Here is a 115,343-nt window from a genome sequence, read left to right on the forward strand (position 1 = left end):
AGCCTGTTATGAAATTCGCAACGTTCAGTGCTGCAGGGGATACCTTCTTTTGGGTGATTACCGATGATGGTGCGATCGCCCTGAACGGTGATTTTCCTGAGTTTTCCAGCCTGTATGAAGTCATTGCCGCAGGTGAGTTTGCCCAAGCCGAAACCGAAGACTATGAATATCTAACACGCTCACTCTCGTTATGAGTGAGGGACCATCGGTGGGTAGGTCAAAGGTCACTTGTAGGTCTTTGAAGGATGAAAGGATATTGAGGAAAGCGCTTTTCCGGCAACTTCGACGAGTTTAGCGAGAGATAAGAAAATGTTGAAAGTCGTTATACATCAGGGGTTTCATAAAACAGGCACTCGAACACTGCAAACAATGTTGCTCAGAAATCGTTCCCGATTAAAGGGCAGAGTGAATATTCTGGTTCCGAGTGATCTGCAAGAGGCGGGCTTCTCAGCACGGCGCTTTTCTGTAGTGCAAGAAGAACGAGTGCTAAATAAGTTTCGTAAACAATTAAGACAAGCTCTGGCGCGCTTTGAAAACGAAACAGACAAACCGCTTTTGATTAGTAACGAGGAGTTTGCGGGCCTGATTCCAGGGCGTAAAAATGTGTATTCTTATTCCATGGTAACGGTTTTGTCTGAAGTGCTATTGGATGAGATCGAGAAGTTCGCTGATGGTAACGCGCGTGCAACCTTCTTTTTTACCACCAGGAACGCCTCTGATTGGATTAAGAGTGTTTATTGGCAAAACATACGTTCGAACCGAATTCAGGAAGGCCTTTCGGAATACGCGGACCTACTTCAGCAAGGCGCAGATCTTGCTGGTGTGGTTGCCCGAGTTAAGGATGCCGTATCCTCCCGAGCCGACGTTGTTTCCCTAGACACCTCAAACATGAGTGACCGTCTATTTCCCGCCACAAAGGTGCTATCGATGCTGAACGTAAGGTCCGATGATCTTACGCCTGTCAGTAACTTGAATGTCCAACCGGTTGGAGCCGCAGAGTATTTTCTGGAATTGAACAGATCAAACATGACGGACGAAGAGGTCATGGAAGCGAAACGGCTCTTTTTGGACAATCTGAAGGTGCGCAAGAAGTAAAAAGGTGGCCGCGCGCTCGCCGCTGTCGCGGTCTTTACTGGCGCGCCTCAGGATAGCCGACCAGTCTGACCTGAGATTTCAGAATAACACACGTGACCAGCCCCAAGCGTGTTTTCCCCAAGCGGGCACGCCTATAGCTTTTGCACACCATGCATGGTCAGGGTGCTCACCAGATCGGCATAATCCTCGCGGGCTTTGGGGCCTGCGCCGGTGTTCCACATGTAATACCAGTTTAACATGCCAAAGACTGACATCGTCGCTCCCGAAGCTTGTCCTTGGCTCCGTCAAAAGAACCGGGGACAACTCCAGAAGTATGTCGCGTACAAAGTTCACCAGATCAAGCTGATAGCCCCGTAGCCTTTTTGCTGTTCCTCGGTCAGTGCGCTCATGCCACTGATCTGAACCCGGTGCTCGTCATCTGCACCCTGATAGGCAAAAGGATCTCGCGCACTGCTTTGCGCAGTTTCTGTTCGGGGCTAAGGCCGTCCAGATCAACATTGCAAATCCGGTCTCGCAACTCACGCAAGTACGTTTCAAGGATGTCATACAGGATGGCATCCTTGCTGTCATAGTAGTGGTATATGTTTGCTTTCGAGATCCCACATTCTTTGGCCAAAAGGTCATCGAAGCACGGTCAAACCCCTGGTCGGCAAACACTTTTGCCGCCATCTTCAGGATCTGCTCTCGCTTTTGGTCGTGGTCTTTAGCAATTGTCCGGGCCACGGCTCAGTCCTTATCGCGATTGTCTACAACGCGCTTCGCCTTGCCCTGAGAGCGTTCGACGTCGCCGGGGTCCCCTACTACAATTTCGGTTGAAACGCCAACGACGTCCTTGATCCGCTTGGTCAGCATCCGAGCAGCGGCCGTTTTTGACAGCTCGTCGGTGGAATCGGGGGAGGATTCAACAAAGACCCGCATGGCGTCCATGCGACCGGATTTATAGAGCTCGATCTGGTAATAGGGGGCAAGACCGCCCGTTGCCATGACCTGTTCCTCGATCTGGCTGGGGAAGACGTTGACGCCGCGCAGGATCATCATGTCGTCGCTGCGACCGGTGATCTTTGCCATCCGGCGCATTGACCTTGCTGTCCCCGGCAGCAGGCACGTCAGATCGCGTGTGCGGTAGCGGATCATCGGCAGCCCTTCTTTGGTCAGAGTCGTGAACACCAATTCTCCGGTTTCGCCATCGGGCAGGACTTCTCCGGTCGCCGGGTCGATGATTTCCGGCAGGAAATGATCCTCCCAGATTACAGGTCCGTCTTTTGTTTCAACGCATTCATTGGCGACTCGGGGCCCATGATCTCGGACAGGCCATAGATATCGACGGCGTGCATGTCGAAGGCTGCCTCGACCTCGGCCCGCATCGCGTCAGTCCAGGGTTCGGCGCCAAAAACGCCAACCTTCAGCGAGCTCTCACGTGGGTCGAGACCCGCCTTGTGGAACTGTTCTAGGATATTGAGCATGTAGGAGGGTGTAACCATGATACCGTCAGGACGGAAATCGTTGATCAGATTGACCTGCTTTTCGGTTTGCCCGCCCGACATCGGGACGACAGTCGCGCCAAGGCGTTCGATCCCGTAATGGGCACCTAGCCCACCGGTGAACAGCCCATAGCCGTAGGCATTGTGCACCATGTCGCCCTTGCGCAGCCCAGACGCCCGAAGAGACCGCGCGCCAAGGTCAGCCCAATTGTCGATGTCATTCTTTGTGTAGCCGACCACTGTCGGTTTGCCTGTCGTGCCGGAGGAAGCGTGCAGGCGAATTATCTCGCTGCGCGGGACTGCAAACAAGCCAAACGGATAGTTATCGCGCAGGTCGTTTTTATATGTGAACGGAAACTTTGACAGATCCGAAAGCTGCTGAAGATCGTCGGGATGCACGCCAGCCTCGTCAAAGCGCTGCTTGTACATCGGAACGTTTTCATAGGCGTGACGCACGGACCATTTCAGGCGCTCAAGCTGCGTGGCGCGAATTTCGTCGATCGAGGCGATTTCGATCGGGTCCAGGTCCGCTTTGTTGGGGTAAGGTCTTCCATAGCGTAACTCCTCCAGTCACGAAACTATTCTTGAAAATTCTGGCCGCCAACGGCGCGGGACATGCCGCGAAATTCAGCGATCAGAGTATTGTCTTGATTGATGACGCGGACGTCGTAGATACCGCTGCGGCCGGACAGGTTGACTTCTGTCGCGGTAGCCGTCAGGCGGTCACCTTTCCGTCCCGGTGCAAGATAGCTGACCATTGTATGTTGCCCTACAGTTGCAACATTCCGGCTGTTGCAGGCAAAGGCAAAAGCGCTGTCGGCAAGAGCGTGCGTGACGCCGCCATGGCAAATACCGTGTCCGTTACAGTGATGCGGTGCAACAGTCAGTGACAGGACAGCGCGCCCTTCTTCGACCTCCACAAGCTCCATCCCGAACCATTTACTGGCTTCGTCATTGGCCCACATCGCTGCCGCGGATTTTTGGGCGCGTTCTTTTGGGGTCATCATCATCTTCCCTGAAAATGCGGTGCGCGTTTTTCGAGGAAACTGGACACGCCTTCTGCGTAATCGGCACTTTCCCCGCAGGTTTTCATTGCGTCCGCTTCAATTTCAAGCTGATCGGACAAGGATGTGGTGGCTGCTGTTTGAATGCACTGCTTGGTCAGACCCAAGCCAAGGGTGGGGCCGTTGGCGAGTCGCGTGGCAAGAGCGCGTGCTTCGGTCATCAGCTGATCATCGGGCAACGCCTTCCAGATCAGCCCCCAGTCTTCGGCCTGTTTGGCGGTTAGGGGCATTGCTGTCAGGGCCAGCCCCTTAGCGCGCGCTCGCCCAACAATCGGGGCAGGTGCCAGCTGCCGCCTGTGTCCGGAATCAACCCGACCTTGGAAAAGCTTTGAATGAACTTTGCGCTTTCCCCGGCCAGAACCATGTCGCAGGCCAGTGCAAGGTTCGCGCCTGCACCCGCGGCCACGCCGTTTACGGCACAAATTACCGGGAAATCCAAAGACCGGATCAGTCGAACCAAGGGGCATAGAAAGTGCGTACAGTTTTGCCCAGATCAGGCGGGCCATCCATTTTCGAGGGATCGCGGTCTCCAAGGTCCTGACCCGCACAAAAACCGCGCCCTGCGCCGGTCAGCAAAATCGCGCGGGAACCATTTTCGCGCGCGCTTTTCAGCGCGTCCTGAAGGGCAAGATGCATCTCCTCATTGAACGAGTTCAGCTTGTCGGGGCGGTTCAGGGCTATTTCAACCCAGTTTCCGTGATCATGTACAAGGATCGTATCGCTCATGGCAGTCTCATCTGTTCCCGTGACAACTTAATCATTGCATTAACCGAACGGTTGGTCAATATATAAACCCGAACCGAATCTGGACTGATCAAAGGGATTGCCAATGTCGCAGCCGTCGCTGGTGAGTGTTGACTTTAAGGGCGACGTGGCCTGGGTCACGGTCGACAACCCGCCGGTGAACGCAACCTCGACGGGCGTTCGGCAGGGTCTGGCCGCCGCGGTCGATGCAGTTCAGAAAGCTCGGGTTGCCGTCCTGTGCTGCGCCGGTCGGACATTTATCGCGGGCGGTGACATGTCCGAGTTTGATGCGGCTCCGGTTGAGCCGCATTTGCCTGATGTTGTTCAGAAAATCGAAGACAGTAATGTGCCGTTTATCGCCTGTATGCACGGCAACGTGTTAGGTGGCGGGTTTGAAATTGCCATGGCCTGCGCGTGGCGGATCGCAGCGCCGGGCACCAGCTTTGGGTTGCCGGAAGTCAATGTGGGCCTCATCCCGGGGGCAGGGGGCACGCAGCGATTGCCGCGCCTTGTTGGAATGGAAGCAGCGATCGACATCGCCTGTTCGGGAAAAACCCTGAAAGCCGAGGAAATGGCCAATCTCGGCGGAATTGACCTGATTGCCGATAACCCAACGGTGGCTGTTCTGGACTTTGTCGCCAACCTGCCAAAGCGCCCGGCACCTGTCAGTCAAAGGCCCGTCGGCGAATTCGCGTCTGACCTTCTGGAGACGACCCGTCAGGCTTTGATAAAACGCGCCAGGGGTCAGCAATCACCGCTGGAAAACCTGACCGCGCTCAGCTGGTCGTCCGAACCCTTTGCTGCCGCACAGCCGAAAGAGCGTGCGCGCCATCTGGCTCTGCGTCAAAACTCTGAAAGCCGCGCCTTGCGGTACGCCTTTTTTGCCGAGCGCAAGGTGGCCAGACCTTCGATGATCGCTGGTATTACCCCGCGCGATATCAGCCGGATCGCAGTTGTCGGTGGCGGGTTGATGGGCGCAGGGATCGCCACCGCTGCCCTGAGTGGCGGGCTGTCTGTTACTTTGATTGAAAGAGATTTGGATGCAGCTGCCGCCGCCCGTAGCCGGGTTGAGGGGCTGCTACAGAGGGCGGTCAAGCGGGGTAAGATGTCCGAAGCACAGCTGCGGGAACGCCTTGCTGCGTTTCGAGCTGTGGACAGCTACTCCGAAGCTGCGAACGCTCAGCTGGCGATCGAGGCTGTGTTTGAAGACTTGTCAGTCAAGCAACAGGTTTTTGCAGAATTGGCCCGCCATATGCAGCGTGACGCGATTCTGGCCACGAACACGTCTTACCTGAGCCCAGTCGATATCCTCGCGGGTATCGAAAATCAATCGCGGTGTATTGGCCTGCATTTCTTCAGCCCTGCCCATGTTATGAAGCTGTTGGAAGTCGTGCATACGCCGCAAACTTCGCCCGAAGTTGTCGCCACCGGGTTTGCACTTGGAAAAAGGCTTCGCAAGGTTTCTGTGCTGTCGGGCATCTGCGATGGTTTTATTGGCAACCGGATGTTGGCTGCGTATCGGCGCGAGGCCGATTATTTGCTGGCGGATGGGGCGTTGCCTTATCAGGTGGACCAGGCAATGCGAGCTTTCGGGATGCCCATGGGGCCTTACGAGTTGCAAGATCTGACCGGCCTCCAAATCGCCTGGGCCAACCGAAAACGTAATGCAGCAACCCGCGACCCGAACGAACGTTATGTGACGATTGCTGACCAGCTTTGCGAGATGGGTCGTCTTGGCCAACGCACGGGCAAAGGATGGTATCGCTATGAAGACGGTACTCGCGAACCGATCCGTGATCCCGAAGTGGACGCGTTGATCGAGTCCTACTCGGCTGATCAGGGCATAACGCGGCGGGCATACGCACAGGACGAAATCGTGTCGCGTATTTTGGCGGTGCTGGACAACGAGGGCGCGTTGATCATTCAGCAGGGGATCGCCGAGTCCGCGGAAGCCGTCGATATGGTTCAAATTCACGGCTACGGCTTTCCGCTGGCGCGGCGGGCCGATGAACTACTGCAAGGAAATCGGAGCCAGCGCGACGCAGGCAATGATGGAAACCGTAGCCAAGGAAAGCCCCGGTTCATGGCACGTCGCGGGCTGTCTTGGAGACAATTAACAAGTTGATGGTTACAAAAGTGACCATTAACGCATTCTTGACTCATGTTTCACAGGGAGGAGACAGAACTATGAAATTCACCAGGTTGAGCACACTTCTTGCCTCAGCTGCACTGGCCGTTTCAGGTACAGTGGCGCTTGCGGCAGACTATACGCTGACCATCTCCAGCTGGGCCCCACCGACCCATGGCATCAATGCCAAGATGTGGCCGAAATTCGTCGAGATGATCGAAGAGGCCACCGATGGTCAGGTCACCGCCGAGCTGAAGCTGGGCCTTGCCCCGCCCCCCGCGCAGATGGACTTGATCATGGATGGCGCTGCCGATGCCTCGATCATATTCCACGGCTATCAGCCGGGTCGGTTTGTCACCACCAAGATGATCGAACTTCCCGGATACGAAGGCTCGGCCGAGGCTGCGTCGGTTGCGTATTGGCGGGCATATGACGCGCATTTGAAGGCAGCGGATGAACACCGTGGTGTGAAAGTGATCGCTTTGCACACGCATGGTCCAGCTCAGCTGCATTCCAGCAACCCGGTAACAACACTGGACGAAGTCTCGGGCCTCAAAGTTCGCATCCCCGGCGGTGTTGGTGGTGACGTGGGCACGGCGCTGGGTGCAACCGGTATCCAGGTTCCTGCACCGAAAGTGTATGAAACCCTGGCTTCCAAAGCCGCAGATGGCGTCGTCATGCCCTTTGAATCCCGCAAAGGTTTCAAGCTGACGGAAGTGGCCCAGAACGTCTATGAGGTCCCTGGCGGCCTGTATCGCGGTTCGTTTGCCTTTATCATGAACGAAGACACCTTTGCTGATCTGCCCGCCGATCTGCAGGCAGCGCTGGAAGAAAACGTTTTCGGGGAACCGCTGAGCCGCGAAATTGGCAAGATCTGGGATGAGATCGATGCGATCGGCCGGGAAGAGACCGAAGGCACCGAAGGTAACGCAATCCATGCCGCATCCGCTGAAGATCTGGAAAAGTTCAATGCGATTGCCGCGGATGTACGCGCCAAGGTTATCGACGAAGTCAGTGGCACAGGCATCGACGCCCAGGCAGCCTACGACATGATCGTAAATGAAATGGCTGCGCAATAACGCAGTCGGGCTGGCGGACGCGATCCGCCAGCCGATTTCACCCGCTGGGGACCCGTTATGCAATCTCTCGTGACCTTTGCGCGTCGCGTCAGTATCGTGCCAACGCTGCTGGCCTGTGCCGCGCTATTCATCCTGATGGTGATGACATTCTTTGATGTCATCCTGCGCTCTGTCTTCAACGCCCCGATCGAGGCGGCGACAGAGCTGACCCGGATCCTGATGGCCATCCTCGTGTTCTCGGTCTTGCCGATGATCTCAGCAGGGAAGGGCCAAATCGCTGTGGACTTGACGGATGGGCTGTTTTCTCGCCTGCGGTTAAGCCGGGTGCGCGATGGGATCGTGTATCTGGTGTCCGGCGTCATGTTGATCTGGCCGATCCAACGTGTCTGGCTACTTGCCGAGCGCGCGCGGGATTACGGGGACGTCACGGAATACCTTTCGATCCCTGTCTTCTATGTAGGCTGGTTCATCTCTGGGTTCATAGCGATCACCGCTGTTGCAATGGTCATCACCGGCTTTTTGCACTTTCTTGCCCCCCATACCTTGTCGGAGCACCCCCAATGACCGCTGCCCTGATCGGTTTTGTTCTTGTTCTTGTTCTTGTGCTGGTGCGCTTACCTATCGTGTTTGCAATGGGATTGGTCGGAACGCTTGGGTTTGCCTATGAACGCGGTGGCAGCATCCTGTCCGAGCGTGGGCTGAAAGCCGCGATGTCGATGGTGGGTCGTCAGATCACCGACACGGCGCAGGATTACGGCCTGTCGGTCGTCCCGCTGTTTATCCTTATGGGCTTGTTCGTGAATAAAGGTGGTCTTGCGCGCGAGCTTTACGCAGTTTCAAATGCTTTTCTGGGTCATTTCAGGGGCGGTATCGCCATGGCGACGGTTGCGGCATGCGGAGGTTTTCGGCCATTTGCGGCTCGTCTCTGGCAACGGCGGCCACCATGTCCAAGGTCGCAATGCCGGAAATGCGCCGCTATGGCTATTCCGACGAGCTGTCGACGGCATCGATTGCAGCGGGCGGTACGCTTGGTATCCTTATTCCGCCTTCGGTGATCCTGGTCATCTACGGGCTGCTGACCGAAACCTCGATTGGAAAACTTTTCGTTGCGGGTATCATTCCCGGTCTACTTGGCATCCTGTTCTACCTGCTTGCCGTCCGCTGGACCGTCGCGCGCAAGCCCGAGTCGGGACCGGCGGGTGAACGTCACGGCTGGGCCGAGCGTCTGTCGGCGGTGCGCTCAGTCTGGGCCGTATTGCTGCTGTTCTTTCTGGTGATTGGCGGATTGTACGGTGCATTCGATTTTCATCCACTGAACCTGACCTTCAGCCCGACCGAGGCGGCAGGCATGGGCGCAATGGGCGCTTTCCTGATCGCGCTGTCACGAGGCGGGCTTACTTTGGGGTCGACTTTTGAGGTGCTGAAGGAAACCACCTATACCGCCGCGGCATTGTTTTCCGTTCTGATCGGGGCACAGATCTTTTCGAATTTCATCAACCTTGCCGGTCTGCCTGAAGCGCTCATCGCGTTGGTTACGGCCTATGACGTTGAACCTTTTGTGGTGATCCTGATGATCCTTGGAATCTACATCATTTTGGGTTGCGTCTTTGAATCCCTGTCGATGCTGCTGCTGACGGTGCCGATCTTTTTCCCGCTGGTCACATCGTTGGGGTATGACCCGATCTGGTTTGGTATTGTTGTGGTTGTGGTGACTGAAATCAGCCTGATCACTCCTCCCGTCGGCTTGAATGTCTTTATTCTGAAAGGTGTGGTCGGGGATGTATCAACCGGAACAATCTTCAAGGGTGTCACTCCGTTCTGGGTGGCGGATATCTTCCGGCTGGCCCTGATCGTTCTGGTGCCGTGGTTGGTGTTGGTTCTGCCTGAACAAATGGGGGCGATGGGGCACTGATGTTCTCTCTGACCGCGCTTCCTGACGGGTATCACACAGATCCCTATCCTGCCTACGCCGCGCTGCGCGAGGATACGCCCGTCTGCTGGCAGCCTGACGGATCGGTTATCCTGTCTCGGTACGAGGATCTGGACCTTACTTACCGGGACATCACGCGGTTCATATCGGACAAGAAAGCGGTATTTGGTCCAAAATACGGAGTCGACAGCCCTTTGTATGAACACCACACCACCAGTTTGGTGTTTAATGACCCGCCGCTGCACACCCGTGTTCGCAAGGTGATGGTCGGGGCGATGAACCCGCGCGCGTTGGCGCAAATGGAACCGGGTCTGATCCAGCTTGTCGATGGGCTGCTGGACGAGATGCAGGTCAAAGGCAATGTCGAACTGATCGAGGATTTTGCCGGAGCAATCCCGATTGAGATCATCGGCAATCTGCTGGGTATACCACGATCCGAACGCGGGCCATTGCGCGATTGGTCTCTGGCCATTCTTGGTGCTTTGGAGCCGCAATTGACGCCAGAGCAGGAAGAGTGGGGTAACCGCTCGGTCTCGGACTTCAAGGACTTCCTGAGGAATATCATTGAGGATCGCCGCGCCAACCCCGGAGATCCGGCAACGGATGTCCTGACCCGGCTGATCCAGGACGATACGGATGGTGGCCTGACCGAGGTAGAGCTGTATCAAAACTGCATATTCATCCTGAATGCGGGGCATGAGACGACAACGAACCTGATCGGCAACGCATTGGAGCTGTTGGACCGGCACCGCGACAAGCGGGCGGAGTTTCTGGCTGACCCGAACCTGATCGTTCCGGCTGTGGACGAGTTTCTGCGGCTGGAAAGCCCGAACCAGTTCGGCAATCGCCTGACCACTGTTGATGTAACGTTCCACGGTCAAACCATTCCGGCTGGTACCGATGTTCATCTGTGTATCGGTGCGGCCAACCGCGATCCACGGCAGTTTGACCGGCCCGACGAGATGATCTTGGACAGACGCCCCAACAAGCATCACGCCTTTGCCGGAGGGCCCCATACCTGCGTCGGCCTGACCCTCGCGCGTCTGGAGGGCCGGGTGGCCGTCGGCCGGTTTCTGACCCGTTTTCCAGACTATCGCATCACCGACGGCGCCGAGCGGGGCGGGCGTATCCGGTTTCGGGGATTTGCACGATTACCCGCGCGGGTCTGAGAAACCCGGCTTGGGAAAATTGCTTGGTAAATTATTGACCGACCGTACGGTTTAAAATATGATTTCGCGAGACCGGCCTATGGCAGCGCGGGGATCGCGACTAAGACGAGGAGACGCTCATGACTATCCAACAGATTTCCAGCTTTGCAGCCGGTGAGTGGGTTTCGCCCGGCGAGGGTGCCCGCGCAATAACAAGCGCTGTGACCGGCGAGGTTATCGCCACAGCGGGTAACAGCGCGTTGGATGTCCAGGGGATGTTGGACTATGCGCGCAATGTCGGAGGGCCGGCACTGCGCAAAATGACGTTCCATGAACGCGCCAAAATGCTCAAGGCGCTGTCCGTCCATTTGGGCCGACACAAGCAGGTCATGTATGATTTGTCTTTCAACACCGGTGCGACGCAATCGGATCATATGATTGATATCGACGGCGGCATCGGAACGATGTTTGTCTTTGCCGCAAAAGGCCGTCGTGAAATGCCGGACGGTCATGTCTATCTGGATGGCGATGTCGAGCAGCTTTCGCGCAACGGTACTTTCCTGGGGCAGCACATTTGCACCCCGCTGCAAGGGGTGGCAATTCACATCAACGCGTTCAATTTTCCGGTTTGGGGGATGCTGGAAAAGTTTGCCCCAACCCTTCTGGCGGGCGTTCCGGCGATTGTAAAACCAGCCACGAGCTCGTGTTATGTGACCGAGCTGTGTGTTCGGTTGATGCTTGAGTCCGGGATCTTGCCAGCGGGTGCATTGCAGTTGGTCTCGGGTGGTTTGGGTGACATGCTGGACCGTCTGACCATGCAGGACGTGGTCAGCTTTACCGGATCCGCCGATACGGCCCTGAAACTGCGCTCCAACCCGGTGATCCTTGAGAACTCGGTACGGTTTGTTGCGGAACAGGACAGCCTGAACTGTTCGATCCTTGGCCCCGATGCCGCGCCGGGCACGCCGGAATTTGACCTCTTCGTGAAGGAAGTCCAACGCGAGATGACCACGAAGGCAGGGCAGAAATGCACCGCAATCCGTCGGATCATCGCGCCCGAACCGCAGGTACAGGCGGTAATTGACGCGTTGTCGGCGCGACTGGCGAAAACGACCATTGGCGACCCAAAGCTGGAAGCCACCCGTATGGGTGCGTTGGTTTCGAACGGTCAGAAGCGTGATGTTCTGGAAAAGGCAGCTATCCTTGGGCAAGAGGCCGAGCGTGTCTTCGGCAACCCCGATGATTTTGTGGTTGAGGGCGCTGATGCCGAAAAGGGTGCGTTCCTACCGCCCATGCTCTTCCATTGCGCCAATCCTGACGCGGCGCAACGTGTGCACGATACCGAAGCCTTTGGTCCGGTCAGCACTGTGATGGGGTATCGCGATCTTGACCATGCCATTGAGCTGGCGAACCGGGGCAGGGCTCTCTTGTGGCGTCAGTAATCACCCATGATCCAGAAGTGGCGCGACAGGTTGCCATGGGATCAGGGGCTTATCACGGGCGTCTGTATTTCAACAGCCGTGACTCGATGAAGGAATCCACCGGTCATGGTTCCCCTCTGCCGCACATGGTTCATGGCGGTCCGGGACGCGCCGGTGGCGGCGAAGAAATGGGCGGGGTACGGGGTGTGAAACACTATATGCAGCGCACCGCTATTCAGGGATCGCCCGATCTGCTGACAGCGATTGGACGGAAATGGGTGCCTGGCGCGACCGAAGTCAAAGGCCCTGCTCATCCCTTTACCCGCCGGTTTCACGATTTGTCGATTGGCGAGACCCTTCACACTGCGACAAGAACTATCACCATGGAAGATATTGAACACTTCGCCAACTTCACCGGTGATACCTTCTATGCGCATATGGATCAGGCGGCAGCGGAACGTAACCCGTTCTTCCCGGGCAGGGTTGCACATGGGTACTTGCTGTTGTCTTTCGCAGCCGGATTGTTCGTCGAACCGAACGAGGGGCCGGTTTTGGCAAATACCGGTCTTGACGGGCTGCGTTTCATGAAACCGGTCGAGGCTGGTGACACCATCAAGGTTCGTTTGACGGTCAAGCGCAAGACCAAGCGCAATGACGACTACGGCGAGGTTCGCTGGCACGTTACCCTGACGCAGCAAGACGATGAGCTGGTCGCAGAATACGAGTTACTGACCATGGTTGCCTACTAGGCACAAGTGCAGGTGCGCAGGGGCTGGATGGCAATTCCCTCCGGCCCGATTATACTGTGCTTATGAAAGATACGGCCCCAGAATGGTTCGAAACCTGCGTCAGCCAGTTGACCACAACTGGCACGCAACGTGTGTGGTCTGTTTTGGTCACGATTTTCGGTGATCTGGCCCAGAGCGGGTCTGACCAGGTTAGTGGCGCGCTGATCACAGCGCTGACCAACCTTGCAGGGATCAAGGCCGAAGCCACGCGTGTTGCGCTGCACAGGCTGCGCAAGGAAGGCTGGATCGAAAGTACGCGGGTCGGGCGAAACAGCGTTCACAGATTGACCGAATTTGGCCGTAGTCAAAGCGCCGCCGCCCCGCGCATCTATTCCCGCGAGACGAATACACCAGAAACTTGGCATGTGCTTATCGCCAACAGTTCAGACAGTTCGCGAAAAGAGTTAGCGGATCTGATGCTGACCGGAGATTATATTTCGGTTAACCCCACAACAGCCATGTCGGCAGGACCCGTCCCGGAGAACCTTGAAGAACTGCTGGGTGTTGAAAGCAGCGCTATTTCGATCCCCGGCTGGCTGCGCGACCTTTGTGGCCCTGAAGTGCTGAAGTCTGCCTATGATCAGTTCTTGCACTCCATTCAGATCACCGAGCAAATGCTGCCTGTCGATGGCGTCGGCGATCCGCTTAAAATAGCGGTGCTGCGCGTATTGATTGTGCATGGGTGGCGTCGTTTGGTCCTGCGCCATCCGTCCCTGCCTCCGGCCTTTTTGCCCGCCGATTGGAAAGGCGCGGAGTGTCGCGCGGCGGTGTCCCGATTGCTGGGACAATTGTCCAAACCGGATCTTGCAACGCTGGAATCTGCGGTGGGTGGTTGACTCGTTTTTTGCCGAGCTCGGGATGGCGCTCTTTGGGGTTGGAAGACGATGTGAAAGAAGTGCCATTTAATGTTACAGAAAGCTGACATAAGCGATTACATGGTAACATAATGCTTGCGCCGAATCGATTGAGCATTTATTAACCGACCAGACGGTTAATGACTTGTGTTCCAACGGGAGACCCAATTGATGGACGCCTTCATCTGCGACGCAACCCGCACCCCGATTGGGCGGTATGGTGGTGCGCTTTCATCGGTTCGCACGGATGATCTGGCGGCTATCCCGCTGGCGGCCCTGATGGCGCGCAACCCGCAAGTCGACTGGACCAGTGTGGATGACGTCATTTATGGCGATGCCAATCAGGCAGGAGAGAGCAATCGCAACGTTGCCCGGATGGCGTCCCTGCTGGCCGGATTGCCGACGGACGTACCTGGAACAACGATAAACCGCTTGTGTGCCAGTGGCATGGATGCCGTCGGAATGGCGGCGCGTGGCATCAAGGCAGGCGATTATGATCTTTCAGTTGCGGGTGGCGTGGAAAGCATGTCGCGCGCACCGTTTGTAATGCCCAAAGCGACGTCGGCGTTTACGCGCAGCAATGCGGTTTACGACACGACGATTGGCTGGCGCTTTGTGAACCCAAGGCTACAGCAGCAGTATGGTGTCGATTCCATGCCGCAAACGGCTGACAATGTGGCCGAAGATTATGGGATCAGCCGTGAAGACCAGGACGCCTTTGCCGAGCGCAGCCAGGCACGATGGGCTGCGGCGCACGCGGCAGGCGTGTTCCAAGAAGAAATCACGCCGGTTTCAATTCCACAGCGCAAGGGCGATCCGATTGTTGTCGATACGGATGAACATCCGCGCCCGGGAACCACAGCGGAAAAACTCTCGGGCCTCAAGGGTGTGAACGGGCCGGACAAAACTGTGACTGCAGGGAATGCCTCGGGCGTGAATGATGGTGCAGCCGCGATCCTGATGGCGAATGAAGCGACAGCGACAAAGAACGGCCTGACCCCGATTGCCCGTGTGGTTGGCATGTCCGTCGCGGGTGTCGAGCCTCGGGTCATGGGTATTGGTCCGGTTCCTGCCAGCCGAAAGGTTTTGGCGCGCGCCGGGCTGAGCATCGACCAGATGGATGTGATCGAGTTGAACGAAGCTTTCGCGTCGCAAGGTTTGGCAACGCTGCGAGAGTTGGGCCTGCCCGATGACGCCGCCCATGTGAACCCGAATGGCGGCGCAATCGCCCTTGGCCATCCATTGGGGATGAGCGGCGCCCGACTTGTGTTGACCGCAGCGTACCAACTGAAACGCACCAAAGGGCGCTATGCGCTTTGCACAATGTGCGTCGGTGTCGGGCAAGGCGCTGCACTTATTCTTGAACGCGTGTAACGGAGGAGACGGGACATGTATGCCCAGATGGTAGAATCCGAGGCGTCTAACGATGATCCTGAAAAGCTTGCTGAATTTCAGGCGCGGATCGACGCGGATATCAAGATCGAACCCAAGGACTGGATGCCTCAGGGGTATCGCAAAACGCTGATCCGCCAGATCGGACAGCACGCGCATTCCGAGATCGTCGGACAATTGCCCGAAGGGAACTGGATCACGCGTGCACCGACGCTGCAACGCAAGGCAATCCTTCTAGCCAAGGTGCAGGATGAAGCCGGCCATGGGCTCTACCTGTATTGTGCGGCCGAAACACTGGGTGTCAGCCGTGATGAGATCACCGAGATGCTGCTGGACGGTCGCATGAAATACTCGTCGATCTTCAATTACCCGACGCTGAACTGGGCGGATATCGGCGCCGTCGGATGGCTGGTCGATGGGGCTGCCATCATGAATCAGGTGCCGCTGCAAAGAACGTCTTACGGGCCGTACTCACGCGCCATGATCCGCATCTGCAAGGAAGAAAGCTTCCATCAGCGCCAAGGCTATGACGCGATCCGCAAGATGGCCGAAGGCACGCCCGAGCAGCGCAAGATGGCGCAGGACGCGATGAACCGCTTCTGGTACCCGTCGCTGATGATGTTTGGGCCGTCCGACAAGGATTCCGTCCACTCCGCGCAGTCGATGGCTTGGAAGATCAAGATCAACACCAATGATGAGCTGCGCCAGAAATTCGTCGACCAGACCGTCCCACAGGCCGAATATCTGGGTCTGACAATCCCCGACCCGAACCTGAAGTGGAACGAGGAGCGCGGGCATTACGATTTCTCAGAGCCGGATTGGTCGGAATTCTTCGATGTGATCAAGGGTAACGGTCCCTGCAACGTCGACCGTCTGGCAGCGCGCAACAAGGCCTGGGATGACGGCAAATGGGTGCGTGACGGGCTGTTGGCCCACGCGCGCAAGAAACAGGCCGGCAATCTGGCCGCCGAATAAGCTTACCCTGAGGAGGAAACCCGATGAATACCGAATGGCCCCTGTGGGAAATCTTCATCCGCGGTCAACATGGGATGAGCCACCGACATGTCGGCTCGCTGCATGCCCCGGACGCGGAAATGGCGATCAAGAACGCACGCGACGTCTATACCCGCCGCAACGAAGGCGTGTCGATTTGGGTGGTAGAAGCCAACAACATCTCGGCCTCGTCGCCCAGTGACAAAGGTCCGTTGTATGAGCCCAGCGAAAGCAAAGTGTACCGACACCCGACCTTTTTCGACATCCCCGAAGAAGTGGGGGCGATGTGATGACCCGCGACGAAGCGTTTCAGCAGTTCCTGCTGCGGATGGGGGACAATACCCTGATCCTGGGCCATCGCGTCAGCGAATGGTGCGGCCACGCGCCAGTGTTGGAGGAGGATATTGCACTGGCCAACACGGCGCTGGACCTGATTGGGCAGACCCAGATGTGGCTTGGCCTTGCCGGAGAGATAGGCGGCGGCAAAACCGCCGATGATTTGGCATTTCTGCGCGACGCGTGGGATTTCCGCAATGTGTTGTTGGTCGAGGTTCCGAACGGTGATTTCGGCCGCACCCTGATGCGCCAGTTCCTGTTCGATGCCTGGCATTCGATCATGCTCGGCCGTCTTCTGACATCTTCTGATGATCGTGTCGCCGCGATTGCTGCCAAAGCCAGCAAGGAAGTCGCCTATCATCTGGAGCGTTCGGCAGAAACGGTCGTAGGTCTGGGTGATGGAACCGAAGAAAGTCACACCCGGATGCAGGCGGCGCTGGATTACCTCTGGCCATATGTAGGCGAGATGTTCGTCAGCGACGACATCGACGCTCAGATCGCTGCGGCCGGGATCGCGCCGAACCCGGCCGATCTGCGCGAAGAATATGATGCGCTGGTCAAACGGGTTCTGGCCAAGGCGACATTGACCCTTCCGGAAAGCCGATTTGCCCATAAAGGCGGGCGGGACGGGCGCATGCATACCGAACATCTGGGCCATCTGCTGACGCAGATGCAGTGGCTGCAGCGCGCCTATCCCGGTGCAAGCTGGTAAAAGCGGATGCGGGTGTCGACTGACCAGATATGGAGCTGGCTGGATGCCGTGCCCGATCCCGAAATCCCGGTTATTTCCGTCGTGGATTTGGGCATTGTGCGCGATGTGCACTGGGACGCTGACACTCTGGTCGTAACCGTCACGCCAACCTATTCCGGTTGCCCGGCGACATCCATCATCAGTATGGATATCGAAACCGCCCTGCGCGATCACGGCATCGGAGATCTGCGCATAGAAACCTGCATCTCACCAGCCTGGACAACCGATTGGCTGAGCGAAAAAGGTCGCGCCAAGCTGGAAGAGTTTGGCATCGCCCCGCCACAACCGGCGGGCGGGCCAGAGCGCTGCCCGCATTGCGGCAGTAAAGCAGTTGAAAAGGTCAGCCAGTTCGGTTCGACCCCGTGCAAGGCCCATTGGCGCTGCACCGACTGCCTGGAACCCTTTGACTATTTCAAGTGCATCTGAGGAGGAGCACCGGATGGCACGTTTTCATGACCTGAAAGTCACCGACATCCACAAAACCATCCGCGATGCGGTTGTCGTGACGCTTGAGCCTGTCAACGGCGCGGCGGATCAGTTCGATTTCACCGCAGGCCAATACCTGACGTTTCGCCGCGACTTTGACGGAGAAGAACTGCGCCGGTCCTACTCCATTTGTGCAGGCAAGGATGACGGGGTACTGCAAGTCGGGATCAAACGTGTCGACGGCGGCGCGTTCTCCAGTTGGGCCAATTCCGAGCTTAACGTCGGGGACGTTGTGCAGGCGATGCCACCGATGGGCAGCTTTCACACTCCGATCGATGCGAATGCAGAAAAACAATACCTTGGCTTCGCTGGCGGCTCTGGCATCACGCCGGTTCTGTCGATCCTGAAGACGACACTGACCCGCGAACCCAAATCCCGCTTTACGCTGATCTACGCCAACAAGGGCATCAACACGATCATGTTCCGCGAGGAGCTGGAAGATCTGAAAAACCTCTTTATGGGCCGCCTGAACGTAATCCACATTCTTGAGGCGGATGCACAGGAGATCGACCTGTTCACCGGTCTGGTAACGCAGGAAAAATGCGCTGACCTGTTCGAACATTGGGTCGATACTCAGAACGTGGACACAGCCTTTATCTGCGGTCCCGAGCCGATGATGCTGGGGATTGCTGCCGCGCTGCGCGCGCATGGGCTTGACGACAGGCAGATCAAGTTTGAACTCTTTGCCAGCGCTCAGCCGGGTCGGGCTAAACGCAAGGAAGGTGCGGCAGATGCGGGCACGCAGGCTAACCAAACCAGCGCATCAATCACTCTTGATGGGTCCACTCAGACGATAACTCTGCCCAAGGACCAATCCATTCTGGACGCTGCCTTGGAAAACGCCATGGACGCCCCTTACGCCTGCAAGGCTGGTGTCTGTTCAACCTGCCGCTGCCGCGTTCTGGAAGGCGAAGTTGAGATGCTCGCCAATCACGCGCTTGAGGATTACGAGGTTGAAAAAGGCTATGTACTGAGCTGTCAGGCCTATCCGGTCACCGACCGCGTGGTCGTGGACTACGACCAGTAAATGGAGAAGACCGATGACTGACACCATGACACTCGACAGCTATCTGGCCGCCGGCGGTGTGCTGACCAACCCGACCAATGTTCCGCCGCGCTACCGCGCCGAACTCATGAAGCTGATGGCCACGTTCGTGGACAGCGAACTTGCCGGTGCCGCCGGATTCGCAGACATCATCAATCAGGGTCCGGGAATCAAGGAACGTATCGCAGCCGCGAGGATTGTTCTTGAGAAAACGGATCACGCCGATCAGGTTCTCAGGATAATGGGTGAGTTTGGGGCCGATACCGAGAGATATGCCACACATCATCCGTGGACGGCGCGCCTGGATCGTGACGCAGATATCGGTGCGACCCGCAGCGCGCATGACATGCGCCTTGCGGTATTCAATTATCCGATCTCGGGCTGGACTGACGCCGTCATCATGAACCTGCTGATGAGCCGTGCGGTCATGGAACAACTGGCCGAGTTTTCAATGGTATCCTATCAACCGCTGGCCGAAGCGTTCCGCAGCATCGCCCCCGTCGAAGCCCATCATGGCGCGTTGGCGCTGGAAGGTGCTGTGAAGCTTGCCGGGAACGGAGAGACAGAGCAGATGCAGGATGCGGTTAACTATTGGTGGCCCCGTGTTGCTGTGTCCTTTGGTGGCGATGATCTGAAACGGTTTGAGCTTCTGAAATCGCTGGGCTTGCGCCACAATGGCAACAACGCCCTAAAAGAGCGATGGGTTCAGGCAGCAGGCGCCGCCGTGAAACAGCTGGGCCTGAAACCACCGGCCTAGTTCTGTGTAAACGCCAAAGGCGCGTTGAGAGGCACTTCCGGGCGCGGGCGATGTGAAACTCGCCCGGCGGTGCAAATCTCCGAGTGGGATCTGGTCATCGCCTTAGGTATTGTTGGTCCACCAGATTCTGAGAGCAATGACCTGACGTTTCACGCCGGCAGATTGCGGTATTGGTATTTTCCTCTTTTCATATCTGAGTGATTGCGCAAACTGAGCGTAATCAAGCGCCAGTTAAAACTCAGCAGAAGACAGTGCCTTGGCGGCCGTGCTGGCGCGAACAGGGTTTGAGGATATCACCGCCACAACGCACCGGAAGGAACCGCCATGGATTTTGCCCCATCGCCGCGCGCCAAGGAAATGTATGACCACCTGAAAGCGTTTATGGAGGCGCATATCTATCCGCGCATACGCGATCACAAAGAAGAAATGGCGGCAGGCAGTTTCCCGGTTTCGTTTTTGGAAGATCTCAAGGCGTTGGCTCGGGCCGAAGGGTTGTGGAACTTGTTCCTGCCCAGCCTGCGCGACGATGAACCCGGCACCCGACTGAGCAATCTGGAATACGCGCCGCTGGCCGAACTTATGGGGCAGGTGGCCTGGTCTTCGGAAGTGTTCAATTGCAGCGCGCCCGATACCGGCAACATGGAACTGTTGCACATGTTCGCCACTCCGGAACAGCGCGAGACGTGGCTGGTGCCGCTGTTGAACGGTGAAATCCGATCCTCTTTTGCGATGACTGAACCGGATGTGGCCAGTTCGGACGCGACCAATATTACCACTTCGATACGGCGTGAGGGGGATGAATACGTCATCAATGGCCGCAAGTGGTTCATCACAAACGCCTGCCACCCGAACACCAGATTGTTTATCGTCATGGGTAAAACGGATCCCAATGCGGATCGGCACAAGCAGCAGAGCATGGTCATTGTCCCAAGGGACACGCCCGGTTTTGAGATTGTTCGCAACCCCACCATTCTGAACATGCACGACCCCGAGGGTCATGCCGAGCTGGTCTTTAAGGATGTGCGCGTCCCGGTCAGCAATCTTTTAGGAGAGGAAGGCAGCGGGTTCGCTCTGGCGCAGGCCCGGCTTGGTCCCGGTCGCATCCACCATTGCATGCGATCGATCGGTGCGGCGGAAATGGCACTTAACCTGATGGTCGAACGCGCGCAGGAACGGAAGGCGTTTGGCAAGCAGCTTGCAGAACAGGGCGTGATCCGCGAATGGATCGCCAAGTCCCGGTTAGAGATCGAACAGGCGCGATTGTTGACCCTGAAAGCGGCCTGGAAGATTGATCAGGTGGGCGCAAAAGAAGCATTCCGAGAGATTTCATTGATCAAAGTCGTGGCGCCCAATGTGCATGCTGCTGTCACGGATCGCGCGATGCAGGTCTTTGGCGCGATGGGCATGACCCCGGATACTCCGCTGGCCGACAGCTATACCTGGGCGCGCGCGCTGCGTTACGCGGATGGGCCGGATGAGGTGCATTTGCAGGCCATTGCCAAGCAAGAGTTGACGAACTCGAACTTTGGCATGTCGGCCCAATGGCTGACCCCTCCATCGCGCTAGGCCGGGGGCGGCATCAGGTCTTGCGCGCCCTGCTTTGTTTGAGCGGCAGAAACAGGGTACTTGTCCCGCGGCAGGGGGTAGGAAGTGAAGGGTAGGATGTAGCCCTGCGAAAATCCTACTGCCCTCTGACCTCGCGCACCCATGCGATGATGGTTTGTCGCGCTTCCACGTCCATTTGAACCGCTGAGGGCGGCGGCATGGCATGGCTGATTCCGGCCTGCAGGTAAATCTGGTCGGCGTGCCGGGCAACATCGCCGGGTGTTTCAAGATAAACCTTCTTGGGGGCCCATTTCATGGTGCCATAAACCGGCTCGCGGGCATGGCACATCGAGCAGTTGCCCAGCACAGTGTCATAGGCTTCTTCAAACCCCGCAGCCGACGCAAATTTTTCTTCGTAAGATGTCAGCGCCCTTGCTTCGGCGTCTTCCCATGTTTCGCCGGTTCTGACAGAAGACAGCCATGCGATCACGATCATGAGGATGACAGTGACACCCCAGGTCCAGTGCGGCCCTTTCCCGGTCGCGTGCATCGTGTTGAAGTAGTGGCGGATGGTCACGCCGGTCAGGAAGATCAGGCTGGCGATGATCCATGAATACTGGGTGCCAAAGGCCAGAGGATAATGGTTCGACAGCATCAGGAACACGACGGGCAACGTCAGGTAGTTGTTGTGCGTCGACCGCACCTTGGCGATCTTTCCATATTTGGCATCCGGCGTCCGACCCGCCTTGAGGTCTTCCACCACGATCCGCTGGTTGGGCATGATCTGGAAGAACACATTGGCCGTCATGATGGTTGCGGTGAACGCACCCAGGTGCAAAAGCGCAGCACGACCGGTAAAAATCTGATTGTAACCCCAGGACATGGCCACCAGAATCACGAACAGCAACAGCATCAGCGCGGTGGGTTGCTCACTCAGGCGCGACTTGCACATCTGGTCGTAAAGCAGCCAGCCGATGGTCAGTGACCCGCCCGAGATCAATATCCCCTGCCACAAAGCCAGATCCGCTTTGGTCGGATCAAGCAGGAACAACTCGCCCCCGACCCAATATATGATCATGAGCAAGGCCGCACCCGAAAGCCATGTCGTATAGCTCTGCCATTTGTGCCAGGTCAGGTGCTCGGGCATACGCGCGGGTGCGACCAGATATTTGACGGTGTGATAGAACCCGCCCCCGTGCACCTCCCACTCCTCGCCATAGGCCCCTTCTGGCAAGGCAGGGTTCGGCTTAAGCATAAGGTCGAGCGCGATAAAATAGAATGACGCGCCGATCCACGCCATCGCCGTGATCACATGCAGCCAGCGGACGGAAAAGGCCATCCACTCCCACAAAACAGCCAGGTCATACATGGCGTTGCTCCTACATATCCAAGTTCTTCGGCACTCTAGGTGATAGAGTTTTCATCGGGTATTGCTACGAAAGATCAAGCAGTATCAAAAATAACAATACAATGTCAGTCTACAGGATCACGCGGCGCAACGCTCAGCTTCCGCGATAGGTCGCGTAGCTGAAAGGCGAAAGTAGTAGCGGAACATGATAATGGGCGTGTTCGGACATTCCGAACCGGATCGGAATCAATTCCAGAAAACGCGGGCTTTCAGGCGGCACGCCACTGGCGTCGAGGTATTCGCCCGCATGAAACACCAATTCGTATTCGCCTGTCGAAAACTCGGCTTCGGGAAGGATTTGTTCATCGGTGCGACCGTCTTCGTTGGTGAGCAGAGTTTTCAGCAACGCGCGGTCTGTTCCGTTGATCCGGAACAACTCGATCTTCATCCCTTTGGCAGGGCAGCCCCGTGCCGTATCCAGGACATGTGTTGTAAGGTAACCGGCCATTTGCACCTCTCGCTAAGCATCGCTGTTACTATTGCAATACCCTTGCGGCAGGCAAAGGCAGTCTGTCAAAAGACTGCTTACAGTATTTTTTGAAAAACATAGGTGATTGTTTGGGTTATTCGTCTTTTCACCAAGAGGGAAATTGATGTGACGCGGTATCCACGAGACATGACCGGCTATGGCCGGCAAGTGCCAAACGCAAACTGGCCAAACGGGGCCAAAATCGCAGTTCAGATTGTGCTGAACTATGAAGAAGGCGGCGAAAACAACGTTTTGCACGGGGATGCCGCATCCGAGGCGTTTCTTTCCGAAATCACTGGTGCGGCCCCTTGGCCGGGGCAAAGGCACTGGAACATGGAATCCATTTACGAATACGGCAGCCGCACAGGGTTCTGGCGGGTGCATCGGCTTTTGCAGGACCTTCCTGTCACGGTTTATGGCGTTGCCACAGCATTGGCCCGTGCACCGGCGCAGGTTGCGGCGATGAAGGCCGCAGGCTGGGAGATTGCCAGCCATGGCCTGAAATGGGTTGAGCACAAGGACATGGATGCGGAAGAAGAACGCGCCCAGATCCGTGAAGCGATCCGGCTTCATGCCGAGGTTGTGGGCAAACCACCGCGTGGCTGGTACACGGGCCGCTGTTCGATGAACACGGTCGATCTGGCCGCCGCCGAAGGCGAGCTGGCCTATATTGCCGACAGCTATGCCGACGATTTGCCTTATTGGGTCAAGGCTGGTGGCAAGGATCAGTTGATCGTGCCTTACACAATGGATTGCAACGATATGCGGTTTGCAATTCAGGCGGGCTATACCAACGGCGAACAGTTTGAAAGCTATCTCAAGGACAGCTTCGACATGCTCTACGCCGAAGGCCAAGCGGGCGAGCCGAAGATGCTTTCGATCGGACTGCATTGCCGCCTCATCGGCCGCCCTGGTCGCGCCATGGCCCTGAAACGCGCACTCGACCACTTCAAGAAACATGACGGGGTCTGGTTTGCCACCCGCGAACAAATTGCTGATCACTGGGCGCAAACGCATCCGCCAAGTCAACGGCTGACCCCGTCGGAAATGGACCGGCCAAATTTTGTTGCTGAATTTGGCGGTGTGTTCGAACACAGCCCGTGGATTGCCCAAGCGGCCTTTGATCTGGAGCTGGGCCCCACACATGACAATGCCGCAGGTGTTCACAACGCGCTGGCGCGCGTATTCCGTTCCGCCACAACCGAGCAGCGGCTTGGCGTCCTGACAGCCCACCCTGATTTGGCAGGCAAACTTGCTGCTGCGGGACGTCTGACCAAGGAAAGCACGGCAGAACAGGCTGGGGCAGGTCTGGACATGCTGACGGATGAAGAACGTGTGACCTTCACGACCCTGAACGACGCCTACACAACCAAGTTCGGCTTTCCTTTTATCATTGCGGTCAAGGACAACACCAAAGCAAGCATTCTGGAGGCTTTTCACCGTCGGATAGATAGTGACCGAGACACCGAATTCGCTGAGGCCTGCCGTCAGGTCGAACGGATTGCCGAGTTGCGGTTGATCGAGAAATTCGCGCAATGACATCCACGCTGAAACTCCGGCCACTGACCGCCGAGGCCTTTGCGCCGTTCGGCGATGTCATCGAGGTGTCTGGGGCGGTGGACAAATACATCAATCAGGGAAAATGCGCACGATACCATGATCGCGCCCAGCTGGATTTCCATGAGGGCGCGCAGGGATCAGCGTTTTCCAATCCCGGGCCTTCAACCTGCCTATCAAACTTGAAATGGTCGAGCGCCACCCCGACGGCAGCCAGGCCTTTCTGCCGCTTTCAGATAAACCCTTTGTCGTTGTTGTGGCGCCCGACAACGCGGGTGTGCCGGGTGAGCCTGTTGCATTCATCACCGCGCCCGGACAGGGCGTGAATTATCACCGGAACACCTGGCACGGGGTTCTGACACCGCTTCATCCCCCTGGGTTGTTCGCCGTGGTCGACCGAATAGGAAACGGGCCAAACCTTGAGGAGTATTGGTTCCAGAATGCCTACACGATCACTGAATAGGGGACATTGCCGGAAGAGGGGCCGGCCCACGTAGTTTTTTGGGAGGAAAAACGCGATGTCAGATGCAACTTTAGGGACGCCGGAGCAGCTCCGTGACCCGAACTACACCCCGCCAATTCTGAAGGCGGTTCCTTTGGGAATTCAGCACGTGCTGGCGATGTTCGTTTCCAACGTCACGCCAGCGATCATCGTTTGCGGTGCGGCGGGTTTCGGGTTTGGTTCGAACAGCCCCGATTTCCCGCAGATGATTTACATGATCCAGATGTCGATGTTCTTTGCGGGTGTTGCGACACTGTTCCAGACCATTGGGCTGGGGCCTGTTGGTGCCCGCCTGCCAATCGTGCAGGGGACGTCATTTGCCTTTATTCCGATCATGATCCCGTTGGTGGTTGGAAAGGGCGTTGATGCGATTGCCGTATTGATGGGTGGTATAGTCGTTGGCGGCCTGTTTCATGCCAGCCTTGGGTTGTTCATTGGCCGTATTCGCTTTGCGCTTCCGCCCTTGGTTACCGGTCTTGTTGTCACCATGATCGGGCTTGCGCTTGTCAAAGTCGGCATCCAGTACGCGGCAGGCGGTGTACCCGCCATCGGTACCGAAGAGTACGGCTCTGGTCTGAACTGGCTCATGGCCGGAACTGTGATTGTTGTTACTTTGGGCCTGAAGTTTTTTGCCCGTGGTATGCTGTCGGTGTCGGCGGTTCTGATTGGCCTGTTGGTCGGCTACGTGGTGGCATTCGCACTGGGTCAGGTGAATTTGGGCAATGTCGGGCGCGCGTCTCCGTTTGCCATGCCGAACCCGTTTCACTTCGGTATCGAGTTTTCATTCGCGGCGATCATTGGGTTCTGTGCGATGTCTTTCGTGTCGGCTGTTGAAACGGTCGGGGATGTGTCCGGTATCACCAAAGGGGGCGCGGGACGCGAGGCAACCGACAAGGAAATTCAGGGCGCGACTTTTGCCGATGGTCTTGGAACTGCTGTATCAGGCATCTTTGGGGCCCTGCCGAACACGTCGTTCAGTCAGAATGTCGGCCTGATCGCGATGACCGGCGTCATGAGCCGCACGGTCGTAACCATAGGTGCCCTGTTCCTGATCATATGCGGGCTTATCCCCAAGATCGGCGCGGTGATCTCGTCCGTTCCGATCGAGGTTCTGGGCGGCGGTGTGATCGTGATGTTCGGTATGGTGGTTGCAGCTGGTGTCTCGATGCTGTCGGACGTGACGTGGAACCGCCGCAACATGGTGATCTTTGCGATTTCACTCAGCCTGGGTCTGGGCTTGCAATTAGAGCCCGGCGCTTTACAGCATCTGCCCGGAACTCTCAAAGTTCTGGCGACATCCGGGATATTGCCTGCTGCTATCATTGCCATTGTCTTGAATCTGGTTCTGCCCGAAGAGCTTTCGGATGAAGCGACGGAAGAGGTGTCCGGTGGAATGGCAGGCCACGGGTTGGGCTTTATCAAACAGGACGATCACGTCTGACCGGTTCAGCCCGGAATTGTAGATGAAAAAGCGGCGTACGTAGTGCGCCGCTTTTTGGTTTCAGGCCTGGCAGGCTTGGCCCATCGCTCACATAAGAAACGCGTATTTCGACGCGACGCTTAGGCGACCATACGGGGATGCCATCAGAAATCGACCTCAATCGCGATGCCTTTCTGTACGGCCAGCTCGACAACAGACGCAGCAACCGCCAGATCCTGAAGACCTACGCCAGTGCCATCGAACAACGTGATCTGATCGTCTGATGTCCGGCCCGGGTTCGTTCCGTTGATGACCGCACCCAACTGGACCAGGTCACTTTCCTGATCAGGCCCTGTGCCACGGCGTGTTGAGCTCGCCAATCGAAATCGACTGTGCGATTTCATCTGTGAATACAGATGCTTTGGCCAGCAACGCCGCCTCGACTTCCTGCTTGCCCTTGGTGTCCGTTCCCATGCACGCGATATGCGTTCCAGGGCTGACATGGTTTGCCATCAGCGATGGCGCAAAAGCCGAGGTGATCGAGATTATGACATCCGCTTCGGTCATGCCATCAAGTTCGACTGCTTCAAACGGAACACCGGCTTCACTGGCGACCTTTTCAATGTTGGGCAGCATCTCGGGGTGGTAGTTCCAGCCAAGGACCTTTTCAAAGGTGTGGGTCTCCAGCGCCGAGCGTAGCTGAAAGGTTGCCTGATGCCCGGCCCCGATCATACCGATCACCCGCGCGCCCGCACGGGCAAGGTGCTTGATAGATACAGAAGAGGCCGCCGCAGTGCGCAAGGCCGTCAAAAGGTTGCCGCCAACCATCGCCGACGGTTTCCCGGTGTCAGGGTCAAAAAGAAAAACAGTGGATTGGTGATTGATCAACCCGCGCTTTTCCAGGTTGTTCGGCCAATACCCCCCGGCCTTCAGGCCCAGTGTCAGCCCGGCGCGATCAAACCCGCCTTTAAAGCCGTACAGAGCATCCTCATGCCCGATGGCTTCGCGCACGACAGGAAAGTTGTAGGCGTCCCCTGCGGCCATAGAGGCAAAGACCTGTTCGACGGCTTCAAAGGCCGCGTCGCGGGTCATGAGGTTGGCGATTTCGCGCTCGGGTACGATCAGCATGTCATTCTCCATTCGAAATTCGTGCGCCCGTGCGTTTCACCGACAAAAGCGGGCGCGCACGGGCGACTGTCCGGCCATGTTTGGCCGAAAGCTTATTCTTTGAGCAATCAGGCTCAGTACGCGCGGCCGCGGGCTGACACTGGCCACACGCATTCGACCTTGCCATTCCGGACGCCCACATACCAATCATGCACGTTTGCGGTTGGGTCACAGTGCCCCGGCACCAACTTCAGCTTGTCATTGACCTTGAGCGCCCCGCTCGGATCCATCACGACGCCATGTTCATCCGAGCATTTGATGTATTCGACATCGTCACGCCCGAAAACAACAGGCAGACCGCTATCCACCGACTGCGCCTTGAGACCCGCATCGACGATTGCCTTGTCAGCCTTGGCGTGGCTCATGACGCTGGTCAGGATGAAGAATGCGTTTTCCCATTCGCCCTGGTCGATCCGGTTGCCGTTCTCGTCCAGGATGCGACCGTAATCGGCATCCATGAACGCATAAGACCCGCATTGCAGCTCATTATACACGCCCGAGTTGGATCTGAAGTAGTATGACCCAGTACCGCCGCCCGAGACCAGCTCGCACTCGATACCCTCGGCTTTAAGGCCGTCTACTGCGTCTTTGACCATCGCGATGGCGGTATCCAGTTTCTCCTTGCGTGCCTCATAGCTGTCGAGGTGTTGCATTGCGCCCTGATAGGCCTGAATTCCGCTGAATTTCAGGTTGTCAGCAGCCTCAACCGCCTTGGCGATTTCAATCACTTCGGGTGTCGTTGTGACCCCGCACCGACCTGCGCCGCAATCGATTTCCACGAAGACTTCCAGCTGTGTTCCATGCCGGACTGCCGCCGCCGAAAGGTCGGCGACGTTTTCCAGATCGTCGACACATACAATAATGCGGCTGCCCAGTTTTGGCAGGCGTGCGAGGCGGTCAATTTTGGCCGGGTCACGCACCTGGTTCGAAACCAGAACGTCCTTGATCCCACCACGAACGAACACTTCGGCCTCGGAAACTTTCTGGCAGCAGACACCGACGGCACCACCGATTTTCTCTTGCAGCTTGGCCACGTCGACCGACTTGTGCATTTTACCATGCACGCGGTGACGCATCCCGTGCGCCTTGGCATAATCGCCCATCTTCCTGATATTGCGTTCAAGCGCGTCGAGATCCAAAATCAGGCTGGGTGTCTGGATATCTGCTTCGTCCATGCCAGGCTTGGCCGGAATGTCGTAACCTACTTCGAACTGGTCGAGAGTGCTCATATCTTTCATCTCCGTAATCCTATACCGGGATTGTTTTTTGTTGGGGTATATTCAGGCGTTCATCCAGGGCAGCCGGTCCAGATCGACATTGCCCCCTGTAACAATCAATCCGACACGCTTGCCCTTGAAGGCGTCCGGGTTCTTGAGAACCGTGGCCAGCGGAACGGCCGAAGATGGCTCCATCACAATCCGCAGGTGCTTCCATGTCAGTTTCATCGCATCGATGATCTCCTGCTCGGAGGCAGTGTAAATCTCTGAAACGTGGTTCGATACGAAATGCCAGGTGAGATCCTTCAGCGGCACCAGCAGCCCGTCAGCAATCGTCTTCGGCGCATCATCCGCGATGATATGACCGGCCTTGAAGCTGCGATAGGCGTCGTCTGCCTGTTCGGGTTCTGCCGCGATGACCGCTGTTTCTGGGGCCAGATTGGACAGGGTCAAACATGTTCCGGATACCATGCCACCGCCGCCGATTGGCGCGACGACTGCGTCCAGACCGTCGGTCTGCTCGATAAACTCTCGCGAACAGGTGCCTTGCCCGGCGATGACCCGAGGATCGTTGTAGGGATGAACAAAGTCACCGCCCGTAGCCGCCTGAACCTCGGCAAATGTCGCTTCGCGCGACGAGGTGGAGGGTTCGCATTCTGTAATCTTCCCTCCATAACGGCGGACCGTATCCTTCTTGGCCTGCGGCGCTGTCCGAGGCATGACCACGTTGCAGGGAATGCCCCGTTTCATCGCGGCATAAGACAGGCACGAGGCGTGATTGCCCGAAGAATGGGTGGCGACACCTTTTTCAGCCTGTTTCTCATCCAGCCCAAAAACCGCATTCGCAGCACCTCGTACTTTGAAAGCGCCTGGTTCCTGAAAGTTTTCGCATTTGAAGAACAGCTGCGCGCCTGACAGTTCATTGAGAAAGTCCGAAGTTCGCACCGGGGTGCGGCGGATATAGGGTTTGATCCGGTCATGCGCCGCAAGCATGTCGTCATAGGTTGGGATATACATTGTGCAATCCTTCATCATGCCGCGTTCTTCTGAACGGAACCGGGATGGCCGCGATAGTATTCCTGTGCGGCGGCAACTCCGGACCCCAGGTCGATGTTCAGTCCCAGGTCAACCATGCACATCTCGGCAGTGGCGATCCCGGACAGAGCCATGACATCCGTCAGGCTGCCCAGATGCCCGATCCGGAACACCTTGCCCGCGACCTCACCAAGGCCCACGCCAAAGGCAACGCCGTATTTTTCAGCTGCGTGCGTGACAATATCCGTCGCGTTGAAGCCGTTCGGCGTGCGGATTGCGCTTACGGTATCGGAATAGACCGTCGGGCTGCTGGCACAAAGCTCCAGCCCCCACGCCCCCACAGCGGCACGGACCCCTTCGGCAATCCGGTGGTGTCGGGCGAAAACGTTCTCCAGACCTTCACTCAACAGCATAGAGCAGGCTTGATTGAGGCCATTCATCAACCCGACAGCGGGTGTATAGGGGTAAGCATTGTTGGCGTATCCCTTGGTCATGTCCCGGACGTCAAAGAATGTGCGGGGCAGAGTGCCGGTTTTGGTTGCTTCCATCGCTTTCCGGCTGAAACCGACGATGGCAAGGCCAGCGGGCAACATGAAACCCTTCTGCGACCCCGTAACGGCAACATCCACGCCCCATTCATCAAACCGGAAATCCATCGATGCGATGGATGAGACACCATCAACAAACAGCAGGGCCGGGTGTTGCGCGGCAGTCAGCGCCTTGCGCACAGCAGCGATATCCGACTTTACGCCAGTTGCCGTCTCGTTATGCGTGGCTAGAACAACCTTGATCTCATGGCTTTTGTCGGCGGCAAGGATTTCTTCGTACCGGTCAGCCGGCAGCCCATCGCCCCACGGGGTTTCGACGATCTCAACATTCAGCCCATGGCGCTGGCACATATCGATCCATCGATGGCTGAACATGCCGTTGCGGGCCGCCAGAACCTTGTCACCGGCGGACAGCGTATTGGTCAGGGCGGTTTCCCAGCCCCCGGTTCCGGTCGACGGGAAAATGAAGACTTCGGCGCTGTCGCTTTTTAGAATGTCCCGCACGCCCGCGCGCGCAGGATGCAGGATTTGCCCGAACAATGGCGAACGATGGTCGATCGTGGGCATATCGCAGGCTTTGCGCAGGCTTTCCGGGATGTTCGTCGGGCCCGGGATGAAAACGGGGTTTTGAAAGCTCATGGATGGTCTCCTTCCGTCCTTGCCAGCACAATAAGTTTCAGCAACCCGATTGGAAATTTTTTTGAAAACGCATTTCAAAATTCGGGATAAGAGATTTAACTTATAGTTGTCAGTGAGTTATATTTTTCATATCCTGAAATAGTCTTTCATAAATGACAGAGGGCTTTTATGGAATCGCAAGACAATGACCCGAAACTCCGTCGCAAAGCCCGGGGAAGACCGCGGGGGTGGGATGACAAAACCGCGCAGAATACGATCAAATCGCTGGATCGGGCGATGGAGGTTTTCGAATATCTGAGCCAGGCGCAAGGCAAAGCTCTTACTGAACTTTCAGATGAAATGCGTCAGGCACCGGCCACCGTTTATCGCATCCTCGTGACGTTACAGGGCAGGGGTCTGGTCGAGTTCGACCATGAAGAACAGGTTTGGCACATTGGCCCGCAGGCGTTTGTGATCGGCTCGCGGTTTTTGCGTCGTACCAGTCTGGTGGAACGGGCAAGGCCGATCATGCGCAAATTGATGGAAACCACGGGTGAAACCGCCAATCTGGGAGTTGAGAAAGAAGGTCTGGTGCTGTTCCTGAGCCAGGTTGAAACACATGAAAGTATCCGGGCGTTTTTTCCGCCCGGTACATTGTCACCCATGCACGCGTCGGGCATCGGAAAAGCGTTATTGGCCCACATGGACGAAGACAGATTGAACCGAAGGTTGGCCTCAGCGAATTTACAGGCTTTTACGGATCAGTCGATTACCGGCGCTGAGGCGTTGAAGAAAGATCTTGCAGCAATCAGATTGCGGGGTTTTTCCGTGGATAACGAAGAAAAGACTACGGGTATGCGATGCATTGCAGCACCCGTTTTCGATATCAACAGAGAGGCGGTCGCGGGGCTTTCAGTTTCCGGGCCAACCAGTCGCGTCGGAGCGGCCGAAATCGAACGGCTGAGCCGCCCGGTGATGGAAGCAGCGCGCCAGTTGACGCTGGCTATTGGTGGGACAGTTTTGCCACCGCAACCCTAAGGCTTTGCCGCCAGATTGCGGCGAACGCTGACCCCGGATCCGCTTGCCGCGCCACAACACCAACGCGCGGAGACGCTCATTGTGCACAGACAAACTCAACAGCAGAACAGGCGTGACCCTTTCCGGTTATCTGATTTTCAGCTCCCCCTATTACTGTGCGACTTTTTGTTTGTGTTTGTTGAACTGTTGGTCGAAGAGGTTTTTGAAGGGGCCGTTTTTCTGCATGAGTTGGTCGAGGTTTCCCTGTTCGGCGATAGCGCCGTCCTGGATGACGATGATCTTGTCTGCCTCCAGCACGGTTGACAGGCGGTGGGCGATGACGATGACGGTGACATCCTGTGTCAGGGCGTCCAGTGCCTCTTTGACCAGCGATTCCGATTCCGCGTCCAGCGCGCTTGTGGCCTCGTCCAGCAGCAGGATCTCGGCCTTTCGCAGAATGGCACGGGCAATCGCGATGCGCTGTTTCTGACCGCCCGACAGAAAGGTTCCGTTCTCGCCCACCGGGGTCTCATAGCCCTGCGGCAGGTCGGTGATGAACTGATGCGCATGTGCGGCCCGGGCTGCCGCGATCACCTCTTCATCGCTTGCATCGGGCGCCGAGCAGCGCAGGTTGTCCATCACCGAGGCCGAGAACAGGAACGTGTCCTGACCGACATACGAGATTTTCCGCCGCAGCGAGGCAAAGCTGACCTCCCTCAGGTCCTGGCCATCAATCTCGACGCTGCCCTGATCGGGGTCGTAAAACCGCATGATCAGGCCAAACAACGTGGATTTGCCACCACCGGACTGGCCGACAAGGGCGGTGGTTTTCCCGGCCTCGAAAGTGGCGCTCATGTTGTCGATCACCGGCACCGTGCCCTGATAGCCAAAGGTCACATTGCGCAGCGTGATCTGTCCGGGGCCGTCACTCAGGTCACGGGCCCGGGGCTTTCCACCATCGTGTCCTCCTGATCCAGCAGGCTGAACAACATGCCGACACCGACCATGCAGGTTTCAATCTGGACCCGCATCCTGGACAGGCGCTTGGCAGGTTCATAGGCCATCAGCAAAGCGGTGATGAAGGACATCAGCTGACCCGCGGTCGGCTGTTCGGCACCCGCGATACCCATCGTGCTGACAATGAGAACCCCGGCAACCGCCAGACCGGCCAGAAACTCCATCAGCGGGCTGGCAATGGCCTGCAGCCGGGCGATGTCGTTCGAGCGCTGTTCGACCTTCCGGATCGCGGTCTCCATTCGGTCGATCATGCGATCTTCAAGCGCAAACACCTTGATCACCTTGATCCCCGCCGAGGTCTCCTGCAGCACCCGGATGATCTCTGCCAGCGATTTGAACTCGGCCTGCATGATCGAGCGCACGCTTTTCAGCAGATACCGCACCCCCAGCAGGGCAATCGGGCCCACCACAAAGAACATCACCGACAGGACCGGCTGCTGATACACCATGACCGCAATCAGGCCGACCAGGGTCAGGGCATCGCGGACAAACCCGGTGACCAGAACATCGATCAGGCCCCGGGCCGATTGCGCGCCATTGGTCGTGCGCATCAGCAGATCCGACGATTCAGTGGTCGAGAAGAACGACACTCCGTGCCGGACCAGCTTGCGGTACAGCTTCTCCTGCTGCTGGGCCACAATCCGGTTGCCCGCGCGTGCCAGAAAAACGGCCTGAATATACGAGGCCACCGCCTTGGTCAGGAACAGAAGCACAACCCCCAGCGCAATGACATGCGCCCATCCCCGCAATTCCGGGTTGGTCATGGCATCGATGATATATTCCATCATGTAAGCCGAGCCGGCGGTGGTGACCGCCACCGCGATCATCGCCAGGATCGCAACGCCGTAAAGCCCGCCCTGCGCATAAAAGCTCTCACCGACAAGCCGGCCCATATAGCCCGATCGCCACTTGTTCCAGGCGCGCTTCATCATTGCGTTCTCCAAATCCGTGAAACGGTGCGCACGCCCAGATACCCCATATCCCGCCGCGCCTAAAGGACAGATGCAACCCTGCGGCAGACCAACCCATCCCAACATCCAAACACGCTAAATAAGACCTAACCCTCAAACCCGCAACCAATACCAAAAAACTCAAGCAAGCAAAAATCGCAATCGAACGGCTAATGTGCTTTGGAACACCATGCCTTTGGTCGAAACCAATACAACTGCCGCAAATGGCCAGTATCCAACACCCAGTTGGTTGCAGAAACAGGCGCTGCAACAATTACAGACGCAAACGTGACTGCTTGGAGCAGGAGTTTCGTTTTATTTCACTGCTAAATATGGCAATTCTGCCCTTGCGGGTCCGATCCGCGATTGAGAAACACAAGCAGGTCGCGATCATTCGATGAGAGCTGAGATGACTTCTGAACAAGCCGTCCGCGATGCGGTTCAGACGCATTCGAAGCGTGTCTGGCGGTTTGCGCTGGCATTATCGGGTGCCTCAGATGTAGCCGACGATTTGTTGCAGGCCACATGTTTGCGCGCGCTTGAAAGACATCATCAGGTGACGTCGCATAACCGTCTGGACAGCTGGTTGATGACAATCTGCCGGTCGATCTGGCTGAATGAGCTGCGTTCGCGGTCGGTTCGGAGCGCGCAGGCGCTGTCGGTGACCCCCGAAGCGGATCTGATTGCAACGGGACCAGACACAGAAACGAATATTTTCGCGGCTGAAGTGTTTAATCAAGTGATGCAGTTGCCTGAGGCACAGCGCGAAGCGGTAACGCTCGTCTTCGTTGAGGGGTACAGTTATCGCGAAGCAGCTGCCTTGTTGGAGGTTCCAATTGGCACGATCATGAGCCGGCTTTCGAATGCCCGGCAGAAGCTTAAAACCGTGATGCAGATTGATGCAGCGGACACCGCGCGACGGAGTGGCAAATGACGTTTTCCGACGAGACGCTTCTAGCGTATCTGGAAGGCAGCCTGGACGAGGCTCAGACCCGCGCTATTGAGGCTGCGGTTGAAGATGACGCTACGTTGGAACATCGTCTGATGGCGCTGGATCCGTTTGCGCCAGTTGTTCGGGATGTTTTTGAGAACCTGCCCGCTGAAGCGCCGAAGGTGGACCTGCCGGAAAAAACGACGCGGCCCGGCATTAACGGGTTTCTGCGTCTTGTTGCGGTGGCTGCCAGCGCGGCTTTTGCAGCCGTCGCCGTAACATTCTGGGCCTCCCGGCCAGCAGATTTAAGCTGGGCCCAGCAGGCCGCGATCTATCAATCACTTTACGTGCCGGAAACGATTGCATCGCTGGACAGCTCGGACGCGTCGCTGGCCAAGCAATTTGCAATGGCCGAAGCCGAGTTGGGACGATCGCTGAATCAGGACATACTGGAAGCATTGCCAGGGTTGGAGCTGAAGCGTGCGCAGGTTCTTTCATTCAAAGGCAAGCCCTTGATCCAAGTGGTTTTTGCCGATGATCAGGGTCGACCACTTGCCTTCTGTGTTATTCGCCAAGGACCGAATGCCCAAAGTACCGACGTCCAACTATCGGTGTTGAGCGGTTTGGCAACTGCAAAGTGGGAGCAAGGCGGTTATGGATATATGCTGTTGGGCAGTTCCCCGCATACGGATTTAAGCGCTGAACTGGAAGTGTTGACCCGTACATTCTCGGGCTGATGGAAAACCCTTGTGAACAGTTGCAAATGCCCGAAGAATGCCGGGTATGACGTCGAAGAAAACCATGCCCCTTCCAGAAGACGAGGTCGATGATCTTGGCCCAGCCAGTATCTATGACGGAGATCCGGCAGAAGAGGACGACCCTTGGTTTTTGCCCCCGGACCAGGACGTGGAGGAAGATTTCTTTCTGCCTGGTCCCCGATCAGATCAGCGCCCGTTGTTCGATCCGCGCGATTGGCATTCGGCACAATCAGAATTGTCGGCAGAGCTTGCTGATCTTGCCCTGACCTTTGGCGCTCTGGATGAGCGGCTGCGTTCGGGGCCTGAGGGGTGGACGCACCGTTTGGCACTTATGGAAACGTCCGATCTGGGGTGGTGGACAGGGGATCGGGTCAGCGTAGACCGCCTGGCTTTGTGGGCGGGTCTGAGGATCGGCGCGACCCACGATGACGTGCAGGCGCTGTTTCGGGCAGGTTGGGCCGTGCGCCGTCTGAGCTCAGGCGCAGGCCCGGCTACAGGCGGGTGGGAAAGCGGGTTGACCGCGTTTCTCGACCGTCTGGCTCAGGGCTCTGATGCGACGCCCGAAGCGATCGTTGATCTGGCCGAAGTCATGCAGAATGCTGAAAGGTTGCACCCGGTAACACAATCGGCGATCGCGTTTCATGCTTGGCGAGCTATATCGCAGGGCGTCGGACACGACACCGAGGCGGCAATCATCGCAGCGCGGCACGCGGCTTCGATGGGGCGGGGCGGCGCAATGTTCATGCCACTGGCGTTGTCTGGTCCGGGTGCGTTGCGCGGAACGGGTGGGCCGACGGAAAAGTTAGGGTCTTGGATACAGGGCGCCGGGCAAGCCGTTCTTGCGGCCTTGCTGCACCTCGACCGGATCAGTGCCTGGGAGGGCAAGGCGCGCGACGCGACGCAGGATTTGAGCGGTCGCACCCCCCCGCGTCTGATTGATGCTCTGGCGGCGTGGCCCATGGTCTCGGCCCCGCTTGCGGAAGAACTTACCATTTCTTCGCGCGCGGCGGTTCAGCGGAATTTTGACCTGTTCACCCGGAGAGGTCTGGTGCGTGAAGTCACCGGCCAAGGCCGTTACCGGGTCTGGACTGCCGCACTATGATCCGTCAACCACTTGAAGATGCGTGCGGAGGGAAGCACGCTTTCAGCGCCCAACACCGACATAGGTGTCGAACCCTGACTTCAGCGCCGTAGTTTTCGAGTAGATGTTGCGCAGGTCAACCATCCTGGCTGTGTTCATTGACGCCGCAATTTCAGAAAGGTTCAGCGCGCGGAATTCATTCCATTCCGTCAGCAGCACAACAACATCTGCGCCCCGCGCGGCGATATACGGATCGTCGCACCATTCGACGCCCGGCAAAAGCGCTTCTCCTTCAGATTTTCCCTGTGGGTCAACAACGCGCACCTTTGCGCCTCCGCCGATCAGGGCGGGAACGATGGACAGTGATGGCGCGTCGCGCATATCGTCTGTGTTGGGTTTGAACGTGACACCCAGAACTGCCACGGTCTTGCCGTTGAAATGATCGTCACATGCGTCACGAATTTTCTCGATCATCCGCTTCTTGATTTCGTCATTAACGCGGATGACGGTCTCGGTGATCTGCATCGGATGCGCGTGGTCCTGCCCGATCCGCGCCAACGCGGCCGTGTCTTTTGGAAAACATGAACCACCGTAGCCGGGTCCCGCATGCAGAAATTTGTTGCCGATCCGCCCGTCAAGGCCGATGCCGCGTGCAACTTCTTTAACATCCGCGCCAACTTTTTCGCACAGTCCTGCGACTTCATTGATGAAGGTGATCTTGGTCGCCAAAAACGCGTTGGCGGCGTATTTAATCATCTCGGCACTTTCCAGATCGGTGGTTAGGATCGGGAAGTCGCGCAGATACAGAGGGCGATATATTTCTGCCATCACTTCGGCTGCGTGGTCGTTTTCCACGCCGACCACGACGCGGTCCGGGCGCATGAAATCGTCGATTGCCGCGCCTTCGCGAAGGAATTCAGGGTTCGAAGCCACGTCGAATTCGGCCTGGGGGTTGGCGGCCTTGACTGCTTCCTGCACTTTTCTGTTTGTTCCGACGGGCACAGTCGATTTCGTGACGATAACGGTATACCCGGTGACAGCCTGAGCGATTTCTTCCGCCGCTGCCATCACATAGGTCAGATCCGCATGGCCGTCTCCACGCCGGGTTGGCGTTCCAACTGCAATAAAGATAGCATCCGCGCCGTCCACTGCGGCTGCAAGATCGGTTGTAAAGCTCAGACGGCCAGCCGCGACGTTTCGAGTCATCAGCACGTCCAGACCCGGTTCATAAATAGGCACCTGTCCGGCTTTGAGCATATCGATCTTCTGCTCAGCCTTATCAACGCAAATCACATCATGTCCGAAGTCCGAGAAACACACACCGGACACAAGGCCCACATAACCTGTGCCGATCATTGCAATGCGCATCTGCCAAATCCTTTTTTGCCAATTACTATCAACGGCGTGGGCACAATCGAAGAATCCAGCGCCGGTTTCAATGATTTACAGGTATGGTTGCTGAGTTCCCATGTATTCTTGTTGTTTTTTAGGCAACAAGTGCGGGAACAAAGTTTTTACAATCCGTCGTGCAGCGCAGAAACTGTTGAATCAAGGCCATTGTCAGCTGAGAAGATACAATTCTGGGCATGGATCAGCAGTAGACAGCCACCAGGCGAGTGGTGTTGCGTCGCTCGCTTTTCGCCCGGAGCAAGGCGTCTGTGGCGGGTCCAATGAAATCGGCGATTGCTAAAGAAATGGGTCGACTACACAAAAACCGCCCGAACCAAAGTTCAGGCGGCAGCTGTACTCAGAACCAGCGCCCTATGGCGATGACACTTGGTGAAAAAGCCGCTGTATCCGAAGTTACCGAGAGGGCTCTGCAAGTGACTTGAGTGTTTTCGGGTACATCAAACCCGATGAAACGATTGTTAAATCCAGCGCTGCCACTAACGCTTGGCGCAGAGGAAAATGGCGCTGGGTAGTCCCACGTCATTGCAGCGCTTGCAAACAATGCGCCTTCAGCGGTCGTGCATGCGACAGGAGGCAACGCGGCGGTGCAGATCATGGTTCCATCAGCTAAACGCGTGAAATCGCCATTGGCATTACTTCCGCGCTCTATGACCGCACCGGTTGGTGTGCCGCCAACTTCTGATACCGGCCCCAGAAGGTTGCCCGGCCCATAGCCGTAGTCGGCACGCATCAGGCGACCCGGAGTGGTATCCGTCTTATTACCCTGAACAGCTGCACCAGCCGCTGTTCCGGTCGTGGGGTCAAAAGTCAGAGCCTCCGTCCAGGTGCCTCCGTCAGGGGACACTTTGATTGAGAACCCCGTACTTCCGGATAACCCCATTTCAGCGTGGCCGGTCCAGTTCGACTGAAACACCAGCGATGCCGTATCGCTGGCACCCGCCTTGTTGATCTTCAGCTGATGCCCGCCGCCCTCGTGGCTCAGAAGCGTGGCCGGGCTTCGGACAGACAAGCGATTCGTAACGTCCGAACTTGTCGCCACCCCGATACCATCCAGGTTCTGAGTATTGACGGGCAAGGGCAGCCAGTCAGACCCATTCCAGAACTTCAGTTCACCAGTGGCCTCATCCCAGGCACGCCAGCCCGCATACGGGGTCAAGAAATGCCAGGCGTTGTCCAGCCATGCGGCAAGCTCTCTTGCATGTCCTGCCCAGTCCCCGGTGGGGGTGGCGCCCAGAGCATAGATATCGCCCTGCTCGGGGACTACGGGTGGGGTGCTGGCATTGGTCGTCTGCACTGAAAGTTGAACGACCAGATCAAGCTGTCGCAGTGCTTCATTGTGGATGACGTGTTTTTGGGCCTGCGAAGGTTGCAGAAAAGGCAGGTGCAGTCTGGGTGAGATCTGTGACACGGGGGGGCCTCCTGTGGCTGTCGGTCCGAAAATCGGTTGCGCGCCACCCTGCCGTAAGGCGCGTCAATCTCGTCTGACCTGGCCGACCGCACAGGAAATGATTTGTTAACCTGAGTATCTCCGGGGATAAGCCGACCCGAGTATGGCCTGTGGAGAACTATGTCGCCGCTTAATCCCGGGCATAAATGTCTTCATATCGAATGATGTCATCTTCGCCTAAATAGGTGCCGGTCTGCACTTCGATCAATACCATGGGCACCTTGCCAGGGTTCTCCATCCGGTGCACAGCGCCCAGCGGGATATAGACAGACTGGTTTTCGCTGACCAGCCGTTCCTGATCATCGACCGTAACCTTGGCGGTGCCTTCAACCACAATCCAATGTTCGGACCGGTGGTGATGGGACTGCAGGCTGAGCGAAGCGCCAGGATGTACATGGATTCGTTTAACCTGAAATCTGTCACCGATCACGAGGCTCTCAAACCAGCCCCAGGGGCGGTGATCGACCGGAAGCGTATCTGCCTGTTTGGCCCCTTTAGCCTTTAAGGCAGCGACAGCCTGCTTGACGTCCTGGGCTTTGTCCATGCTAGCAACCAGCACAGCATCCGGCATCGCAACTGCGATAATGTTCTCAAGCCCCATTGCCACCACTTCCTGAGCTGGCGATTCTGATCGTATCAGAACGTTGCGGCAGTCGATTGTGGTTACTTCCCCATTTGTCGCGATGCCGTTTTCATCAGGGTTTGACAATTCTTGAACAGCCGTCCAACTGCCAACATCCGACCAACCAGCGGAATACGGAACCACGCTGAGGTTGGGAGCTTTTTCCATGACCGCATAGTCGATCGAGATGTCATCGACTTCAGCCCAAGCCGAAGGATCCAATCTCAGGAACCCCAAATCTGTCTTTGCGTTGTCGACGGCCTTTTGGACAGGTGCAACAAGGGTGCTTGCGAATTTTTCATATGCGGCAACGATGTCACGTGCCGCAAACAGGAAGATGCCGGAATTCCACAGGTAACTGCCATCTTTCACCATCGCCTGCGCCGCATCCAGATCCGGTTTCTCCGCGAAACGATCCAGGCGAACTGCACCTCCGGACGCGTCTGGGGCGTCGTTCAGCTTTAAGTAGCCATACCCGGTTTCGGGCCGAGTGGGCGTGATGCCAAATGTCACCAGATCGCCTCGTTCGGCAATTGCGCGCGTGCCTTCGGCGACGGCCTGATGAAAAGCCGCCTTGTTTGGAAGCACATGATCTGAAGGTGCGACCAGCATGATGGCTTCCGGATCATGTGAGGCAAGGTACAACGCAGCCGCGAGTACAGCAGGGGCTGTGTTGCGCCCTTCAGGCTCAATCAGGACCGGACCGGGGTCGATGCCCACGGCCGCCAACTGTTCAGGGACAATAAACCGAAAGGCTTCGTTGGTGAGAACTAGTGGTTTTGCATAGGGTGCATGTGAGGGTCCCAGCATCCGGTCGGCGCAATCTTGTAAAAGACTGGTTTTGCCGACAAGTGGAACGAATTGCTTGGGATAGCTTTTGCGCGACAGGGGCCACAAACGCGTTCCTGAACCACCACACAGGATAACTGGATAGACCGTACTGTTCATACACGTGCCCCTGAATTGCTGATGATTAACGTTATTATTCAGTTCTCTTTGTGGAATGGAAGATCCCGTGGCTACTGGGCCGCTTTTCCAGTTGCCACGATGTCATTCAGGTATTGGCTCAGGTCATCACGCAGGTCGTCACGGGCAAGAGCAAAGGAAACGGTCGCTTGCAGAAAACCGGATTTTGAGCCGCAGTCGAAACGCTGCCCGTCGAACTTGTATCCAAATACAGGCACACCGGATGCGATATCCTCGGCGATTGCATCAGTCAGTTGGATTTCACCACCACTTCCGGTTTTCATTGCGTTCAGGTTGTTCAGCACGGAAGGTCGGAGAATATAACGACCGATAACTGCCAGATTGGATGGCGCTTTCGACGGCTCAGGCTTTTCAACCATACCCTTGGCTGGAATGACCGGGCCAATACTGTCGACAACATCCAGCACGCCGTACGAACTTGTCTTTTCTGGTGGAACATCCATCGTTGCCACCATGTTGCCGCCTGTTTCTTCATAGGCTTCAACCATTTGTTGCAGACATGGTGTATCTGCAGCAATCACATCGTCAGGCAGCATTACGGCAAAAGGTTCATCGCCTATCAAGCGGCGCGCGCACCAAACGGCGTGGCCCAGGCCCAAGGCTTTGTGTTGGCGGATATAGGCGATCGCGCCGCTTTCCATATTGGTCTTGTTCAGGATATCGAGAAGCTTGTTTTTGCCTTTGGCCATTAGTTCCTGTTCGAGGACGAGGTTATGGTCAAAGTAATCTTCAAGCGCGGATTTCCCGCGAGACGTCACAAAGATGAACTCTTTGATCCCAGCAGCGCGGGCTTCATCGATTGCATATTGCACCAGGGGGCGGTCCACCAACGTCATTATCTCTTTCGGAACGGACTTGGTTGCCGGCAAAAACCGGGTTCCCATTCCCGCCACTGGAAAAACTGCTTTTGTGACTTTGCGTGTCATGGTGCCTCTCAAATCAAAATTTGGCCGGTAAAACAGAAAACATCCGGAATGTCCTATTAGTCTTCAAAACCGTGTCAATCAATCATGCCCAGTGTGCCGGCTGTTATTGACCAAATCGTGCCACCTTGGTCCAGACGAGTCAAAAGCCGACTCCGTTGTTTCCTGTATACAAGGCCCGAACGACAGTTCCCAGCGACCCTTCCCTTACAACTCTGTGCCAAAAATCTGGCGACGATTTGTCGATCACGGAAAGTTGATATTTTGGAGCAGCATCACTTGCCTTGAAAAGCCCCCGAACGGAGTTCCGCGTGCCTTTCTTTGGATGGGCATATCGCCTTGTTATGACAAGTAGTTTTGGACTGCGCGGTCAAAAAGAACTCAGATGGAAGGGATTGCGTAACTGGAATTAACACGGCTCACTTAGTCGCAAGTTGCGTCAAGTAACGTGTCTTAAGGGCACAAGTAACCCGTCGGCAAACATCCGAGCTTCTTGGAAATACATGATCTGACGCATCAAGTCCGTTTTTGAAAGAGCAACAATATGGTCGAAATCATTAAGATTGATGATAAATGCGGTCTGTTGCGACCGGCGATAAGATGCTTAAGCAAGTCGAGAGCGACCGTTCAACGCATGCTTGGTGCCTTATCGGGCCAGTTTCGTTGTCATCGAGGCTTCAGGAAAGCAGGTAGGTGCAACACCCATCGTTTCCTGCCATCTGCCTATTGATCGGCGGGTTTTGAAACCTGGCAAGCCGTCAACGCCTCCGACATCGTACCCCAAGCTTTCCAGCGCGCCCTGCATCTTTGCGATGTCAGAACGGTACAAACCGCCGACCTTGCCCCACCGCCCTGCAAAATCGTCGCTTCCAAATTGGATTCTGTCACCGACATGGCCGACGAACAAAGCATACAGATCACTTTTGTTGTATTCCTTCAGAACGTAAAAATTCGGAGTGACAAGAAAAGCAGGACCAAATCGTCCTGCTGGCATCATCAGGTAACCTACCCCCTTCATCTCGTGGGCTGGAAAAGGTTTGCCAGAGACCCGGTTTATGCCCATCGCTTCCCACTGCTGAATTGACTGCCCCTGGTCGGGTCCTTCCAATGTACATGAAACGGTTGCCGGCACAGACACTTCGAAACCCCAGTCACGCCCGGCGATCCAGCCGTGCTTTTTCAGGTAGTTGCCAATCGAAGTGATTGTATCATCGGATGACCCCCAGATATCGACCTGTCCATCGCCGTTGCCATCTGCGGCGTAATCCAAATAGCTTGATGGCATGAACTGGGGTTGCCCTAACGCGCCTGCCCAACTGCTTTTCATTTGCCGGGCTGGCAGGGGCCCCGCTTCTGCGATTTGCAGAGCTGCGATAAGCTCGGCCGTGAAGTATTCCGCGCGTGTGCTCATGAATGCCTTGGTCGACAGAACCCTGAACGCATCATGGCGGATTGGCACCTGCCCATAGCCGCTTTCTCTGCCCCAGATTGCCAGAATGATACGAGCAGGAACGCCAGTATTGCTTTCGACTTTGGCAAGAATCGCAGAGTGTTGCTTTGCCATCCTGCGCCCGACAGACGTTGCACCCTGAATTGACCCCGTATTGAAATACCGGCTGGGCGAGCCAAATTCGGCTTGTTTTTGCGCCTTGGGCGTTTTGCGTTTATGTCCGGGCGGAACCAGATCCGGCAGGTCCCAGTTCAGAGTAACACCGGAAAACGCCTGTTGCAGTGTGTTGCGTGAAACACCTTTGGCCTGCGCCTTGGGCCAGATCGTCTCCAACAGCCACGACTGAAACTGGCGTTCAATTGCTGCACGATCCTGTGCCAGTGCGGTCTGGGACAGAAGGATCAATCCTAGAGTGACAAGCAAAGTACGCATTGACGATTTTTCTGTCCCGACTGGCCTTGCAAGTCAACGGGAAGATGCCGCGCGACCCGTCGCTGTTTATACCCAAAGTTGAAAGAAAGCTGAGGATGGCAATTTGTGGTTCGGAAAACTCTTGAGAAATTTCACCCACTTGCCGATAGTTGGATGGGATCGAGATGAGGAGAGGACAGTCAGCTGTGGCACAAGTCGATACGTCCTATCCATCCTTGCTCAGACTTGCCGCTGTGTTCCTGTTGATCGCTTCGGTGCAACCAGCTTTGGCCAGCGACAGCTTTATGGACCCGCAAGGCCCGATAGCGGTAGTTCAGAAAACGCATTTGCTTCGCGCGACCGTATTGATCCTGTTGGCCGTTATCCCGGTACTGGTGCTGGTCCCGATAATAGCGTTTCGGTATCGCCGCCGAAGCAACCGCATTGCGCCTTACGCACCGAATTGGGATTTCTCGGCCAAGCTGGAATTTGTCATGTGGGGCGTGCCTGTAATAATCGTGGCCCTGCTGTCCTTTTATCTTTGGCAGGCGACGCATCGGCTTGACCCGTATTCGGCACCGTTTGGTGAGGATCCGGCGCTGCGGGTTCAGGTTGTCGGTCTGGATTGGAAATGGCTGTTTCTGTACCCCGATCTCGGGATCGCCACAGTGGGAGAGTTTGGAATTCCGACAAAGCGGCAAATTGCATTGACGCTGACGACCGATACCGTAATGCAGTCTTTTATGATACCCGCGCTGGCTGGGCAGATTTATGCGATGCCGGGCATGACCACCCAGTTACATCTTGTCGCGGATGCGCCGGAAGTGATGCAGGGCGAAAACACTCAGTACAACGGACGGGGCTTTACCAAGCAGAAGTTCCGCACTATCGCGATGAGCGGTGAGGATTTCGACACTTGGGTCGAAAAAGTGCGTAACAACAGCATCCAACTAGATAAGGCAACGTATCGGAAACTGGCCATGCGGACTGACAGGGATGAAGTTCAGGCCGCTTTGGGAACATCTCGGATGCCGGATGATGCGCTCTACTTCACAATAGAAGACGACCTGTTCCGGAATATCCTGAGCCGCTACCACAGCGGTCAGCCTTTACCGATCGAGCTACAGCCTGGAACTGCATCATTTGGGCAGGAGGCGCAAAAATGACGCCGACCGAGACAGGTTTCTTCGGGCGTCTGAGTTGGGACGCTTTTCCGATTGCCGGGTTGATCCAGAACCCAAATACTAATGAGATCGTGGCCAATACAGCCGCAGCTGTTGTGATTATTGGCGTTGTTGTTGTCGTAGGAATGCTGAGCTGGTTTCGTCTGTGGACACCCCTGTGGCGCGATTGGCTGACCAGCGTCGATCACAAGAAGATCGGTGTCATGTATATCGTCTTTGCCATCGTGATGCTGGCACGCGGTGTGCTTGAAGGCGTTGTCATGCGCGCGCAGCAGGCTTCCGGGCCCGGCGACGGTTTCCTCGAAGCCGAACATTTTGCCGAGCTTTTCAGCACTCACGGCACAATCATGGTCTTCTTTGTTGCCGTTCCCTTTGTCTTTGGTGTTGCGAATTACATTGTCCCGCTGATGATCGGCGCGCGCGATGTGGCATTCCCGCGACTAAACCAGATTAGTCTGGGCCTTACGGTTTCGTCAGGCATGATGCTGATGGTGTCGCTGGTGATTGGAGAGTTTTCGACCGGCGGCTGGACAGCCTATCCACCGTATACCGGCGCAACGTTCAATCCAGGTGTTGGACCGGATTACTGGATCTGGGCCATCGTTGTTTCGGGCATTGGCACCTCACTGACCGGTATCAATTTTGCCGTTACCATCTACAAGATGCGCGCTCCGGGCATGACGTTCATGCGTCTGCCGATGTATTGCTGGACAATCATTTGCAGTTCGATCTTGATCGTCTTTGCCATGCCACCTTTGGGTGTCGCCGCGCTGATGCTTGCCGCTGATCGCTATCTTGATTTCCACTTTTTCACAAACGACCTCGGTGGCAACATGATGAACTATGCCAATCTGTTTTGGCTGTTCGGCCACCCCGAGGTTTACCTGCTGGTTTTGCCTGCTTATGGCATCTATTCCGAGGTGTTTGCGACCTTCTCGGCCAAACGGCTTTATGGCTACAACTCGCTTGTCATTGCGACCATGTCGATCGCCGTGTTGTCGTTCACAGTTTGGCTGCACCACTTTTTCACCATGGGTCAAAGCGCGTTGATCAACGCGGTATTTGGTATCGCGACCATGCTGATTGCCATCCCAACCGGCGTGAAAGTCTATGACTGGATGGCGACGTTGTGGCGGGGACGCATTCGGTTCTCGGTGCCGATGCTTTATGGGCTATCATTTTTGATGCTGTTTGCCATCGGCGGGCTGAGCGGCGTGATCCTGGCAAATCCCACCGTAGACTACCAGGTTCACAATACGCTGTTTTTGGTAGCTCATTTCCACAACGCGTTATTGCCTGGCGTGTTGTTCGGATTGTTGGCGGCATACAATTACTGGTTCCCCAAGGCCTTTGGATTCCGACTGAACGAATTCTGGGGCCGGGTTTCTGTTTATTGCTGGACCGGGGGGTTTTTGCTGACATTCATGCCTCTCTACTTCGTCGGGCTGTTGGGCATGCCGCGCCGATCTTTCAGCTATAGCGATCCGTCTTTCCACACTTTCATGATCGTGGCCATCATCGGAGCGATTGTTATTACCTGTGGATTGTTCTCGGTCCTGATCCAGCTATGGGTCAGCATTCGTGACCGCGACCAAACCCGTGTTCCGGTTGGGGATCCCTGGGATGGTCGCACATTGGAATGGTCTATCCCTTCACCGCCTCCCGCTTATAACTTTGCGATCATCCCCAAGGTTTCGGATCGGGATGAGTTCACGGCACAGAAGGCAAAAGGAACGGCCTATCCAACACCAGACGCTTATGAAGATATCGAACTGCCCCGAAACACGGGAATTGGCTTTGTTCTGTGCGTTCTCAGTGGCATATGGATGTTTGCGCTGGTCTGGTGGATCTGGTGGCTTGCGGCGTTAATGACGGTTTTGATGATCCTTGTGGTGATCATCTGGACATTCGATGACAGTACAGAACTCACCATCCCCGCGGAAGAGGTGCGAAGGGACCACGAAGCCTGGCTGGCATTGGTCCACAGCGAAGCGGCGGTTGATCGCGATTATGAAACTTCTCCGGAAAACCGCGGCCTTGCCCGCCCGGATCTGGAGGTGGCGACATGAAGCGCGCGCCCACTCACAGCTATCCCGGTATCAATCTTGGAGAACATCACGCCAGTGCCCACAAGGCAACCGAGGTTGTCACCTTTGGGTTCTGGGTCTTCTTGATGAGTGATCTGGTCTATTTTGGCCTGATGTTTGCGATTTACATAACGATGATCGATGCGCAGGCAGGTGGCCCCGGCCCGCACGAGTTGTTTGATCTGAAAAGTGTCTTTGCGCAGACCCTGATACTGCTGACCAGCAGCCTGACAGTGGGTCTTGCCATGCTGGCGTTGAAGTACAATCTGCCGCGCGGTCGCATTGTCTTATGGTTTGGCGTCACCCTTGCGCTTGGGCTTGGTTTTCTGGTGCTGGAAGTGCGTGACTTCATGGCTATGGCGGATAAAGGCGGCATTCCGCAGCGCAGCGGTTTTCTGTCGGCTTTTTTCGGGTTGGTCCCACTGCATGGTCTGCACGTTGCGACTGGATGCCTTTGGCTGATCGTTTTGGGTATCCAGCTGCGCGTCAAGGGTATGACGGATGTGGTTATCTCGCGCGTGGTGCGACTGGCGTTGTTCTGGCATTTTCTCGATCTGATCTGGATTGGGATCATTACCATCGTGTATTTCGGAGGTCTGACCTATGGATAGGCGCTCTGAAATGCATCGTCGCGAGCGACGGCGCTATGTGATCGGGTATGGTGGCTCACTTTTGCTGACCTTGGCGATGTTTGGCGTGGCGCAGGCTTATGGGATTGAAACGGTTAGTGTTTACTTGACGATCGGGTTGCTTGGATTGGCACAGCTTGTGTTGCAGCTTGTCTACTTCCTCCATATCGACCGTCGGCGCAGCAGCCGCGAAGATCTCCACCTGGTGTTGTTTTCGACACTGGTTCTGATGATCATGATCCTTGGCACCGTCTGGGTTCTGGGTAGTCTGGCCACCCGAATGCACATGCACTTGATGTAGTGCGTACTTGAAACAAGCGGGGTAGCGGATCGAGGTTTTGGCATTCGGCGGGATCACCAATAACGAATACGGCCTCAGTACGTAGTCCGCATTTGATAACCCTGATGAAAGGTCATGCGCACAAAGGTGACCGGGGTTTTTCGAAACCACGTTGTCCGCTCCAACTGGAACAAAGGGGTGCCGGGCGGAACGGAAAGAAAATCCTGAAGCGGACCGATTGCCGGAACAGCTGAGAATGCAATTTCCGCGTTCGAAAAAGGAACCTCGGCCAGCAACCATTCGTTAGGACCGGTGGTCAGAAAGTCTTCATCCATGACGTGCGGTACTGCGGCGGTATTGATCCATCGTTCCTCGTACTGGAAGGGGCGATTATCGGCATGGTGCATACAGCGCAAATGCAGAATTTGCGTACCCTCGGGCAGTCCGAGTTTGGCTTGTAGCCATGCCGGACAATCTATCAGCGTACGGTTGACCAACGCGTATCGGTATTCGGCATTCATATCTTCAATGGTTTGCCGGACTACCGCAATAGGCAGTCGGGCTTGTTTGACCGGTATTGTTACCACACGCGTGCCGCCTTTGCGTTTCCGTGTGACAATACCCTGATCAGCAAGTTCACGCAGAGCGCGATTGACAGTTGCACGAGCACAACCGAACTCGGCGGCAAGCTCCAGTTCGGTAGGCAGCAAGCTGCCTTGCGGCCAGATTCTGGTCTGGATGCGATTCAGAACTTCATCGCGGACATCCTGGAAGCCGACGTTTTTCTGCTCGTTCACATTGTGCTCACTATATTTTTTGAACTTATTAGTATTATGTCTAGGTTAACGGTGAGATGCAAAGAATTTGACCCAGAACCTTATCAGATTGCAGGATTGCGCGGTTACGCAATGGGCCAATGGTGGCGGTATAACAACCGAACTTGCCGCGAAGCGGGTCGGCGAGCACGTCGCCTGGCGTATTAGTGTGGCCCGGATCGATCGGGATGGGCCATTTTCCCGATTTCCAGGGATGTCGCGCGTACACACGATCATCGAAGGGGCAGGGCTTGATTTGCTCGGCGATAGCGGCGTTTTAACGGCACGCCTTTTGCTGCCGCTTTCGTTCGACGGGGCGCTCGCGCTGAATGCGCGGCTGTTGGACGGGCCGTGTCGTGCGTTCAATGTGATCTACGATCCAAAGGACGTCGTTGTGGTAGTGAACGTTTTTGCAAATGATCAGGAATTCGAGGGGGCGGCGGGCGAGTTTATCTTTGTCGCCTCGGGAATGGCCCATATGTCAGACAAAACGCCTCTGGTGGCCGGAGACGCAATGACGCTGAACGCCGCCGTTACGGTCAGGCCCGCTGCTGGTGCCAAGATCCTTCGCGTGAGTTTCAATAAGGCCCCCAGCTAAAGCTCAGCCAGAAGCTCACCTATTGCCCGTTTGTAGTTACGCGCGACCTTATCCCTCATGACGTGATACCCGTTTTGAACCTGATGTCGGCCTGCGGACCAAAGATCAGTAACGACATTATCTTTGGCGGCAAAGACAAAACCATCCAGCAACTGCTGGGGCTGTAATGCGCAAAGGGCAGGGGCTTGGCTGTCAATGGCGACAAGATCAGCCAGCATTCCTTCGGCAATTTGCCCAGCATTGCGGCCTAGCGCCTGCGCGCCGCCAATAGCTGCGCCGCGGTAAAGGGTTTGTCCGACAGAACCTTCACCAACCACCAGCACGTTACGTGACAGGTCGCGCAGTCGTTGCGAATATTCGAGTGTGCGGAGCTCTTCGGTCATGGAAATCAACACGTTGGAGTCTGATCCCACGCCAAAAGCGCCGCCTGCATTCAAATAGACAGGGCCATTGAAAGGCCCATCGCCCAGGTTGGCTTCTGTCACCGGGCACAGACCGGCAACGGCATTGCTGTGGGCCATGGCGCGAGTCTCTTCGTTGGTCATATGGGTTGCGTGGATCAGGCACCAGTTGGAATCAACCGGGGCATTATCCAGCAGCCATTCGACCGGACGCGCGCCAAGGCCAGCCTGAACTTCCTCAACTTCTCTGGGTTGTTCGGCAATGTGAATATGAATTGGACCGGAACTTTGTGATGCTACAACTTGCGCCAGATCGCGCGGACAGGTGGCGCGCAAGGAGTGTGGCGCGATGCCGACGCGACAGTCGTCGGGAAGACTACCGAGCGCATCCCGCGCCTGCGCGACAAGTTCGCAAAAACGGCCCACATCATTGCCAAAGCGTCGCTGCCCGGCCTCCAGCGGTTTTTCTCCAACTCCTGCATAGCTGTACAGAACGGGCAGATGGGTCAGGCCAATTCCGGTCTCGGCGGCGGCGGTCATGATCCGGTCGCTGAGTTCGCAAAGCCTGTCATAGGGCTGCCCGTCCGGTTGGTGGTGCAGATAATGGAATTCCCCGACCGACGCGTACCCGGCCTCCTGCATCTCAACATAGACTTGCGCGGCGATGGCCTGAATTTGGTCAGGGCTCAGGTGGGCTGTGAAACGATACATCAGATCGCGCCAAGTCCAGAAACTGTCACGGCCAGCCAACCGATATTCGGTCATTCCCGCCATGGCGCGCTGAAAGGCATGGCTGTGAAGGTTGCCCAAAGCGGGCAGGAGAGTGTCAACGCAGGTGTCGCCGTTTTGCGCGACCGCGTCGGTTGTCAGATGCGCGATACGACCATTCTTGATCTCGACTCGCAGGTTTTCTGCCCAGCCGGCTGCCAGAAAGGCCCGTTTTGCGAATATGACCGTCATTCCTACCTCCGGTTTTATGAATAGACATATGCCATAAAGACCTGTACCAGAAAAGAGAGAATTGCACCGAAGAGGGATTCGAATGCAAACCCACGATCATCTGTTCACAGATCTGCACGCCGCTACCATGGTTGGTGCGGATGCATACGGATTGATCGAAGACGCGGCGATTGTCGTGCGTGGCGACCGGATTGCATGGGTCGGTCCGAAGATGCAGTTACCGGAAGAATACGCGACGTTCTCTCCAACCTCGCTGGACGGGCGGCTGGTGACGCCGGCTCTGATCGATTGCCATACCCATGTGGTGCATGGCGGCGACCGCGCGGCTGAGTTCGAGATGCGCCTTAACGGTGCCAGCTATGAAGAGGTGGCCCGCGCAGGCGGAGGGATCATTTCGACCGTGAAAGCCACACGTGCGGCCAGTAAAGAGGATTTGATCGCGCAGGCTCTGCCGCGCGTGGACGCGATGATCGCCGAAGGGGTCTCGGTGATCGAAGTCAAATCGGGCTATGGGCTGGATCAAGAAACTGAGTTGACCATGCTGCGCGCCGCGCGGGCCCTGCAGGAAAGCCGCCCGGTGCGCATAGCGACCAGCTTTCTGGGCGCTCATGCTGTACCCGCCGAGTATAAAGACCGGCCCGAGGCGTACATTGCTGAGATTTGCATTCCGACGCTTCGCACGGCTCATGCCGAGGGTTTGGTAGACGCAGTTGACGCATTTTGCGAAGGGATTGCCTTCCTGCCCGACCAACTGGTGCCACTGTTTGACGTTGCCAAGGAACTAGGACTGCCGGTCAAATTGCATGCCGAACAACTGTCCAACCTGGGTGGCGCGAAACTTGCTGCAAGCTATGGTGCGCTTTCTGCCGACCATATCGAGTATTTGGACGAAAGCGGTGTCAAAGCCATAGAAGCGGCAGGCACGGTGGCCGTGATCCTGCCTGGGGCTTTCTACACCCTGCGCGAGACGCAACAACCGCCTGTTGACCTGTTGCGCATGTACGAGGTGCCAATGGCCCTTGCGACCGACTGCAACCCGGGTTCGGCTCCGATGACATCGCTTTTGCTTGCAATGAACATGGGGTGCACTTTGTTTCGAATGACACCTGAGGAAGCTTTGAAAGGAGTCACCGTGAATGCCGCGCGTGCACTGGGCCTGAGAGACTGCGGCAGGATCGTTCAGGGCCTGCGGGCGGATCTGGCCGTCTGGAATGTCACTCACCCGGCCGAGCTTGCCTACCGCATCGGTTTTAATCCCCTTCACGCCCGCATATTCGGAGGCGCATTTTGACCACTCTGACGTTAACTCCCGGTGCTGTATCTCTGGCGCAGCTGGAACAGGTATTCCGCCAGGAATGCGCCGTTCGGCTGGACCCGGTTTGCAGGCCTGCCATAGCCTCGGCGCACGCTCGCATTATTGAGGCGGCGACTGGTCAAGCCGCCGTTTACGGTGTTAATACGGGTTTTGGAAAACTGGCAAGCGTCAAGATCGCGGCCGAGGATACCGCGACGCTGCAACGCAACCTGATCTTGTCCCATTGCTGTGGCGTTGGACCAGCGATCCCGCGTGCTGTTGCGCGGCTCATGATGGCGCTCAAACTGCTCAGCCTCGGACGTGGCGCGTCGGGTGTGCGGTTGGAGCTGATTGACCTGCTGGAAGCGATGCTTGTCGCAGGCGTGACACCGGTGATCCCGGCACAGGGGTCTGTTGGTGCTTCGGGCGATCTGGCACCACTGTCGCACATGGCAGCCGTCATGATGGGCGAGGGTGAAGCTGAGTTTGGCGGTACAGCCATGCCTGGCGGCGACGCACTGGCAGCGGCAGGTTTGACCCCGGTTGAACTTGGCCCCAAGGAAGGGTTGGCACTGATCAACGGCACTCAGTTTTCCACGGCGTTTGCGCTGGCGGGGCTTTTCGGCGCGTGGCGGGCGGCGCAAAGCGCTTTGGTCACTTCAGCCCTGACAACTGATGCGATCATGGGGTCTACCGCGCCTTTGCAACCCGAAATTCACGCCTTGCGTGGTCACCGAGGCCAGATCGAAGCGGGCGCAACCATGCGTGCGCTACTGGCTGGGTCGGTCATTCGCGAGAGCCACCGGGACGGTGATACGCGGGTTCAGGACCCGTACTGCATCCGCTGCCAACCGCAGGTTGTTGGCGCCGCGATGGATGTGCTGCGTCAGGCTTCAGTAACCCTGGAAACCGAGGCCAACGCCGCCACCGATAACCCTCTGGTTCTGGCCGAGGCCGGGTTGATCGTATCAGGCGGAAACTTTCATGCAGAACCGGTCGGATTTGCCGCCGACATGATTGCTCTGGCAGTGGCCGAGATCGGGGCAATTGCGCAGCGACGCATTGCGCTAATCGTCGATCCGGTGCTCAGCTTTGATTTGCCTCCGTTTTTGACGCCCAAGCCCGGTTTGAACTCTGGCATGATGATTGCCGAAGTCACGACAGCCGCGCTGATGAGCGAAAACAAGCATCTGGCCAATCCTTGCGTCACAGATTCAACACCAACTTCGGCCAATCAGGAGGATCACGTGTCAATGGCCGCCCATGGTGCGCGGCGGCTGGGGCAAATGGTGACCAATCTGGAGCGTATCCTTGGGGTCGAGTTGCTGTGTGCAACGCAAGGGGTTGAATATCGCGCGCCGCTGCCAACCAGTGAAAGCCTTCAAGGTGTCATGGCGCGCCTGCGTTCGGTTGTCCCGGCGTTGGAAGATGACAGGTACATGGCAAATGACATCGAAGCAGCCTCGGCCCTTATTGCAAGCGGTGAGATTGCCGAAAGCACCGGTGTGGCCATGCCGGAGCTTGGCGCATGACTGCTCCGGTCGAGGTAGTTCAGGGTGGTAGTCCAATTGTTTTGGGCCTGCCTCACTCGGGCACTTATGTGCCTGCGGCGATTGATGCCAAACTGAATGCTCGGGGTCGGGCGCTGACAGATACGGATTGGCACATCCACATGCTCTACGACGGGCTTTTGCCCGGTGCTACCACGGTGCGGGCCACCTTTCATCGCTATGTGATCGATGCCAATCGTGACCCAGGCGGTACTTCTCTTTACCCTGGCCAAAACACGACGACCTTGGTGCCGCTTACGGATTTCGACGGGCAGGATATCTGGGACATCCTTCCAACTGAAAAAGATACCATTGAACGACGTGACGCATTTCATGCGCCATATCATGCCGCTTTGCTGGCCGAACTGGAAAGGGTGAAGGCGATCCATGGCATCGCTGTGCTGTATGATTGCCACTCAATCCGCAGTCACATTCCTTTTCTGTTCGACGGCGTTTTGCCCGACATGAACATTGGAACAAATAACGGGATGACCTGTGCACCGGAAATCGAAACAATTGCACATGAATTCGCCTCTTCATCCCCTTTCAGCACCGTTTTGAACGGGCGCTTCAAGGGCGGGTGGACGACACGGCACTACGGACGCCCGGATAACGGTATTCACGCGATCCAGATGGAGTTGGCGCAGTCGACCTACCTGACATCAGAAACGCCACCCTGGACTTTTGACACCGCCAAAGCCACCCGTCTCCGGCGTTGGTTGAAAGACATTCTAGACGTCCTCAATGACACAGCATTGGAGCTTGCCCGATGACCGATCCTCGCAAAAACACCCGTGACATCTTTCCACCCACCGGACCTGAACTGAACGCCAAAAGCTGGATGACCGAAGCGCCGTTGCGGATGATGATGAATAACCTGCATCCTGACGTGGCCGAAAACCCGCATGAGCTGGTGGTCTATGGCGGGATTGGCCGCGCGGCACGGACGTGGAAGGATTTTGACACCATCGTTGCCAGCCTGAAAGATCTGGAAGAGGATGAAACTCTGGTCGTCCAGTCCGGCAAGCCGGTTGCCATTGTTCGCACCCATAGCGATGCACCCCGCGTATTGATTGCAAACTCGAACCTTGTGCCGCACTGGGCCAATTGGGACCACTTCAACGAGCTCGATAAGAAAGGTCTGATGATGTACGGCCAGATGACCGCTGGCTCGTGGATCTATATTGGTACACAGGGCATCGTGCAGGGCACTTATGAAACCTTTGCCGAGGCCGGGCGTCAGCATTATGGCGGTGACCTGACAGGTAAGTGGATCCTGACCGGGGGGCTGGGTGGAATGGGCGGCGCGCAGCCTCTGGCCGCTGTCTTTGCAGGGGCTTGTTGTCTGGCCGTGGAATGCAACCCGGACAGCATCGACTTTCGCTTGCGCACTAAATATCTGGACGAGAAGGCCGAGACGCTGGATGAAGCGCTGGCATTGATTGATCGCTGGACCAAGGCGGGCGAAGCGAAATCTGTTGGTCTGTTGGGAAATGCCGCTGAAATCTTCCCGGAAATATACGCTCGGATGCAAGCTGGCGGGATGCGCCCCGATATTGTCACGGATCAGACCAGTGCCCACGATCCGGTAAATGGCTACCTGCCGCTTGGTTGGACCATGGCGCAATGGAAAGACAAGCGCGAAAGTGAACCGAAGGCGGTCGAAAAGGCTGCACGTGCTTCGATGAAGCAGCACGTCGCTGCAATGGTGGACTTCTGGAACGCGGGCGTGCCGACGTTGGATTACGGTAACAACATCCGACAGGTTGCGCAGGATGAAGGGTTGGAGAACGCCTTTGCCTTCCCCGGCTTCGTGCCCGCCTATATTCGCCCGCTGTTTTGTCGGGGTATCGGACCCTTCCGCTGGTGTGCGTTGTCCGGTGACCCTGAAGATATCTACAAGACCGACGCCAAGATGAAGGAACTGTTCCCCGACAATACCCATCTGCACAACTGGTTGGACATGGCGCAGGAGCGTATTGCGTTTCAGGGCTTGCCAGCGCGGATCTGCTGGATCGGGCTGGGAGATCGCCACAAGGCTGGGCTGGCGTTCAACGAGATGGTTAGAAACGGCGAATTGAAAGCTCCGGTCGTCATCGGCCGAGACCATCTCGACAGTGGCTCTGTTGCCTCACCCAACCGCGAGACCGAGGCGATGAAGGACGGTTCGGATGCTGTTTCGGACTGGCCGCTGCTGAACGCGCTTGTCAATACGGCGTCGGGTGCGACCTGGGTTTCGCTGCATCATGGTGGCGGGGTTGGTATGGGCTTCAGCCAGCATGCGGGCGTCGTCATCTGTGCAGACGGAACAGATGCCGCGGCCAAGCGATTGGAACGGGTGCTCTGGAATGATCCCGCGTCAGGTGTCTGGCGTCACGCGGACGCAGGGTACGAGGACGCGAAAGCCTGCGCGCGTGAACATGGGCTGCGATTGCCGGGCATTTTGGGCTGACTACCACGCCAACCTTTGTTTTGTCCGTTTGCCTTAGCGCTAACGTCACATTTTCCGGTTTCGAACCGGTACTGTTTCGGCTAGGGCTAAGCCGTTCAGCAGCCCCGAGGGGTTGAAGGCAACTGACAAAGGTGGCTACCCGTTGCTCGATATTGCACATGTCCGCTCGGTGATTTCGGACGTTTATGACCTTGCCCCATCGGCCTCTCTGGCCAATGAGATGAAAGACACGTTTGCCCGCATGGATCGCGTGGTCAGCCCACCAGATTGGGCGATCTACGCGCCTTACGTGCGGGCCATCAATACGCTCAAGAAAGAACGTAACGCCGTGATCCTTGGGCACAATTACATGACGCCCGAGATTTTTCACGGTGTGTCCGATTTCGTTGGGGACAGTTTGCAGCTTGCGATCAAGGCCAGTGAGGTCGAAGAAGATGTGATCGTTCAGGCCGGTGTTCATTTCATGGCCGAGACATCAAAGATCCTCAGCCCTCAGAAGACTGTTCTGATGCCCGACATGGATGCCGGTTGTTCGTTGGCAGAATCGATCACCGCTGAGGGAATCGATGAAATGCGCGCCAAGTACCCCGGCGCGCCGGTTGTGTCCTATGTAAACACCACTGCCGAGGTCAAAGCAGCTTCGGATATCTGCTGCACCTCTTCGAACGCGCTTCAGATCGTGAACGCCATGGAAAGTGATACGGTCATCATGACACCGGATCAGTATCTGGCGCAAAATGTTGCCAATCAAAGCCACAAGAACGTGGTGTATTGGCCTGGCTCTTGCATCGTGCACGAACAATACACGGCACAGGACTTGCGCGACTTCCGCGAATGGAACCCGGGAACACGGCTGATTGCGCATCCTGAATGCCCGCCGGATGTGGTGGCCGAGGCAGACTATTCCGGTTCGACCAGCGGCATCATCAAATACGTGCATGATGAAAAGCCGAAAAAGGCGATGCTGATCACCGAGTGTTCGATGGCATCCAACATTGCCGATGAATTGCCCGAGGTCGAATTTGTCGGGCCATGCAACATGTGCCCGTATATGAAGAAGATCACGCTTGAAAAGATCCTCTACGCCCTGCACACGATGGAAGGGCAGGTCGAGGTCGCCGAAGATGTGGCTGAAAAGGCGCGCAAATCCGTTCAGGCGATGATCGATCTGTCCCGCAAGCTTGGCATTTGATCTGAAATGACCAAAGTCACCACGGATCGCGTCATTATTGTGGGGGCTGGCATCGGTGCGCTTTATGCAGCACTGAAGCTCGCGCCGCGACCAGTGGTTGTAATCTCACCCGATGTTTTGGGTGAAGGTGCAAGTTCCTCATGGGCGCAAGGCGGTGTGGCCGCAGCAATGGATTTGTCGGACAGCCCGGAAAGCCACAGCCTGGACACCGTAATGGCTGGCGCTGGCATAGTCGTTCCGGCTGTTGCCGATCTGGTCACGCGCGAGGCGCGTCAATATATCCTCGACCTGACGACATTGGGCACGCCATTCGATCGCACCAAGGATGGCAGTTATGTGTTGTCACGCGAAGCGGCGCATAGCTTCGCGCGTGTCGTACGGGTGAAAGGGGATCAGGCAGGTAGTGAAATCATGGCTGCCCTGATCGAACGGGTGCATGAAACGCCCTCGGTTCAGGTGTTGGAAGGTGTCCTTGCCACGGCGCTGGACGTATCCAACGGTCGGGTGACTGGTGTCACAGTTCAGGACGCATCAGAAACGGGGTCCGAGCCCGTTACGCTCAGCGGGCCTGCTGTGTTGCTTGCCGGGGGTGGCTCTGGCGGGTTGTATGCCTTGACGACCAACCCGGCGCGCATTCGCGGGCAGGTCATCGGGATGGCCGCGCGTGCTGGTGCACTTATTGCTGACGCCGAATTCGTTCAGTTTCATCCGACGGCAATGGATGTTGGCGAAGATCCGGCACCGCTGGCAACCGAAGCATTGCGCGGCGAAGGGGCGACCCTGATCAACAATAAGGGTGAGCGGTTCATGTTATCCGTTCATCCGGACGCAGAACTCGCCCCGCGAGACGTCGTCGCACGTGCAATTTTTGCCGAAGCGCAGGCAGGTAACCGACCCAAGCTGGACACCCGCACCGCATTGGGCTCGAAGATAACGGACCTGTTCCCGGCAGTTGCTGAATACTGCACGCGCAATGGCGTCGACCCGGTCAACGAACCGATTCCGGTCGCACCGGCAGCGCATTATCACATGGGCGGTATTGCCACCGACACTGACGGTCGCGCGACACTTGACGGGCTTTGGGTCTGCGGCGAGGCATCTTCGACAGGCCTTCACGGTGCCAACCGGTTGGCCTCGAACGGGTTGCTTGAGGCGCTTGTCTTTGCACGCATCTGCGCCGAAAGTATCGGGGCATCCGTTCCGGTGGTGTCAAATGCCGACCCCGTTGCATTGCAGTTTGTTCAGGTAATGTCCCCGGACACAACAAAATCTATCCAGGAGTTGCGCGAAACCATGACGCGCGACGTGGGCGTTGTCCGGGACCGGGCGGGCCTAATCCGTGCTCTGCAAACTATAGCGCAGTTGGAGGCGCAGCACGATGCCTGCCCGTCATTTCGCAACATGTGTGCAACCGCGACCTTGATCGCTGCCGCAGCCTTGCAGCGCGAAGAAAGCCGCGGTGCGCACAAGCGATCCGACTTTCCAAAAGCCAATGATGGGCCCGGAGAGCGGTCCCGGATGTATTTGTCCGAAGCAATGAGCATTCGGGCCAAAGCCTGCGAGGAACTGTCATGACATATGCAATCCTGCCGGATCTGATTCTGGAACCCGTGGTCCGCGCTGCGCTGATGGAGGATCTGGGAAGCTACGGTGATGTGACAACCCGTGCCGTTATCCCACAGGAAACAACCTATACAGCCAGACTGAACGCGCGCGAAAACGCTGTCGTGTCGGGGATGCAAGTTGCTGCAATCGCGTTCCGGCTTGTGGATCCGTCGCTTGAGGTTGACATGCGGATCAAGGATGGTTCGCGTTGCGCACGCGGTGATACGCTGATGACCATCAAGGGCTCTGCCGCATCGATCCTGTCCGGCGAACGTGTCGCTCTGAACTTTGCCGGTCGCCTGACGGGTATTGCCACAATGACAGCCGCATTTGTGGAGCAGACCAACGGCACAACAGCCCGTATGACCTGTACACGCAAGACAACGCCAGGTCTGCGCATCGTGGAAAAACAGGCCGTGCTGCACGGTGGCGGTTTCAACCACCGCTATTCCTTGTCAGATGCGATCCTGATCAAGGACAATCACATTGCTGCGGCAGGCGGCATCCGTAAGGTTCTTGAAGCCGCTAAGGCAAAGGCCAGTCACATGATGGCGGTCGAGATTGAGGTTGATCGACTGGACCAGCTTGCCGAAGTGCTGGACGTTGGCGGGGCTTCGGTTGTTTTACTGGACAACATGGACAATGACATGCTGCGCGAAGCGGTTGCCATGGTGGGCGGGCGGTTGAAGACTGAAGCCAGCGGCAACGTGACCTTGGAACGGGTCGCATCGATCGCGGCGACAGGGGTTGATTACATCTCGTCCGGTGCCTTGACGCATTCTGCCCGCACCGTCGATCTGGGGCTCGATTTCTGAAGGCGCGGCATTTCCGCTTGATTTAAGATCGTTTGCGCCAACACAGTTGCGTATTCAAGTTTTATCGATAATAAATCCACAGCAACGCAAGCTGCAGAGAGTTTTATAGATAAAATGATCATCCCACACTCCGGCTGGACCCGTAAAACTGCGCAAGCTATTCACGATCTTCCGCTGATGGATCTTTTGTTTCGTGCGCAGACCGTGCATCGCGAAAACTTTGATCCGAACCAGATCCAGACCTCGAAGCTATTGTCGATCAAGACTGGTGGCTGCGCCGAGGATTGCGCCTATTGCTCGCAATCAGCCCGCAATGGATCAACCTTGCCCGCATCGAAGCTGATCGAGGTTCAGAGCGTTCTGACCGAGGCCAAGAAAGCCCGCGATGGTGGCGCGACCCGGTTCTGCATGGGGGCGGCGTGGCGCGAGCCAAAGGCGCGTGACATGGATGCGCTGGTCGCGATGGTCGAGGGCGTCAAGGAACTGGGCATGGAAACCTGCATGACGCTGGGTATGCTCGACGACACCCAGGTGGTTCAGCTGCGCGACGCCGGTTTGGACTATTACAATCACAACATTGACACCTCGGAACGCTATTACTCCGAAGTCATCACCACCCGTACTTTTGCGGATCGGATTGACACGATGAACCGGGTACAGGAAGCCGGGATCAAGGTTTGCTCGGGTGGCATTCTGGGGATGGGTGAACATACTGGCGACCGTATCGACATGTTGCTGACATTGGCCAACATGACGCCTCCACCTGACTCGGTGCCGATCAATATGTTGATGCCGCAGGCTGATACCCCGCTTGCCGACGCCGAGCCGATTGACCCGATCGACTTTGTGCGGATCATTGCAACGGCCCGCATTCTGATGCCCAAGTCCTATGTGCGGCTTTCTGCCGGGCGCAGCGACATGAGTGACGAGATGCAGGCGATGTGCTTTTTCGCCGGTGCCAACTCGATCTTTGTTGGCGAAACGCTTTTGACAGCAGAAAACCCCGAAGAAGACACCGACGCGGTCCTGTTTGCGAAACTTGGTCTTCAGGCCGAAAAAGCCGAAACGCGAAACTGCACGGAAGCTGCCGAATGAAAGCAGTCAACCGACTGGAATCGATGCTTGATGCGCTTCAAGCCCGGCACCGCCGCCGGGCCTTGATCTCGACGCAAGGGCTGGATTTCGCGTCGAATGACTATCTGGGTCTTGCTGGATCTCAAGTGTTACAGCGCGCGGCGCATGACGCGCTGTCGCGGGGTGTGCCTGTAGGTTCGGGAGGTTCGCGTCTGTTGCGGGGCAACCACCCTGAACATGAAGCGCTGGAGCGGGAAGCGGCCGCATTCTTTGGAGCTGAGGCCGCGCTGTTCATGGGAGGCGGGTTCCAGGCCAATCAGGCGATCTTCTCCACGTTGCCAGCGGCTGAGGACTTGGTCCTTTATGACGCGCTGGTTCACGCGAGCGCCCATGAAGGTATGCGGGCCAGCCGTGCAGACCTGCGTACCTTTCGCCACAATGACGTTGCGGATGCACTCAACGTATTGCGCGACTGGCAATCTACAGGCGGTTCGGGTCAGGTCTGGATTGCCGTCGAAAGCGTGTATTCCATGGAAGGTGATCTGGCGCCGCTGGAAGACCTGTCCGTACTTGCGCGCGAAGCTGATGCGGTTTTGGTTGTTGATGAGGCCCACGCAACCGGCGTTTTCGGAGAGCGAGGCAGGGGTCTTGCGCATGACCTGAACGCTGATCTGCTGACATTGCATACCTGCGGTAAAGGGCTTGGTGTTTCAGGCGGGCTGATCTGCGGTCCGCGCGTGATGATTGATACCCTGATCAACCGGGCTCGTCCCTTCATCTTTGCGACCGCTCCGTCGCCTTTGAACGCTTCTCTGGTTCGTGCTGCGCTACGGGAACTGGCCGAGGATGTCAGCCTGATTGAAGGCGCGCATGAACGTATGCGCCATGCCCATGACGCCGCACGGCAACTGGGGTTGCCCGCAGCCGCGTTGAACAGCCAGATCATCCCGGTTGTACTGGGAGATGACGAGCGCACAATGGCGATGGCGGCCACTTTGCAGCAGCAGGGTTTTGACGTTCGGGGTATCCGCCCGCCTACTGTCCCAAAAGGCACATCCCGGTTGCGCGTCTCGATTACCGGAAATGTCACCCTTCAGGATATCTCGGCCCTGTTTTCAACCATCACAATCTGTCAGTCGGAGGCCGCATGAGCGCGCTGATCGTTACCGGAACCGACACAGGTGTTGGAAAAACCGTGTTTTCGGCTGGTCTGGCGGCAGCTTTGCAGGCCCAGTACTGGAAACCTGTTCAGTCTGGTCTTGAGGATGCAACAGACACTGAAACCGTGAGCGCGCTGAGTGGTGCCGAAGTCCTGCCCGAAGCGTACCGGCTGAACATGCCCGCTTCACCGCATCTGTCTGCCGAAGACATGGGCGTTGAGATTGACCTCTCGCGTCTTGAAATTCCGAAAGTGGACGGGCCTCTTGTTGTCGAAGGCGCAGGGGGCCTTATGGTGCCGCTGAACCGCCAGTCGTTCTTTCTGGACCTGATTGCCGGATGGCAGGCTCCGGTTGTTCTTGTTGCGCGCACCGCCTTGGGAACGATCAACCACACCACATTGTCTCTGATGGCGCTTCGGGCTGTTGGCTGCGAGGTAGTCGGCGTCGCATTCGTGGGTGACCCCGTGCCGGACGTAGAGCAAACCATCGTCGAGATGTGTAAAGTGCATCATCTGGGACGCCTGCCATATCTGAGCGACCTGACACCGCAGAGCCTGAACAGCGCATTTTCGGCAATCGATGTGGCGACCATTCGGAGGTTCCTGTGACCCCGTTGGAATTTGATGCGCGCCATCTGTGGCACCCTTATACACATGTGCTTGAACCCGGCCCGATGCACCTGATTACCGGGGCAGAAGGTGTCTGGCTGACGCGTGCTGATGGCGTCAGAATGATCGACGCAATGTCGTCCTGGTGGTGTACGGTGCATGGGCACAGGCACCCGGCCATCATCGATGCGATGCAAAAGCAGCTGAATACACTGCCGCATGTGATGTTTGGCGGTCTGACCCACGAACCCGCCGTGGAACTTGGCCGCAGGTTGGTCGACCTTCTGCCAGATGGCCTGGATCGCATTTTCTACAGCGACAGCGGCTCGGTCGCGATCGAAGTCGCGTTGAAGATGGCAGTCCAGTACCAGATTGCCAAAGACCGGGGCGAACGGTCTGAATTTGCCACGATCCGGGGTGGCTATCATGGCGACACATGGAAGGCGATGAGCGTTTGTGATCCCGTCAACGGGATGCATGGCCTATTTCGCGGTGCGTTGTCGATCCAGCACTTTCTGCCACGCCCTCACATTCAATTTGGCGATGTGTGGCTCGACGATCCTTCCAAGAACGGGTTGGAGGCGCTGGAGGCGCTGCTGAACGACAAAGGCAACAGGATCGCCGCACTGATCCTTGAACCGGTGGTGCAGGGCGCAGGTGGGATGTATTTCTATCACCCCGCCTGGTTACGTGGGGCGCGTGGCTTGTGTGATGCGCATGACGTTTTGCTGATCTTCGATGAGATCGCGACCGGATTCGGACGCAGTGGCGAGATGTTTGCAATGGATCACTCCGGGGTGGTTCCGGATATCCTGTGTCTTGGCAAGGCGCTGACCGGTGGGCATATCACCTTGGCCGCCACTATCGCGACTGAGGCCGTCGCTCGCGGGATCGGTGAAAGTGAGGCCGGAGTTTTGATGCACGGTCCCACCTACATGGCCAACCCTCTGGCTTGTTCGGCAGGGGTGGCGAGCCTCGACCAGTTGCAACAGCGAAACTGGAAGCAGGAAGTTGCATCAATCTCGCAGCAGATGAAGGCCGAACTCGCGCCCGCACGCAATTTGCCCGGTGTTACAGATGTGCGCGTGCTCGGCGCAATTGGCGTCATCGAGATGGATGAGCGGGTCGACCCCTCCATCGCACATGGGTTGGCTACGGAAACCGGTGTGTGGTTGCGCCCGTTTGCTCGCAATATTTATTGCATGCCTCCCTATGTTATTTCACCTGACGAACTGAGCAGGGTAACGTCCGCGATGCTTGCTCTGGCTGGGGGGCAGAAATGAAAAGCCGTTGGCTGGCGCAATCAGATGACAGTACTCTGACCCTTGTGTTTGGTGGATGGGCACTGGGCGATGCTCCGTTCCGGGGTCTTACGGGGGGCGGAAATACTCTGTTGGTGGAAGGCTACATCAGTCTCGATGATCCCCTGCCTGATCTCGCCCGTTTCGATCACATTGATATGCTGGCCTTTTCCTTCGGTGTCTCGTCGGCTGCGCATTGGCTGGCGTGCTCGGGCTTTCGTCCCGACCGATTGATCGCCATCAGCGGCACTTTGCACCCTGCGTGCCCGGAACGTGGTATTGCGCCCGACATGATCAAGGCAACAGCGGCTCAGCTTTCCGAGCGCAGCTTCGCCAAGTTCTGCCGCCGTGCAGGTTTGCCAAGTGAGCCCCCGGAACTGGACATCGCAGCGGCGCAACAGGAGCTTTTTGCCGTGATCCAACGCGGGCCTGCCCCTGATCCGGGTTTTGACAGGGTGTGGATACCCACAAACGACCGGATCATTCCGACATTGGCGCAAGAAGCCGCATGGGCCTCAACCTCGGCCCGCGTCGAGCGTGTGGCGGCGCCGCACGTACCATTCCTACCGGGGCAAAGTTGGGCGAGTTGGGTATCATGACAGCGCAACTGGCAGACAGGGTGCAGCGGAGCTTTAGCAGAAGCTTTCAAACCTACCACGACACAGCAAGTCAACAAGCCTGGGTCGCAGGCAAGCTGGTGTCTGAACTGCGTCGTGCCGGAGCTCCGGACCGCTTTGAAACTGTCTTCGAGCTGGGATGTGGCACAGGGCATCTGACCCGTCTGATGCGACAAAGCTTTCACCTGCCAAACTTCATATTGAACGACATCGCACCACAGGCTCAGGCAACAGCGGATGCGGAAAAGGCCACGTTCATTGCCGGTGATGCGCGTGAAGTTCACTGGCCCTCCCGGATTGATCTGATCGCCTCGGCTTCGATGATCCAATGGATGGAAAGCCCGTTGCAATTGCTTCACAGAGCGATGGACGCGCTAGAGCCCGGCGGGTGGTTAGCGGTTTCGGGTTTTGGCCCCCAGCAATATCGAGAGCTTAGCGCGATCGGATCAACAGCGCGTGCACCGGGTCTTACTACTCCGGCTGCTCTTGCCGCTGCTGTCGACGGCCCAATGCAGGTATTGGCCGTTGGTGAAAGCCTGAGGCGAACCTACTTCGATACGCCCCGCGAGGTTCTTAGGTATTTGCGAAGAACAGGTGTAAACGGCAGGGCGCAAGGAACATGGACCAAGTCCACGCTGGCTCGGTTCGAAAACGTATACGCTAAGGAGTTCGGCACGGATCGCGGGGTCTCGTTGACATATCATCCCGTGTGGATCATTGCCCGGAAGCGATAGATACTTTTCTGCCGTGGCCTAACGTAGTTTATGAGACTGCCAGGCGGTCGCAAACTCCGCAGCCACGGCCCTCGGACTTGATGCGATTGTCACCAGTTCGTTTTTTCGGGTTTTTGCCGACAATCAAATCTCATGTGCCCAGGGCGGTTCTGCCCCGGCGCGTGATACTGTTACTGCGGCAACAGTTGCGCCCAACGTCATGGCCGCCCGCAAGCTTTCGGAGGTCAGATTGCGCAGCCCCTGCTTTGTCAAATTCCCTGCGCGGCTGAGTTCGGTCAAAACCCCAGCATTAAACGTGTCGCCCGCGCCGATTGTGTCGACAACCTGAACAGGTTTCACCGGAACCGAAACCTTGGAACCATCGGCCAGGTACCCATTCGCTCCGTCGCCACCCCTGGTCACGATGAGGGCTGACGGACCGGTTTGCAACAAAAGAGACGCTTTGGCACCCTCGGGTTCGGCTCCCGGGATGATCCAGTCAAGATCCTCGTCTGAAACCTTCACAATATCGGACTGTGCGATCATGCGGTTCAGGCGGGTCCGATACCGGGTCTGGTCCTTGATGAATCCCGGTCGGATATTCGGGTCCAACATCACTGCGCGATCCGCTCCGTGGCGATTCAGAAGTGAGGCATAGGCATCCGCGCAGGGTTCACATGCCAGGCTGATACCCCCAAGATACAGGGCGGACACGGCTGTTAGCTGGTCCGGCATGTCCTCGGGTTGCAGCATTCGTCCGGCGGTGTTTTCATCGACAAAGCTGTAAGTGGCGTGACCGTCTTTTAGCTGTACGAAGGCAAGGGTCGTGGGGCGGTCAGAGACAATCACATGTGACGTGTCAACATGGCTTGAATTCAGCGCCTTTGTAATTTGTTGGCCAAACATGTCAGACGACACGCCGGTCAGCATTCCGACGGAAACACCCAGACGACCGACTGCGACCGCCGTGTTCAATATCGCCCCACCTGTGTGCGGTACAAATCCTTGTTCGCCCGACACTGTCGGCTCGGAAATCATGTCGATCAGGGCTTCACCACAGCACAGGATCATTTCGTAGTCCTTTTCAGAGTATTTTGTCAGGGAGACTTGTTATCGCATCAAAGCGTTCTTGCAGAAATTGTTCGCCCCGATGATGCCGAACTCTGCTTGCTCGGAGACATACAGGTTCAACGAGCGGCGCAGCTCGCTGAAACGGCCACCGCCGTTGAACGCTTCCCGGAACTCTTCGCCGAATAACCAGCGATTCTTTTCCGCGACGCCGCCAACAAGAAACACTCCGCCCGAAGGCATCAGTGTGACAGCCATGTCGCCCATCAAAGCCCCCAGATGGGTGTTGAAAATCCGAGCGGCTTGTACCGCGATGGGGTCAGAACGGTCGCGGGCATCGAGTAGAATGTCTTTCGCCGAGCGCGTTGGTGTCTGTATATGGCCTGCCGCCAGCCCGATCGCCTGATATAGGATAGGCAAGCCCGTACCGCTCAGGAACATCTCAGCTTCCAGTGCGAGGCTGTCACCAAAAAAACACTCAGGCGCAATGCTGCGGGCTGCTTCAAAGATGTCAACTTCGTCGCGGTGACGCGGATACAGACCCACATGACCACCTTCACCGGAGACTGTGTGATAGTGGCCCTCGGAAAACAGCAACGCTCCCACGCCAAGCCCGGTGCCAGGACCCACCACCAATCGCGTGCCTGCGGGCGGTGTCGCGTGACCTTGCAAGACGGCAACATCTTTCTGGGTTACTTCTGCCACCGACCACGCGGCAGCGGTGAAATCATTGATTACAAACGTATGGCTGGCACCGGTGGCTTTTGCCAATTCGGCCTCGGACAGGTCCAGATTGGCATTTGTCAGCCGAATCGTGCCGTTCCGGACAGGGCCTGCGCCCGCCGCCACGACCGCCTGTGGATTTGTTCCGATTTCATCCCGAAGCGCGTGAAACGCTTCCAGCAGATCTTCCAGTGTCCCCGTTGGGCGCTTGCGCAGGTCTGTCAGCTCTCCGTTCGTAACCACGCCCAGCCGCGTGTTGGTGCCCCCTATGTCAGCTACCAGATTCCAATGCTCATGCACCGCACCGAATGGTTGCGCTAACGGCTGAGAGACGTTCTGACCCCCGGAATGGGCAGACTTTAGCGCCATGAAAGACGCTTTGGGTGTTCTCTCAAGCGTTTCAAAATTCACGTCCACCAGTCCAAACCTTTTTCCACATTCGAAGGCCCATTCGCATTTGTCGCAGTAGTGACCAAACAAAACAGCCCTTTACCAGAACATCTTGTGCCAAAACGTCCCTTACGGCAGCCAGGTGTCGGTCGAGACAATCCATGCGATTATCATTCTGAAGACCCTCTGCGCGTGCCATACCGTTTTTGGTGATACAGATTGGTGGCTCGCTCGTATAGCCCTTCATTGTTCGGATCAGAAATCGGTTGCGGGAAATGGCTCGATTTCCCACCCCATCTGGGTTTTAGGCAAAGGCTCGGCGCTTTATTCAGGGTTGGCCGTACGGATCGCATCTATACGGCGCTTGACAAGGATATAACTCATAATCCACCTTAATTGAAACGTTTCAATGGTGAGGGATGCGAGTTTCTGCCCAACTCTACACAGTGCGACAATGCGGTGATCTTGCAGATCAACTGCAATTGGTTGCGGCCTGCGGTTTTTCAGATGTCGAAACCACTGGCCTGCACGGCCTCACCCCCGCTCAGATGGCCGGCATTATTTTCGGGTCAGGCCTTAGTGTTCGGTCTGCACATTTTGATTGGGAAGAGTTCGAAGAGCGATTTTCGGATATCGTCGAAGTATTAAACCTAATGGAATGCCGGGTGGCTGTCATGCCTTGGCTGGCGCCCCAGGTGCGGCCCGAAACTGCCGAGGGATGGAGGGCGGTGTCGGGCCAGCTGTCCAAATGGGCAAACCAGCTGATAGATCATGGTGTCAGCCTGGCGTATCACAATCATGATTTTGATCTTATCGGCGAGGTTGGCGACACACCTCTTGACCTGATCCTTGCCGGCGGAGATGTCTTTTGGCAGCCAGATATCGGTTGGCTGGTTGCGGCTGGCCTGGATCCGGCGGACGCGATCCGCCGCCACGCCAATCGAATCCTGTCCGTACATGCAAAGGATATCGACCCAGCAGGCGGAACAGGTGACGCGCGCTGGCGCGATTTGGGCGAAGGGGCGGTTGACTGGTACGCAACCCTGCACGCGCTTGCCTCGACCAACTGCATGGATCTTTTTGTCGAACATGACGAAACCGCAGATCACGTACGCACGCTGCAAACGGGTCGGTCGTTTTTGACGGAACAACTGGCAGGGTTTGAGTGATGGCGCGGGCGACGATCAAATCGATTGCCAGAAGTACCGGGTATTCCGTTGGCACAGTCTCGAATGCCTTGCGGGATTCCGTATCGGTGAAGCGGGAAACCCGGGAAGAGATTCAGAAAGTTGCATCGGAGCTGGGATACCGGGTGAATCTGGATGGCCTTAAGCTGCGCACTAATAAATCCTATAGAATCGCGGTCATGGTCAGTGTTTCAAATGATGCGGCGGAAGAGTGGGAAGGTGCAGAGTTTACGCGAATTCTGGCCGGTATATCCAATGCGCTAATGGGATCGCGCTATCAGCTGAGCGTATTTAGCACATGCGAAGGCGAGGCTGCGCTGCAGACGTTGAAGTCTATCGTGCAGGAAGGGCAGGCTGATGGCGTGATCTTTTCCGGCACGCGTGTTCATGATGAACGCGTCGCGTATCTGCAGGGGCAGGGCTTTCCTTTTGTCACATACGGCATGAGCGACAGCCCCCAACCGCATCCTTTTGTGGATCTCGACAGTCAGGCAGCGGCCTATGATGCCACCGCTCGACTGCTTGCGCTGGGGCATCGTCGCATCGCTTTGATAAACCCGCCGGATGACCTGATCTATGCACAGCAACGCCGCCGGGGGTATGCTGATGCGCTGTCAGAATGCGGTGTGGAGTTGGACCCGGCACTGGTATCCACCGGCCCGACCACCGCGGAATCCGGTCAGCAGAAATTTGCGACGCTAATACAGTTGCCGAAACCGCCGAGCGCCATCATCTGCGCAAATGAGGCCATAACCCTTGGGGCGCTGTCAGCTGCCGATAAAGCCGGAGTGCAGGTTGGTAGGGACGTTGTGGTCATTTCGAACGACGACTTGAAGCTCAGCCAGTATTTTGTACCGCCACCCAGCACTTATTACTTGCCGATTGCTGAAACAAGCCGTCTGCTGGGTGAGTTCATGTTGAAAGCATTGGACGGGGTCGATCCGTCCGAGATTCAGAAAAAGATCAGGGCCACATTGATCGAGCGGCAACCTGACACCCCGGCGCCGGAAGCGGCGCAGACCACCTGATCCAACAAAGGAGTACCTGAAAATGTTTAAAAACCTACTTGCCGCTGCCACACTCACGACACTGATGGCTCCAGCGGCTATTGCTGCCGACCTGGAAGGTCGTGTTCTGAAAATCGGAACCGATGCGACATACCCACCGATGGAAACCGTGGATGAAACAACCGGAGAGATCGTGGGCTTTGATGTCGATGTGATGAATGCGATCTGTGCGAAGGTCAATTGCGTTCCCAACTTTGTAAACACCGCCTGGGACGGTATCTTTGCGGCCCTTCAGCAAGGTGAGTTCGATCTGGTTATCTCGGGCGTGTCGATCACACCGGAACGCGAAGAAACCATGGACTTTTCCGAGCCTTACATCGTTGTCAGCCAAGCCATTCTGTTGCAGGTCGATAATGCTGACATGACACTTGAGGACTTCAAAGCCGGTGGCCAGAAACTGGCCGCGCAAACCGCGACGACCAACGCCCAATTGGCGGAAGAGCTTGTCGGGCGCGAGAATGTCAGCCTTTACGACAACTTCTCGGCAGCCATTCTGGCGCTTCAGAACGCGGACGTTCAGGGCGTGATCATCGATGGCACTTCGGCGGCGGCCTATGAACAGGAATTTGCGGGCGAATTGACTGTTGGCATCACAGGCCTGCAATCCGACCCGTTAGGCATCGTGTTTCAGGAAGGTGATCCGACAGTGGATGCAATTAACGCTGGTCTGAAAGCCATACAGGAGGACGGAACACTGGACGATCTGACAGCCAAATACTGGGGCACCAACTGATCCATTAGCGCCCTTTTTTGGTCCGGCGGTCAGCACCGCCGGGCCTTGTCTTAGCGGAGAAGTTCCATGTCGCGCCTCAGCACGATCCGCCCGAGTAACCTGGTGTTGCTCGCAGCAGCGCCCTTTATTATCTACCTGTTCGCCACATCCTCAAAATACTTGCGGTCTCTGGTCGCAATTCTGGGGATCGGCACCGACGCGGGGCCCATCTTTGTTGGATTTCTGCTGATTGCGACCGTTGCGATCCTTGGATATCTTTGCGCACGCTACGTGCGGTTTTCACAAAACTCCCCCGGCTGGTTGCGATTCTGCGCGCTTGCCGCGTTCCCAGCTTCTGCGGCGCTTTTGGTCATCAGCTTTGTTTCTCCGCTGCTTCTGATGCCATTTGCCGAGTCGGTCTTCTTCCATGCGCTCAGCGAAAACACATCACCCCTTATCGATCGATCCAGTCAGACCTGGGTACTGTTTCCGGGCGTGATCGCCAAGGTTCAGACGGGATTACAAGTTTTCCTGGCGGTTTACGCGGCTGTCGTCGCACTATGCCTAATTTCGGCACGTTTGCAGCCGCCCTGGCGCGGGCGCGTCTTGTTGGGGTTGGAGTGTCTCACAGGCGCGGTTCTGTTTTATCTCATGTTCATGGCTCATTGGCAGTTCGCGACCGGGGTGGCCATTACATTCCGCGCGGCCATATTTGCCTATATCTTCGCGGCCATTCTTGGTTTGGTCTGGGTCGGGTTGCAATCGTTTAAACCAAAGGCGCGTACGACGGTCGTCTATGGTTCGATCAGTTTGGCATTGCTGGCAGCCTCAGCCTTTTTCTTCATGCAGCCGCAGGTCAGCTTTGTTCTGGTGGGCAGCACCGAAGGGCGTATCGCGGTTGTGCGCGGCACGCCGCAGGCGCAGGCTGACGTCATCCGGTTTGGTGAGTTCGAAGGGGCCGACGGTCAGCAATATCGCATCCGCAGCGCAACCGATGCCACTGCCGCGCTTGAACAGATCGAAACGGTCGACAGTGTCTCGGGCGCTTTTGTCCCGGCCGATGCCCATACACAAGGTTATCCGGTCCTGTGGCAAACAAGATTTCTACCCGACAAATACCGCAATCCGGCCCTGGCATTTGCCGTGTTCGGGTTTTTGTTGCTGACACTGACCATTGGCGGGGCTCAGCATAAGCTGCATCCTCTGGCGGTCGGGGCCGAGTTTTTCGTGGATACGATACGCGGCATTCCGATGCTGGTGATCATTCTTTATATCGGACTGCCACTGGCGGGCGCAGTCAAAGACGCCACCGGCGGCGGTATCGACATGACCAATATGACCCGCGGGATCATCGCGATCTCAGTTGGTTATTCCGCCTATATGGCCGAAATTTTCCGATCCGGGATCGAGGCGATACCGAAAGGCCAATTGGAGGCGGGCAGCTCTCTGGGTTTGTCGCGCTGGCATACGGCGCGGCTTATCGTTCTGCCGCAGGCCCTGCGGATTGTCACTCCACCGCTTGGCAATGAGTTTATCGCGATGATCAAGGACACGTCATTGCTGTCTATCCTGTCCGTCCGCGACATGACCCAGAGGATGCGAGAATTTCAGGCGGCTAGCTTTCTGCCCTTTGCACCCTTCAATACGGCGGCAATCCTGTATGTCGTTCTCACACTCGGCTGTGCCAGTTTCCTGAAGTGGATCGAACGACGCACAGCAAAGGACACACGATGAGCGCGCTGGAACTTGGGGTTTGTTACTACCCCGAACAGTGGGACCCTTCGCAATGGCGAGACGATGCCGCCCAAATGGCAGACATGGGGTTGGATTGGGTGCGGATTGCTGAATTCACCTGGGGTCTGATCGAACCCGCGCGCGGTCAGTTCCACTGGGACTGGCTGGATGAAGTGATCGAGATACTGGGTCAGGCTGGTCTGCGGGTCATGATGTCCACCCCAACAGCCGCCCCCCCCAAATGGTTGATCGATGAGTATCCCGAAATCCTGCCCGTTGGGCCGGATGGTCGGGTCAGAGGGTACGGTTCGCGCAGGCATTATTGTTTTTCCAGTGAGGTTTATCTGGCCGAGGCGCAAAGGATCGCAACTGAATATGCCCGCAGATATGGTCAGAATTCGTATGTCCAAGCGTGGCAGATCGACAATGAGTACAACGACCACGATACAGTTCTCAGCTATTCCGATGCCGCGCGAACAGGTTTTCAGAACTGGTTGGAGGAACGATACGGGGCAATCGATGCGTTGAATGACGCGTGGGGAACCGTTTTCTGGGGGTCGCTCTACTCTCAGTTTGGTCAGATCGAACTGCCCAACGGGCTGGTCGCCACGCCCAATCCAGCCCATGCTCTGGAATTCGCGCGCTATTCTTCCGATCGAGTTCGTCTGTTCAACAAAACGCAGGTGGATGTTCTGCGCAAATATGCGCCGGGCCGGGATATTACCCATAACTTCATGGCAGGTAGTTTCGAATTCGATCACCACGCCGTAGCGGCTGATCTGGATATTGTCGGGTTCGACAGCTACCCGCTAGGGAACTTATTGGGCTCTACCCTTTCAGATGAGGAAAAGCGCCGCTATCTGCGCACCGGCGCACCGGATTATCAGGGCTTTCATTGTGATTTGTATCGCAGTCAGGGGCGCGGTCGGATGTGGGTGCTGGAACAGCAGCCGGGCCCGGTGGATTGGGCTGACAAGAATCCGTCGCCGGCAGAGGGGATGGTTCGGCTTTGGACCTGGGCGGCCTATGCACATGGCGCGCAAGCCGTGATGTTTTTTCGCTGGCGACAGGCAAAATCTGCGCAAGAGCAATACCATACTGCGATTTTGCGGTCAGATGGCAGCCCGGATCAGGCCGCTGTTGAATTGGCTGAGATCGTGAAGGATCGCGCCATTTTGCCGCCCGAGAGACGGGCAAAATCACGGGTTGCAATGCTACTGGATTATACCTCTATCTGGGCGGCGGACATCCTGCCACATGACAACGATTTCCCCAATGCCCAGATTTTTCGCGAGTGGTACACTGCAATTCGTGGTTTTGGGGTCGATCTTGATTTTGTTGGCCCTGAAGATGAACTGAGCGGCTACGCCCTCATCATATTACCTCAAAGCATGATCGTGACCGCTGACCTTGCAGACAAGCTTGACGCTTCGGGGGCCAAGATTCTGATAGGTGCTCGTTCCGGCAGCAAGACATCCGGGATGAACACCCCGTCCAATCTGGCTCCAGGCGAACTGGCAAAGTTAACAGGTATCCGTGTCACGCGCGTCGAATCACTTCCTTCACTTGCGCATGAGGCTGTGGTTCTTCCTGATGGGCAGCAATTTGAATTCACGGGTTGGCGTGAAATTGTCGAGACCAAAGAGCGCGTTTTAGCCCGCTTCAAGAGCGCTTATTGCGATGCCAGTCCGGCGGTCATCCGTTCTGACCGCACGACCTATCTGGCAATGGTTCCGCGAAATGAGCTTTTGCAGGCGATTGTCGGGGAGGTACTGAACTGGGCTGGGATAAATGCAACGCCTTGCGACCCCGATATGCGCATAACCCAACGCGGCTCGACCTACTACGCGTTCAACTTCAGTGACGTTTCAAAGCCTTTGCCTGCTGGTCGTGCACGTCAAATTCTGCTTGGTTCAGATCCGGTCAAACCAAGGGACATCACCGTTTGGCAGGAGAATGCAGCGCCTCATAAATCAGCTTAGACGTGTCAAATCGCGAAACTGGACATAAGATTTTCGCAAACTGTCACTTTTGGACTGACGGATGGGCGCAGAAAGTCCTATGAATAGAAAACAAAAAACGAGTCCAACAACGGGAGAACACTATGGTTACCAAGTCATCACTTTCCAGACGCACTGTTTTGAAAGGAGCGGGTGCCGCAGCACTTGCCGCGCCTCTTTACAGCAAGAGCGCACTGGCTTCGTCGGGTGAAATCAACATACTGATGTGGTCGGATTATCTGCCGCCCAGCTTTATCGAAGAGTTTGAGACCCTTACTGGCATCAAGGTGAACTACACCGGGATCGGCTCAAACGAAGAAATCATCAACAAGATGAAGGCGACCAAAGGTCAGGGCTTTGACATCGTCTCGCCAACCAACAACCGCTCGTTGCAGTGGGAGCCGCTGGAGTTGTTGCAGCCCTTTGACATGAACAAGGTTCCGGTCGACCTGGTGAACCCTGCCATGGCCAAAATCGGTACGGATGCTTGGAACTTTGGCGGCGCCGGGGTTCACTGGTTGCCGCATATCTGGGGCACCGAAGGCATTGCATACCGCACCGACTTGTGGCTGCCGGCTGGGGACGCCCCATCCTATGGCGATGTTTGGTCGGAAGAAAACGCAGGCAAAACCATGGGCCGCGCGCATTCGATGATGCTTGGCGCTGGTCTTTACATGGAGCGTTCCGGCGAGATGGAGCCGGGTTCGGTCTGGGCCGCTTATGGTGACGAAGAAACCATGCGCAAGGTCTGGGGTCAGATCACTGACTGGTGCATTGCACGTAAGAATCGCATCAAGCTGATCTGGAACGATGCCGATACACAGAAGAACGGTCTTCTGAATGAAGGTGTTGTTGTCGGTCAGACCTGGGACGGCCCGCCACTGGCACTGAAATCGGCTGGTGAACCAGTGCACTATCAAGCGCCCATCGAAGGGGCGATGGCATGGGTTGACGGAATGTCGATTCCGTCTGGCGCGGCAAATATCGACCAGATCTATGCCTTCATCGACTTCGCCTATCAGGCCAAACCTGCCGGTGTTGCCATCGACAGCCATGGGTACAACTCTCCTGTTCTGGGGGCGGATCAGTATTCAGGCGACACCTACAAGAAGAACTTTGCCGAGGCCTATCCGGGCGACTCGCTGGCCAACCTCAATCCGTGGCCGGCCGAAGCCCCATGGTATGCTGAAACGCGGACCGAGTTCGTCAACAAGTTCAAGAGCGCATAAGCGATCTGAAACCATGCCCCTCGCGTTCTGCGAGGGGCCACAATCTGTGCGCCGCTCCGGCGTAACGGAAAGCTATGTGGTGTGGTGACAGTGCACACCTCAGGGAGATACCAAAAATGAGTGCAGGGGTCGGAGTCGATCTGGAAAACCTGTGGATCCGTTTCGGTGACTTCGTCGCCGTGCGCGATGCAAACGTCACAATTAACGGGGGAGATTTCTTTTCATTCCTCGGACCCTCGGGTTGCGGCAAAACAACGATCTTAAGGGCTGTTTCCGGCTTTCTCGAGCCCAGCGAAGGCAATGTTCTGATCGGCGGCAAAAACATGCGCGGGATTGGGCCCAACAAACGCCCCACAGCTCTGATCTTTCAGAACCTAGCGTTGTTTCCCTTGATGAAGGTTTGGGAAAACATCACGTTCTCGATGGAAATCAAAGGCGCCAGTGCTGCCGAGCGCCGCAAGCGCGCTGACGAGCTTTTGGACATGATCGCGCTCCCGGAGCAAGGCGACAAACTTCCCAGCGAATTGTCTGGTGGCCAACGTCAGCGAGTGGCCATCGCTCGTGCCCTTTGCGCCGAGCCGGATGTATTGCTTCTTGATGAGCCTCTGTCAGCACTTGACCTCAAACTGCGCCAGCACATGCGAACGGAACTGCGAGAGATACAACAGCGTGTGGGCATTACTTTTATCTACATTACCCATGACCAGGGCGAGGCGCTGACCATGTCAGATAATATCGCCGTCATGCGTGCAGGTGTGATTGACCAGATTGCCGATGGGAAAACCATCTACAATGATCCTAACACGGCTTTCGCGGCCTCATTTGTCGGCGAAAACAATGTATTCCGTGGCAAGATCAAACAGGTCATGGGCAACGAGGCGCTGATCTCGACCAACCGCTCGGGCGATCTGGTTGCACGGATATCGACCGCCAATCAAGGCAAAATGAAAGAAGGCGATAGTGCAATGTTGTTCATTCGCCCCGAAGCCTTCGCCATTGCGCCCGAGGGGGCTTCGGGTGACCATTTTGTTACCGCGCGGGTCAACCACGAAGAATTTGAAGGCAACGTCTTCAACATCTTTACCGAAGGTGAAGGTGGAAAAGAGATCAAAGTGTCGATCCCGAACCATGGACAATCCTTCGAGGACCACACCGGACAGAACATCACGTTGGAATACAAGACGCATAACGCCGTCATCGTTCCTGCGGGTGAACTGGCTGCAGAATAAGGGGATTAACTCATGCCCCAGTTTCTGAAAGACTTCTTCAATCGCAACGGCACTGGCATGGGAGTGGCGATCCTGGGTCTGGTTCTATTCTGGACCATCGGCCTGATCATCCTTCCGCAGCTGTCGATGTTGGACTTCTCGTTCCGTCCGAATCTGCCACCGCCAGAGATTGGCGGACCCAAAGACGTATATACGCTAGAGAACTACAAATATCTCGTCTACGGCCCCGAAGGTGGCAGTCAGGACTACAACACTGTTGATCTGAGGGTGTTTTTCCGAACTCTTGTGGCCGCGGTTTTTGTGACGGTTTTCAACCTGATCATCTGCTATCCGATTGCCTATTACCTGGGTCAGGCCGAAGGCAGCCATATTCGTATCTTCGCGATCATGCTGATCATCCCTTACTGGATCAACGAGATCCTGCGCGCCTTTGCGCTGCGCATCATCTTTGGGGAAACAGGCGTGTTGAACACGTTGTTCACGGGGCTGGGCATCTGGGATACACCGTTCGACTTCATTCGCAATGACATCGCGCTCTATGCGGGTCTGGGATACGCCTATATCCTGCTGATGATTTTCCCGATGTATAACGTGATTGAAAGTCTGGACAAAAACCAGATCGAAGCAGCACGCGACCTTGGGGCGCCTTGGTGGCGGATACATTGGCGAGTGGTCATTCCTTATGCCAAGCCGGGGATCAGTTCGGGCTGTACTATGGTCTTCATGTTGTCAGCCGGTGCGTTGGCTGCGCCGCAAATTCTGGGCGGGCCGTCCAGTCTGTGGTTCACCCAACTGATCTATCAGCAGTTCAATGACAACAACGACTGGCCACAGGGCGCCGCCTACGCAATCGTTCTGCTGGTCACTTGTATCCTGTTCGTGCTGGCCATGATGCGCCTGTTCAAAGTGAACATGGGGGATATAGGGAAATGAACAATTCCTTCCTCCGCATAAGCATCTGGGTCTATCTGGCGATCTTCTTCCTGTATTTGCTGGGCCCGCTGGTGATCATGTCCGTCACCGCGTTCAACTCGCCCGGGTTCCCCCGAATGAGCCCATGGGAATGTCTGACATTCCAATGGTTTGGCGAACTGTTTCAGGATCAGCGTATCCTGAACGGGATCAAGAACTCGCTAATCATCGGAATCGGCACGGTCATCCTGTCCGTGGCGATGGGTTTGGCAGGCGCGCTGATGCTGACCCAGATCTGGCCGAAGCTTCGCGCGACCTACTATACGGTCATTATCGCACCGATCCTGATCCCCGGTGTGGTTCTTGGTATCTCGACGCTGGTCTTCTGGGACCGGATCAACCGGATGCTGGGGCTGGGGGCCGACAGTTTCCTGTCAAACGGCATCTTCCTGACGGTGATCGGCCAGTCCACCTTTATTGCCAGTTACTGTATGCTGGTGCTGGTGGCGCGGTTGCAGCGTTATGATGTCGCCCTGACTGAGGCGGCACTGGACCTTGGGGCCAGCCACGCTCAGGCTTTCCGCAAAATCCTGCTGCCGTTCATGCGCCCGGCGATTGCCTCGGCGGCGGTTTTGGCATTCCTCGCTTCTTTCGAGAACTACAACACCACCACTTTCACTTTTGGCGAATACCCGACGCTGACGATTGAGCTGGCTCAGAAGGTTCGCTACGGCATCACGCCTGCGATCTCGGCGCTGGCGTTTATCATCGTTGCGCTGACGGTTTTCTTCGCTCTGCTGAACGAAGCCAAGCTGAAACGCCAGGAACTGGTAGCCGCGGCGCGTAAAAACGCAACGGTCGAGGAACTGGCTGGCAAGATCAAGCTGCCGAGTTTCTTTGCCGGTAATATGGCCGCCGTGTTGCTGGTCGCATTTGCGGTTGTAACGATCACCGTTATAGGCACAGCGGCGACCTACAGTCCGGCGCAGTGCATTGCCGACGTTCGCGAGCAAAAGCAGTTGGAAGCGGAACAACGCATTCAGGAGCTGCGTCAGCAGCGTGAGGAGCGCCGCAAACAGCAAGAAGCGGAAAAAGCCGGGCAGGGTGATGCCCAAACCGCGCCAAAGCCGTCAAATAACAGCGGTTTTGGTAATGTCTTCGCTCCGAACTCGCTGGATGGCAGCGAGAATGAAAGCAACGAAGGTGCTTCTCAAACCGAGGGTGAGCCATCCAACAACGGCGGTTTCGGAGGGGTGTTTGACCCCAACAGCCTAAAAAGCGACTAATCGCTGTGCCAAGCGGCAACCAACGCATCTGCCCGGATAGGATTCAAGTCTGTCCGGGCAGATTGCGCTTCAGGATCTTCACGTCACAGCCGCCGATGGTCGACCCGTTCCAGACCACCGGTTCAGCGTTATAGTTGATCAGGAACATGTGGTCGGCTGTCTCACGCAGTCGAAGTCCTGGCGGCATCGGTTTCAGGCCCAAACCGCTTTCTTCCGCAGCCAAGCCGATGACGCGATCCCATAATGCTTCGTTTGGGAAGCCGGCAAGATACCAGAACCCGTCCCTTGCCATTAGCGCAGGCGCTCCATCTTCAAAACTCAGAATTTCTTCGGCTGATCCTGAAAGGCGATCGATCCAATGCTGTGCCGCGCCGCCGCCACGGACAGCCCGGTTGACAGCAGGGGGCAGTGTTTCGACCAAATCGACGTTGCAGTCCAACCCTTTCAGGCCAGGTCGACCGGCGGCGGGGATCTGGAAATCACGGGTAATTGCGCCGCTGCGTGGGCCGAGGATTGCAAGATCCGAGTTGTCCGCTAAACTACGCTCCAAATCCGGGTCAATCGTTGCCAGTCCGGGGGCAAGGATCAGCGCATAGTGCGTGGACAGGTCATTGGGCGAAACAAAATCAATCGACAGCCCCACGCGGCGCAATGCACGATAAGCTGAGAAGACCAACCGGAAATAGTCAAAGCCTGCTCCTTGCGGTAGCGATGTCCAGGCCCAGTCCGAGGGGTAATCAAACAGTATCGCAACCTTGGATTGCACCTGATGCACCTCGCCCAATGTGGATAGCTCTTCCGCTGTCTGACGGGCCTCGTGTAAGGCAGGGGCGGGGCGATTGTCCGGTGTCAGCAAACCCGCGTGCATCTGTTCCTGCGCAAAGGGGGCTTGCCGCCATCGAAAATAGCTCACAACCTCAGCACCGTGGGCGACAGCCTCAAGCGACCACAACCGCACCATTCCGGGCAAGGGTGCCGGGTTATAGGGCGCCCAATTCACCGGACCAGGTTGTTGTTCCATCACCCACCATCGGCCGCGGCCTACTGCCCGGTAAAGATCATGGTGAAACGCCTGCATGTCCGGATCGCCTTGGTGTAGAAAGGCGGTCTTGTGGGCTTCGTCATCTTCCAATCGGTCCGATAGAAATCCGATCGGATAACTGTCCCAAGTCGCAATATCCAGATCTGCGCCAACCTCGAAATGGTCGAAATCCAGAATACGGCCCATGTAGTTATGCAACAGCGGCGCATCGGTCAAAGCTCGCAATACATCGACCTGAGCTTTGTTGAATGCCACAACCTGATCTGAACTGAACCGACGGAATGCCAGTACATGAGCGGGGTTTGGCTCGGTCACAGTTTGATTGGGTAGTTCAATCTCATCGAAGTTGCGGTACTCCATCGACCAGAACACGTTTCCCCAGGCCTTGTTCAGTTGTTCAATTGAGCCGTATCGAACAGCCAGCCAGCGCCTGAATGCGTTCAGTGCCGGGGTGCTGTAGCTGACTGTTGTGTCGTGACACCCATACTCATTGTCGATCTGCCAAGCCGCCACATACGGGTTATGACCATAGCGCTCTCCCAAGACCCGTGCGATGCGGCCACATTCATCGACATAGCCCTGGTGGCTAAAGCAGTAATGCCGCCGTGATCCGAATTTGCGCGTGTTTCCATACGTATCCACAGCCAGCATGTCCGGATGTTTGTCCAGCATCCAACGCGGTGGCGTTGCTGTCGGTGTGCCAAGCACGACTTTCACTCCCGCCTCGCCAAGTGTTTTAACCGCGCGGTCCAGCCATTCAAATTGCAGGGTTCCGGGGTAAGGCTCCAGCCGGCTCCAAGCAAACTCTCCAATGCGTACCCACGAGATGCCGGTGTCCACCATGCGCGCGGCGTCTTCCGCCCACGTCGCTTCGGGCCAGTGTTCAGGGTAGTAACACACACCAAGTTCCGGCTTCATAAAATGATCCTGTGTTCTGCCTGCCCTCGTCCCGCGTTTGGCATTGCAAACGTCATGCCATTGGTGGGTTGGGATTCAATATCCGCGTCGCTCAACCCCTGCCTTGCTGAGGTGCAGAACAGCGTGCCTAAGCTGTCGCCACCAAAGGCCGGGCAGGACGTATGTGACGCTTCGAAAGAAATGGCCTTCAGGAAATGACCTTCGGGCGTGTAGGCCGCAACACGTCCAATCCCCCATTGCGCGATCCAGATGTTCCCGTCAGCATCAACCACCGCACCATCCGGGTTCAGGCCTTCTTTACGAAAGTCCAGAAATACCGTGCTTTCCCCTTCGGGCCATCCGCTTTCTGCATTCAAGCTCCAGCGCTTGACCTGCCTCGTTTTCGTGTCACAGAAATAGGCCACGGACCGATCCGGGGCAAAACAGATTGCATTGGAAATCGTCACATCCGACACGAGACATCGGAGCGTGCCTTTCCAGAACCGATAGATTGATCCGGCCCCGGCTTCAGCCTGTTTGCCCATTGTACCGATCCAGAAACCACCCCAAGGATCAGCGCGACCGTCATTCGAGCGGGTGATTGGGTTGTCTGCCTCGAGCGGCGTGACCAGCGTTCGATGCCCGGACTTCAAGATAAACTGCCAAAGACCCGTTTCCGACGCCAAAAGCAGTGTGTCACGATCCACCCAGCCTGCGGCGGAGACATGTTCATCGAATTCCCAGCTTATCTGATTTTCACTTTCGCGCGTGATCAGTCGTTTGTTGAGAATGTCGAACCAGAATAGCTGTTGCCGAGCAGGGTGCCAAAGCGGACCTTCGCCCAACGCGCAGGGGCGGTCGTCAAAAATCGTGCTCATCTTGCCGCCTTGTCAAAGGCTGTTACGATCTGCTTCGCGCGTGCTGCGATTTCGACTGCGTCCATGCCGGGTTTGTACAGCGCTGATCCAATCCCGAATCCATCCGCACCGGCTTTGATCCATTGCTCGAAGTTTTCAGGCCCGGCACCACCGACAGCAAAGATACGTGTTTCCTTGGGTAAAACGGGTCGAAGTGCTGCGAGCCCAACAGGGCCTGCCATGACGCCAGGAAACAGCTTTAATCCTGTGGCCCCGGCTTCGAGAGCGGCAAAGGCTTCGGTCGGCGTGTAAACGCCCGGCCAGCTTTGCATCCCCAACGCTACAGACCGTTTGATCACGTCAGCATCATAGTTGGGTGACACAATCAGCCTGCCGCCGGCATTCCGAACTGCGTCCACCTGATCAACCGTCAATACAGTACCAGCGCCTATCAGGGCGTGATCTTTGAAAGCTTCGGCCAGAATGGAAATGCTGTCGAGCGGGTCAGGCGAATTGAGTGGAACTTCGATCCGGTCGATCCCTGCATCGATGATAACTCTGCCAACGGCCTCGGCTTCCTGTGGTTGCAGACCGCGCAGAATGGCGATGATGGGGCGGCTCATGCGATTTGCCTTGTCATGTTTCGCGCCAGCGCCAGTCCGGCCAGCGTTGCTTCGGTGGCGTTTGCAGTCTCAACAAAAGCGCCCTGTTGTTTCAACGCTGCCGCATAGACCCGCGATACGGCATCTGCACCAATGATAGCCAGTTGTTGACCCAGCCAATAGGGACGGGTTGCGGCCAATTCAGCACCAATAAGCAGTCCCGACAGCCGCGCACGCGCGATGCCTTTGTCCTGATTATGCAGCAGGTCCGCAGCCCGCAAGCCGAACAGGCGCGCAGCCAATTGTTCGGGTTTGGACAATGTGTCCGCCACAGCATCGGCAAAGGTATTTTCATCCCATCCTTCACCTATCGAATGCCGCAGCACAGATTGCGCACTTAACAAATCAAAAAGCTCTCCGGTCATGAGCGTCCGAAAGCTCACGATTTCACCTGCGCTGACCTGAACCCACTTCGTGTGAGTTCCCGGAAGGCAGAGGACACCATCCCAGTTCTGGCGAGTTCCCAAAAAACCCGCGATCTGTGTTTCTTCTCCCCGCATCACATCTGGCGGGCTCAGTTGCTTTAATCCGGGTATGACGAAGGCCCGGATGCGCGGGTCTGTGCCGGGAACACGGACTGGGGCATGCGGCAAGGGCTGCGACGGAACGGTGGAATAAGGTGCTTCGACCCAGCCTTGGCGTGCGCCGACCATGCCGCAGGCGATCACATCGATGGGGTCATCCTTCAGCCAGTTTTCAACAAGGTCCAACAGGGCGGTCTGGAACCCGTCGGCTCCGATGCGTGCCATACCCTTGTCGGACTGCGCGCAGTCCAGCACTGTTGCCCCCAGCATGGCCCAGACCCGCAGGTGAGATGTGCCCCAATCAACGGCGATCCAGTCAGTATTCATTGTGTCACCCTGAAACCACGACGCCGCCATCAACCGCCATACACTGACCAGTCATCGCCCGGCTGGCGTTGGATGCAAGAAACAATGTCGGTGCAACCATGTCTTCGGGCGTCAAATGTTCTTTCAGGCATTGTCGATCCAAATGCGCGGCCAAATCTTCGGGCGTCGCCCACATATCCAGTTGTTTTTGCGTCAAGACCCAACCGGGAGCCAGCGCATTCACACGTATGTTTTTTGGTCCCAGTTCGCGGGCCAAAGACCGAGTCATCCCTGTAATGCCCGCATTTGATGTCGTATAGATCGGATAGCCTGCATTGCCCATCATGTAGCTGATCGAGCTGAAATTAATGATAACGCCGCCTTCTTTCATTTGCCGGGCCGCTTCCTGACAGGCGAAATAATAGGCTTTCAGATTCACCTCGATCATCCAGTCCCAGAACTCGGTCGTGGTTTCCTCAAGTGTATGGCGTTGGTCATTGGCCGCGTTGTTAACCAAAACGTTCAGGGGGCCGTGGGCTTTGGCGGCTTTGGCCATTGTCGTGTGAAGAAGCTGGGTGTCGGTCATGTCACCCTGCATGAACAGAGGTGCGCGGCCATGTTTGTCGCGCATCTCTTCGACAAAACCGCTGGCGTCCGATCTGCCGATAAAAGCTACATTGGCCCCCTGAGCCAGAAACCCATCCGTCAATGCTGCGCCCACGCCCGAACCACCGCCGGTGATATAGACGGATGACCCGTTCAAGTCATGAAATGTCGCTGGTTCGGTCATCAGTGGCTCTCTCTGGTCACAAGGCGGGTGTCTTTGCCGACGAGGAAATCCAGATCGGCCCCTTGATCGGCCTGCAACACGTGATCGACATATAATTTTGCATACCCGCGGGAATAATGCGGCTTGTCTGGTTTCCATTGGGCTCGGCGCGCGTCCAGTTCTTTTTCGTCCACCAATAGTTCAAGCTTGCCGGCGCTGGCAGATACGCGGATGCGGTCGCCGGTTTTCACCAGCGCCAGCGTGCCACCCGCCTGTGCCTCGGGGCTGACATGCAGGATGACGGTGCCATAGGCTGTACCGGACATACGGGCATCCGAGATACGGATCATGTCGCGAACGCCTTCCTTCACCAATCTGGCCGGAATCGGCATGTTTCCCACCTCGGGCATCCCGGGATAACCCTTGGGTCCACATCCCTTGAGCACCAGAATGCTTTTGGGTGTGACCGGCAGATCATCCCGGTCGATATTGGCTTTCAGGTCTTCGATGTTTTCGAAAACGAACGCCTCTCCCTCGGTTTCAAGAAGGGCATCTGTTGCGGCAGAAGGTTTGACGATGGCTCCGTTGGGCGCAAGATTGCCACGCAAAACGCGAAGGCCAGCAGCGGGCTTCACCGGATCGTTGAAGGGGCGGATGACGTCGCGGTTGAAACATTCGGCACCTTCGAAATGGGCCGAGATGTCCTTGTTGAGAACCGTTCTGGCCGGGCGCAGGAAAGGTTTGAGTTCGCTCAACACAGCCGGAACACCGCCAGCGTAACAGAAATCTTCCATCAGGTATGTGCCCGAGGGCATGCAGTTCACCAGAAGGGGAATCTCTGATCCGATTTCAAAGTCCTTGAGCGTCAGGTCAACGCCCACGCGACCTGCGAGCGCCAGTAGATGCACAACGGCATTGGTCGATCCCCCAACGGCCGCATTGGCGAGGATTGCATTCTCGAAGGCTTCCCTGGTCAATATGTCCGATGGTTTCAGGTCTTCGTCGACCATTTCGACAATCCGCTTGCCGGTCAAATGGGCGAGGGCCATGCGGCGGGCGTCAACGGCGGGCAGGGCGGCATTGGTGGGCAGGCTCATGCCCATCGCTTCGACCAGAGACGCCATGGTGCTGGCTGTCCCCATGGTCATGCAAACCCCGGCACTGCGGGACATCCCGGATTCCGCGTTCATAAAATCCTGAAGGGTCATCTCTCCGGCACGCACGGCCTCGGAGAACTTCCACACATCGGTTCCTGAGCCAATATCCTGACCGCGATATTTTCCATTCAGCATAGGGCCGGAGCTGACAACGATCGACGGCAGATCGACCGAGGCCGCGCCCATCAATTGGCCCGGCGTGGTCTTGTCGCACCCGCCCAGCAGAACCACACCGTCAATGCCATATGCGCGGATCGACTCTTCGACATCCATGGCCAGCAGATTGCGAAACAGCATGGCTGTGGGTTTCATCTGGGTCTCGCCCAGCGACATGACCGGGAATTCGACGGGAAAGCCCCCGGCCTCCCACACACCGCGCTTTACCCCTTCGGCCAGATCGCGCAGGCCGGAATTGCAAGGGGTCAGCTCCGACCATGTGTTGCAGATTCCGATGATTGGCCGCCCATCGAAGGCGTGATCAGGAAAACCCTGATTTTTCATCCAGGATCGATGGATGAACCCATCCTTGTCGAGTTTCCCGTACCAATGCTGTGAGCGGCGTTTTGACATTGTTCTGTGATGCTTTTTTAGGTCTGGGTGGATTTGAGTATTTGTAAAAAGGTGAAATTCAAGCGGCGCGAGATGGGTGGCACCAATCTGGCAGCCAGTCGGCATGGGCAGACAGAAGGTCGTTCACCAGATTTCGAATTTGGCGCAGGTCCAGTTCGGCGGCGGTGTGCGGGTCCATCATGGCTGCATGATAGATATGCTCGGGGTTCTGGTCGACCAATGCCCTGACTGTGAGTTCCTGAACGTTGATCTGGGTACGCATAAGGGCGATCAGCTGCGGTGGGACGTCTGTGATGACAGAAGGCTGAATGCCATTTGCATCAACCAGACACGGTGTTTCGACAGCGGCCCCCATAGGCAGCTGAGGTATCTGGCCGGTGTTTGGCAGATTGCCATAGGCCACGTAGGCGGTGTCAGAGATGATTGCGTTCATTATGTCTGCCGCAAACTCATGGCTGCGAGTGACGGCTATGTCGCGCCAGTCAGTCAGGGTTTTGGCCTGCTCTTTCCAGTTGTTCATCTGTTCCACACAGCGGGTCGGGTATTCATCGAGTGGGATTGAGAATTTCTCGATCAGGTCCGCCCGCCCGTCTTTGATGAACCATGGCACGTATTCTGCCAAATGCTCAGAACTTTCGGTGCAGAAATAGCCAAGGTGGTCCATCACTTCGTAGCGCACCTTGTTGGGGCAGCGCGGCATCAGCAGCGGCGCCTTGGGGATCCTTCCGCTGACATAACCTTGCCGAAGGGCGGGGTATAAATTATGGCCCTGATGCTCAAGCCGCAGGAAGAAGGCGACGTGATTGACGCCCGCCACCTTGTAGCGAATGTCGTCTTTTGGCAGGTCCAGATCGTGTGCCAGTTCCGCCACCGTGTTCTGAACCGAGTGGCACAGGCCGACCTGCTTCAATGATGGGTATTTCTCGGCCAGTGCCCAGGTGTTGATGGCCATCGGATTGACGTATTGCAGCAGTGTCGCATCAGGGCATAGCTGCATCATGTCATGCGCCACGTCCCACAAGACCGGCACAGTGCGCAGTCCCCGCATGATGCCACCTACGCCCAGCGTATCGGCGATGGTCTGGCGCAGCCCGTATTGCTTGGGGATTTCAAAATCTGTGACGGTACAGGGCTGGTACCCGCCAATCTGAAAGGCGGTAATAACGAAATCGGCACCATCGAGTGCGGCGCGTCGGTCTGTATGTGTGGATATTGTCGCGTTTGACCGGACCGAACGGATCATGGCGCGGGCTACAGCTTCGCTTTCTGTCAGGCGTACGGGGTCGATATCCATCAGCGCAAAGTGACTGTCCGCCAAAGCGGGGGTCAGCAGAGCATCCCCCACGATGTTCTTCATGAAAATTGTCGAACCTGCTCCGATGAAAGTTATCTTTGTCATTTTACAGCTCCGAGGGTCAGGCCCGCGATAAAGTGCTTTTGCATCAGGAAGAACATGGCAACCGGCGGCAGCGCTGCTACGATCGAGCCCGCGCTCATCAGTTGGTAGGCGGCGCGGAACTGGGCGTTGAAACTGGTTATGCCTGCTGTGACAGGCTGGCTTTCCGCGCCCTGAGTCAGGACGACCGCCCAGAAATAGTCGTTCCAGATGAAAGTGAAGATCAGCACGCTGAGTGCGGCAATTGCGGGTTTCATCAACGGCAAGACCACATACCAGAAGATGCGCCATTCGCTGATACCCTCGACCCGCGCGGCCTCGATTAATTCAAAGGGCAGGGCCCGGATAAAGTTGCGCATGAACAATGTGCAAAAGCCGGTCTGGAAGGCGATGTGGAACAAGACGAGGCCGGTTTTTGTGTTGTAGAGGCCCATATCAAGTGTCAGGTCGCGCACAGGCACCATCAGGATCTGGAATGGCACGAAGTTGCCGGCAACGAACATGAAGAAGATCCACAGGTTCGATTTGAATTTGTAGATGCCCAAAGCAAAGCCGGTCATGGAACTGAGGGCAACGGCACCGATCACCGTAGGAATGGTGATCATGAAAGAGTTTAGCAAGTATCGCGGCATGTCAGAGTTGAAGAATACCAGCCCGTAGTTGACCGCGCCCTCGAAACTGGATGGCAGGCCCCAATAGTTGGCGTTGGTGAAATCCGCCGCTGGTTTGACCGAAAACAGAGCCACCGCGAGTAGGGGGCCCAGCCACAGCAACAAGGCAAGTGGCAGCATCGCCTGATAGGTGATCTGCGCGGCGCGAGATTGTTTTTCGATGGGTTTGGGAAACATCTCAGTGCCCCCGTTCTTCGCGATACATCGACCAGAGGAAATAGGCGATGAAGCCGAGCATGATCAGGAACAGCACCACAGCGATAGCCGCGCCATACCCCATGCGGAAACCGTACTCAGATAGTGCGACCTCGAACATGTAATAGGCCAGCACTCGGGAAGATCCGAATGGCCCGCCCTGTGTCATGATCGAAATCAGGTCGAAACTGCGCAGCGCCCCGATGATTGTCACGACGAATGCAATGAAAGTGGCCGGGCGCAACTGTGGCAGAATGATGTGCCACAGCATTCTCAAGCCTTTGGCACCGTCCAGGCGTCCGGCTTCGATCTGTTCGGGGTCGACGGCATTCAGACCGGTGAGGTAGAGGATCATGCAATAGGCGGTTTGTGGCCAAAGGCCTGCGACGATGATGCCGTAGGTGACCAAACGCTCGTCGCCCAGCACGTTCAATGGACCCATTCCGAAAAAGCCGAGAAACTCATTCAGAAGACCAAATGTCGGGTCATAAAACCACGTGAATACAAGGCCAACAACAACCTGAGAGATGACAAATGGAAAGAAAAACAGCGATTTGTAAAGGCGGATACCCCAGACCGTCTGGTTCAGAAACAAAGCAATGAAAAGGCCCGCCGGAATGGCCAGAAGATACAGGATCAGCCAGATCAGGTTGTTCTTGAGCGAGATATAGAATGCGTCCCGGTCAACCCATTCCCAATACAAATCTTCATAATTGCGCATGCCGACATATTCGGCGGCACCCAACCCATCCCACTCGTACAGTGAAAGGTTGAAGGACTGGAAGACCGGAATGATCACATAGACCATGAAGAACAGCAGGCCCGGAGCAAGGAATAGCCACGGGGCGATGCGTTGTTGGTTTCTGTGGAACCAGTTCTCCTGATCAGGGGCGTCGGCGGCAGTGGTCATGGGTGTCCTGGGTTTGTTTGGGTAAGGCGGGTTGAAACCACCTTACATTCTGTGGCGAGGTAGGCCGGGCTCGAGCCCGGCCCAAGCCTGATTAGTTGTCGTAGATACGCTCTCGCGCGCGTTCCAGCTTGGCCAGAATACGGTCAGCATTGTCTGGTTTAACCATGAATTCCTGGAAACCTTCCATTGACACTTTGGCCATTTCAGCCGGTGCGTCGCGGTCCCAGAACTGAGCCACTCCGCCGGGGCTGTTGGTCGAGAGCATCGAAAAGCCCTGCTGCAGGAATTTGTCATCGTCTACTGAGGATTGCGCGTTCACCGGCAACTGACCGAGGTTCGATCCGTTGTTGATCTCGGTCTGTTCATCCGACGAGACAACAAAGCGCAGGAACTCTCGTGCGGCTTCTTTGTTCGATGCATTCGCCGGGATGTGGAACGTATCGGTCGGCGCGTCTTCAGCCAATTCGACATCAGGGTTGATTGAAACGAATTGGTAGAAATCCAGCTGATCATCGGTAAGCCCTGCTTCACGCAAAGGCGCGACTGCAAAATTTCCCATCAGATACGCAGCGGCTTCTCCGTTAACCATGAACGGCAAAGCCTCCTGCCAGCTATAGGTCTGATGGTTGTCAATGAAAGCCCCCATGTCGATCAACTGCTTCCAGTTTGTAAAGGTCTGCTTGACCCGGTCATCTTCCCAGCTGATTTCGCCGTTGGCCAGTTGATTGTGGAAGTCGAACCCGTTGGTGCGCATGTTCAGGTAGTCAAACCAACCGCCAGCGGTCCACAGGAACTTGGTCCCGATGGTATAGCAAGCACGGCCTGAATCGACGATCTTCTGGCAATTTGCCAGCTCTTCTTCCCAAGTGGTCGGTTCGCTGAGGCCTAATTCGTCAAAGATATCTTTACGATAGTAAACGCCCCACTGGTAGTAAGTGTAGGGGACGCCCCATTGTTTGCCATCGATGGTCATCGCGCCTTTGGTTGATGCCAGGTTTTCAGCAATTTCAGGTTCCGCCCAAAGATCCGAGACGTCTTCGAACAGACCGGCCTCAACATATGGTTTCATACGGTTGGCGGCGTACCAAGTGGCCACGTCAGGTGTGTCAGCCGTCAGAAAGTTGCGGATCTGGGTCTTATACGCTTCGCGGTCGATAACCGTGGTTTCGATCTCTAGGCCGGGGTGCTGCGCTGCAAACCGCTCGATCATCGCTTCCATCGTTGCGCGCGGGGCCGGGTTTGACGTGTCCAGGAATATCCGAAGCTCTCCGGTCAGGTCAGCAGCCGCCGGTGCCGCCATAGCAACGCCAAGTGCCAGCGCAGCGGTTGTGCGCTTGAAAGTGGAATACATGGTTTCCTCCCTGTTGTTTCCACACAAGTTCCAAATAATGAAACTATGTTTTATATATTGAAAACTACACATCGACTCGGTTAGTCTTGTCAAGACCCTCGTGCGAACTGCGATGGGCAAGCGGAGGAGAATGGACGCCCGTGTCAGGTGACGGAACTATTGGCAAAGCATGTGACGTGCTGGATCAGGTCGCCGCATTTCAGCGCCCTGTGCGATTTTCGGAGTTGCTGGACGGCAGCGATTTTCCGAAAGCAACATTGTATCGGTTTTTGCAATCATTAACCAATCAGGGAATGCTATGTTACGACCCCGAGCGCCAAACCTACGCGCCGGGTATGCGTTTGGTACGGCTTGCGCATGCAGCCTGGACCCAAAGCTCACTGGCCCCTATCGCACGTCCGTTCCTCGATATTCTAAGCCAGGAAACTGGAGAGACTGTGCATTTGGCGCAGCTCGATGCTGGTCAGGTTCTATACGTAGACAAACGCAACGCGGCGCAACCGATCGAGATGTATTCTCAGGCGGGTAAGGTGGGCCCGGCCTATTGCACGGGTGTCGGCAAGGCGATGCTTGCCTTTCTGAATGAAAGTGACCTTAACCGGGCAATTTCGCAGCAGAGTTTTCATCGCTTTACCGACAAGACCCTGACGTCCGACAATGACCTGCGTACGGATCTTGATCGAATTCGCAGCAAGGGTTTTGCCGTTGATGACGAAGAACATGAACCCGGAATTATTTGCGTCGCCTGCCCTGTTCTTACAACAAACGGCCGTGTCCTGGGCGCGATCTCAGTAACCGGCTCGACCCAGCGAATGGATTTTGAACAACTCGAGGCATGGGTGCCTCGTGTGCGGCGGGTGGCTGAACAAATCAGCATCGAGGCGCAGGCATGGCGTTTCCCTGAAACGCGACCAGACCTCGGCAATGACAGGATGCAAGCGACATGACAGGTGTAACCCTGAACCAAGCAATAAAGCGGTACGGCCAGACGCAAGTCATTCACGGCATCGACTTGCAGATCGAAGATGGTGAGTTCTGTGTTTTCGTTGGCCCTTCGGGATGTGGCAAATCCACATTGCTACGGATGATCGCAGGTTTGGAAGAAACGTCGGAAGGCAAGATCCACATAGGAGCGCGGGACGTAACCCATATGGACCCGGCCAAACGCGGTGTGGCGATGGTCTTCCAGACCTATGCGCTTTATCCGCATATGACCGTGGCGGAAAATATGGGCTTTGGGCTGCGCATGAACGGTGTCCCAAAGGCCGAGATCACCAGAAAAGTGCAGGAAGCCTCGAACATTCTGAAACTTGACCAGTATCTCAAACGCAAACCCAAGGCTCTGTCTGGTGGGCAACGGCAGCGGGTTGCTATTGGCCGTGCCATCGTTCGGGGCCCCGACGTTTTCCTGTTTGACGAACCCTTGTCCAATCTGGACGCCGAGTTGCGCGTGGAAATGCGTGTTGAGATCGCGCGCCTTCATCAGGAAATCGGTGCGACTATGATTTACGTAACCCATGATCAGGTCGAAGCCATGACCATGGCCGACAAGATCGTCGTGCTGCGGGATGGTCGTATCGAACAGGTCGGGGCTCCGATGGATTTGTACCGCGATCCCGACAACCGGTTTGTCGCAGGTTTCATCGGTTCGCCAGCAATGAACTTTCTGGAATGTGACTATGGGGATGGCCATGTCTCCCATCCAGCGCTAGGCAAGCCGTTGCCCGTTTCTGCAACTATCCCCTCGGGTCGGACCAAAGTGACATTGGGCATGCGGCCCGAACATATTCAGGTTGACCGTTCGGCCGATACTTGCACCGTGGACCTGACCGAAGCCTTGGGCGGCGTTTCCTATTCATATCTACGGACGCCAAATGGTGATAAGCTGATCATTGAGGAACGGGACGACCAACGAAGCAGAACCGGGGATCGGATCGGCATCGCCATACAGCCAGATCGTGTGATGTTTTTTGATCCAGAGACCGGGCAACGGTATCGTTAGTCACGACCTTCCAGCCCACGGGCAGGCTTACCCGTCCCAAGAGTTACACGACACTTTATCTGACCCGTGGCAAAACGCGCGGGCAGATGCGATTGATTCCAAGTCAAACGTGATTTAAGGGAAGCCCTGTCAAAACAGAGTCACCTAGGGGCTGTATCGTGGTTTAGCCCCTCTCACGCCACGCAATTGTGGTTGCAACTCTTGGATCGCACGCCCCGAAAGGCTAAAAAAAGGTAAAAGAATATGGCAGATAAATCGAACTTCGACATATTGTATACCATTGTAGACGAAGCGCCAGAGCTGGCCAGCGCTTCGTTCCTGCCCATCATCCGCAAGTTCGCATCTGCTGCGGGCGTCCGCGTTGGCACCAAAGATATTTCTCTGGCGGGACGTATTCTGGCAGCATTCCCCGAGAACCTTACCGACGATCAGCGTGTAAGCGACGATCTGGCTGATTTGGGCGATCTGGTGAAGACACCTGATGCCAATGTCATCAAGCTGCCGAATATCTCTGCCTCGGTTCCACAGTTGGTTGCGGCCGTCGAAGAACTGCAATCGCAGGGTTACGACATTCCGACCTACCCCGCAGAACCTGCAACGGATGAGGAAAAGGCGATCCGCGCCCGTTATGACGCGATCAAAGGTTCTGCTGTTAACCCGGTTCTGCGCGAAGGGAACAGCGACCGCCGTGCGGCGCGTGCGGTGAAAAACTATGCTCAGAACAACCCGCATTCGATGGGCGAATGGGCGTCGGACAGCAAGACCAAAGTTTCGTCCATGCCGGCCAATGATTTCTATGCAAACGAGATTTCGGCCACCATCACCGTAGCACAAGCAGGCGATGCAAAAATCGAGTTTGTAGGTAAAGATGGTGACGTCACCGTTCTGAAAGACGGCTGGTCGCTGGAAGAAGGAACCATAGCCGACGCGACTTTCATGTCGGTCAAGGCACTGTCTGCGTTCCTTTCAGATGCCATTGAGGACACCAAAAAAGACGGGACCATGTTCTCGCTGCATATGAAAGCCACGATGATGAAGGTTTCAGACCCGATCATCTTTGGATATGCGGTCAAAGCCTGGCTGGCCCCCGTGTTCGAAAAGTTCGGTGCGGAACTGGATGCGTTGGGTGTGAACCCAAATTCAGGTCTGGGCGCTCTGTTGGAGCGCGTGCAGGGTCATGCAGACATCATGGCGGCTATCGACGCGCTCAAGGCGGACCGTCCATCCATGTATATGGTGGATTCGGACCGCGGAATCACGAACCTGCATGTCCCATCGGATGTAATCATTGATGCCTCAATGCCTGCAGTGATCCGTGCCGGGGGCAAGGGCTGGGACCAGACGGGTGCCAAAGGTGACACCAACTGTGTGATCCCTGATCGCTGCTACGCGACCGTCTATGATGAGGCCATCAAGTTCTTCAAGGCCAACGGCGCGTTGAACCCGTCCACGGCCGGAGCCGTGGCGAATGTGGGCCTGATGGCTCAGAAAGCCGAGGAATACGGTTCGCACCCGACAACTTTCGAGGCGCCGGCCGATGGTACAATCCGCATCGTTCTGGCCAATGGCGAAACGTTGCACAGCCATAGTGTCGAGGCCGGCGATATCTGGCGCGCCTGCACTGTCAAAAAAGCGCCGATCGAGAACTGGATTCAGTTGGCCATGGACCGTCAGCGTCTGACCGGTTCCGAGGCGATTTTCTGGTTGGACGCAAACCGGGCCCATGACGCGGAGCTTATCAAATATGTCAAACCGGCGCTTGAGGCTGCTGGCGTGGCCGACAAGTTCCTGATCATGGCCCCGCGTGAAGCGACCCGTCAGTCGTTGGAGACGATCACAGCAGGTAATGACTCGATTGCTATCACCGGCAACGTGCTGCGGGATTATTTGACTGACCTGTTCCCTATCCTGGAATTGGGTACTTCGGCCAAGATGCTCTCCATTGTCAAACTGATGAACGGCGGTGGTTTGTTCGAAACCGGTGCCGGTGGCTCGGCGCCCAAACATGTGCAGCAGTTGGTCGAAGAAAATCACCTGCGCTGGGACTCGATGGGTGAGTTCTGTGCGTTGGGTGAATCGCTGAACTTCCTTGCTGACAGCAAAGGCAACGAGAAAGCGGGCATTCTGGGTGCGGCGGCCGAAGCAGCGACGCAGGGTATTTTGGACAACAACCGCTCACCCAGCCGCAAAGTTGGTCAGCCGGATAACCGCGACAGCCACTATTGGTTTGCACGCTACTGGGCTGAGGCTTTGGCCGCCCAGTCCGAAGATGCGGAACTGGCTGCCGAGTTTGAATCATTGGCCAAGGATCTGGCCGCCAATGAAGCGCAAATCCTGTCCGAGTTGGCCGCAGCGCAAGGTCAAGCTGCGGATTTGGGAGGTTACTATCACACGGACCCAGCCAAAACGGCAGCGGTTATGCGGCCCAGCACAACGTTGAACACAATCATCGGCTAATCGCTAACGGCAAAACAGGTGATCCCTCGCCTGTTCAAAACATGGAAAGGGACCGGCACAGTTGTGCGGTCCCTTTTTGTATCGCAGACACTGTGACGGAAAGTAGGGTCGGCAAAAGTTTTTTGCATTTACAATGCTTTATAAAAAATTTGTTTGTACTTACGGGATTCCCCTAATAGCACGACAGCGCTGACTGCTTTAAACCTTGGATAACAGAGAATTTCACTGGTGATGCCTTAGGGCCTTATCACTCACTCAGAGAATGACCAGCATTTGGGGTGCTGGTCATTTCATTTTGGTTCTCAGGATTTTCTGGACAGCTCAGCAGTTCAACCATGGTTGAACACGAAATCGAGTGCTCACAAAAATACTGGAGACAGGGTTAAAAATACTGGAGACAGGGTTTTAGCCAACACGCCGGGGTTCTGGGCTGGCAATCGGCGCTTGTATTCTGTTCGCTCCGCTAACCGCAACACCTTTATGCCGCAAATAAGAAAGGCGACGCGCCTCACGCCGGGCGAGCGCCAGGGATTCCAGGATAAGCGCGCACACGATCGACAGCATGGTTCCGACAAAACCGGATACTGCGACAACCAAAGATGGAATTCGGTCCACCAACCCCGTTTCCAGAAACTCTCGGAAAACCGATACGAATACGAAAAGCGACGGTAAGAAAATCAACAAGGCCAAAGAGAGGAAGAAAGCGATTGGTTTTTCGTCCTTGATCAGAAGGCCAATCATCTTGAGAATTCGCCACCCATCGGAATAGGTGGCTAGCTTGGAATTCGAATCCGGAAGCCGTGCGACGTATTTGGTCTCGATTTCTCCAATTGGCATGCGCATCTGCATCGCGTGTACCGTAAGTTCAGTTTCAATTTCGAAACCGTTGGAAACCGCTGGAAAACTTTTGACAAAGCGTCTGCTGAAAACACGATAGCCGGAGAGCAGGTCGTTGATTTTGCTTTTAAAGAAGAATTTCACCAGTCCGCTGAACAAGGCGTTTCCAAACTTATGACCCCTACGATAGGCTTGAATGTCCTCGTTAACACGCGCGCCATTAACCATATCAAGGTTTTGCGAGACCAGCAGATTAATCATGTCAGGTGCTGCCATACTGTCGTAGGTCGCATCCCCGTCTGCCATAACGTAGACATCCGCATCTACGTCAGCAAACATCCTACGGACAACGTTGCCTTTACCCTGATATGTTTCAGAATAGACCAGCGCGCCAGCGTCTTGCGCCATTCTGGCTGAGCCGTCCGTGGAATTGTTGTCGAATACGTAGATTACCGCCTCCGGCAGGGCGGCGCGGAACTGCTTGACAGTTTCACCAATGGCAATCGCCTCATTGTAACACGGTAAGATAACAGCAACCTCCAGCCCCGGCCATGACGCCCGTGTCAGAGATCCGTTTCTTAATTTCAAGGCAGCCTGTATCATACGTAACTCAAGCTCGCTCGGGTGTGTCATTTGAAGGAAAATTGCACTTCATTCCCAAGATGCTGCGCGCATGAGGCATTTCTGAAGCAGATAAATGGCCGAATTTTGGCATCCGATTGAAACGCCCTGATAATTCAAAAAAAATGGGCCGGTTCAAGTACCGGCCCCAAAGTTTCAGCTGAACCGAGGGATCAGTTCGAAGCTGCGTTCAACTTTGCGTTTTGCTCACGCAGCGTATCCGAGATGATCGCGTACCATTCACCGGATTGACGCATTTCGATCAGACCCTTGTTCATCATCGCGATGTATTCGCGCGCGAACGGGTTGGTGCGATGCGCAAGGAAGCTCATCGACGACAGTGTAGACACATAGGGGTTCTCAACGATGTCAGCCGAAGTCAAACCCATGTCTTTCATTGTCGATGCGAACAGATCAACTTCGAATGCCGCAACATCTGCGGTTCCGGTCAATACAGCGTCAAGGCAATCACGGGCCGAGCTCGGTTGAACCACAGTCGTGTTCTCGCGGTTCAGTCCCTGTTCTTCCAGAACAACCATGCTCCAGCCTGCCATACGGCAAATAGTCGAACCTTCTAGGTCCTTGAAGCTGGTCGCGCTTGCGTATTCGCTTTCCGGCAGTGTGAAGAAGCCACCGACGATATCGTAAACCGGGACGGAAGCTACGAATTGAGTGCAGCGAGCTTCGGTTTCCGGGGACCATTCGTATGTACGATTGGTACAATCCGGAACGGTCCATGCAATTGAAATATCAAAGGCACCAAGCGGCAACAGTGTATCCAGATGCGAACTCCAGTCGTCGACAAAGCTGACTGAATACTCACGGCTGTTTCCGGCCCGCTGAAGGCTGGTCGTTGCCAGGCGGGTCATGATGCCCCCGCCGTTCAGAGATTCGGTTGTGAACGGTTCCCATCCGTTACCCGCCACCATCTTGATCGGCGGCGCATAGACATTCGAGCGCTTGACGCTGGCTGCGCGCTTTTCTTCAGCAGCGATGATTTCCTGCGCGCTTTGGCCGTTCGGCAGGCTGCCGTCTTCACAGGGTAGGGCCAGCACCAGCCCAGGATTAAGAGACCCCGGGTTTGTGATAGCGTTCCTGTTCGCGTTGAAGATCGGCTGGTAGTTCGAGGTGCCATAGGCGGCGATGGCGATGGTTGCCAACGTGTCGCCGTCTTGCACTGTATAGTTTGTACACGCTTCCTGTGCAGCGGCAGCACCCGCGCTCAGAGCTGTGATGGCGGTTGCCGACAGCACTAGTTTCTTAATCTTCTCGTTAAACATTTCCACTTCCTCCAGACTTTTGTTTGTCAGGCCAAACATGGCCTTATCCATTTTCCATTTGATGGCGCAGGGCGGTCGAAACGATGTCGCGCCATTCGCCAGACTGCTGCATGATTGCCAGACCCTGATTCAGCGTCTCCAAGATCGCTTCCCCATCAGGATTATCTTTATGGGTCATGACATTAAGCGACTTGATCGCCGCCAGGTTGGGGTTTTCGATAATCCGGTGTTTATAGCCAAGCCGCGCGATGGCTTCCTCGGCCAGATGCGCCTCGATTGCCACGATATCGGCGGTTCCGTTCATCACAGCGTGAAAGCAGTCGTCGGGCGACGTGGGCCGCAGCAACTTGATGACGGGTTCGTAAAGGCTCACCGCATCCATATGAGACAGCGACCAGCCTTCCGGGCGGCAGATCGTTGTTCCGGCAAAGTCTGCATATGTCAACGTTTGTTCGTACCCCGATCCGTCGCGAGCAAAGAATGTATCCACGACCTCGTAGAACGGGTTCGAGAAATTGTAGGTCTCACACCGGTTGCGGTCGCTTTCGGACAGCGCTTCTGCATCTTCGCAATTTGGGCGCGACCAGGGGAAAGTGCCATCAAAAGCAAGTGTTGGCATCAACAGATCCAGATGCGACGACCAATCGTTCACGAACTGAATTTTATACGCTTGTTCTGGCGCGGCCCGCAGCATCGCTGTCTCAACCAGTTGCGTATAAAGCCCCCGGTTGGGCAGCGCTTCGTCTGTAAACGGAGCGTAGTTGCCGCCGGTGATCAACAGCAACTGACGATCACGAATTTCAGGGCGCGTTTCAGCGTTAGCATTTCTGATCAGTGCGGCGGCTTCCGAGCGGGCTGCCTCAATCTCTTCTTTTGCTGCGGCACGTGCAGCCACGACCGCATCTTCACTCGCCTTCTTTGCCTCAGCTTCTGCCGCTGCAACGCGCGCTTCCGCTTCGGCCACGGCTTTTTCCGCGCGTTCTTCGGCAGCTTTTACCAGTTCCGAGGCCATTTCCGCTGCCAGGCGTCCGGCTTCCGTGTCGGGCAGCTCAGGTGCGCGCCCGACATCTTCCAGACATGGCAGATTTAAAACGTCACCAATACGAATGATATTGGGGTTTGTGCCGATAACATCCCGGTTCGCATCGTAGATTGGCCGAAAATCTTCGGTCGCGTAAACTCGGATTGCCAATTCCCGCAGGCTGTCGCCGCGCTGAATCTCGTAGCTTGAACATGCCTCTTGCGCTGACGCCGCGCCGGTGGCGGCGGCAAGGGCAAGGCTTGATATGATAAGGTGTTTTCTCATGGGTCCTGTTGCTTTGCCTGGTTATTTTCTGGTAAGTTTCGCGACTGCGATCGACAGATTGTCTTGATCGGGATCGTCCTTGGCCTGCACAGCCAGTTGCAAGGCTTCGGCGATTTCCTGTGCCAGATCTTGCTGGTGTTCACGCAGAATTTCCTGAATCTCAGCGTCGCTGAGATACTGAAGCCCGTCACTGCCAAGGATCAGAATATCAGCGGGTGACACGATCAGCGGGTCTTCTGGGCAATCCACTTTTGGAATGGCACCCCCCATGATCACCGACGTCAGTTGGTTTCTGTCCAATCCCCGTGCTTCAGCTTCCGAAAGCTCACCCGCGGCCAGTTTTGCGTCGATCACGGGGGCCATCGAGTGGTCTTCGTTCACCTGTGTCAACCTGCCTTCGCGGAACAGGTAAAGGGGGCTGTCTCCGATCGATATCCTGAACACACGCTGACCCAGAAAGAGGACACCCAACAAGGTGGAGCCCATGTTGAAACCCTGGCCCTGTGCCTCGTTATGGTCGGATATCGCTGCATTCGCTTGCATGGCTGCCAACGGCAGCGCGTCAATTGCGGCTCCTTCATTTAAGGTATCGGCTTCTAGCTCGCTATCCAGCGCGTTCCGCCAGGCGGTAATCACCATTTCTGAAGCCACTTCGCCCGCCTCGTGGCCACCCATACCGTCAGCGATCGCAATATAGCCCGCGTCCGATGCATCGAACATGCGCGCAGCAATCGCGTCTTCCTGCGTTTCCCGCTGACCCTGGTTCAGGATCAGCGCAACATCATATGCCGGAGTCGCCAGCATCTATCAGGAATCCCGCCAATCAAAACCTTCATCGCAGAAGGCCATAAATCGGATTGAGGTTTCACTGATGCGGATCAGATCACCGCTGGAGAGCGCGATTGTGCTCAGAACGGGTTTACCATTCAGGCGAACAAGGTTGGCCTTACCGCCATGCCCCAGATAGCATTTTCGATCTTCGGGGTCATAAGCAATAACGGCGTGGTTCGAACGTGAAATACCTGTGTCGCCGAAATCCAGTTGGATCGCCTGGTCATCGTTTCGACCGATTTGCATCAGGCCTTCGGTCAGGGTGATGCTGGCGCCCCGTCCGGGACCTGCCGTCACCACCAGCCAACCAACCGGGAATGTTTCCTGAGCGGCTTCGGTTTTTGAGACGGGTTCTGATGTTTCAATCAATTCCTGAACATGCGTGTCCGCACGCTCAAACCCAAGGAACGTTGTTTTGACCCGCGAGCGACGGTCTTCGGCCGGGGCGGCAGGCGTGGGTTGAGTCTGTACGGCAACCTCTTCTACCACTGCCGGTTCTTGCACGGATGGGGCTGCAACCTCAGCTTCCACCGCTTCCAGCGCGCTCATTTCCGCTACACCCAGAGGCAGCGTATCTTCATCCGGTGTTTCGGCAGGTTCGTCGGCTACATGCAAAGTGATGATATGATCGTCCGAGACTTCGTCATCGTCGGGGTCGGCCATCAAGTTCTTGGTATCTTGGTCGTCCTCGTCAATTGCATCTTCAACGAAGATGGACACTTCAACCGGTTCTTCCGCGTTTTCAGCCGCAACTTCGTCGAATTCCGGCATCTTCTCTTCACGGATAAGCTCGTCTGTTTCTTCGTAAGAGTCAGACGTCATGTTTCCACCGGCCAGTGCGGCGCGCAGCGCGTTGAAGTCCGCGATAGGCTCCTGCTTTACCGTTTCAGGCACAGCGCTGTCTGCTGCATGAGCATTTTCAGCTACATCATCTTCTTTGGATTTGCCGGCACCTTCGAGAAGCCGGCTCAGAGGGCTTTTGTATTTGAACATGGTGTCGACACCTTCGAATTGTTGGCACGGACCTTTTGTGCCATGGGGCTGCTACCTAACCCTGCGTGGAACAACGCAGAGACACTCAATTGAAAACATGGAAACTGGTACTCTCTGCGGCGGGCCGGTTCCCGCCGGGCGGCAAACTGAACGCCGCCCTCAGTAAACACACACTGGCAGATCAAAAATGAACCGGTCAGATCACTCCTGCGCTAGCTGCATGGTCGCAGCTACTTCAGCACCGTTGCGCAACACGGTCAGCTTTGCCTCTGGCTGACTGTCGGAAACCAGCGCAGCCAGCATGCCATCAATGCTTTCGGACTCATCCAATGTCATGCCGGTCTGGCTTTCGCTCAACAGAACATCGCCTTTTCGCAGGCTACCCGTCGCCTCGGCCGGAACCGAGCTCACTTTTGTTTGCCACCCTTCACTTCCCGAGTTGCTGACTGTGAACGAGTAACCGTTCTCCAATCCTACCGAACGCAGCACAGGCAATGCCAGCAGGCCATTCTGCGCGCGGGTCTTTCCAAGCGGCCGGTAGCGGGCTGCAACCCGTGTAAAGCCATCTGGGTCGACGCTCAGCTTGTCCAGGACTTGCGCTGCGAAAGAGATGTCCTGACGAACCGGGTTGCCGTTCAGAGTAAAGATCACAACTCCGGTTTCCACCCATTCGCCGATAACGCTCATGTCCTGATTGGCGTCCACACCGGTAACCGCAATAGTTGCACCTGTTGCGGTGCGGCGGCGGGACGTCTGGAAGGGGATTTCAACATCCCAATGGTGAAAAGATACCTGTTGTTCGGCTGGAGTGCCGGAAGCAACGTCAGCATCTGGTTCGGCAACAGCCGCCGCAATCTCTTGTTCTGCAGGCTGCTCCTGAACACCGGCCGTCTCGGTAGATTCGGACGCTATTTCTGTGGCGGTTGGTTCCGCCGGTTCAACTTGCGCCTGCTCGACAGGCTCTTCTGGTTCAGGTTGTTGCTCTGAAGCGACCGCGACTTCGGGTTCAGGTGTTTCCGCCACGGGTTCTTCCACCGCGGGCGGTTCTGCTTCGGCAGTTTGTGTGGTTGCTTCAGGTAGCGTCGCCGTAACCTCAGCTTGTTCTTCACCTTTGTCGCCGGACATCACGAAGAAACCGCCTGCAGCCAACGCTGCCACAAGCACTGCTGCACCAGCGATCATCTTGCCGCTGCCACCGGATCCGCTCTGAACCACGGTATCAACTGCGACCGGTGTTTCCGCTTTTGCAGAAATCTTTGCCATCTCGGGTTCATTCTTTTTTTCGTTTTCGCGAACAATGTCCGAGTTCCCGGCGAGCAGAGCCGTCACAACCGCTTCGGCATTTTCGCTTTCGGCCTTGATCCGCGCCTTTTCTTCTTCCTTGTCCATGCGATCCATGCCGACAATCACAGAAACCGGGCGATAGGCGAATGTATCGAACATCACGCCAGGTCCGCGGAACATGCGCAGCCAATCCAAGGCTGTCTGCAAACGGTCCGTTGCGTGCACTTCCATTGCCTTGTCGATTGCTTCGAGGAATCCATCGGGGTATCCGTCAAAGCGGCCCGCCAAGGGTGCATAAGGGTCGTCCTGCCCGTTGTTGAACGCATTCAGGCGGCTTTGACCGTCGACCGGGCGTTCGCCACTGATCGCATGGTAAAGGGTTGCAGCCAAAACATAGAGGTCACTGCTGGGCCCTTGTTCGGCACCACGGACGTAAAACTCGTGCGGCGAATACCCGTCTTTTATGACGCGTAGGGTCAACAATGCGGCCGACTTGTTTGCGGCTTGCTCACGCGCGGCACCGAAATCGATCAGAACCGGGTTTCCGTTCTCGTCAATCAGGATGTTGTCGGGAGAAATGTCTCGGTGCAGCATCCCGCTTTGGTGGATGAACGACACCGCGGACAGCATCTTTTCCGTTACCTGCACTATAAAGTCAGGGCCGCCGACGTTTTCCGGATTTTCAACATAGTCCAGCAGGTCGCAACCGCGGATCAGATCCATCGCGATATAGGCGGTATCGTTGTCTTCGAACACTTGATGCACGTCGACAATATTCGGGTGCACCAGACGTGCATGATTGCGGGCTTCCTGAATAAACAGGTCGATAATGGCGCGCAGATCATCTTTGTAAGACGGGTCGTTCGGCTCAACCTGGTCCCCGTTGCGACGGCACAATGCACCGGGGAAGCATTCCTTGATCACGACATCGCGCTCAAGGCTGTCGCGCGCAAGATAGGTGATCCCAAATCCGCCATTGCTGAGATACCGGATAATCTCGTACTGACCGCGCAACAGCTTTGCGCCCGGTTGCAGTCCTTCAATCTTTGGTTCGTCGTGCGTTGCACCGACAGCCTGGTTGTGGCTCATTTCAATCCGCCCGTTCTACTCATTTTGCGGCTTTATTTAACAGGGCCGGCAGCCCACGAACTCACAACCAAAAAACAACCGCAGGACACTTAAGAACGGTTAGACGTTTCAAATTTGACTTTAATGGGGCCGCCTGATGGCTTCACTAAGGATCGTTTTTTTGAATATGGCATATATAGTATGTCTACTACATGCAAATACTACATATTGGCTAAAGGGGTGGGGAAAACGAAAACTGATGACCCCAAACAGGTCTGTTGGTCTACGAATTCGAAACAATAAAGGGCCGATTCTTCGGCCCTTCGAATCGCTTCAATCCTGCTGGAAAGTACTAGGTCCCGGTTTTGGATTGTGCTGCGGCAACAGTACTGCCAGCCCAGGCAAGGTTATCACCAAGCTGCACAAGTATGTTGATTGCGTCTTTCAAAGGCGCATCGCCGCTTTCAAACTGAAGCAACAATAACAAGTCAGTCGCTTTTTCAAACTCGGCCGGAATCCAGTCAGCATCCGGATCGATTTCGCCACCTTGGTCCAACCGTTCCGCGAAATCTTCGACGATTTCCTGGCAGCTTTGCAAAAAGGCCGCGGGTTCGATGGCAGCGGTGTCACGCAGATCTTCATAAATGCTGGCAATAGCTGCCAGCCAGTCTTCAAGAATCGGGTTGTTCAGTGGCGGAAGGGCAGACCCCAGCGTTGACTGCATTGACGCAGCATCGTTGACGGCCGGTTCCGGCTCTGGCCCTTTCAATGTTTCCAGGAATGGCAGAAACTCGTGCTTCAGATCCTTCCGGGCAGCGTCAAGGTCACTGCGCCGCCGGTCAGACGCCGCATCAAGGACCTTTTCCGCGAGTTCCTGGCCACCACAGTTTTCCCAAAGATCGAAATCAGGCTCCGGCTCTTGAGCCATGGCGCGCACCGCGACGGGCGTGCCAATTGGGACCACAGCGCGAAACAGTCCCTCTTTCTCTTTGTTCAATCGGGCCAGTACCCGATCCAGAGCGGCCTGCACCGGGGGCAGATCAGCATGTGTGACCGCCAGCAGGCTGTTGGCTCTTAGCTCGGGCGGCACCTGCGCCCACAAATGCCGTTCGGTTTCGCGCCATGCGCTTGTGCCATTGGTGCACCAGATGGCACAGTCGACGAATTTCAGCAGGTCCAGTGTCTGTTTATATGTATCATCCAATGCGCCAGAGCCGGGAAGATCGAACAGCGATATCTCTTTGAGAGCAGGTGTGTTCAATCCAACCGAAATAAAATCCGGCTCATCCGCAGCGGCCTTTTCCAGCGCGATGCCAGAGTATGTCTTGGGTTCCCTGTTCCACCAGCCGACAGTCGTCTCGGGCGTATCCGCGTAGGCAACGATGACAAGCGGCAGCTTCAGATGCTGCGGCCCGGTTGGAAGGATATCCGCCCCTGCCAGCATGTTCGCAAGGCTTGACTTGCCCGCTCCGAACTCCCCTGCGAAACCGATGTTGACCGCGTTGGACAGGCGCTCGGCGTGGGCGAGGGCCCGCGTGCGCATATCCTCCAATTTCGGGTCCGACGACAATTTTTCTGTCGCTGTCAGAAAGCGCTCCAGCTGCCGCACTTCCTGTTCGGTTCCGGGAAACTCAATCATTCCGCAGCCTCTGCCTGTCGTTCGTCCACGTTGTTTGTTCCAAAGACACTTTCCAACTCGTCGGTAATACGGCGCGCCCGCTCGAACGCAGCTTGTGCTTCCGCCTGAGCATTCAACTCACCCGCCCCGGAACGGTGCTCAAGATGGCCTGCCAAAAGAGCCAAGTAATGATCCAGAACGGTTTTCAACCGGTCCAGCAGGTTTTCGCGTGTTGTGTCGATCAGGTCATCGCCAATCAACTCGAATTCCTGCACTATCATGCGCTCGGCCCGCGTCACAACGCTGTTGCGCGATATCAGACGCGACAACCAGTTTACACGCAGCTCAACCGTAATGCCACGGGTTAGCGCAGTGGTGTCCGGGCGAAACCAACGTACCGCACTTGTGTTCATGCGATTGTCGACCGGCTCCTGCCACCCCGGCAGTGCCCGCAAAGCGGCGTTGCATTGCATATCGATCGCGTAAAGTTCGCTTAGCATGCGTTGGCGAACCACTTGCGAGGCGCCTTGCACCAGCTCGCGCATGTGTTCGCGCAGTGGTGAGAAATTCAACTCGGTCGCGCCACCTTTGGCAAGCAATGGGGATTGTCCTTCAGGCCCGCGCACCACAACAAAGACAGACTCGGACACCGTGTCATCCATGACTCCACGCAGGTTTGACAGAACGTCGTCCATGTCCCTGACAATGTCCTGCGTTTTGTCCGCAATCAGTTTGCGCAGATCGCCCAGCGTCTTGTCGCTGTCCTCAGCGCTGCGCGCACCCGCGCTGCCTTCATCTTGCAGGGCACGAAGATGTACCTGGGATCGCTCCAGTTCGCCACGCGCGAAGCTGTCGAGATGCTGCCACGCCATCCGCAACTGTTCGTTTATCGGCCCCTCCGTCAACGCCTGAGTGACATGGCGTCGTAAATCGGGCAAGCCTGACGCGATCATAGCAGCAAACCGCAAGACAGCCTCACGGCTGATGGGCCCCGGTCCTTGTTTGATCTCTGCCACACCGTTCAGGTATTGTTGCATCTGTTCCGGGTGCGCCCGCAACCACGCCAGAATATGATCGTGATTCACACCGGTTTCATCGCCGGTCAGCGCATAATGCGCCCATTGTGCGCTGCCCATCAGGACATCGATATTCGAAGTACCCAAAGCTTTTTCCAGCCCGTCTACAACATCCAGACGCACCTTTGCCGCATCTTCGGCCCCGCCGCCCAATTCATCGACACGGTTGATGAAGACAACGATCTGTCCAAGTTCCAGTGCCTGCATCAGCCGGAACAGTTTCAGGTCCGCACGCGACAACGCCTGATGCGCTGACAGAACCACCACAAAGAAATCGGATTCTTTGAGATACTGGCGGGAAATCTCCTCACGGATCAGCAGGGGGTCATTTACTCCGGGCGTATCGGTGACGGTCAGAGGGAATGGGAAATGTCCGATGTCAAAATAGACCTCGGCCTTGCGCGTGATGTCGCTGTAAAGTCCGCGATCACTGCCGGGGTCAACTGTCCCATCTTCTGCGGGGTCGTCCCCAGCGCACACGTAACGCGCCAGATCATCGGATGTCAGTTGATCCAGATCGTGATGTTGACCCAAAAGCTGTTCATAACTGTCCCCCAGTCGCCGACGCGCCCGGGTCTTCATGGCTTCGACCTGCTCTTCGATCATCTCGCGCTTGTAGCTGTCCTCGTCATCCGGGAACATGTTGCGCAACTCTTCGCCTTCGGCGATCAGTGATTGCCACTGATAGTTGTCGAAGAAATGGAACTCGGCTCCTTCGGTTCGACCGTTCGGGTGCCCGAAATGCATGTCGGTGATCACGGTCGTCCAGGGGTTCACGTCCGACGGCAGGTATTCTGCCTGACCGGTGAAGCCGTTGATCAAGCGCGACTTTCCTGCTTTGATTTGTCCTACAAAGGCAACTGACGGTTTCAGTTTCCCCAGATCACCAATGATGCGCGATATGAACTGACGTGTTTCGTCATTGCTCGTCCCGTTCATGTCTTCTGCGATGCGAATAAGCTCGCGACGATGTGTTTCACTCATTACTCTTTACCCTGACTACAAAAAAACAACGCATTGAATTAGTCGAAAATTTGAATGCTTTAGGGGTAGTCATTCCTCAACCTCCCCCAAAGATGTCCACAGATTAATGACCGCACCAAGTTTGCGGGCATCGTGGATGGCCACAGCAATCTGTTCGTTATCGCTCAGAATTGCCATGCCCGCACCCTTACCACCCGATGGCCGTATGACGATCAGATGTGGGCCTTCGAATTCGTCCCGGGTGTCGTTGTTCCAACCAGCAAGATCCGAAACAAAACGTGCCAAAATCTCTTGATTGGGGTGCATTCCCTCGGAAGGTTTGCAGGCTCCTTCGAAAGCCAGCGCAGTGTTTTCCATACTGCCCACAAGGACACGACCTGTGGCAAAGCGTGCAGCCCCGTCAAAAAACTGTTGTGCCAAGGAGTTGCCCGACTCTGCTACCGGGGCAGGGCTGTTGTCTGAAGATTTTTCAACATCGGGAACGACAGACACGATGGGCTCAGAGGAAAGCTCAATTCCGGCGCAGGCATTCTCGATCTCACTCAAGGTGATACCAACATCATCAGCCTCCAGCGACGAGGCGGGTTTTCCAGACATCAGTTCCAGCGGGGCAGGGGCGGCTGAAATGTCAGAAACCAGTTGGGCCAGTTTGTCGACCAGCGCGGTACGTGATTCCGTTTCGAAATCTGGGATCTTCCCGGACGGTACTTGAAACACATCCGTGATCCGGGAGCTGTTCACTTCGATCTTCAGGCAGCTTCCGTTTGCCGCGGTCAGCTCCAGTCGCCGGGGTAATATTGTTCCGCGAATGAAACGCAGTACAGCCGCGCGACGGGCTGTTGCAGTTTCACCGGGGACAATCACCGTCGGAGACAGGCGCGCAACCGAAGACCGCCCGATATCTTCGAGCATGTCGAGAATGTCTGTGTCCATCATACCGTGACCCCCTCTGGTCCCGTTCAGACTGCGGCCGCAACCGGCTTGAGGCTGAGATGCGATTTCGTGAGTGCCAGTCCTACATTTGTGCTGTTGCGGCAGATATAGCAGACCACATGATCAGGATATTCCTGGGTCCGCAAAAAGATTTTCAATCGGTCTTTTGAAAACACCGCGATTTCCCCGAACCCGGCGTTTTCCTCATCAGTGTTTCCGGCCTCGTGCAAGAGCGCTTCAAATGCAGCGACACCACGCCCCTGAAACAGATTGGCCACTGCGATTGCCAAAGTGTCCAGCGATTCAGCGCAATCGGAATCAGAGACACTGCTGCCCAAAAGCATGCCGGTCTCCATGTCGATATACCCGGCTGCGATGCAGTCGGGTATTGTTTCAATCGCGGTGTTCAATGCATCCTGAATGGACATTTAACTCTTTATCGTCCTTTTTCTCAGCGCCTTGATTAAGGCATCCTTACAAAACATGCCACTCTGCACTGCTGTTTTCTTTTGACTTTGGAATGGCTTGCAGGGCGTGTTTGGAATGTTTCGCACTATATTCAACTGCGATCTGGTCAAATTCGGCAAGAAAGGCCTTGAATACGTTCTGAAGCCCGTCTGCGTCCTTTGGCAGCTCTTCGTTGTTTGTGATTTCCCGCCACATATCCGACGCGCTAAGGGGCGACTCGATTGCGGATTCCGGAAGATTAATGCGCGGTTCGTGACTGATATTGCGGGCTTCTTCCTCGACTGAGGCCACGACTTCTATTAAACCGTTTGTCTCAGGCTCAGGTTCGTAATCCTCGGCGTTGTTCTCTGGCTGAGCCGCCATCAGCGCCGCAATGGAGGATACCGAGACTTCGATACCCCGATCATCACGCGATTCAACTTCCGGCGTGAAAACTTCAATTTCATCCGCTTCGACCGAGGCTTCCCGCAACGTCGTGTTTAAGGAGGTCAGCACGTCATCAACGGACTTGTCGCCCGTTTCAGCATCTGGAGCTTCATCCAGCAGATCGTCCGCATCATCAGCATCGTCGAATTCACCGGACAGGTCGAACTCATCCACGTCTTCTTCCAGACCGGCGACATTCTTCAATTCAAGCGGATCGTTCGCAGTATCCTTGAAGAAAGCACGCAACTCGTCGCTGGTATCGGTTTCATCGAGCATCTGCTCGGGGTCTGATACCATTTCAGCCCGCAGCCGTTCAGCGTCTTCTGGGTTGATCCGAACCCGTTCGCCTTCGTCAAGGCGTCGCTCTACACGGGCTGGCCGGATGGGGAAACTTGTTACGACATTATGATCGTCGGCTCCAGGTCGCTGTTCGTTTTCCAAAGGATTGACCAGCCGCAGAGGAGTAGCTTCGGTGACGTCTGCCAGTGCCTCTCGGTCGTCTGGTTTGCGGGCAGGGCGCAGCGGTTGAACCCTGAATGCGCCGGACTGGCTTTTGTCGATCTGATACCGTGCCAGCTGATCGGCGCGATTGTCCATGATCTGTTCTGTGATTTCCAGAAAACTGTCGATCATCTTGCCGCCACCACTGCGCGACCACATTTCGGCGTCGCCCGTCTTGTCACGGGCATTGATCGCATCGCGGGCGGAAAACAGAATGGATCGGTTGAAGAGGTGTCCGGCTTCGCGATTGACGCGGCGCAGAACCTTTTGACGATCCTTAAGGTTTAGTGCGTCGGCCCGCGTCACCAACAGCAGCGAGTTGTGTTGCAAGCGGTCCGGCAGCGAAACCCATGTTGCGCGTTCGGTTTCGCGCCAGGCTTGGGTCGCGTGGGTGCACCAAATGACCCCGTTTGCCTGTCCGACTGCCCGCTGCCAGACATCTGTCGAGATCTTGGGGTCCGAAATTCCGGGGGTGTCAATCAGATCGACGGCTTCCAGAATATCTGCCTCAAGGAAGATGCGAACGAACTGCGCGTCGTTGACGCCAACAGTCTCAAGCTGATCCAGTTCGATGGGTTCGATGCTTCCGTCATGCCGCTTGATGTATGGTGTTTCACTGCCCCAGCTAAACCAGACCGGTGGTAACTGGGTCGCGGTAACCTGCGTCGGCAAGGTTTGCGTTCGCAGTAAAAAGTTCATCAGTGTGGACTTGCCAGCGCTGAATTCACCCATCAAAGCGAAAACCGGTTTGCGACGGGACCACTGCTCGATACGTTCCCATGCTTTCGGTGAAACAAAGCGTGTTTGTGAATCTTTTGCCATTTTTCTACTTATGCCGCTTCGTTGCTTAGGTCTTTCAGGATGTCACCCAGAATTTCGTCTCGCGATTTCTGAGGTTGCAGGCCCGCCATCGCTGCCGAGGCCTGGCCGGAGTTTTTGTCCGCTGATGATGAGATGCTCAGCAGCGTTTCCTTCTGTTCCCGCATGAAGTCCGCCAGAATAGCGCGTACGTTTTCCAACACTGCCGCTATCTGGTTTTCCTCGATATCCTTGGTGATCGAATTTGCCTCGGACGCGATCAGGCGTGTGTAATCGGCAGCGTATGCCTCAAAGCCTTTGCGCTTTTGCCACCAGCGTCGCCACCAGGTACTTTGCAAGTCCAGGGCAATCGTCCGGCCAATCCCCAATGGTGGTGGAACACGCGGCACGATAGGTGCTTCGATGCTGAACTCGCCCAGATGGTTGCCAAGAATTTTGTGATACAGCGCTTCGACATCTGCAGCCGCAGTTGAGTAGAGCGCCCCGGCATCCTTACGCATTGCGCGGGCAAAACTGAAATAGGCAGCTTTTTGCAGCGTCCTCAAGCCAGCCGGGTCGTATTGCCAGGTGCCTTGCTCGCCATTCATCTCAAGATGCGCGATCAGGGAATCTGTTGCGCGCTTCACAAAACTTGCCTCGGCCGAGTTCAGGCGCTCCAGTACTTTGTCGCGTAATGCGTTGGTCAGTTCGGCCGCTTTCTTTTCATATTCCGCAGAAACCTTCGCAATCGCATCTTCCGGCGAAACACCATCAAGATCACGCGCGACGCCTTCACCCTCTGACAGAGTCTTTGCCACGGCGGTGGCACGAATCTGGCTGGCAATGTTGCGGGCGCGATGGCGAACCCGGTCTATCAGTCGCGCTCCGGCACCTTCTGCAATACGCTCGTTTATCGCCAGCAGCAGGTCAGGCAATCCGGACAATGCCCAGATTTTGTCAAGCGAGGGTGCCTGATCACCGAATCCAGCAGCGAGATAAAAAGTATTGAGTGCTTCGTGGGATTCCTCGTTCAGAATCTCGGGGTTCCCGGTCAGCGCTGCCTCAGCCCACAAGGCACTGCCGAACACGACACTAGTCTTTGCGTCGATGTTGTTCTGTTTCAGAGTGTCCAGAATCCGGTCGCGGATTTCGGGGACCTGGTTAACCGGGTCTGACAACTCGTCAATCCGGTTCACAAACAAGACGATCTGACGGTTCTCAAATTGGGCGATGATCCGCATCAAGGCCATGTCCATGGTGGTCAGGGCTTGGCTTGCGGCAAGCACCACAACACAGACCTCGGACCCGCGCAGGCTGCGCAGGGTAATCTGTTCACGCACCATGAAGGTATCGTTGACACCCGGCGTATCACAGAGTTTCAGCGCAATCGGGTACTGAGGGATATCCATGTACAACTCGGCCGACTTGGTCACATCTGCAAACCGGCCGGTTTTTGGATTGATATCCGGGTCGTCCTCATCGCCCAGGCACACATATCTTTGGATCAGTTCTTCATCGAAGTGGTCGTATTGGTGGCTTTGGCCAAGTATCAGGTCAAAGTGCTTTCCAAGACGCTCTTCGGACTTTGCTTTCATCTCGCCAATCTGACGGCGAATGTCCTCCATCTCGTCATCTGCACCGGCACGGTTGGCCAACTCGCCCAACCGGCCACCCCCGACCATCAGGTTGTCCCATTCTTCCTGCTCAAAGAAGGTGAACTTGGCCTTGGTATCGCCCGGCGGGCGCGTGTTGATGTTCAGGGTTGTGACGACCGACGTCCACGGGTTCACATCCGACGGAAGCAAAGATGGGCGCCCTGCGAGAATGTTTACAATCGATGATTTGCCCGCTTTTACCTGACCGACCATGGTGATGCTGGCGGTGAAGTTTTCCATCCGGGTCTTGAGTGTTGCCAGACGTGCCGAGGAGCGCGCATCAGCCACCTCAGTCAATTGATCAATCTGCGCCGTCAGTGATGACATTGCCGAAGTCATCGGCGCCAGAGCTTCGTTGCCTACAGACAACAGGTGATCATTGCGCGCCATGCTTAACCTCCGGTTCCCGTAGCAGCGATGCGGGGTTCAAGCGAAGGACGGCCCGTTGGAATTCCTGTCAGGGTGTCGATACGTGCGATCAGGTCCAAAGCGTTGCCCAAAATGTCAGCCTCGGCGCGCGGGCTGATGGTTTCGTAAGCCTTGGCATCAGCCAGCACCTCGATCGAGCTGAAGCGATCGCCGTTTTCAAGGCACGCAACGCGGCGTCCGGTCGGGAAACCCTCGGATTTGACCGCGGGCAATGGCATACGCGCATTGGCCAGCAGGTAGTGGTCTCCGGAATGGGTTCGGAGCGAAATCCCAAAGCCCGTGTTCGGATGGTCCCGGTTCAGGATCTTGAGTTCGCCAAGAAAGCTTTCACGAGCAAAGAAGACAGCCTCTTGCTCGGCAGTAGCGGAGGAATTCAGATCGGTCACAGCAGTAAACCTTGTACTGGAGTTGAGCAGGAAACTCGTACCGGCGCCAAAGTGGCAAAAAAGACTCATTAACTCCTGCTAAACAACAAGACCCTTCAAGGCGGTCTTATTTTGACGTGAATAAGATTTTTTAGCGTTTGAAATGTGGCAGCTTTGTGGTGGAGCGCTCTTGAGAATGCCTCAACCTGCGCGGGAATGCCTATGACGCAAGCGCCACTCGGCACCTACAGTGTGAAACCGAGCGGGGACCGGCGGAACACTATTGCTTGCACTTGACGGTACAGGTCATTCGATAATCTGTGTGGCCGTGAAGGGCACCACAGCTGAGTAAGCCATTCTTGTTATTTCAGAAACCTGAAGTCTCTCTCTGAGTTGGAAAGGGTCGCAGATGCGTTTCTTGGGATGTTGGGGTGGGTAATCCCGCGCTTCGTCCCAAGGATTTAACTATGAGCATGTGAGGGCAGTGAAGGATGATTTCTATATTCGCTATTGGTGATCTGGCAACAGGCTGTCAGCTTGTCTTTTTGGCCTTTGGTCAACGTAAACGAGATATTTCGCAGGCTAACTTGGCCGAAATCTAAACTTCTGCAGGAATGAACAGCTCTTCCAAAATTGCGTGGTCTTTGTCCCTCAGGATATCGGGTTTCACGGCCACTGATGTTCCCATCAGTTTTCCACTGACAAGTCTCTTAGGGCTATACATTTTCATGAGGTACCGTGGTTGCTCAATATCTCATCAGAGGATCTACAAACTTGGCGATACGTGTATTTTACCTCTCGCGCTCGGAAGCAAGCTTTGTTATTGACCGCTTCATTCCAGCGCTGCGGCGCTGAGTTGCGGGTGTGGCGAAATTGGTAGACGCACCAGATTTAGGTTCTGGCGCCGCAAGGCGTGGGGGTTCAAGTCCCTCCACCCGCACCATTTTGATCAACTAAAGTTTTGAAAATATAAGTATTTATAAATTCTATTAGGCTTTAGCCCCCAGTTGGCCCCCATGTTCAATCGCTGCTGGATTCCCTGCCTTCGATCCAATCGCGCACCTCTGGCGCCCTCAAAGGTGTGCATCTTTTCCACTGGTGAATCGGGCTTTCCTTATCGGTCAATATGTCCAGAAGAGGTTAAGAATATCGCAGAGATCAAGACTGGAAGATACGAGTTGCTGCTGCCGTATGTTATGGATGTAGATTGCGACAGAGCCAAGTACATCCGGCAGACGAAGCGTTGCGGATATTGTTGCGGTCGATCTGCTAAAAAAGGCGCCCTCGGGCGCCTTGTTTTACTGGTCGGAGTGAGAGGATTCGAACATCCGGCCCCTGCCTCCCGAAGACCGGTGCAGAGGGCCAAGCCATTGATTTTTGGTCAAAGGAGCCCTGTTTTTCAAGCTGCTTTGCCAAGCAAACCAACTAAGACACGGTTCGACAGGTTCATTGAACCTGGGAGCACTGTCTACATGCGCGTTAATCCTGCAGTTCCCGTAACAGCCGCTGCGTTTTCGGCATGCGATCCAGGCTGGCCTCAATCCTAGAACGCCACTTGGGCCCACGAGAGAGTGCATCTTCGTAGGCGTCATTCAATTCATCCGGCCGATCCTGAGAAAGCACCTCTATTAGAAACGCGGCCTGTCGTCTGTCCTTTTCTGCTTTGAGGGCATTTTCACCGGGACGGCGACGGTCCGCGACGATCAACTTGTGGATGGCATAGCGTTCTGGCTGCGGGATCTGCACCAAAACGCCACTCCGGTAGGTTACAGCAGCGTTGATTGGCTCCGCGATGAGGTAGTTCAGGTGGTGCAGCCCTTGCGCATCCACTCCCAAAGCGGGCAGTTCGCGCACATCCTCATCCTCACCAAATGATGGAGTGAGGAATTCAATCAGCGTGTTGCCTCGTGTCTGTTTCCAACGCCAGGTGCGTCCGGCCGTGAGAGTGGGCTGCGCCATGAAGTCGAAATCACGGAACACATCTTCCAGCGGTGGTGATGCAGTGTCCTCCAGCACCAGCGACAACCTAGAAAAGCTGGCGATGTCGATGTCATCCGTGTGAGCGGTCATATCCATGTCGAAACGCACACCCAATTCACCTTCGTAGAGGCGGAAGGCGTGGGTCCCCACTATGGTGCCGCCTAGACGAAATACGCCGGACGTTGCCATCGCAGAGAGCAGGCTGCCCGTGGCAGCGTCCAGACCCAGGAAACCTTCTGCTCTTAGGAGCCGCACGAGGCGCGCCCGGTTGCGGCGGCGGTCTTCCTGTTGGGCTTTCAAAGTTTTGTGCTGTTCCAGCCTGCCGCGCAGTTCCTCACAATCCTCTCCCAAGTAGTGCTTTTTGACATCGGAACCGACCCGGTAGGTGTCATACCAGTAGGTCCTGTCGTTGCGTTCGACTCGTGTGGGGGTGCCCCGGATGTCCGAAACAGAATCGTCCCGCAGTGAACGCAGGAGATCGTGATAAGCGGCATGTGCTATGGATGAATGGCGCGTGAACATCTTGGCTCCCACTGTGCTCAACGGATTTTAATTTTGTTGAACATGGCGTATGTTCAACAAAAAGTAAAGATGTTGAACACAACGCTTTTAGCCCTGTAACTCGTGAATACACACAGATGGGCATATATTTCTCGCGATGTCGCAGAGATGCGCGTGATGAGTCAGGTAGATCACCTGGCCGCTTTTGCTCATCTCAGCTAGCAGGCCGAAGGCCTCGGCGGTGCGGTCGTCGTCGAAGCTTTCCATGATGTCATCGGCAATGAACGGCACTGGGCCGTTGTTGCGAGCAAACTCGTGGTAGCCTGCGATGCGTAGCGCAAGGTAGAGCTGAGCCCGGGTGCCGTCTGAGAGCTGGTCAGCCTGTTTCGAGCCACCCCCAGCGGCCAGCGCCACCAATACTTCGCGGGAACCATCCGGCTGTGCGGCAAGGCCAGAATATCGGTCTCGCGACATGATGCGGAAGGCTTCTGATGCGCGTTCGAGCATACCGCTGCGGTGAGTGTCACGATAGCTCCTGAGAGCAGCATCGACTGCCAAGAGCCCCAAACGCTGCCGTAGGTGGCGCCGGGCGCCGTCCCCAATCTCAAGCAACAATGTCTGGCGTTGTTCTTCCAGACGGGCAACTGCGTCATCGCCACCGACCGCTTCGACGGCGTCTTCCGCCTTGCGGAAGTCGTCCTGTGCTTCTTCCTGTGCTGTGCGCAGGGTTTTCAATTCGGTCCGCAGGCTGTCAGCGCGTGCGGTGAGT

General features: G+C 56.2%; 93 protein-coding genes, 1 tRNA gene and 8 pseudogenes (1 of these 102 running past the window's edge). 55 read left to right on the plus strand and 47 right to left on the minus strand.

From position 1 onward, the window contains the following. Window positions 1-194: pseudogene (locus ACR3FC_RS16705) on the plus strand (hypothetical protein); the annotation flags it as partial. A 115-nt stretch (window positions 195-309) separates the two neighbouring features. Beyond that, a complete protein-coding gene (locus tag ACR3FC_RS16710) occupies window positions 310-1,095 on the plus strand; it encodes a hypothetical protein (RefSeq protein WP_480476969.1) in 786 nt (261 codons plus the stop codon). Between the two features lie 131 nt (window positions 1,096-1,226). Here the strand turns inward: ACR3FC_RS16710 and ACR3FC_RS16715 are convergent. The 4 genes and pseudogenes from ACR3FC_RS16715 to paaG form a co-directional block, all read right to left on the minus strand. Next, window positions 1,227-1,818: pseudogene (locus ACR3FC_RS16715) on the minus strand (TetR/AcrR family transcriptional regulator). 3 nt (window positions 1,819-1,821) lie between these two features. After that, window positions 1,822-3,130: pseudogene (paaK, locus tag ACR3FC_RS16720) on the minus strand (phenylacetate--CoA ligase PaaK). Window positions 3,131-3,154: 24 nt separating this feature from the next. After that, window positions 3,155-3,580 (minus strand): hydroxyphenylacetyl-CoA thioesterase PaaI, encoded by a 426-nt coding sequence (paaI, locus tag ACR3FC_RS16725; protein ID WP_480476971.1) that lies wholly within the window; start codon window positions 3,578-3,580, stop codon window positions 3,155-3,157. A gap of 2 nt (window positions 3,581-3,582) precedes the next feature. Beyond that, window positions 3,583-4,366: pseudogene (paaG, locus tag ACR3FC_RS16730) on the minus strand (2-(1,2-epoxy-1,2-dihydrophenyl)acetyl-CoA isomerase PaaG). 103 nt (window positions 4,367-4,469) lie between these two features. Between paaG and ACR3FC_RS16735 the strand changes: the two are divergent. From ACR3FC_RS16735 to ACR3FC_RS16805, 15 genes and pseudogenes are all read left to right on the plus strand, one after another. After that, window positions 4,470-6,509 (plus strand): FAD-dependent oxidoreductase, encoded by a 2,040-nt coding sequence (locus ACR3FC_RS16735; RefSeq protein ID WP_480476973.1) that lies wholly within the window; start codon window positions 4,470-4,472, stop codon window positions 6,507-6,509. Between the two features lie 62 nt (window positions 6,510-6,571). Next, window positions 6,572-7,591 carry a TRAP transporter substrate-binding protein gene (locus ACR3FC_RS16740; RefSeq protein ID WP_480476975.1) on the plus strand — a complete coding sequence of 340 codons (1,020 nt, stop codon included), beginning with the start codon at window positions 6,572-6,574 and terminating at the stop codon, window positions 7,589-7,591. Between the two features lie 57 nt (window positions 7,592-7,648). Further along, on the plus strand, window positions 7,649-8,155 hold the full coding sequence (locus ACR3FC_RS16745) for a TRAP transporter small permease (RefSeq protein WP_480476977.1): 507 nt from the start codon (window positions 7,649-7,651) through the stop codon (window positions 8,153-8,155). 68 nt (window positions 8,156-8,223) lie between these two features. After that, a pseudogene (locus ACR3FC_RS16750) lies at window positions 8,224-9,503 on the plus strand (TRAP transporter large permease). Beyond that, entirely contained in the window at window positions 9,503-10,690 is a 1,188-nt protein-coding gene (locus tag ACR3FC_RS16755; protein ID WP_480476979.1) for a cytochrome P450, read from the plus strand. Before ACR3FC_RS16750 ends, ACR3FC_RS16755 begins: the two are co-directional and overlap by 1 nt. Before the next feature lie 119 nt (window positions 10,691-10,809). Next, a pseudogene (gene paaZ, locus ACR3FC_RS16760) lies at window positions 10,810-12,839 on the plus strand (phenylacetic acid degradation bifunctional protein PaaZ). A 62-nt stretch (window positions 12,840-12,901) separates the two neighbouring features. Beyond that, window positions 12,902-13,714, plus strand: coding sequence for a PaaX family transcriptional regulator C-terminal domain-containing protein (locus ACR3FC_RS16765; protein WP_480476981.1), 813 nt, complete (start codon window positions 12,902-12,904; stop codon window positions 13,712-13,714). Window positions 13,715-13,903: 189 nt separating this feature from the next. Then, window positions 13,904-15,106, plus strand: coding sequence for a 3-oxoadipyl-CoA thiolase (gene pcaF, locus ACR3FC_RS16770; RefSeq protein WP_480476983.1), 1,203 nt, complete (start codon window positions 13,904-13,906; stop codon window positions 15,104-15,106). Between the two features lie 15 nt (window positions 15,107-15,121). Further along, a complete protein-coding gene (paaA, locus tag ACR3FC_RS16775) occupies window positions 15,122-16,099 on the plus strand; it encodes a 1,2-phenylacetyl-CoA epoxidase subunit PaaA (protein ID WP_480476985.1) in 978 nt (325 codons plus the stop codon). 23 nt (window positions 16,100-16,122) lie between these two features. Further along, entirely contained in the window at window positions 16,123-16,407 is a 285-nt protein-coding gene (gene paaB, locus ACR3FC_RS16780; RefSeq protein ID WP_209507558.1) for a 1,2-phenylacetyl-CoA epoxidase subunit PaaB, read from the plus strand. Next, window positions 16,407-17,165, plus strand: coding sequence for a 1,2-phenylacetyl-CoA epoxidase subunit PaaC (paaC, locus tag ACR3FC_RS16785; protein ID WP_480476987.1), 759 nt, complete (start codon window positions 16,407-16,409; stop codon window positions 17,163-17,165). Before paaB ends, paaC begins: the two co-directional genes overlap by 1 nt. Before the next feature lie 6 nt (window positions 17,166-17,171). After that, a complete protein-coding gene (gene paaD / locus ACR3FC_RS16790; RefSeq protein WP_480476989.1) occupies window positions 17,172-17,630 on the plus strand; it encodes a 1,2-phenylacetyl-CoA epoxidase subunit PaaD in 459 nt (152 codons plus the stop codon). Window positions 17,631-17,643: 13 nt separating this feature from the next. Further along, complete coding sequence (locus ACR3FC_RS16795; protein WP_480476991.1) at window positions 17,644-18,717, plus strand: 2Fe-2S iron-sulfur cluster-binding protein; 1,074 nt, start codon at window positions 17,644-17,646, stop codon at window positions 18,715-18,717. A gap of 13 nt (window positions 18,718-18,730) precedes the next feature. Continuing rightward, window positions 18,731-19,492: a Phenylacetic acid catabolic protein gene (locus tag ACR3FC_RS16800; protein WP_480476993.1), complete on the plus strand. Its 762-nt coding sequence runs from the start codon at window positions 18,731-18,733 to the stop codon at window positions 19,490-19,492. A 324-nt stretch (window positions 19,493-19,816) separates the two neighbouring features. After that, window positions 19,817-21,058 (plus strand): acyl-CoA dehydrogenase family protein, encoded by a 1,242-nt coding sequence (locus ACR3FC_RS16805; RefSeq protein WP_480476995.1) that lies wholly within the window; start codon window positions 19,817-19,819, stop codon window positions 21,056-21,058. Between the two features lie 115 nt (window positions 21,059-21,173). On the opposite strand, the gene ACR3FC_RS16810 is transcribed toward ACR3FC_RS16805, so the two are convergent. Further along, window positions 21,174-22,406 (minus strand): urate hydroxylase PuuD, encoded by a 1,233-nt coding sequence (locus ACR3FC_RS16810; protein ID WP_480476997.1) that lies wholly within the window; start codon window positions 22,404-22,406, stop codon window positions 21,174-21,176. Between the two features lie 133 nt (window positions 22,407-22,539). Next, entirely contained in the window at window positions 22,540-22,893 is a 354-nt protein-coding gene (uraH, locus tag ACR3FC_RS16815) for a hydroxyisourate hydrolase (protein ID WP_480476999.1), read from the minus strand. A 147-nt stretch (window positions 22,894-23,040) separates the two neighbouring features. Here uraH and puuE point away from each other — a divergent pair, with 147 nt between their 5' ends. From puuE to ACR3FC_RS16830, 3 genes and pseudogenes are all read left to right on the plus strand, one after another. Beyond that, the gene (puuE, locus tag ACR3FC_RS16820) at window positions 23,041-24,453 is read left to right on the plus strand and encodes an allantoinase PuuE (protein ID WP_480477001.1); all 1,413 of its coding nucleotides are present in this window, start codon (window positions 23,041-23,043) and stop codon (window positions 24,451-24,453) included. Next, window positions 24,450-24,934, plus strand: a pseudogene (locus ACR3FC_RS16825) (ureidoglycolate lyase). Before puuE ends, ACR3FC_RS16825 begins: the two are co-directional and overlap by 4 nt. Before the next feature lie 55 nt (window positions 24,935-24,989). Beyond that, window positions 24,990-26,414 (plus strand): uracil-xanthine permease family protein, encoded by a 1,425-nt coding sequence (locus ACR3FC_RS16830; protein WP_480477003.1) that lies wholly within the window; start codon window positions 24,990-24,992, stop codon window positions 26,412-26,414. 143 nt (window positions 26,415-26,557) lie between these two features. On the opposite strand, the pseudogene bhcD reads toward ACR3FC_RS16830, so the two are convergent. The 4 genes and pseudogenes from bhcD to bhcA all read right to left on the minus strand — a co-directional run bounded on the left by bhcD (window position 26,558) and on the right by bhcA (window position 30,999). Then, window positions 26,558-27,521: pseudogene (gene bhcD / locus ACR3FC_RS16835) on the minus strand (iminosuccinate reductase BhcD). 113 nt (window positions 27,522-27,634) lie between these two features. After that, window positions 27,635-28,798: a 3-hydroxy-D-aspartate aldolase BhcC gene (bhcC, locus tag ACR3FC_RS16840; RefSeq protein ID WP_480477005.1), complete on the minus strand. Its 1,164-nt coding sequence runs from the start codon at window positions 28,796-28,798 to the stop codon at window positions 27,635-27,637. A gap of 42 nt (window positions 28,799-28,840) precedes the next feature. Continuing rightward, on the minus strand, window positions 28,841-29,809 hold the full coding sequence (gene bhcB, locus ACR3FC_RS16845) for a beta-hydroxyaspartate dehydratase BhcB (RefSeq protein ID WP_480478189.1): 969 nt from the start codon (window positions 29,807-29,809) through the stop codon (window positions 28,841-28,843). After that, entirely contained in the window at window positions 29,809-30,999 is a 1,191-nt protein-coding gene (bhcA, locus tag ACR3FC_RS16850; protein ID WP_480477007.1) for an L-aspartate--glyoxylate aminotransferase BhcA, read from the minus strand. Before bhcA ends, bhcB begins: the two co-directional genes overlap by 1 nt. Window positions 31,000-31,167: 168 nt before the next feature. On the opposite strand from bhcA, the gene bhcR reads away from it, so the two are divergent. Then, window positions 31,168-32,016, plus strand: coding sequence for an HTH-type transcriptional regulator BhcR (gene bhcR / locus ACR3FC_RS16855; RefSeq protein WP_480477009.1), 849 nt, complete (start codon window positions 31,168-31,170; stop codon window positions 32,014-32,016). A 150-nt stretch (window positions 32,017-32,166) separates the two neighbouring features. Here bhcR and ACR3FC_RS16860 read toward each other — a convergent pair whose 3' ends face one another. Together ACR3FC_RS16860 and ACR3FC_RS16865 are read right to left on the minus strand one after the other, a co-directional pair. Then, window positions 32,167-32,892, minus strand: coding sequence for an ABC transporter ATP-binding protein (locus ACR3FC_RS16860; RefSeq protein WP_480477011.1), 726 nt, complete (start codon window positions 32,890-32,892; stop codon window positions 32,167-32,169). Window positions 32,893-32,924: 32 nt separating this feature from the next. After that, window positions 32,925-33,944 carry an ABC transporter permease gene (locus tag ACR3FC_RS16865; protein ID WP_480477013.1) on the minus strand — a complete coding sequence of 340 codons (1,020 nt, stop codon included), beginning with the start codon at window positions 33,942-33,944 and terminating at the stop codon, window positions 32,925-32,927. A 427-nt stretch (window positions 33,945-34,371) separates the two neighbouring features. On the opposite strand from ACR3FC_RS16865, the gene ACR3FC_RS16870 reads away from it, so the two are divergent. From ACR3FC_RS16870 to ACR3FC_RS16880, 3 genes are all read left to right on the plus strand, one after another. Further along, window positions 34,372-34,896, plus strand: a complete 525-nt coding sequence (locus ACR3FC_RS16870) for an RNA polymerase sigma factor (RefSeq protein WP_480477015.1) — start codon at window positions 34,372-34,374, stop codon at window positions 34,894-34,896. Continuing rightward, the gene (locus tag ACR3FC_RS16875; RefSeq protein ID WP_480477017.1) at window positions 34,893-35,630 is read left to right on the plus strand and encodes an anti-sigma factor; all 738 of its coding nucleotides are present in this window, start codon (window positions 34,893-34,895) and stop codon (window positions 35,628-35,630) included. Before ACR3FC_RS16870 ends, ACR3FC_RS16875 begins: the two co-directional genes overlap by 4 nt. Window positions 35,631-35,694: 64 nt before the next feature. Further along, window positions 35,695-36,753, plus strand: coding sequence for a helix-turn-helix domain-containing protein (locus ACR3FC_RS16880; RefSeq protein WP_480477019.1), 1,059 nt, complete (start codon window positions 35,695-35,697; stop codon window positions 36,751-36,753). 42 nt (window positions 36,754-36,795) lie between these two features. On the opposite strand, the gene ACR3FC_RS16885 is transcribed toward ACR3FC_RS16880, so the two are convergent. From ACR3FC_RS16885 to ACR3FC_RS16905, 5 genes are all read right to left on the minus strand, one after another. Beyond that, window positions 36,796-38,100 (minus strand): UDP-glucose dehydrogenase family protein, encoded by a 1,305-nt coding sequence (locus ACR3FC_RS16885; protein WP_480477021.1) that lies wholly within the window; start codon window positions 38,098-38,100, stop codon window positions 36,796-36,798. Window positions 38,101-38,479: 379 nt separating this feature from the next. Then, the gene (locus ACR3FC_RS16890; RefSeq protein ID WP_480477023.1) at window positions 38,480-39,550 is read right to left on the minus strand and encodes a DUF2793 domain-containing protein; all 1,071 of its coding nucleotides are present in this window, start codon (window positions 39,548-39,550) and stop codon (window positions 38,480-38,482) included. Window positions 39,551-39,719: 169 nt separating this feature from the next. Next, the gene (locus ACR3FC_RS16895) at window positions 39,720-41,159 is read right to left on the minus strand and encodes a mannose-1-phosphate guanylyltransferase/mannose-6-phosphate isomerase (RefSeq protein WP_480477025.1); all 1,440 of its coding nucleotides are present in this window, start codon (window positions 41,157-41,159) and stop codon (window positions 39,720-39,722) included. Window positions 41,160-41,230: 71 nt separating this feature from the next. Continuing rightward, on the minus strand, window positions 41,231-42,124 hold the full coding sequence (locus ACR3FC_RS16900; protein WP_480477027.1) for a UTP--glucose-1-phosphate uridylyltransferase: 894 nt from the start codon (window positions 42,122-42,124) through the stop codon (window positions 41,231-41,233). Window positions 42,125-42,767: 643 nt separating this feature from the next. Further along, a complete protein-coding gene (locus ACR3FC_RS16905; RefSeq protein WP_480477029.1) occupies window positions 42,768-44,003 on the minus strand; it encodes a lytic murein transglycosylase in 1,236 nt (411 codons plus the stop codon). A 185-nt stretch (window positions 44,004-44,188) separates the two neighbouring features. Here ACR3FC_RS16905 and ACR3FC_RS16910 point away from each other — a divergent pair, with 185 nt between their 5' ends. From ACR3FC_RS16910 to ACR3FC_RS16925, 4 genes are read left to right on the plus strand one after another with little or no spacing between them, the layout of a single operon-like run. Next, a complete protein-coding gene (locus ACR3FC_RS16910; protein ID WP_480477031.1) occupies window positions 44,189-45,148 on the plus strand; it encodes a cytochrome ubiquinol oxidase subunit II family protein in 960 nt (319 codons plus the stop codon). Then, on the plus strand, window positions 45,145-47,235 hold the full coding sequence (locus ACR3FC_RS16915) for a cbb3-type cytochrome c oxidase subunit I (protein ID WP_480477033.1): 2,091 nt from the start codon (window positions 45,145-45,147) through the stop codon (window positions 47,233-47,235). Before ACR3FC_RS16910 ends, ACR3FC_RS16915 begins: the two co-directional genes overlap by 4 nt. Further along, on the plus strand, window positions 47,232-47,864 hold the full coding sequence (locus tag ACR3FC_RS16920; RefSeq protein ID WP_480477035.1) for a cytochrome c oxidase subunit 3: 633 nt from the start codon (window positions 47,232-47,234) through the stop codon (window positions 47,862-47,864). The genes ACR3FC_RS16915 and ACR3FC_RS16920 overlap by 4 nt, the downstream gene beginning before the upstream one ends. Then, window positions 47,857-48,183 (plus strand): cytochrome o ubiquinol oxidase subunit IV, encoded by a 327-nt coding sequence (locus tag ACR3FC_RS16925; protein WP_480477037.1) that lies wholly within the window; start codon window positions 47,857-47,859, stop codon window positions 48,181-48,183. The genes ACR3FC_RS16920 and ACR3FC_RS16925 overlap by 8 nt, the downstream gene beginning before the upstream one ends. Before the next feature lie 74 nt (window positions 48,184-48,257). Here the strand turns inward: ACR3FC_RS16925 and ACR3FC_RS16930 are convergent, their stop codons facing one another. Continuing rightward, window positions 48,258-48,959 (minus strand): GntR family transcriptional regulator, encoded by a 702-nt coding sequence (locus ACR3FC_RS16930; protein WP_480477039.1) that lies wholly within the window; start codon window positions 48,957-48,959, stop codon window positions 48,258-48,260. Between the two features lie 67 nt (window positions 48,960-49,026). Here ACR3FC_RS16930 and ACR3FC_RS16935 point away from each other — a divergent pair, with 67 nt between their 5' ends. Beyond that, window positions 49,027-49,575: a HutD/Ves family protein gene (locus ACR3FC_RS16935; RefSeq protein WP_480477041.1), complete on the plus strand. Its 549-nt coding sequence runs from the start codon at window positions 49,027-49,029 to the stop codon at window positions 49,573-49,575. Here the strand turns inward: ACR3FC_RS16935 and ACR3FC_RS16940 are convergent. Beyond that, window positions 49,572-50,936 (minus strand): formimidoylglutamate deiminase, encoded by a 1,365-nt coding sequence (locus ACR3FC_RS16940; RefSeq protein WP_480477043.1) that lies wholly within the window; start codon window positions 50,934-50,936, stop codon window positions 49,572-49,574. The two genes, ACR3FC_RS16935 and ACR3FC_RS16940, sit on opposite strands and share 4 nt — an antisense overlap. Window positions 50,937-51,018: 82 nt before the next feature. Between ACR3FC_RS16940 and hutI the strand changes: the two genes are divergently transcribed. From hutI to ACR3FC_RS17005, 13 genes are all read left to right on the plus strand, one after another. Beyond that, on the plus strand, window positions 51,019-52,227 hold the full coding sequence (gene hutI, locus ACR3FC_RS16945) for an imidazolonepropionase (protein ID WP_480477045.1): 1,209 nt from the start codon (window positions 51,019-51,021) through the stop codon (window positions 52,225-52,227). Further along, window positions 52,224-53,762 (plus strand): histidine ammonia-lyase, encoded by a 1,539-nt coding sequence (gene hutH / locus ACR3FC_RS16950; protein ID WP_480477047.1) that lies wholly within the window; start codon window positions 52,224-52,226, stop codon window positions 53,760-53,762. Before hutI ends, hutH begins: the two co-directional genes overlap by 4 nt. Next, window positions 53,759-54,553: an N-formylglutamate deformylase gene (gene hutG, locus ACR3FC_RS16955; RefSeq protein ID WP_480477049.1), complete on the plus strand. Its 795-nt coding sequence runs from the start codon at window positions 53,759-53,761 to the stop codon at window positions 54,551-54,553. The genes hutH and hutG overlap by 4 nt, the downstream gene beginning before the upstream one ends. Then, window positions 54,550-56,232, plus strand: a complete 1,683-nt coding sequence (hutU, locus tag ACR3FC_RS16960) for a urocanate hydratase (protein WP_480477051.1) — start codon at window positions 54,550-54,552, stop codon at window positions 56,230-56,232. Before hutG ends, hutU begins: the two co-directional genes overlap by 4 nt. A gap of 142 nt (window positions 56,233-56,374) precedes the next feature. Continuing rightward, on the plus strand, window positions 56,375-57,424 hold the full coding sequence (gene nadA, locus ACR3FC_RS16965) for a quinolinate synthase NadA (protein ID WP_480478191.1): 1,050 nt from the start codon (window positions 56,375-56,377) through the stop codon (window positions 57,422-57,424). 6 nt (window positions 57,425-57,430) lie between these two features. Next, on the plus strand, window positions 57,431-58,999 hold the full coding sequence (locus ACR3FC_RS16970; RefSeq protein ID WP_480477053.1) for an L-aspartate oxidase: 1,569 nt from the start codon (window positions 57,431-57,433) through the stop codon (window positions 58,997-58,999). Then, window positions 58,996-59,844, plus strand: a complete 849-nt coding sequence (gene nadC, locus ACR3FC_RS16975) for a carboxylating nicotinate-nucleotide diphosphorylase (RefSeq protein WP_480477055.1) — start codon at window positions 58,996-58,998, stop codon at window positions 59,842-59,844. Before ACR3FC_RS16970 ends, nadC begins: the two co-directional genes overlap by 4 nt. Window positions 59,845-59,958: 114 nt before the next feature. Beyond that, entirely contained in the window at window positions 59,959-60,939 is a 981-nt protein-coding gene (gene bioB / locus ACR3FC_RS16980; RefSeq protein WP_480477057.1) for a biotin synthase BioB, read from the plus strand. Further along, window positions 60,936-62,069 carry an 8-amino-7-oxononanoate synthase gene (locus tag ACR3FC_RS16985; RefSeq protein ID WP_480477059.1) on the plus strand — a complete coding sequence of 378 codons (1,134 nt, stop codon included), beginning with the start codon at window positions 60,936-60,938 and terminating at the stop codon, window positions 62,067-62,069. The genes bioB and ACR3FC_RS16985 overlap by 4 nt, the downstream gene beginning before the upstream one ends. After that, on the plus strand, window positions 62,066-62,686 hold the full coding sequence (gene bioD / locus ACR3FC_RS16990) for a dethiobiotin synthase (RefSeq protein ID WP_480477061.1): 621 nt from the start codon (window positions 62,066-62,068) through the stop codon (window positions 62,684-62,686). The genes ACR3FC_RS16985 and bioD overlap by 4 nt, the downstream gene beginning before the upstream one ends. Beyond that, on the plus strand, window positions 62,683-63,969 hold the full coding sequence (gene bioA, locus ACR3FC_RS16995; protein WP_480477063.1) for an adenosylmethionine--8-amino-7-oxononanoate transaminase: 1,287 nt from the start codon (window positions 62,683-62,685) through the stop codon (window positions 63,967-63,969). The genes bioD and bioA overlap by 4 nt, the downstream gene beginning before the upstream one ends. Continuing rightward, complete coding sequence (locus ACR3FC_RS17000) at window positions 63,966-64,586, plus strand: pimeloyl-ACP methyl esterase BioG family protein (protein WP_480477065.1); 621 nt, start codon at window positions 63,966-63,968, stop codon at window positions 64,584-64,586. The genes bioA and ACR3FC_RS17000 overlap by 4 nt, the downstream gene beginning before the upstream one ends. Beyond that, the gene (locus ACR3FC_RS17005; protein WP_480477067.1) at window positions 64,583-65,338 is read left to right on the plus strand and encodes a methyltransferase domain-containing protein; all 756 of its coding nucleotides are present in this window, start codon (window positions 64,583-64,585) and stop codon (window positions 65,336-65,338) included. The genes ACR3FC_RS17000 and ACR3FC_RS17005 overlap by 4 nt, the downstream gene beginning before the upstream one ends. Window positions 65,339-65,461: 123 nt before the next feature. Here ACR3FC_RS17005 and ACR3FC_RS17010 read toward each other — a convergent pair whose 3' ends face one another. Genes ACR3FC_RS17010 through ACR3FC_RS17020 form a run of 3 tightly spaced genes read right to left on the minus strand, consistent with a single transcriptional unit; the run spans window position 65,462 to window position 67,745 of the window. Beyond that, window positions 65,462-66,388, minus strand: a complete 927-nt coding sequence (locus ACR3FC_RS17010) for a carbohydrate kinase family protein (RefSeq protein ID WP_480477069.1) — start codon at window positions 66,386-66,388, stop codon at window positions 65,462-65,464. Between the two features lie 39 nt (window positions 66,389-66,427). Further along, complete coding sequence (locus tag ACR3FC_RS17015; RefSeq protein WP_480477071.1) at window positions 66,428-67,477, minus strand: glucokinase; 1,050 nt, start codon at window positions 67,475-67,477, stop codon at window positions 66,428-66,430. 31 nt (window positions 67,478-67,508) lie between these two features. Next, entirely contained in the window at window positions 67,509-67,745 is a 237-nt protein-coding gene (locus tag ACR3FC_RS17020) for a family 1 glycosylhydrolase (RefSeq protein WP_480477073.1), read from the minus strand. 172 nt (window positions 67,746-67,917) lie between these two features. On the opposite strand from ACR3FC_RS17020, the gene ACR3FC_RS17025 reads away from it, so the two are divergent. From ACR3FC_RS17025 to ACR3FC_RS17065, 9 genes are all read left to right on the plus strand, one after another. Then, window positions 67,918-68,667, plus strand: a complete 750-nt coding sequence (locus ACR3FC_RS17025) for a sugar phosphate isomerase/epimerase family protein (RefSeq protein ID WP_480477075.1) — start codon at window positions 67,918-67,920, stop codon at window positions 68,665-68,667. Continuing rightward, on the plus strand, window positions 68,667-69,713 hold the full coding sequence (locus tag ACR3FC_RS17030) for a LacI family DNA-binding transcriptional regulator (protein WP_480477077.1): 1,047 nt from the start codon (window positions 68,667-68,669) through the stop codon (window positions 69,711-69,713). The genes ACR3FC_RS17025 and ACR3FC_RS17030 overlap by 1 nt, the downstream gene beginning before the upstream one ends. Before the next feature lie 22 nt (window positions 69,714-69,735). Continuing rightward, on the plus strand, window positions 69,736-70,485 hold the full coding sequence (locus ACR3FC_RS17035) for a basic amino acid ABC transporter substrate-binding protein (protein ID WP_480477079.1): 750 nt from the start codon (window positions 69,736-69,738) through the stop codon (window positions 70,483-70,485). Between the two features lie 66 nt (window positions 70,486-70,551). Beyond that, complete coding sequence (locus ACR3FC_RS17040; RefSeq protein ID WP_480477081.1) at window positions 70,552-72,198, plus strand: amino acid ABC transporter permease; 1,647 nt, start codon at window positions 70,552-70,554, stop codon at window positions 72,196-72,198. Continuing rightward, entirely contained in the window at window positions 72,195-74,180 is a 1,986-nt protein-coding gene (locus ACR3FC_RS17045) for a beta-galactosidase (RefSeq protein ID WP_480477083.1), read from the plus strand. Before ACR3FC_RS17040 ends, ACR3FC_RS17045 begins: the two co-directional genes overlap by 4 nt. 122 nt (window positions 74,181-74,302) lie before the next feature. Next, window positions 74,303-75,427, plus strand: coding sequence for an extracellular solute-binding protein (locus ACR3FC_RS17050; protein WP_480477085.1), 1,125 nt, complete (start codon window positions 74,303-74,305; stop codon window positions 75,425-75,427). A 116-nt stretch (window positions 75,428-75,543) separates the two neighbouring features. Then, window positions 75,544-76,656, plus strand: a complete 1,113-nt coding sequence (locus tag ACR3FC_RS17055; protein ID WP_480477087.1) for an ABC transporter ATP-binding protein — start codon at window positions 75,544-75,546, stop codon at window positions 76,654-76,656. 12 nt (window positions 76,657-76,668) lie between these two features. Then, on the plus strand, window positions 76,669-77,589 hold the full coding sequence (locus ACR3FC_RS17060; RefSeq protein ID WP_480477089.1) for an ABC transporter permease: 921 nt from the start codon (window positions 76,669-76,671) through the stop codon (window positions 77,587-77,589). Next, on the plus strand, window positions 77,586-78,854 hold the full coding sequence (locus ACR3FC_RS17065; protein WP_480477092.1) for an ABC transporter permease: 1,269 nt from the start codon (window positions 77,586-77,588) through the stop codon (window positions 78,852-78,854). The genes ACR3FC_RS17060 and ACR3FC_RS17065 overlap by 4 nt, the downstream gene beginning before the upstream one ends. 43 nt (window positions 78,855-78,897) lie before the next feature. On the opposite strand, the gene ACR3FC_RS17070 is transcribed toward ACR3FC_RS17065, so the two are convergent. From ACR3FC_RS17070 to ACR3FC_RS17115, 10 genes are all read right to left on the minus strand, one after another. Then, window positions 78,898-80,814: a beta-galactosidase gene (locus tag ACR3FC_RS17070; RefSeq protein ID WP_480477094.1), complete on the minus strand. Its 1,917-nt coding sequence runs from the start codon at window positions 80,812-80,814 to the stop codon at window positions 78,898-78,900. After that, window positions 80,811-81,671: an SMP-30/gluconolactonase/LRE family protein gene (locus ACR3FC_RS17075; protein ID WP_480477096.1), complete on the minus strand. Its 861-nt coding sequence runs from the start codon at window positions 81,669-81,671 to the stop codon at window positions 80,811-80,813. The genes ACR3FC_RS17070 and ACR3FC_RS17075 overlap by 4 nt, the downstream gene beginning before the upstream one ends. Beyond that, the gene (locus ACR3FC_RS17080) at window positions 81,668-82,273 is read right to left on the minus strand and encodes a 2-dehydro-3-deoxy-6-phosphogalactonate aldolase (RefSeq protein WP_480477098.1); all 606 of its coding nucleotides are present in this window, start codon (window positions 82,271-82,273) and stop codon (window positions 81,668-81,670) included. Before ACR3FC_RS17080 ends, ACR3FC_RS17075 begins: the two co-directional genes overlap by 4 nt. Next, window positions 82,270-83,163, minus strand: coding sequence for a 2-dehydro-3-deoxygalactonokinase (locus tag ACR3FC_RS17085; protein ID WP_480477100.1), 894 nt, complete (start codon window positions 83,161-83,163; stop codon window positions 82,270-82,272). The genes ACR3FC_RS17080 and ACR3FC_RS17085 overlap by 4 nt, the downstream gene beginning before the upstream one ends. A 4-nt stretch (window positions 83,164-83,167) precedes the next feature. Beyond that, window positions 83,168-83,932 carry an SDR family NAD(P)-dependent oxidoreductase gene (locus ACR3FC_RS17090; RefSeq protein ID WP_480477102.1) on the minus strand — a complete coding sequence of 255 codons (765 nt, stop codon included), beginning with the start codon at window positions 83,930-83,932 and terminating at the stop codon, window positions 83,168-83,170. Then, on the minus strand, window positions 83,932-85,638 hold the full coding sequence (locus ACR3FC_RS17095; protein WP_480477104.1) for an IlvD/Edd family dehydratase: 1,707 nt from the start codon (window positions 85,636-85,638) through the stop codon (window positions 83,932-83,934). The genes ACR3FC_RS17090 and ACR3FC_RS17095 overlap by 1 nt, the downstream gene beginning before the upstream one ends. 58 nt (window positions 85,639-85,696) lie before the next feature. Continuing rightward, window positions 85,697-87,037, minus strand: coding sequence for an alpha-galactosidase (melA, locus tag ACR3FC_RS17100; protein ID WP_480477106.1), 1,341 nt, complete (start codon window positions 87,035-87,037; stop codon window positions 85,697-85,699). Then, complete coding sequence (locus tag ACR3FC_RS17105) at window positions 87,034-87,882, minus strand: carbohydrate ABC transporter permease (protein ID WP_480477108.1); 849 nt, start codon at window positions 87,880-87,882, stop codon at window positions 87,034-87,036. Before ACR3FC_RS17105 ends, melA begins: the two co-directional genes overlap by 4 nt. Before the next feature lies 1 nt (window position 87,883). Beyond that, a complete protein-coding gene (locus tag ACR3FC_RS17110) occupies window positions 87,884-88,810 on the minus strand; it encodes a carbohydrate ABC transporter permease (RefSeq protein ID WP_480477110.1) in 927 nt (308 codons plus the stop codon). A gap of 91 nt (window positions 88,811-88,901) precedes the next feature. Further along, on the minus strand, window positions 88,902-90,161 hold the full coding sequence (locus ACR3FC_RS17115; protein ID WP_480477112.1) for an ABC transporter substrate-binding protein: 1,260 nt from the start codon (window positions 90,159-90,161) through the stop codon (window positions 88,902-88,904). Between the two features lie 140 nt (window positions 90,162-90,301). On the opposite strand from ACR3FC_RS17115, the gene ACR3FC_RS17120 reads away from it, so the two are divergent. From ACR3FC_RS17120 to ACR3FC_RS17130, 3 genes are all read left to right on the plus strand, one after another. Continuing rightward, on the plus strand, window positions 90,302-91,108 hold the full coding sequence (locus ACR3FC_RS17120; protein WP_480478193.1) for an IclR family transcriptional regulator: 807 nt from the start codon (window positions 90,302-90,304) through the stop codon (window positions 91,106-91,108). Next, a complete protein-coding gene (locus ACR3FC_RS17125; protein WP_480477114.1) occupies window positions 91,105-92,163 on the plus strand; it encodes an ABC transporter ATP-binding protein in 1,059 nt (352 codons plus the stop codon). The genes ACR3FC_RS17120 and ACR3FC_RS17125 overlap by 4 nt, the downstream gene beginning before the upstream one ends. A gap of 243 nt (window positions 92,164-92,406) precedes the next feature. Continuing rightward, the gene (locus ACR3FC_RS17130; RefSeq protein WP_480477116.1) at window positions 92,407-94,620 is read left to right on the plus strand and encodes an NADP-dependent isocitrate dehydrogenase; all 2,214 of its coding nucleotides are present in this window, start codon (window positions 92,407-92,409) and stop codon (window positions 94,618-94,620) included. Between the two features lie 405 nt (window positions 94,621-95,025). Here ACR3FC_RS17130 and ACR3FC_RS17135 read toward each other — a convergent pair whose 3' ends face one another. From ACR3FC_RS17135 to ACR3FC_RS17195, 13 genes are all read right to left on the minus strand, one after another. Next, window positions 95,026-96,060: a glycosyltransferase family 2 protein gene (locus ACR3FC_RS17135; protein WP_480477118.1), complete on the minus strand. Its 1,035-nt coding sequence runs from the start codon at window positions 96,058-96,060 to the stop codon at window positions 95,026-95,028. Between the two features lie 191 nt (window positions 96,061-96,251). After that, on the minus strand, window positions 96,252-97,397 hold the full coding sequence (locus ACR3FC_RS17140; protein WP_480477120.1) for a peptidoglycan-binding protein LysM: 1,146 nt from the start codon (window positions 97,395-97,397) through the stop codon (window positions 96,252-96,254). Between the two features lie 4 nt (window positions 97,398-97,401). Next, window positions 97,402-98,664 carry a type 2 periplasmic-binding domain-containing protein gene (locus ACR3FC_RS17145; RefSeq protein ID WP_480477122.1) on the minus strand — a complete coding sequence of 421 codons (1,263 nt, stop codon included), beginning with the start codon at window positions 98,662-98,664 and terminating at the stop codon, window positions 97,402-97,404. 21 nt (window positions 98,665-98,685) lie between these two features. Then, a complete protein-coding gene (locus tag ACR3FC_RS17150; protein WP_480477124.1) occupies window positions 98,686-99,468 on the minus strand; it encodes a PP2C family protein-serine/threonine phosphatase in 783 nt (260 codons plus the stop codon). Window positions 99,469-99,471: 3 nt separating this feature from the next. Next, window positions 99,472-100,488, minus strand: coding sequence for an FHA domain-containing protein (locus tag ACR3FC_RS17155; protein WP_480477126.1), 1,017 nt, complete (start codon window positions 100,486-100,488; stop codon window positions 99,472-99,474). A gap of 201 nt (window positions 100,489-100,689) precedes the next feature. After that, window positions 100,690-102,861: a serine/threonine-protein kinase gene (locus ACR3FC_RS17160; protein ID WP_480477128.1), complete on the minus strand. Its 2,172-nt coding sequence runs from the start codon at window positions 102,859-102,861 to the stop codon at window positions 100,690-100,692. 331 nt (window positions 102,862-103,192) lie between these two features. Further along, on the minus strand, window positions 103,193-104,479 hold the full coding sequence (locus ACR3FC_RS17165) for a dynamin family protein (protein ID WP_480477130.1): 1,287 nt from the start codon (window positions 104,477-104,479) through the stop codon (window positions 103,193-103,195). Further along, a complete protein-coding gene (locus ACR3FC_RS17170; RefSeq protein ID WP_480477132.1) occupies window positions 104,476-106,518 on the minus strand; it encodes a dynamin family protein in 2,043 nt (680 codons plus the stop codon). Before ACR3FC_RS17170 ends, ACR3FC_RS17165 begins: the two co-directional genes overlap by 4 nt. A gap of 69 nt (window positions 106,519-106,587) precedes the next feature. Continuing rightward, entirely contained in the window at window positions 106,588-107,454 is an 867-nt protein-coding gene (locus ACR3FC_RS17175; RefSeq protein WP_480477134.1) for a hypothetical protein, read from the minus strand. Between the two features lie 23 nt (window positions 107,455-107,477). Then, a complete protein-coding gene (locus tag ACR3FC_RS17180) occupies window positions 107,478-107,879 on the minus strand; it encodes a hypothetical protein (protein ID WP_480477136.1) in 402 nt (133 codons plus the stop codon). 46 nt (window positions 107,880-107,925) lie between these two features. Beyond that, complete coding sequence (locus ACR3FC_RS17185) at window positions 107,926-109,668, minus strand: dynamin family protein (protein ID WP_480477138.1); 1,743 nt, start codon at window positions 109,666-109,668, stop codon at window positions 107,926-107,928. A gap of 8 nt (window positions 109,669-109,676) precedes the next feature. Continuing rightward, window positions 109,677-111,689 carry a dynamin family protein gene (locus ACR3FC_RS17190; RefSeq protein ID WP_480477140.1) on the minus strand — a complete coding sequence of 671 codons (2,013 nt, stop codon included), beginning with the start codon at window positions 111,687-111,689 and terminating at the stop codon, window positions 109,677-109,679. Between the two features lie 2 nt (window positions 111,690-111,691). Next, complete coding sequence (locus tag ACR3FC_RS17195; protein ID WP_480477142.1) at window positions 111,692-112,114, minus strand: hypothetical protein; 423 nt, start codon at window positions 112,112-112,114, stop codon at window positions 111,692-111,694. A gap of 837 nt (window positions 112,115-112,951) precedes the next feature. On the opposite strand from ACR3FC_RS17195, the gene ACR3FC_RS17200 reads away from it, so the two are divergent. Then, window positions 112,952-113,036 (plus strand) — tRNA-Leu (locus ACR3FC_RS17200). Between the two features lie 536 nt (window positions 113,037-113,572). Here ACR3FC_RS17200 and ACR3FC_RS17205 read toward each other — a convergent pair. Then, a complete protein-coding gene (locus ACR3FC_RS17205) occupies window positions 113,573-114,595 on the minus strand; it encodes a nucleotidyltransferase family protein (protein WP_480477144.1) in 1,023 nt (340 codons plus the stop codon). Between the two features lie 87 nt (window positions 114,596-114,682). Beyond that, window positions 114,683-115,343, minus strand: partial view of an AAA family ATPase gene (locus tag ACR3FC_RS17210; protein ID WP_480477146.1) — the 3' end only. The gene runs 2,783 nt beyond the window's last position; the window shows 661 of its 3,444 coding nt (coding positions 2,784-3,444); its start codon lies off the right edge, out of view; it ends in the stop codon at window positions 114,683-114,685.

The sequence above is a fragment of the Ruegeria sp. AF3 genome (assembly GCF_056536285.1).

Excerpts from the sequence above, each read along its gene's own strand:
- ACR3FC_RS16710 (WP_480476969.1), top strand. The coding sequence starts at position 310 with ATGTTGAAAGTCGTTATACATCAGGGGTTTCATAAAACAGGCACTCGA.
- paaI (WP_480476971.1), bottom strand. The coding sequence starts at position 3,580 with ATGACCCCAAAAGAACGCGCCCAAAAATCCGCGGCAGCGATGTGGGCC.
- ACR3FC_RS16735 (WP_480476973.1), top strand. The coding sequence starts at position 4,470 with ATGTCGCAGCCGTCGCTGGTGAGTGTTGACTTTAAGGGCGACGTGGCC.
- ACR3FC_RS16740 (WP_480476975.1), top strand. The coding sequence starts at position 6,572 with ATGAAATTCACCAGGTTGAGCACACTTCTTGCCTCAGCTGCACTGGCC.
- ACR3FC_RS16745 (WP_480476977.1), top strand. The coding sequence starts at position 7,649 with ATGCAATCTCTCGTGACCTTTGCGCGTCGCGTCAGTATCGTGCCAACG.
- ACR3FC_RS16755 (WP_480476979.1), top strand. The coding sequence starts at position 9,503 with ATGTTCTCTCTGACCGCGCTTCCTGACGGGTATCACACAGATCCCTAT.
- ACR3FC_RS16765 (WP_480476981.1), top strand. The coding sequence starts at position 12,902 with ATGAAAGATACGGCCCCAGAATGGTTCGAAACCTGCGTCAGCCAGTTG.
- pcaF (WP_480476983.1), top strand. The coding sequence starts at position 13,904 with ATGGACGCCTTCATCTGCGACGCAACCCGCACCCCGATTGGGCGGTAT.
- paaA (WP_480476985.1), top strand. The coding sequence starts at position 15,122 with ATGTATGCCCAGATGGTAGAATCCGAGGCGTCTAACGATGATCCTGAA.
- paaB (WP_209507558.1), top strand. The coding sequence starts at position 16,123 with ATGAATACCGAATGGCCCCTGTGGGAAATCTTCATCCGCGGTCAACAT.
- paaC (WP_480476987.1), top strand. The coding sequence starts at position 16,407 with ATGACCCGCGACGAAGCGTTTCAGCAGTTCCTGCTGCGGATGGGGGAC.
- paaD (WP_480476989.1), top strand. The coding sequence starts at position 17,172 with ATGCGGGTGTCGACTGACCAGATATGGAGCTGGCTGGATGCCGTGCCC.
- ACR3FC_RS16795 (WP_480476991.1), top strand. The coding sequence starts at position 17,644 with ATGGCACGTTTTCATGACCTGAAAGTCACCGACATCCACAAAACCATC.
- ACR3FC_RS16800 (WP_480476993.1), top strand. The coding sequence starts at position 18,731 with ATGACTGACACCATGACACTCGACAGCTATCTGGCCGCCGGCGGTGTG.
- ACR3FC_RS16805 (WP_480476995.1), top strand. The coding sequence starts at position 19,817 with ATGGATTTTGCCCCATCGCCGCGCGCCAAGGAAATGTATGACCACCTG.
- ACR3FC_RS16810 (WP_480476997.1), bottom strand. The coding sequence starts at position 22,406 with ATGTATGACCTGGCTGTTTTGTGGGAGTGGATGGCCTTTTCCGTCCGC.
- uraH (WP_480476999.1), bottom strand. The coding sequence starts at position 22,893 with ATGGCCGGTTACCTTACAACACATGTCCTGGATACGGCACGGGGCTGC.
- ACR3FC_RS16830 (WP_480477003.1), top strand. The coding sequence starts at position 24,990 with ATGTCAGATGCAACTTTAGGGACGCCGGAGCAGCTCCGTGACCCGAAC.
- bhcC (WP_480477005.1), bottom strand. The coding sequence starts at position 28,798 with ATGAAAGATATGAGCACTCTCGACCAGTTCGAAGTAGGTTACGACATT.
- bhcB (WP_480478189.1), bottom strand. The coding sequence starts at position 29,809 with ATGAAGGATTGCACAATGTATATCCCAACCTATGACGACATGCTTGCG.
- bhcA (WP_480477007.1), bottom strand. The coding sequence starts at position 30,999 with ATGAGCTTTCAAAACCCCGTTTTCATCCCGGGCCCGACGAACATCCCG.
- bhcR (WP_480477009.1), top strand. The coding sequence starts at position 31,168 with ATGGAATCGCAAGACAATGACCCGAAACTCCGTCGCAAAGCCCGGGGA.
- ACR3FC_RS16865 (WP_480477013.1), bottom strand. The coding sequence starts at position 33,944 with ATGATGAAGCGCGCCTGGAACAAGTGGCGATCGGGCTATATGGGCCGG.
- ACR3FC_RS16870 (WP_480477015.1), top strand. The coding sequence starts at position 34,372 with ATGACTTCTGAACAAGCCGTCCGCGATGCGGTTCAGACGCATTCGAAG.
- ACR3FC_RS16875 (WP_480477017.1), top strand. The coding sequence starts at position 34,893 with ATGACGTTTTCCGACGAGACGCTTCTAGCGTATCTGGAAGGCAGCCTG.
- ACR3FC_RS16880 (WP_480477019.1), top strand. The coding sequence starts at position 35,695 with ATGCCCCTTCCAGAAGACGAGGTCGATGATCTTGGCCCAGCCAGTATC.
- ACR3FC_RS16885 (WP_480477021.1), bottom strand. The coding sequence starts at position 38,100 with ATGCGCATTGCAATGATCGGCACAGGTTATGTGGGCCTTGTGTCCGGT.
- ACR3FC_RS16895 (WP_480477025.1), bottom strand. The coding sequence starts at position 41,159 with ATGAACAGTACGGTCTATCCAGTTATCCTGTGTGGTGGTTCAGGAACG.
- ACR3FC_RS16900 (WP_480477027.1), bottom strand. The coding sequence starts at position 42,124 with ATGACACGCAAAGTCACAAAAGCAGTTTTTCCAGTGGCGGGAATGGGA.
- ACR3FC_RS16905 (WP_480477029.1), bottom strand. The coding sequence starts at position 44,003 with ATGCGTACTTTGCTTGTCACTCTAGGATTGATCCTTCTGTCCCAGACC.
- ACR3FC_RS16915 (WP_480477033.1), top strand. The coding sequence starts at position 45,145 with ATGACGCCGACCGAGACAGGTTTCTTCGGGCGTCTGAGTTGGGACGCT.
- ACR3FC_RS16920 (WP_480477035.1), top strand. The coding sequence starts at position 47,232 with ATGAAGCGCGCGCCCACTCACAGCTATCCCGGTATCAATCTTGGAGAA.
- ACR3FC_RS16925 (WP_480477037.1), top strand. The coding sequence starts at position 47,857 with ATGGATAGGCGCTCTGAAATGCATCGTCGCGAGCGACGGCGCTATGTG.
- ACR3FC_RS16940 (WP_480477043.1), bottom strand. The coding sequence starts at position 50,936 with ATGACGGTCATATTCGCAAAACGGGCCTTTCTGGCAGCCGGCTGGGCA.
- hutI (WP_480477045.1), top strand. The coding sequence starts at position 51,019 with ATGCAAACCCACGATCATCTGTTCACAGATCTGCACGCCGCTACCATG.
- hutG (WP_480477049.1), top strand. The coding sequence starts at position 53,759 with ATGACTGCTCCGGTCGAGGTAGTTCAGGGTGGTAGTCCAATTGTTTTG.
- hutU (WP_480477051.1), top strand. The coding sequence starts at position 54,550 with ATGACCGATCCTCGCAAAAACACCCGTGACATCTTTCCACCCACCGGA.
- ACR3FC_RS16970 (WP_480477053.1), top strand. The coding sequence starts at position 57,431 with ATGACCAAAGTCACCACGGATCGCGTCATTATTGTGGGGGCTGGCATC.
- nadC (WP_480477055.1), top strand. The coding sequence starts at position 58,996 with ATGACATATGCAATCCTGCCGGATCTGATTCTGGAACCCGTGGTCCGC.
- bioB (WP_480477057.1), top strand. The coding sequence starts at position 59,959 with ATGATCATCCCACACTCCGGCTGGACCCGTAAAACTGCGCAAGCTATT.
- ACR3FC_RS16985 (WP_480477059.1), top strand. The coding sequence starts at position 60,936 with ATGAAAGCAGTCAACCGACTGGAATCGATGCTTGATGCGCTTCAAGCC.
- bioD (WP_480477061.1), top strand. The coding sequence starts at position 62,066 with ATGAGCGCGCTGATCGTTACCGGAACCGACACAGGTGTTGGAAAAACC.
- ACR3FC_RS17000 (WP_480477065.1), top strand. The coding sequence starts at position 63,966 with ATGAAAAGCCGTTGGCTGGCGCAATCAGATGACAGTACTCTGACCCTT.
- ACR3FC_RS17005 (WP_480477067.1), top strand. The coding sequence starts at position 64,583 with ATGACAGCGCAACTGGCAGACAGGGTGCAGCGGAGCTTTAGCAGAAGC.
- ACR3FC_RS17010 (WP_480477069.1), bottom strand. The coding sequence starts at position 66,388 with ATGATCCTGTGCTGTGGTGAAGCCCTGATCGACATGATTTCCGAGCCG.
- ACR3FC_RS17015 (WP_480477071.1), bottom strand. The coding sequence starts at position 67,477 with ATGGCGCTAAAGTCTGCCCATTCCGGGGGTCAGAACGTCTCTCAGCCG.
- ACR3FC_RS17020 (WP_480477073.1), bottom strand. The coding sequence starts at position 67,745 with ATGAAGGGCTATACGAGCGAGCCACCAATCTGTATCACCAAAAACGGT.
- ACR3FC_RS17025 (WP_480477075.1), top strand. The coding sequence starts at position 67,918 with ATGCGAGTTTCTGCCCAACTCTACACAGTGCGACAATGCGGTGATCTT.
- ACR3FC_RS17030 (WP_480477077.1), top strand. The coding sequence starts at position 68,667 with ATGGCGCGGGCGACGATCAAATCGATTGCCAGAAGTACCGGGTATTCC.
- ACR3FC_RS17035 (WP_480477079.1), top strand. The coding sequence starts at position 69,736 with ATGTTTAAAAACCTACTTGCCGCTGCCACACTCACGACACTGATGGCT.
- ACR3FC_RS17040 (WP_480477081.1), top strand. The coding sequence starts at position 70,552 with ATGTCGCGCCTCAGCACGATCCGCCCGAGTAACCTGGTGTTGCTCGCA.
- ACR3FC_RS17045 (WP_480477083.1), top strand. The coding sequence starts at position 72,195 with ATGAGCGCGCTGGAACTTGGGGTTTGTTACTACCCCGAACAGTGGGAC.
- ACR3FC_RS17050 (WP_480477085.1), top strand. The coding sequence starts at position 74,303 with ATGGTTACCAAGTCATCACTTTCCAGACGCACTGTTTTGAAAGGAGCG.
- ACR3FC_RS17055 (WP_480477087.1), top strand. The coding sequence starts at position 75,544 with ATGAGTGCAGGGGTCGGAGTCGATCTGGAAAACCTGTGGATCCGTTTC.
- ACR3FC_RS17060 (WP_480477089.1), top strand. The coding sequence starts at position 76,669 with ATGCCCCAGTTTCTGAAAGACTTCTTCAATCGCAACGGCACTGGCATG.
- ACR3FC_RS17065 (WP_480477092.1), top strand. The coding sequence starts at position 77,586 with ATGAACAATTCCTTCCTCCGCATAAGCATCTGGGTCTATCTGGCGATC.
- ACR3FC_RS17070 (WP_480477094.1), bottom strand. The coding sequence starts at position 80,814 with ATGAAGCCGGAACTTGGTGTGTGTTACTACCCTGAACACTGGCCCGAA.
- ACR3FC_RS17075 (WP_480477096.1), bottom strand. The coding sequence starts at position 81,671 with ATGAGCACGATTTTTGACGACCGCCCCTGCGCGTTGGGCGAAGGTCCG.
- ACR3FC_RS17080 (WP_480477098.1), bottom strand. The coding sequence starts at position 82,273 with ATGAGCCGCCCCATCATCGCCATTCTGCGCGGTCTGCAACCACAGGAA.
- ACR3FC_RS17085 (WP_480477100.1), bottom strand. The coding sequence starts at position 83,163 with ATGAATACTGACTGGATCGCCGTTGATTGGGGCACATCTCACCTGCGG.
- ACR3FC_RS17090 (WP_480477102.1), bottom strand. The coding sequence starts at position 83,932 with ATGACCGAACCAGCGACATTTCATGACTTGAACGGGTCATCCGTCTAT.
- ACR3FC_RS17095 (WP_480477104.1), bottom strand. The coding sequence starts at position 85,638 with ATGTCAAAACGCCGCTCACAGCATTGGTACGGGAAACTCGACAAGGAT.
- melA (WP_480477106.1), bottom strand. The coding sequence starts at position 87,037 with ATGACAAAGATAACTTTCATCGGAGCAGGTTCGACAATTTTCATGAAG.
- ACR3FC_RS17105 (WP_480477108.1), bottom strand. The coding sequence starts at position 87,882 with ATGTTTCCCAAACCCATCGAAAAACAATCTCGCGCCGCGCAGATCACC.
- ACR3FC_RS17110 (WP_480477110.1), bottom strand. The coding sequence starts at position 88,810 with ATGACCACTGCCGCCGACGCCCCTGATCAGGAGAACTGGTTCCACAGA.
- ACR3FC_RS17115 (WP_480477112.1), bottom strand. The coding sequence starts at position 90,161 with ATGTATTCCACTTTCAAGCGCACAACCGCTGCGCTGGCACTTGGCGTT.
- ACR3FC_RS17125 (WP_480477114.1), top strand. The coding sequence starts at position 91,105 with ATGACAGGTGTAACCCTGAACCAAGCAATAAAGCGGTACGGCCAGACG.
- ACR3FC_RS17130 (WP_480477116.1), top strand. The coding sequence starts at position 92,407 with ATGGCAGATAAATCGAACTTCGACATATTGTATACCATTGTAGACGAA.
- ACR3FC_RS17135 (WP_480477118.1), bottom strand. The coding sequence starts at position 96,060 with ATGATACAGGCTGCCTTGAAATTAAGAAACGGATCTCTGACACGGGCG.
- ACR3FC_RS17140 (WP_480477120.1), bottom strand. The coding sequence starts at position 97,397 with ATGTTTGGCCTGACAAACAAAAGTCTGGAGGAAGTGGAAATGTTTAAC.
- ACR3FC_RS17145 (WP_480477122.1), bottom strand. The coding sequence starts at position 98,664 with ATGAGAAAACACCTTATCATATCAAGCCTTGCCCTTGCCGCCGCCACC.
- ACR3FC_RS17150 (WP_480477124.1), bottom strand. The coding sequence starts at position 99,468 with ATGCTGGCGACTCCGGCATATGATGTTGCGCTGATCCTGAACCAGGGT.
- ACR3FC_RS17155 (WP_480477126.1), bottom strand. The coding sequence starts at position 100,488 with ATGTTCAAATACAAAAGCCCTCTGAGCCGGCTTCTCGAAGGTGCCGGC.
- ACR3FC_RS17160 (WP_480477128.1), bottom strand. The coding sequence starts at position 102,861 with ATGAGCCACAACCAGGCTGTCGGTGCAACGCACGACGAACCAAAGATT.
- ACR3FC_RS17165 (WP_480477130.1), bottom strand. The coding sequence starts at position 104,479 with ATGATTGAGTTTCCCGGAACCGAACAGGAAGTGCGGCAGCTGGAGCGC.
- ACR3FC_RS17170 (WP_480477132.1), bottom strand. The coding sequence starts at position 106,518 with ATGAGTGAAACACATCGTCGCGAGCTTATTCGCATCGCAGAAGACATG.
- ACR3FC_RS17175 (WP_480477134.1), bottom strand. The coding sequence starts at position 107,454 with ATGATGGACACAGACATTCTCGACATGCTCGAAGATATCGGGCGGTCT.
- ACR3FC_RS17180 (WP_480477136.1), bottom strand. The coding sequence starts at position 107,879 with ATGTCCATTCAGGATGCATTGAACACCGCGATTGAAACAATACCCGAC.
- ACR3FC_RS17185 (WP_480477138.1), bottom strand. The coding sequence starts at position 109,668 with ATGGCAAAAGATTCACAAACACGCTTTGTTTCACCGAAAGCATGGGAA.
- ACR3FC_RS17190 (WP_480477140.1), bottom strand. The coding sequence starts at position 111,689 with ATGGCGCGCAATGATCACCTGTTGTCTGTAGGCAACGAAGCTCTGGCG.
- ACR3FC_RS17205 (WP_480477144.1), bottom strand. The coding sequence starts at position 114,595 with ATGTTCACGCGCCATTCATCCATAGCACATGCCGCTTATCACGATCTC.